At 58.5% G+C, this 115,343-nt stretch carries 105 protein-coding genes and 1 pseudogene (2 of these 106 running past the window's edge); 39 read left to right on the plus strand and 67 right to left on the minus strand.

Annotation, left to right across the window (positions count from 1 at the left end; genetic code table 11):
• Both ET524_RS09345 and ET524_RS09350 read left to right on the plus strand, forming a co-directional pair.
• Nucleotides 1–384 carry the 3' portion of a transglutaminase-like domain-containing protein gene (locus ET524_RS09345; protein WP_129425261.1) on the plus strand. The gene continues 1,968 nt to the left of window position 1, outside the view, so 384 of the gene's 2,352 nt are visible here — the last part of the coding sequence; its start codon lies beyond the left edge, outside the window; the stop codon is at nucleotides 382–384.
• Nucleotides 385–959: 575 nt separating this feature from the next.
• Complete coding sequence (locus tag ET524_RS09350; RefSeq protein WP_129425263.1) at nucleotides 960–5,348, plus strand: leucine-rich repeat protein; 4,389 nt, start codon at nucleotides 960–962, stop codon at nucleotides 5,346–5,348.
• Nucleotides 5,349–5,585: 237 nt separating this feature from the next.
• Here the strand turns inward: ET524_RS09350 and gatB are convergent, their stop codons facing one another.
• From gatB to ET524_RS09380, 6 genes are all read right to left on the minus strand, one after another.
• Complete coding sequence (gene gatB / locus ET524_RS09355) at nucleotides 5,586–7,163, minus strand: Asp-tRNA(Asn)/Glu-tRNA(Gln) amidotransferase subunit GatB (protein ID WP_129425265.1); 1,578 nt, start codon at nucleotides 7,161–7,163, stop codon at nucleotides 5,586–5,588.
• Nucleotides 7,163–8,650 carry an Asp-tRNA(Asn)/Glu-tRNA(Gln) amidotransferase subunit GatA gene (gene gatA / locus ET524_RS09360; RefSeq protein WP_129425267.1) on the minus strand — a complete coding sequence of 496 codons (1,488 nt, stop codon included), beginning with the start codon at nucleotides 8,648–8,650 and terminating at the stop codon, nucleotides 7,163–7,165. Before gatA ends, gatB begins: the two co-directional genes overlap by 1 nt.
• Nucleotides 8,650–8,961, minus strand: a complete 312-nt coding sequence (gene gatC / locus ET524_RS09365; RefSeq protein WP_129425269.1) for an Asp-tRNA(Asn)/Glu-tRNA(Gln) amidotransferase subunit GatC — start codon at nucleotides 8,959–8,961, stop codon at nucleotides 8,650–8,652. Before gatC ends, gatA begins: the two co-directional genes overlap by 1 nt.
• A gap of 421 nt (nucleotides 8,962–9,382) precedes the next feature.
• Nucleotides 9,383–9,691 (minus strand): CopG family transcriptional regulator, encoded by a 309-nt coding sequence (locus tag ET524_RS09370; protein ID WP_129425271.1) that lies wholly within the window; start codon nucleotides 9,689–9,691, stop codon nucleotides 9,383–9,385.
• Nucleotides 9,688–9,954 (minus strand): hypothetical protein, encoded by a 267-nt coding sequence (locus ET524_RS09375; RefSeq protein ID WP_129425273.1) that lies wholly within the window; start codon nucleotides 9,952–9,954, stop codon nucleotides 9,688–9,690. The genes ET524_RS09370 and ET524_RS09375 overlap by 4 nt, the downstream gene beginning before the upstream one ends.
• Nucleotides 9,955–10,428: 474 nt before the next feature.
• Entirely contained in the window at nucleotides 10,429–11,826 is a 1,398-nt protein-coding gene (locus ET524_RS09380) for a molybdopterin-binding protein (protein WP_129425275.1), read from the minus strand.
• A 225-nt stretch (nucleotides 11,827–12,051) separates the two neighbouring features.
• Here ET524_RS09380 and ET524_RS09385 point away from each other — a divergent pair, with 225 nt between their 5' ends.
• The 5 genes from ET524_RS09385 (at nucleotide 12,052) to ET524_RS09405 (ending at nucleotide 15,875) form a co-directional block, all read left to right on the plus strand.
• Nucleotides 12,052–13,038 carry a Rossmann-like and DUF2520 domain-containing protein gene (locus ET524_RS09385; protein ID WP_161566673.1) on the plus strand — a complete coding sequence of 329 codons (987 nt, stop codon included), beginning with the start codon at nucleotides 12,052–12,054 and terminating at the stop codon, nucleotides 13,036–13,038.
• Nucleotides 13,039–13,062: 24 nt separating this feature from the next.
• Nucleotides 13,063–13,890 carry a 3-methyl-2-oxobutanoate hydroxymethyltransferase gene (panB, locus tag ET524_RS09390; RefSeq protein WP_129425279.1) on the plus strand — a complete coding sequence of 276 codons (828 nt, stop codon included), beginning with the start codon at nucleotides 13,063–13,065 and terminating at the stop codon, nucleotides 13,888–13,890.
• A gap of 260 nt (nucleotides 13,891–14,150) precedes the next feature.
• A complete protein-coding gene (panC, locus tag ET524_RS09395; protein ID WP_129425281.1) occupies nucleotides 14,151–14,999 on the plus strand; it encodes a pantoate--beta-alanine ligase in 849 nt (282 codons plus the stop codon).
• Between the two features lie 96 nt (nucleotides 15,000–15,095).
• Nucleotides 15,096–15,491 carry an aspartate 1-decarboxylase gene (gene panD / locus ET524_RS09400; protein ID WP_129425283.1) on the plus strand — a complete coding sequence of 132 codons (396 nt, stop codon included), beginning with the start codon at nucleotides 15,096–15,098 and terminating at the stop codon, nucleotides 15,489–15,491.
• 75 nt (nucleotides 15,492–15,566) lie between these two features.
• The gene (locus tag ET524_RS09405) at nucleotides 15,567–15,875 is read left to right on the plus strand and encodes a hypothetical protein (RefSeq protein WP_129425285.1); all 309 of its coding nucleotides are present in this window, start codon (nucleotides 15,567–15,569) and stop codon (nucleotides 15,873–15,875) included.
• A gap of 144 nt (nucleotides 15,876–16,019) precedes the next feature.
• Here ET524_RS09405 and ET524_RS09410 read toward each other — a convergent pair whose 3' ends face one another.
• Nucleotides 16,020–16,553, minus strand: coding sequence for an adenine phosphoribosyltransferase (locus tag ET524_RS09410; RefSeq protein ID WP_129425287.1), 534 nt, complete (start codon nucleotides 16,551–16,553; stop codon nucleotides 16,020–16,022).
• A 113-nt stretch (nucleotides 16,554–16,666) separates the two neighbouring features.
• Here ET524_RS09410 and ET524_RS11590 point away from each other — a divergent pair, with 113 nt between their 5' ends.
• A complete protein-coding gene (locus ET524_RS11590) occupies nucleotides 16,667–16,828 on the plus strand; it encodes a hypothetical protein (protein WP_161566674.1) in 162 nt (53 codons plus the stop codon).
• A 146-nt stretch (nucleotides 16,829–16,974) separates the two neighbouring features.
• Here ET524_RS11590 and ET524_RS09415 read toward each other — a convergent pair whose 3' ends face one another.
• The 9 genes from ET524_RS09415 to ET524_RS09455 all read right to left on the minus strand — a co-directional run bounded on the left by ET524_RS09415 (nucleotide 16,975) and on the right by ET524_RS09455 (nucleotide 26,909).
• Nucleotides 16,975–18,165, minus strand: coding sequence for a tetratricopeptide repeat protein (locus ET524_RS09415; RefSeq protein ID WP_129425289.1), 1,191 nt, complete (start codon nucleotides 18,163–18,165; stop codon nucleotides 16,975–16,977).
• A gap of 362 nt (nucleotides 18,166–18,527) precedes the next feature.
• On the minus strand, nucleotides 18,528–19,511 hold the full coding sequence (locus tag ET524_RS09420; protein WP_129425291.1) for a helix-turn-helix transcriptional regulator: 984 nt from the start codon (nucleotides 19,509–19,511) through the stop codon (nucleotides 18,528–18,530).
• A gap of 207 nt (nucleotides 19,512–19,718) precedes the next feature.
• Nucleotides 19,719–20,108: a hypothetical protein gene (locus ET524_RS09425; protein WP_129425293.1), complete on the minus strand. Its 390-nt coding sequence runs from the start codon at nucleotides 20,106–20,108 to the stop codon at nucleotides 19,719–19,721.
• Nucleotides 20,109–20,271: 163 nt separating this feature from the next.
• Nucleotides 20,272–21,210, minus strand: a complete 939-nt coding sequence (locus tag ET524_RS09430) for a 3-hydroxyacyl-CoA dehydrogenase (protein WP_129425295.1) — start codon at nucleotides 21,208–21,210, stop codon at nucleotides 20,272–20,274.
• Nucleotides 21,211–21,401: 191 nt separating this feature from the next.
• A complete protein-coding gene (locus tag ET524_RS09435) occupies nucleotides 21,402–24,020 on the minus strand; it encodes a DEAD/DEAH box helicase (RefSeq protein ID WP_129425297.1) in 2,619 nt (872 codons plus the stop codon).
• A gap of 120 nt (nucleotides 24,021–24,140) precedes the next feature.
• On the minus strand, nucleotides 24,141–24,422 hold the full coding sequence (locus ET524_RS09440; RefSeq protein ID WP_161566675.1) for a DUF2442 domain-containing protein: 282 nt from the start codon (nucleotides 24,420–24,422) through the stop codon (nucleotides 24,141–24,143).
• A 9-nt stretch (nucleotides 24,423–24,431) separates the two neighbouring features.
• A complete protein-coding gene (locus tag ET524_RS09445) occupies nucleotides 24,432–24,698 on the minus strand; it encodes a DUF4160 domain-containing protein (RefSeq protein ID WP_129425301.1) in 267 nt (88 codons plus the stop codon).
• 257 nt (nucleotides 24,699–24,955) lie between these two features.
• A complete protein-coding gene (locus ET524_RS09450; protein ID WP_129425303.1) occupies nucleotides 24,956–26,338 on the minus strand; it encodes a BspA family leucine-rich repeat surface protein in 1,383 nt (460 codons plus the stop codon).
• A 133-nt stretch (nucleotides 26,339–26,471) separates the two neighbouring features.
• Complete coding sequence (locus tag ET524_RS09455) at nucleotides 26,472–26,909, minus strand: YbjN domain-containing protein (RefSeq protein ID WP_129425305.1); 438 nt, start codon at nucleotides 26,907–26,909, stop codon at nucleotides 26,472–26,474.
• Nucleotides 26,910–27,119: 210 nt separating this feature from the next.
• Between ET524_RS09455 and ET524_RS09460 the strand changes: the two genes are divergently transcribed.
• Entirely contained in the window at nucleotides 27,120–27,581 is a 462-nt protein-coding gene (locus tag ET524_RS09460; protein WP_129425307.1) for a TIR domain-containing protein, read from the plus strand.
• Between the two features lie 112 nt (nucleotides 27,582–27,693).
• Here the strand turns inward: ET524_RS09460 and ET524_RS09465 are convergent, their stop codons facing one another.
• A complete protein-coding gene (locus tag ET524_RS09465) occupies nucleotides 27,694–30,504 on the minus strand; it encodes an AAA family ATPase (protein WP_129425309.1) in 2,811 nt (936 codons plus the stop codon).
• 331 nt (nucleotides 30,505–30,835) lie between these two features.
• On the opposite strand from ET524_RS09465, the gene ET524_RS09470 reads away from it, so the two are divergent.
• A complete protein-coding gene (locus ET524_RS09470) occupies nucleotides 30,836–32,062 on the plus strand; it encodes an OmpA/MotB family protein (RefSeq protein ID WP_129425311.1) in 1,227 nt (408 codons plus the stop codon).
• A 36-nt stretch (nucleotides 32,063–32,098) separates the two neighbouring features.
• Here the strand turns inward: ET524_RS09470 and ET524_RS09475 are convergent, their stop codons facing one another.
• Nucleotides 32,099–32,722 (minus strand): hypothetical protein, encoded by a 624-nt coding sequence (locus ET524_RS09475; RefSeq protein ID WP_161566676.1) that lies wholly within the window; start codon nucleotides 32,720–32,722, stop codon nucleotides 32,099–32,101.
• A gap of 264 nt (nucleotides 32,723–32,986) precedes the next feature.
• On the opposite strand from ET524_RS09475, the gene ET524_RS09480 reads away from it, so the two are divergent.
• The 3 genes from ET524_RS09480 to ET524_RS09490 are packed head-to-tail and all read left to right on the plus strand — an operon-like array spanning nucleotide 32,987 to nucleotide 36,900.
• Nucleotides 32,987–34,030, plus strand: coding sequence for a DUF4062 domain-containing protein (locus ET524_RS09480; protein WP_161566677.1), 1,044 nt, complete (start codon nucleotides 32,987–32,989; stop codon nucleotides 34,028–34,030).
• Nucleotides 34,031–34,798 carry an inositol monophosphatase family protein gene (locus ET524_RS09485; RefSeq protein WP_129425317.1) on the plus strand — a complete coding sequence of 256 codons (768 nt, stop codon included), beginning with the start codon at nucleotides 34,031–34,033 and terminating at the stop codon, nucleotides 34,796–34,798. It abuts the gene before it with no gap.
• Nucleotides 34,795–36,900, plus strand: a complete 2,106-nt coding sequence (locus tag ET524_RS09490) for a BUD32 family EKC/KEOPS complex subunit (RefSeq protein ID WP_129425319.1) — start codon at nucleotides 34,795–34,797, stop codon at nucleotides 36,898–36,900. Before ET524_RS09485 ends, ET524_RS09490 begins: the two co-directional genes overlap by 4 nt.
• Nucleotides 36,901–37,047: 147 nt before the next feature.
• Here ET524_RS09490 and ET524_RS09495 read toward each other — a convergent pair whose 3' ends face one another.
• Nucleotides 37,048–37,326 carry a hypothetical protein gene (locus ET524_RS09495; RefSeq protein WP_161566678.1) on the minus strand — a complete coding sequence of 93 codons (279 nt, stop codon included), beginning with the start codon at nucleotides 37,324–37,326 and terminating at the stop codon, nucleotides 37,048–37,050.
• A gap of 28 nt (nucleotides 37,327–37,354) precedes the next feature.
• A complete protein-coding gene (locus tag ET524_RS09500) occupies nucleotides 37,355–38,167 on the minus strand; it encodes a toxin glutamine deamidase domain-containing protein (protein ID WP_129425323.1) in 813 nt (270 codons plus the stop codon).
• 209 nt (nucleotides 38,168–38,376) lie between these two features.
• Between ET524_RS09500 and ET524_RS09505 the strand changes: the two genes are divergently transcribed.
• Together ET524_RS09505 and ET524_RS09510 are read left to right on the plus strand one after the other, a co-directional pair.
• The gene (locus ET524_RS09505) at nucleotides 38,377–38,991 is read left to right on the plus strand and encodes a hypothetical protein (protein ID WP_129425325.1); all 615 of its coding nucleotides are present in this window, start codon (nucleotides 38,377–38,379) and stop codon (nucleotides 38,989–38,991) included.
• Nucleotides 38,992–39,026: 35 nt separating this feature from the next.
• On the plus strand, nucleotides 39,027–40,295 hold the full coding sequence (locus tag ET524_RS09510) for an ATP-binding protein (protein ID WP_129425327.1): 1,269 nt from the start codon (nucleotides 39,027–39,029) through the stop codon (nucleotides 40,293–40,295).
• Here ET524_RS09510 and ET524_RS09515 read toward each other — a convergent pair.
• The 3 genes from ET524_RS09515 to ET524_RS09525 are packed head-to-tail and all read right to left on the minus strand — an operon-like array spanning nucleotide 40,292 to nucleotide 41,794.
• The gene (locus ET524_RS09515) at nucleotides 40,292–40,666 is read right to left on the minus strand and encodes an NAD(P)-binding protein (protein ID WP_201738768.1); all 375 of its coding nucleotides are present in this window, start codon (nucleotides 40,664–40,666) and stop codon (nucleotides 40,292–40,294) included. The genes ET524_RS09510 and ET524_RS09515 overlap by 4 nt on opposite strands.
• A 33-nt stretch (nucleotides 40,667–40,699) precedes the next feature.
• Nucleotides 40,700–41,431, minus strand: coding sequence for a hypothetical protein (locus ET524_RS09520; protein WP_201738769.1), 732 nt, complete (start codon nucleotides 41,429–41,431; stop codon nucleotides 40,700–40,702).
• Between the two features lie 6 nt (nucleotides 41,432–41,437).
• On the minus strand, nucleotides 41,438–41,794 hold the full coding sequence (locus ET524_RS09525) for an ArsR/SmtB family transcription factor (protein WP_129425329.1): 357 nt from the start codon (nucleotides 41,792–41,794) through the stop codon (nucleotides 41,438–41,440).
• A gap of 235 nt (nucleotides 41,795–42,029) precedes the next feature.
• On the opposite strand from ET524_RS09525, the gene ET524_RS09530 reads away from it, so the two are divergent.
• The 8 genes from ET524_RS09530 to ET524_RS09560 all read left to right on the plus strand — a co-directional run bounded on the left by ET524_RS09530 (nucleotide 42,030) and on the right by ET524_RS09560 (nucleotide 48,977).
• Complete coding sequence (locus ET524_RS09530) at nucleotides 42,030–42,728, plus strand: hypothetical protein (RefSeq protein WP_129425331.1); 699 nt, start codon at nucleotides 42,030–42,032, stop codon at nucleotides 42,726–42,728.
• Nucleotides 42,700–42,858 (plus strand): hypothetical protein, encoded by a 159-nt coding sequence (locus tag ET524_RS11595; protein WP_161566679.1) that lies wholly within the window; start codon nucleotides 42,700–42,702, stop codon nucleotides 42,856–42,858. The genes ET524_RS09530 and ET524_RS11595 overlap by 29 nt, the downstream gene beginning before the upstream one ends.
• A gap of 160 nt (nucleotides 42,859–43,018) precedes the next feature.
• Nucleotides 43,019–43,852, plus strand: coding sequence for a class I SAM-dependent methyltransferase (locus tag ET524_RS09535; RefSeq protein ID WP_129425333.1), 834 nt, complete (start codon nucleotides 43,019–43,021; stop codon nucleotides 43,850–43,852).
• Nucleotides 43,849–44,832, plus strand: coding sequence for an ABC transporter permease (locus ET524_RS09540; protein ID WP_161566680.1), 984 nt, complete (start codon nucleotides 43,849–43,851; stop codon nucleotides 44,830–44,832). The genes ET524_RS09535 and ET524_RS09540 overlap by 4 nt, the downstream gene beginning before the upstream one ends.
• Complete coding sequence (locus tag ET524_RS09545) at nucleotides 44,825–45,745, plus strand: ABC transporter permease (RefSeq protein ID WP_161566681.1); 921 nt, start codon at nucleotides 44,825–44,827, stop codon at nucleotides 45,743–45,745. Before ET524_RS09540 ends, ET524_RS09545 begins: the two co-directional genes overlap by 8 nt.
• A 59-nt stretch (nucleotides 45,746–45,804) precedes the next feature.
• Nucleotides 45,805–47,406, plus strand: coding sequence for an ABC transporter substrate-binding protein (locus ET524_RS09550; RefSeq protein ID WP_161566682.1), 1,602 nt, complete (start codon nucleotides 45,805–45,807; stop codon nucleotides 47,404–47,406).
• A 12-nt stretch (nucleotides 47,407–47,418) separates the two neighbouring features.
• Complete coding sequence (locus ET524_RS09555) at nucleotides 47,419–48,225, plus strand: ABC transporter ATP-binding protein (RefSeq protein ID WP_129425341.1); 807 nt, start codon at nucleotides 47,419–47,421, stop codon at nucleotides 48,223–48,225.
• Nucleotides 48,222–48,977 carry an ABC transporter ATP-binding protein gene (locus tag ET524_RS09560; RefSeq protein WP_129425343.1) on the plus strand — a complete coding sequence of 252 codons (756 nt, stop codon included), beginning with the start codon at nucleotides 48,222–48,224 and terminating at the stop codon, nucleotides 48,975–48,977. The genes ET524_RS09555 and ET524_RS09560 overlap by 4 nt, the downstream gene beginning before the upstream one ends.
• Before the next feature lie 70 nt (nucleotides 48,978–49,047).
• Here ET524_RS09560 and ET524_RS11600 read toward each other — a convergent pair whose 3' ends face one another.
• Together ET524_RS11600 and ET524_RS11995 are read right to left on the minus strand one after the other, a co-directional pair.
• Nucleotides 49,048–49,323, minus strand: a complete 276-nt coding sequence (locus ET524_RS11600) for a hypothetical protein (RefSeq protein ID WP_161566684.1) — start codon at nucleotides 49,321–49,323, stop codon at nucleotides 49,048–49,050.
• Entirely contained in the window at nucleotides 49,307–51,664 is a 2,358-nt protein-coding gene (locus ET524_RS11995) for a hypothetical protein (RefSeq protein WP_236648301.1), read from the minus strand. The genes ET524_RS11600 and ET524_RS11995 overlap by 17 nt, the downstream gene beginning before the upstream one ends.
• A 399-nt stretch (nucleotides 51,665–52,063) precedes the next feature.
• Here ET524_RS11995 and ET524_RS11820 point away from each other — a divergent pair, with 399 nt between their 5' ends.
• Together ET524_RS11820 and ET524_RS12190 are read left to right on the plus strand one after the other, a co-directional pair.
• Nucleotides 52,064–52,456 carry a hypothetical protein gene (locus ET524_RS11820; RefSeq protein WP_201738770.1) on the plus strand — a complete coding sequence of 131 codons (393 nt, stop codon included), beginning with the start codon at nucleotides 52,064–52,066 and terminating at the stop codon, nucleotides 52,454–52,456.
• A gap of 18 nt (nucleotides 52,457–52,474) precedes the next feature.
• A pseudogene (locus tag ET524_RS12190) lies at nucleotides 52,475–52,681 on the plus strand (carboxymuconolactone decarboxylase family protein); the annotation flags it as partial.
• 383 nt (nucleotides 52,682–53,064) lie between these two features.
• Here ET524_RS12190 and ET524_RS09580 read toward each other — a convergent pair.
• From ET524_RS09580 to ET524_RS09600, 6 genes are all read right to left on the minus strand, one after another.
• On the minus strand, nucleotides 53,065–53,754 hold the full coding sequence (locus ET524_RS09580) for a SpoIIE family protein phosphatase (RefSeq protein ID WP_161566685.1): 690 nt from the start codon (nucleotides 53,752–53,754) through the stop codon (nucleotides 53,065–53,067).
• 285 nt (nucleotides 53,755–54,039) lie between these two features.
• Nucleotides 54,040–54,948, minus strand: a complete 909-nt coding sequence (locus ET524_RS09585) for a hypothetical protein (protein WP_129425349.1) — start codon at nucleotides 54,946–54,948, stop codon at nucleotides 54,040–54,042.
• On the minus strand, nucleotides 54,945–55,073 hold the full coding sequence (locus ET524_RS12055) for a hypothetical protein (RefSeq protein ID WP_269089552.1): 129 nt from the start codon (nucleotides 55,071–55,073) through the stop codon (nucleotides 54,945–54,947). Before ET524_RS12055 ends, ET524_RS09585 begins: the two co-directional genes overlap by 4 nt.
• Nucleotides 55,074–55,094: 21 nt before the next feature.
• Nucleotides 55,095–55,610: a hypothetical protein gene (locus ET524_RS09590; RefSeq protein ID WP_129425351.1), complete on the minus strand. Its 516-nt coding sequence runs from the start codon at nucleotides 55,608–55,610 to the stop codon at nucleotides 55,095–55,097.
• Nucleotides 55,610–56,521 carry a hypothetical protein gene (locus tag ET524_RS09595; protein ID WP_129425353.1) on the minus strand — a complete coding sequence of 304 codons (912 nt, stop codon included), beginning with the start codon at nucleotides 56,519–56,521 and terminating at the stop codon, nucleotides 55,610–55,612. The genes ET524_RS09590 and ET524_RS09595 overlap by 1 nt, the downstream gene beginning before the upstream one ends.
• A 1,351-nt stretch (nucleotides 56,522–57,872) precedes the next feature.
• Complete coding sequence (locus tag ET524_RS09600) at nucleotides 57,873–58,718, minus strand: DUF364 domain-containing protein (RefSeq protein WP_201738771.1); 846 nt, start codon at nucleotides 58,716–58,718, stop codon at nucleotides 57,873–57,875.
• 134 nt (nucleotides 58,719–58,852) lie between these two features.
• On the opposite strand from ET524_RS09600, the gene ET524_RS12000 reads away from it, so the two are divergent.
• Together ET524_RS12000 and ET524_RS09610 are read left to right on the plus strand one after the other, a co-directional pair.
• Nucleotides 58,853–59,386 carry a hypothetical protein gene (locus ET524_RS12000; RefSeq protein WP_129425355.1) on the plus strand — a complete coding sequence of 178 codons (534 nt, stop codon included), beginning with the start codon at nucleotides 58,853–58,855 and terminating at the stop codon, nucleotides 59,384–59,386.
• Nucleotides 59,387–59,456: 70 nt separating this feature from the next.
• A complete protein-coding gene (locus ET524_RS09610; RefSeq protein WP_129426212.1) occupies nucleotides 59,457–60,896 on the plus strand; it encodes an APC family permease in 1,440 nt (479 codons plus the stop codon).
• 83 nt (nucleotides 60,897–60,979) lie between these two features.
• Here the strand turns inward: ET524_RS09610 and ET524_RS09615 are convergent, their stop codons facing one another.
• The 7 genes from ET524_RS09615 to ET524_RS09645 all read right to left on the minus strand — a co-directional run bounded on the left by ET524_RS09615 (nucleotide 60,980) and on the right by ET524_RS09645 (nucleotide 74,680).
• Entirely contained in the window at nucleotides 60,980–61,648 is a 669-nt protein-coding gene (locus ET524_RS09615; RefSeq protein ID WP_129425357.1) for a hypothetical protein, read from the minus strand.
• Nucleotides 61,635–63,245: a VirD4-like conjugal transfer protein, CD1115 family gene (locus tag ET524_RS09620; RefSeq protein WP_129425359.1), complete on the minus strand. Its 1,611-nt coding sequence runs from the start codon at nucleotides 63,243–63,245 to the stop codon at nucleotides 61,635–61,637. Before ET524_RS09620 ends, ET524_RS09615 begins: the two co-directional genes overlap by 14 nt.
• Entirely contained in the window at nucleotides 63,245–63,841 is a 597-nt protein-coding gene (locus ET524_RS09625; protein WP_129425361.1) for a ClpP family protease, read from the minus strand. The genes ET524_RS09620 and ET524_RS09625 overlap by 1 nt, the downstream gene beginning before the upstream one ends.
• An 85-nt stretch (nucleotides 63,842–63,926) precedes the next feature.
• Nucleotides 63,927–67,400 (minus strand): CAP domain-containing protein, encoded by a 3,474-nt coding sequence (locus tag ET524_RS09630; protein WP_129425363.1) that lies wholly within the window; start codon nucleotides 67,398–67,400, stop codon nucleotides 63,927–63,929.
• Between the two features lie 144 nt (nucleotides 67,401–67,544).
• Nucleotides 67,545–68,156 (minus strand): hypothetical protein, encoded by a 612-nt coding sequence (locus tag ET524_RS09635; protein WP_129425365.1) that lies wholly within the window; start codon nucleotides 68,154–68,156, stop codon nucleotides 67,545–67,547.
• Nucleotides 68,157–68,288: 132 nt separating this feature from the next.
• Nucleotides 68,289–73,460, minus strand: a complete 5,172-nt coding sequence (locus ET524_RS09640) for a DEAD/DEAH box helicase (protein ID WP_129425367.1) — start codon at nucleotides 73,458–73,460, stop codon at nucleotides 68,289–68,291.
• Nucleotides 73,461–73,462: 2 nt separating this feature from the next.
• The gene (locus ET524_RS09645; protein ID WP_161566686.1) at nucleotides 73,463–74,680 is read right to left on the minus strand and encodes a WYL domain-containing protein; all 1,218 of its coding nucleotides are present in this window, start codon (nucleotides 74,678–74,680) and stop codon (nucleotides 73,463–73,465) included.
• A 167-nt stretch (nucleotides 74,681–74,847) separates the two neighbouring features.
• On the opposite strand from ET524_RS09645, the gene ET524_RS09650 reads away from it, so the two are divergent.
• From ET524_RS09650 to ET524_RS09690, 10 genes are all read left to right on the plus strand, one after another.
• A complete protein-coding gene (locus tag ET524_RS09650) occupies nucleotides 74,848–75,522 on the plus strand; it encodes an IS110 family transposase (RefSeq protein ID WP_236648302.1) in 675 nt (224 codons plus the stop codon).
• A 115-nt stretch (nucleotides 75,523–75,637) separates the two neighbouring features.
• Entirely contained in the window at nucleotides 75,638–76,876 is a 1,239-nt protein-coding gene (istA, locus tag ET524_RS09655; RefSeq protein WP_118449093.1) for an IS21 family transposase, read from the plus strand.
• A complete protein-coding gene (istB, locus tag ET524_RS09660) occupies nucleotides 76,873–77,661 on the plus strand; it encodes an IS21-like element helper ATPase IstB (RefSeq protein ID WP_129423107.1) in 789 nt (262 codons plus the stop codon). The genes istA and istB overlap by 4 nt, the downstream gene beginning before the upstream one ends.
• A 93-nt stretch (nucleotides 77,662–77,754) precedes the next feature.
• A complete protein-coding gene (locus tag ET524_RS09665; RefSeq protein ID WP_408005795.1) occupies nucleotides 77,755–78,255 on the plus strand; it encodes a transposase in 501 nt (166 codons plus the stop codon).
• A gap of 515 nt (nucleotides 78,256–78,770) precedes the next feature.
• On the plus strand, nucleotides 78,771–79,397 hold the full coding sequence (locus ET524_RS09670; protein WP_129425371.1) for a hypothetical protein: 627 nt from the start codon (nucleotides 78,771–78,773) through the stop codon (nucleotides 79,395–79,397).
• A 43-nt stretch (nucleotides 79,398–79,440) separates the two neighbouring features.
• The gene (locus ET524_RS11605; RefSeq protein WP_161566687.1) at nucleotides 79,441–79,602 is read left to right on the plus strand and encodes a hypothetical protein; all 162 of its coding nucleotides are present in this window, start codon (nucleotides 79,441–79,443) and stop codon (nucleotides 79,600–79,602) included.
• Nucleotides 79,603–79,710: 108 nt separating this feature from the next.
• Complete coding sequence (locus ET524_RS09675; protein WP_129425373.1) at nucleotides 79,711–79,953, plus strand: hypothetical protein; 243 nt, start codon at nucleotides 79,711–79,713, stop codon at nucleotides 79,951–79,953.
• A gap of 133 nt (nucleotides 79,954–80,086) precedes the next feature.
• Nucleotides 80,087–82,141: an ATP-dependent helicase gene (locus ET524_RS09680; protein WP_129425375.1), complete on the plus strand. Its 2,055-nt coding sequence runs from the start codon at nucleotides 80,087–80,089 to the stop codon at nucleotides 82,139–82,141.
• 67 nt (nucleotides 82,142–82,208) lie between these two features.
• Nucleotides 82,209–82,610, plus strand: coding sequence for a type II toxin-antitoxin system HicB family antitoxin (locus ET524_RS09685; protein WP_129425377.1), 402 nt, complete (start codon nucleotides 82,209–82,211; stop codon nucleotides 82,608–82,610).
• Nucleotides 82,611–82,690: 80 nt separating this feature from the next.
• Nucleotides 82,691–83,107, plus strand: coding sequence for a type II toxin-antitoxin system HicB family antitoxin (locus ET524_RS09690; RefSeq protein ID WP_161566688.1), 417 nt, complete (start codon nucleotides 82,691–82,693; stop codon nucleotides 83,105–83,107).
• A 150-nt stretch (nucleotides 83,108–83,257) separates the two neighbouring features.
• Here the strand turns inward: ET524_RS09690 and ET524_RS09695 are convergent, their stop codons facing one another.
• From ET524_RS09695 to ET524_RS09720, 6 genes are all read right to left on the minus strand, one after another.
• The gene (locus tag ET524_RS09695; protein WP_129425381.1) at nucleotides 83,258–83,563 is read right to left on the minus strand and encodes a type II toxin-antitoxin system RelE/ParE family toxin; all 306 of its coding nucleotides are present in this window, start codon (nucleotides 83,561–83,563) and stop codon (nucleotides 83,258–83,260) included.
• Nucleotides 83,553–83,822 carry a type II toxin-antitoxin system prevent-host-death family antitoxin gene (locus tag ET524_RS09700; protein ID WP_129425383.1) on the minus strand — a complete coding sequence of 90 codons (270 nt, stop codon included), beginning with the start codon at nucleotides 83,820–83,822 and terminating at the stop codon, nucleotides 83,553–83,555. The genes ET524_RS09695 and ET524_RS09700 overlap by 11 nt, the downstream gene beginning before the upstream one ends.
• Nucleotides 83,823–83,861: 39 nt before the next feature.
• Nucleotides 83,862–84,047 (minus strand): HipA N-terminal domain-containing protein, encoded by a 186-nt coding sequence (locus ET524_RS09705; RefSeq protein ID WP_129425385.1) that lies wholly within the window; start codon nucleotides 84,045–84,047, stop codon nucleotides 83,862–83,864.
• Nucleotides 84,044–84,370 carry a hypothetical protein gene (locus tag ET524_RS09710; protein WP_129425387.1) on the minus strand — a complete coding sequence of 109 codons (327 nt, stop codon included), beginning with the start codon at nucleotides 84,368–84,370 and terminating at the stop codon, nucleotides 84,044–84,046. Before ET524_RS09710 ends, ET524_RS09705 begins: the two co-directional genes overlap by 4 nt.
• A gap of 228 nt (nucleotides 84,371–84,598) precedes the next feature.
• Nucleotides 84,599–85,411: a metallophosphoesterase family protein gene (locus tag ET524_RS09715; RefSeq protein WP_129425389.1), complete on the minus strand. Its 813-nt coding sequence runs from the start codon at nucleotides 85,409–85,411 to the stop codon at nucleotides 84,599–84,601.
• 313 nt (nucleotides 85,412–85,724) lie between these two features.
• Complete coding sequence (locus tag ET524_RS09720; protein WP_129425391.1) at nucleotides 85,725–86,315, minus strand: metallophosphoesterase; 591 nt, start codon at nucleotides 86,313–86,315, stop codon at nucleotides 85,725–85,727.
• Between the two features lie 301 nt (nucleotides 86,316–86,616).
• Here ET524_RS09720 and ET524_RS09725 point away from each other — a divergent pair, with 301 nt between their 5' ends.
• Together ET524_RS09725 and ET524_RS09730 are read left to right on the plus strand one after the other, a co-directional pair.
• Nucleotides 86,617–87,117 carry a hypothetical protein gene (locus tag ET524_RS09725; RefSeq protein ID WP_129425393.1) on the plus strand — a complete coding sequence of 167 codons (501 nt, stop codon included), beginning with the start codon at nucleotides 86,617–86,619 and terminating at the stop codon, nucleotides 87,115–87,117.
• Between the two features lie 190 nt (nucleotides 87,118–87,307).
• Complete coding sequence (locus ET524_RS09730; protein WP_129425395.1) at nucleotides 87,308–90,484, plus strand: sigma-70 family RNA polymerase sigma factor; 3,177 nt, start codon at nucleotides 87,308–87,310, stop codon at nucleotides 90,482–90,484.
• A gap of 41 nt (nucleotides 90,485–90,525) precedes the next feature.
• On the opposite strand, the gene ET524_RS09735 is transcribed toward ET524_RS09730, so the two are convergent.
• The 23 genes from ET524_RS09735 to ET524_RS09835 form a co-directional block, all read right to left on the minus strand.
• The gene (locus ET524_RS09735; RefSeq protein WP_129425397.1) at nucleotides 90,526–90,993 is read right to left on the minus strand and encodes a hypothetical protein; all 468 of its coding nucleotides are present in this window, start codon (nucleotides 90,991–90,993) and stop codon (nucleotides 90,526–90,528) included.
• A complete protein-coding gene (locus tag ET524_RS12060; RefSeq protein WP_269089555.1) occupies nucleotides 90,993–91,115 on the minus strand; it encodes a hypothetical protein in 123 nt (40 codons plus the stop codon). Before ET524_RS12060 ends, ET524_RS09735 begins: the two co-directional genes overlap by 1 nt.
• Complete coding sequence (locus ET524_RS09740) at nucleotides 91,099–93,003, minus strand: AAA family ATPase (protein ID WP_129425399.1); 1,905 nt, start codon at nucleotides 93,001–93,003, stop codon at nucleotides 91,099–91,101. Before ET524_RS09740 ends, ET524_RS12060 begins: the two co-directional genes overlap by 17 nt.
• Complete coding sequence (locus tag ET524_RS11610) at nucleotides 92,987–93,160, minus strand: hypothetical protein (RefSeq protein WP_161566689.1); 174 nt, start codon at nucleotides 93,158–93,160, stop codon at nucleotides 92,987–92,989. Before ET524_RS11610 ends, ET524_RS09740 begins: the two co-directional genes overlap by 17 nt.
• Entirely contained in the window at nucleotides 93,160–95,355 is a 2,196-nt protein-coding gene (locus ET524_RS09745; protein WP_129425401.1) for a DEAD/DEAH box helicase family protein, read from the minus strand. Before ET524_RS09745 ends, ET524_RS11610 begins: the two co-directional genes overlap by 1 nt.
• Nucleotides 95,356–95,363: 8 nt before the next feature.
• Entirely contained in the window at nucleotides 95,364–96,521 is a 1,158-nt protein-coding gene (locus tag ET524_RS09750) for an aminotransferase class V-fold PLP-dependent enzyme (RefSeq protein WP_129425403.1), read from the minus strand.
• A 2-nt stretch (nucleotides 96,522–96,523) separates the two neighbouring features.
• On the minus strand, nucleotides 96,524–100,108 hold the full coding sequence (locus ET524_RS09755) for a hypothetical protein (protein ID WP_129425405.1): 3,585 nt from the start codon (nucleotides 100,106–100,108) through the stop codon (nucleotides 96,524–96,526).
• 8 nt (nucleotides 100,109–100,116) lie between these two features.
• A complete protein-coding gene (locus tag ET524_RS09760; RefSeq protein ID WP_129425407.1) occupies nucleotides 100,117–101,031 on the minus strand; it encodes a DUF4007 family protein in 915 nt (304 codons plus the stop codon).
• Nucleotides 101,032–101,034: 3 nt separating this feature from the next.
• Nucleotides 101,035–102,408 (minus strand): phosphoadenosine phosphosulfate reductase domain-containing protein, encoded by a 1,374-nt coding sequence (locus ET524_RS09765; RefSeq protein ID WP_201738773.1) that lies wholly within the window; start codon nucleotides 102,406–102,408, stop codon nucleotides 101,035–101,037.
• 508 nt (nucleotides 102,409–102,916) lie between these two features.
• Complete coding sequence (locus ET524_RS09770) at nucleotides 102,917–103,711, minus strand: dCTP deaminase domain-containing protein (protein WP_129425409.1); 795 nt, start codon at nucleotides 103,709–103,711, stop codon at nucleotides 102,917–102,919.
• A 166-nt stretch (nucleotides 103,712–103,877) separates the two neighbouring features.
• The gene (locus ET524_RS09775; protein WP_201738774.1) at nucleotides 103,878–104,138 is read right to left on the minus strand and encodes a hypothetical protein; all 261 of its coding nucleotides are present in this window, start codon (nucleotides 104,136–104,138) and stop codon (nucleotides 103,878–103,880) included.
• Between the two features lie 44 nt (nucleotides 104,139–104,182).
• Entirely contained in the window at nucleotides 104,183–104,656 is a 474-nt protein-coding gene (locus tag ET524_RS09780) for a hypothetical protein (protein ID WP_129425411.1), read from the minus strand.
• Nucleotides 104,653–105,126: a helix-turn-helix domain-containing protein gene (locus ET524_RS09785; protein ID WP_161566690.1), complete on the minus strand. Its 474-nt coding sequence runs from the start codon at nucleotides 105,124–105,126 to the stop codon at nucleotides 104,653–104,655. The genes ET524_RS09780 and ET524_RS09785 overlap by 4 nt, the downstream gene beginning before the upstream one ends.
• A gap of 1 nt (nucleotide 105,127) precedes the next feature.
• A complete protein-coding gene (locus ET524_RS09790; RefSeq protein ID WP_129425415.1) occupies nucleotides 105,128–105,544 on the minus strand; it encodes a hypothetical protein in 417 nt (138 codons plus the stop codon).
• 310 nt (nucleotides 105,545–105,854) lie between these two features.
• A complete protein-coding gene (locus tag ET524_RS09795; protein WP_456242896.1) occupies nucleotides 105,855–106,295 on the minus strand; it encodes a GDP-mannose 4,6-dehydratase in 441 nt (146 codons plus the stop codon).
• A gap of 242 nt (nucleotides 106,296–106,537) precedes the next feature.
• Nucleotides 106,538–107,446 (minus strand): DUF3644 domain-containing protein, encoded by a 909-nt coding sequence (locus tag ET524_RS09800; protein WP_201738775.1) that lies wholly within the window; start codon nucleotides 107,444–107,446, stop codon nucleotides 106,538–106,540.
• A 129-nt stretch (nucleotides 107,447–107,575) separates the two neighbouring features.
• The gene (locus ET524_RS09805) at nucleotides 107,576–108,835 is read right to left on the minus strand and encodes a nucleotide sugar dehydrogenase (protein ID WP_129425417.1); all 1,260 of its coding nucleotides are present in this window, start codon (nucleotides 108,833–108,835) and stop codon (nucleotides 107,576–107,578) included.
• Nucleotides 108,836–109,177: 342 nt separating this feature from the next.
• Nucleotides 109,178–109,954: an SGNH/GDSL hydrolase family protein gene (locus ET524_RS09810; RefSeq protein WP_129425419.1), complete on the minus strand. Its 777-nt coding sequence runs from the start codon at nucleotides 109,952–109,954 to the stop codon at nucleotides 109,178–109,180.
• On the minus strand, nucleotides 109,941–111,209 hold the full coding sequence (locus ET524_RS09815) for a glycosyltransferase family 4 protein (protein ID WP_129425421.1): 1,269 nt from the start codon (nucleotides 111,207–111,209) through the stop codon (nucleotides 109,941–109,943). The genes ET524_RS09810 and ET524_RS09815 overlap by 14 nt, the downstream gene beginning before the upstream one ends.
• 13 nt (nucleotides 111,210–111,222) lie before the next feature.
• Nucleotides 111,223–112,641: a lipopolysaccharide biosynthesis protein gene (locus tag ET524_RS09820; protein ID WP_269089569.1), complete on the minus strand. Its 1,419-nt coding sequence runs from the start codon at nucleotides 112,639–112,641 to the stop codon at nucleotides 111,223–111,225.
• A gap of 63 nt (nucleotides 112,642–112,704) precedes the next feature.
• A complete protein-coding gene (locus ET524_RS09825) occupies nucleotides 112,705–113,742 on the minus strand; it encodes an NAD-dependent epimerase/dehydratase family protein (RefSeq protein WP_129425425.1) in 1,038 nt (345 codons plus the stop codon).
• 51 nt (nucleotides 113,743–113,793) lie between these two features.
• Nucleotides 113,794–115,134, minus strand: a complete 1,341-nt coding sequence (locus tag ET524_RS09830) for an ATP-grasp fold amidoligase family protein (RefSeq protein ID WP_129425427.1) — start codon at nucleotides 115,132–115,134, stop codon at nucleotides 113,794–113,796.
• Nucleotides 115,131–115,343 carry the final stretch of an O-antigen polymerase gene (locus ET524_RS09835; protein ID WP_129425429.1) on the minus strand. Its footprint extends 1,332 nt past the window's final position, so only the last 213 of its 1,545 coding nucleotides appear in the window; its start codon lies beyond the right edge, outside the window; the stop codon is at nucleotides 115,131–115,133. Before ET524_RS09835 ends, ET524_RS09830 begins: the two co-directional genes overlap by 4 nt.

Here is a 115,343-nt window from a genome sequence, read left to right on the forward strand (position 1 = left end):
GCCGCGCTGGTGGCCGCCGCGTTCATCCAGCGTGCCGTGCGCATCAACAAGCGCAAGCAGCGCATTGCCGCCGATGACCAGGCCATTTCGGTACCCGCGCTTTACAACTACCTGGCGGCCGTCATGACCTCGGCCAGCGTCGGGTTCAACGCAACCAAGCCGCTTGACAACCTTGACGGCCTGTGCCGGGCGTTCCCAGACGTCGACGTTATGGAGTTCAAGCGCGTCATCGAAATCCACCAGGCCTACGCGTTCGGCGGGCATGTGCTGAAGCCGAACGAAATGCGCACGCTGCGGCGCCTCACCGAACGCCTGCACGAAATGCTCCCCGCATGCGCAAACGCGCGAGAGCGCTTGAAACGCTACTTCATCGAAGCCCTGTAGCAGGGGCGAAAGCCTTGTCGCAATAAACCCGCCGGCAAGGCTTTCGGCATTATCGGGTCTTGGGGGGAAGAAGGGCTGCGCGCGGGTAAGAAGGGAAACGGCGAGCCACGCGAACAAGGGTACCTCGAAACATATCGCAATCGCAACCGCAGCTGTCGTCAGCGTTGGCGCTTTCGGCGTCGGGGCCATCTCGTTTGCTCAAGCGAACCCCGACTTCAATCCGGATAACTTCACGTCGGCCTACAGCAAAGGGCTTGATGATGCGGACAGGGGCTGATGCAGCCGCGAACATCGTTTCCAACGCAGGCACCGCAGCGGAAACCGACGCCGCAAACGTCGCAACGCTTTCCGCAATTGAGAACCAGTCCGAACAAGCGGCCGACAATTCCGCACCAATCGCCGAAATGCCAGCTTAACCTGTGATTTCGTAGCGAAATACCGCAGCGAAGACCTTTGAATGCCCCGCGTTGCCAAGTAGAATAAGGACACGTGCATCTTCACCTGGATGGCGTGCCTTTTTCGTTTCCCCCTAGTCGCGTTTTTGCGACTTGCACATATCGTTACCGGAGGATTGAGTGCGCTTTTCCTCGAAACATATTGCCGCCGTCGTTGCGTCTGCGGCCGTTGCTGCCGCTTTCGGCATCGGCGCGTTTGCGCTGGCCCAGTCGGGCCCGTCGTTCGACCCGCAGCAATTCACGTCCGCTTACAGCAAAGGGCAAACCGACGCCGACCGCGGCTACCAGGCCAACCCCATCGACACCGACGCCCAGGCCAATCGCGAAAAAGACGACGCGAACAGCGACCAGAAAACCACCGAGACCGAGCGCCCCGCAAAAGACGTGTTCACGAACTATCCGCTGCAGGGCCCAACCGGAACCTCGGCGTACAACGTCACGGGCAACGCCGAGCTTGGCGGCATAGGCATAGCCAATGAGGATGGCAGCAGCAACGGCAATGCCAGCGCAGGCGGCGGCAACGCCGGCGGCGCCGTGGTGGTCAAGCCCGACAGCAACGGCAATGACAACGCAGGCGGCGGCGACAAGGCCGACGACGACAACAATGGCGGCAGCCAGAAGCCCAGCGGCGGCGACAAGCCTGGCCCCTCTCCTTCTGCGCCCGACAGCTACGACGTGCTGCCGACCGACCCCGGCTACGAAGAGAAGGACACCGAGAAAAATGGCAACGGCATCTTCTACAAGCCTGTGAACGGCAACAACTCGTCGCTTTCGAAAGTTGACCCCGCGCAGGCGCATGCCGTCATCATGCCGGCGAATACCGCCGACACCGCGCTGTACACCGGGCAGAAGCTCGACGCCTGGATGGTGTTCTGCGCGCTCAGCACGTTCTACTACTACAGCGGCGAATCGTATGCGTGGACGTGCTCGAAAGACGAGTTCGCCAGCTACCCGTACTTCCGCGTAGACGACTTTCCCAAGGAGGTGCCGAACGGGACGTTCCCCATCACGGTCAGCTATCGCTTCAACGACGCGGACACGTGGCATACCGAAACCATCGAATACGAGCCGGCGCAATCGTGCACGTTCATCGTCACCGGCCAGGTTGACGAAAGCGGTAACCCCGTTGTGCTCACGAAGGTCTACGACAGCACCATTAACCTGCTGCGTTATACCGAGCAGGAGCTTGAAGCTGTGGGCTATTTGGAATACGGCATGGTCTCAAACATGCTTCTGGGCTGGAAGGAAGGCAGCCACGAAGTCGGCCCCTTCTACACGCCCGAACCCGGGCGCCACGTCATCGAGCCCGCCGGTTTCGCCGAAGTGCCCGAAGGCTACAGCGTGGACACGTACTTCTATTTCCTGAACGACAAGCTGCAAAACGACTTCGTGCAGGGTATGCACTTAAGCTACCTGCAGCGCCTGTACCTGTATCAGGACAACCAGGATCTTGGCGGCATGCTTGTTGGCAACGAGTTCATCCTTAACGTGCCGCTTGGCGTGCAGGCGGTGGAAATCAACGAGTGGTTCGGCCCCGTGAATGTGGGTCGCCTGGTGCTGCCGTCCACCACGCTTGACGTGCAACTTGCGCCCACGGGGCTTGTGGTGTGGGACTCGTTTGCGGTTGATGCGGGCAACCCCACGTATGCGACAACGCCCGACGGCATTCTGACCTCGAAGGACGGCACGCAATACCTTGGCGTGCCCATGAACCGAGCCGAGCTCGACGTGCCGGATAGCGTGAGCGAAGTGAAGCTACAATCTGGCAACGACCTGCAGAAATTGGTGCTGCGCACCGATGATGCAAGCGAGCTTCCTTATGTGAATCTGGAAACGCTGAACTGGTGCAATATCGTCATTGCAGACGATATGCTTGATAAGTTCGTCACCAACAACACGGCTGCATTGAACGAGGGCTACGGCAACACGCTTTCACTTGCCTCCGAGCCAAGCACGCAATACCGGCTTGATAACGGCAAGGTGTATTCCGACGATTTGCTGAAGTTCGTGGTCAACACGGGAAGCAACACCATCTTCACGGACGGCTTGCACACCATTGCCAGCGGATGCTTCGAGGGCAACGGAAGCGCCACCACCATCGTGCTGTCCGATGGCGGCGATTACACGTTCGAGGCGGGCAGCCTTGCCGGCAGCGCCGTTGCTACCATCGTGTGTCAAAACGAGGCGCAGCGCAAGGCTGTGCAGGCGCAGCTTGATGCGGCCGGCGCGCCCGATGCCATGGCCGCGCTGTCCGATGTCAGCACCGAAGGGTACCGCTACTTCACCACCGATATTGATGGCACTGCGTACACCACGCTGCTAACGGTGCCCGAGGACGTCGCATCGTTCACCGGCTCGTTCACGGCCGCCGATGGAACGTCTATCTGCCCCGATGCCATCTCCGCCGGCGCGTTCGCCAACAACACCGACCTGGAATGGGCCATCTTGGCCGATAAAACGTCGCTTATTGGCGCTCGGGCCTTCGCAGGCTGCACGAACCTGCAGGGCGTCTTTATCAGCAACCCCGATACGGCAACGCTGGGAGCCGATGCGTTCGACGAGTGCTACAGCCTGCGGTTCATCGCTTCGCGGGCCATGTACGGCGACTTCACGTTTGCGGGCGTGTCCAGCTATAACTGCCAGCTACTCCGCCCCACCGGCTCGGATGGCACGGACGACTACATCAACAACTTCCAGTACTTCACACCCGAGTCCGGCGTGACCGAATACGAGCTGGTGCAGCTTGACGATGGCGGCTACGTACTGTATGGCTGCGACGACGACGGCCCCTGGCTGGCAATTTCCAGTGGCTCGACCATTACCGGCCAGGTCACGTTGCCGCTAACCACCACGGAGTTTTTCCTGAACTCGTTCAAGGACGTGCAGGGCGATTTCACGGTGAATTGGCGCGATTTGAAGAACCTTATGTATGTTGACGGTAGCGCGTTTGCGAACTCCACCGTGTCGGGCGAGGTGTATGTCGGCACGAGCGACATCGATCACGCGTCCATTGCATCCGACGCGTTCAGCAACTGCCAAAACATTACGTCCGTGGTAAGCGATGCGCCCCTGTTCGACTGCGCATCTTGGGCGTTCTCGGAGTGCGAGAACCTCACGAGCGTGCGGCTGGCGGTCAGCTACTCCTACGATTGGGGGTTTGTGCTGGGATCGGGCGTCTTCTATGGGTGCAAGTCGCTTGAGACCATTCAGATTGATAGCTGGAACCCTTCGAGCCTGCTGCGCTTTGGCAAAGGTTCGGGCTTCCGCTTCGATGGCGACTGGGACAATGTGGACGAATGGGAACGCATTCGCCTGATCGTGCCCGATGGTAGCCAGGAGTACTACCTGCACGACTGGCTGTTCGCATGGCTGGGCTACGACGATTACGACCAGTACTACAGCAAAACGTACGAGAACCTGTACACCGAAACCGGCGCGGAACCGTCGCGCGTTGAGGTGAAGCAGGCTATGTCTGAAGGCATGCTTGCTGCCGAGAACCAGCTACGCCAAATGATGGGCATGGAGCTGGTCGACCATTCGTCGTTCATCACCATCGACGATCAGGACGGCTACGTGTTCCAAACCAGTCAGGGCATCACCACGCTCATCGGCGTGCCGGCAGACGCGAAGGTGATTGACCTGGACAGCGCCATTGGCACGAAGTACGACAGCGTGCTGCTGGGCAGCGATGCGTTCACCGAGTGCAGCCAGCTTAAGCAGGTCATCGTCGGCAACAAAGTTTCCGCTATCGAGCCGGATGCGTTCGAGGGCTGCGATGGCGTGACGGTGACGTTCCCCGACGAGTGCAACACCATGCTGCTTGGCGCAAGCACCACGAACCCGTTTAGGTTCGGCGCCGATATTGTGTTGGATATCCCCGAGGAGTCGCAGGTTGACTACTTAGCAACGTGGCCGATGCAGTGCGTAGGCATTTTAGACGACTTTGCCCTGGGCGATTACTTCTTCGATATCTGGATTGCCCTGCGGGATGAATATCCCGATGGCAGCCCCACCGCCGAGCAACTGAACCTTGCCGTGAGCACCCCGTTTTTGGAGCAGGAGAATTACCTGCGTGGCCTTATGGGGCTTGAGCCCATCGACGACATCAGCCAGCTTGAAGGTTACATCGACGTCTCCGGCATGGCGGGCTTGAGCGAAGACACGCAGCGCGAACCCGTGGTTGCGGCACTGTCCACGCTCAGCGCGCACCATGGCTCGGCGACTGAAGCGCTTGAAGCGGTGGGGCTCATCAGCAGCCGAGGTAACGAAACCGGCAAGGCCATTGTCGGCCACCAAGCACCTGAAGGCGATGCAATTGTCAGCAAGCCCGTTGCGGAAGACAAGCAGCCTGACGCGAAAAACAATGGGGACAGCGATGGTGCGGTAGCCGATGATAGCAACGACGACGCCGCAATCGATAGTGATAACAGCAGCAATAGCATCGGAAGCGAAATGATTGCCAGCAGCGATAACAATTCCCCAACACCGATGCCAGCAAACGAAGCATAATCGTCGAAGCAACTCAACCAAGCAAAAGAAGGCGCCCTGTCGGAAAACCGACAGGGCGCCTTCGCACTCGCGCCTTCGCACTCGCGCCTTCGCACTCGCGCCTTCGCACTCGCGCCTTCGCACTCGCGCCTTCGCACTCGCGCCTTCGCACTCGCGCCTTCGCACTCGCGCCTTCGCACTCGCGCCTTCGCACTCGCGCCTTCGCACTCGCGCCTTCGCGCGGAAACCGCCTAACAGCTATTCCGCCAGCTTTTTGGCGAGCAGCTGGTTGATGATCTTCGGGTTGCCCTGGCCGCGCATCTGCTTCATGCACTGGCCAACGAAGAAGCCGATGACCTTCGTGTTGCCGTCCTTGTAGCGAGCAACCTCGTCAGGATTGGCAGCAATTACCGCGTCGACCACAGCCTCGATAGCGCCGGTGTCGGACACTTGCTTCATGCCGCGTTCCTCAACGATAACGGACGGGTCCTTGTCCTCGTCCATGATGGCGGCAAACACCTGCTTGGCCTGTTTGGACGAGATAGCATCCTCGGCCAGCAGCTTCATAAGCTCAACCGCACGAGCCGGCGTCAACGGGCTTTCAGCCAAGTCCGCATCTTCGCTGGCATTCAGCCACGCCGTGATATCGTTGATAACCAGGTTGGCAACGGGCTTCGCCAGCTTCGCGGCATCCTTGCCCGCTTCAGCCATGCACGCTTCGAAGAAGTCGGCCGTGACGCGATGGTCGACCAGGTGGCGAGCGTCGTATGCTGACAGACCGAACTGCTCAGCGAAGCGAGCAGCCTTCTGATCGGGCAACTCGGGCAGCTTCGCACGAACGCCCTCGATGAACTCATCGGACAAGTCATACGGCGCCAAGTCGGGCTCGGGGAACAAGCGGTAGTCGTCAGCGGTTTCCTTCACGCGCATGACGATGGTGTGCTTCATGGTGGGATCCCAATGACGCGTTTCCTGGTAAATCTGACCACCCTCTTCAAGCACCTCGGCCTGACGGCAAATCTCATACGCCAAGCCGTCGTGCAGGTTCTTGAAGCTGTTCATGTTCTTCAGCTCGGTCTTCACGCCCAGCTTCGTGGAGCCGCGGCGACGCAGCGACACGTTGCCGTCGCAGCGCATGGAGCCTTCCTCCATGGAGCAGTCGGAAATGCCGATGGCCAGGTAGATCTGACGCAGCTTCTGCATGAACAGGCGCGCTTCCTCGGGCGTGCGCAGGTCAGGCTCGGTGACCAGCTCGATAAGCGGCGTACCGGCGCGGTTGTAGTCAACCAGCGAATGCGTAGCGCCCGCGATACGACCCTCGTCGCCGCCAACGTGAATCATCTTGCCTGCATCCTCTTCCATGTGGATGCGCGTGATGCCCACATGCGCCGTGTAGCCCGATTCCGTAACGGTAACGTTCTCACACGTCTCCCCCGGCTTCAAGCCGGCGATGTCACCGCGCTCTTTCGCTGCAGGACCATCGACGTCCAAGTCAAGATGACCGCGCATGCAAAACGCCACAGGGCCCTGCGTGGTCTGGAAGTTCTTGGCCATGTCGGGGTACATGTAGTTCTTGCGATAGAACATACTGTGCTTCTCGATGTCGCAGTTCGTGGCCAGGCCAGCAAGCACGATAGACTCGATAGCGGCCTTGTTCGGCACGGGCAACGCGCCGGGCAAGCCCAGGCACACCGGGCACGTATGCGTATTGGGATCGGCGCCGAACTCCAACTTGCAGCCACAGAACATCTTCGTGTTCAGCGTGGTCAGCTCAGCATGGATTTCCAGGCCGATAACCGCTTCCCAATCCTGCAGCACCTCTTCTAGCTTACGCATTATTCGCCCACCTTCCCGTCAGCGAAGTTCGGGGCCACCGGCGCCTTGCCGTATGCAGCCTCAAGCGCCATGGCGGCGCGGAACATGTTCTCATCCTTGAACTGCGGGGCAATCAACTGCACGCCGATGGGCATGCCGCTTTGCGCGCCCAGGCCGCAAGGCACGCTCATGCCGCCGTTGCCCGCGATGTTGATGGAGATGGTGAACACGTCAGACAGGTACATGGTTGCCGGATCGGCGATTTCGCCGAACTTGAACGCCGTTGCCGGGGCCGTAGGCGCCAAAATGACGTCGCATTGCCCGTAAGCATTGCGGTAATCCTGCGTGATAAGCGTGCGCACTTGCTGCGCCGGATAGTAATACTGTTCGTACACGCCAGCGGACAGCAAGTAACTGCCCAGCATGATGCGACGTTTCGCTTCTTCACCGAAGCCATGAGCACGGCTGGCCTCGTACTGGCCGCCCAGGTCTTTGTGGCCCTCTTCGCAATAGCCATAGCGCACGCTGTCGAAGCGCGCCAGGTTCGAGAACGCCTCGCACGGGCCCAGCACATAGTAGGCGCTGATGGCAGCGTCGATGTGCGGCAAGTCGACTTCCACGATGGTGGCGCCGGCAGCCTCAAGTTTCGCCGCGGCCTCGTTCACGCGCTCGCGTACCTCGGGAGAGAGCCCCTTCGCGTCCATGAAGCTGCGCACGATGCCCACGCGCATGCCCTCGATGCCCTGCTGGCATGCGGCGCGGAAATCGGCCTTCACGTCCTGCGACGTGCAATCCAGCGGGTCGTGGCCGCACAGGGCGTCCATAGCGGCTGCAGCGTCTTCGACGCTGCGCGCGAACGGTCCCACCTGGTCAAGCGAGCTGCCGAACGCAACCACGCCGTAACGACTGACCATGCCGTACGTAGGCTTCACGCCCACAATGCCGCAGAAGCTGGCGGGCTGACGAATAGAGCCGCCCGTGTCCGAGCCCAGCGTGACGCACGCCATGCCGGCGGCAACGGCAGCCGCCGAGCCGCCCGAGCTGCCACCCGGCACGCGGCCAAGGTCCCATGGGTTGTGCGTAGGGCCGAACGCGGAAGATTCCGTGGTGGAGCCGAACGCGAACTCGTCCATGTTCAGCTTGCCAAGCGGCAGACCGCCGGCATCGATGATGCGCTGAACGCACGTGGCCGTGTACGGGGACACGTAGTTTTCCAGCATATGAGACGAGCAGGTGGTGTGCGTGCCCACCAGGTTCATGTTGTCTTTGAAGGCAACCGGCACGCCGGCCAGCGGACCAAGCTGATCGAACGTTCCAGCAGCAATAGCGTTATCAACGCGCTGCGCTGCCTGCATAGCAGCATCGGCCGTCAGCTCCAAAAACGCATGCACCTGCACGTCTGCCTTGGCGATATGATCCAAGCTTGCCTGTGCAACCTCGTGCGCGCTGAACTGCTTAGACGCCAGCCCCTCGCGAATTTGGGCGATACCCATATCGGTGATAGCCATTACGCGTCGCCCCCTTCGCCCAGAATCGACGGAATCAAGAAGCTGCCGTCTTGCTGCTTCGGCGCGTTTTCAAGCGCAACCTGCTGCGTGAACGACCCCGTTTCAACGTCCTCGCGCATGACGTTAGACAGGCTTCCGATGGGGTGGAACGTAGGCTCCACGCCTTCGAGGTCAAGCTGCTTGATAGGCTGCAGCGTCTCGATGATGTTGTTCAGGTCGACCGTCATCTCCGAAAGCTCTTCGTCGGTGAGGCCGATGCGCGCGTATTCCGCAATGCCGCGGACCTCGCGCTCGGTTAGATATTGGGTCATAGGTTTCTTTCCTTTCGATTCCGATGCGCGCCGCGCCCAGCAACTGCTGCAGGCGGCCGAAACGGCCGATTTGCAGCAAGCCAAAGCCTGCGGTTCGCATCGAAAGCGGCTAGACCAGTAACTGTGTCATGATAGCAAACACGCCCGCCTATCAGGCCGCAAACGCCTGAGCAACAGCGATTCGATAGACGGAAAGCCGCACCAGAATCTCGCAAGCCTCAGAAACGCCGCAAACGTCGCCACGTCGATAGAACCACCGCCTAAGTAGCACAACGCGATGCTTGTTGAGCGTTGCGAGGTGCCCGTCAAAAACGCGTCCCGGAGACAGACGCCGCCACGGCATTCCCGATGCGCTTGAAAACGCTTGTCGGGAAAGCACCCGCACTGGCTCTTTTGCTATACGATTCTTTTGAAAACCGGCTTATGCAATACCGGCGATTTTGAGGTCTTCTTCGACCAGATGGCGCAGGTATTCCGAGCGCTTCATGCCAAGCTGAGCCGCACGGGCATCGATGAGGCCGATCCTGCTGACGGGTTCTTTGAAACCTACCTGCTTCATCTCCTCGTCGAACATAAGCGGTCGACCGGGGCCGTACCCGGGGGCATAATAAACGGGTCCGACAGGCTCGCCATGGAAAATGCCCGCAGTTGCGTCGGCTTCCCATTGGTCAAGTTGCTCCTGCGTAATACCGAACCGCTTCTCAATTTCCTCCGCAGACATCACCTTCATCGTTTCCTCCTTGTCAGCCCAAGCTCGAGCAACGCCTTCTTTGTTGGAGGTTTCATAGCATGGAAAATAATCGCGACAAAGCCTTTCCTTGCGGCGACAAGCTCCACAAGCCCGCCACTGAGCGTCTGACCGACGGCAACAATCTCTCCTTCATTCGGCGAAATCCTATGCCGAACCACCAAAGGATGATTCCACGCCTGTTCAATCTCCTCCTTCAAAAGACCGTGTTTCAATGCATGCTCTGCGATAATGGATTCATCCATGCGAGCCTCATTTTCGTACAACGATATTCTAGCACGCCCGAATGCGCGCTCGAAATACCGTTGTTCCGTGGTTTCGAGGATCTTGTGGATGAGGAAAGGCGTCCCGGAGACAGACGCCGCCACGACATTCCCGATGCATTCGAAAACGCTTGCAGGGAAAGCACCCACACTGGCTCATGTGATGTTGAAATAGTACCGTAAATCGTACACGCGTTCGATATTCGTTACCTTCCTGTTACCAAACAGGCGTTCGACTTATATCGCCCGCAAACGCCTGAGCGACAGTGCACTATGCGGGCGTCTTGAAGCGGCAGGTGCCTCCGACTCGTCAAATGGCCTGCATGCCCAAACTACAAACCACCTGATCAGAGCCTATATAGCCAGCAAGCAGCGAAGATTCGCCAGCCGCAAGCACCAAAAAGGCGGGGGCGCAATGCGCGCCCCCGCCTTTTGCATTTGCTTTCCCCTTAGCCGCTATCGCCACTCTGCCATGATCACGTCGCCGGGTTTCGGCGCCTCGATGCCCGGGCCGTTTGGCAGCATGTAGTACGCGTTCGCCGTGTAGCTTTCCGGGCTGCCCGGGCGTCCCGGCACCGGCCAGGCGCGCAGCGTGCCGTCCTCGGCATGCTCGGCGCGCAGCATCTTGATGCCAAAGAACTCGGGCTTGCCGGGCTCGTGCGCCGGATGCTCCGCGGGGCGGTCTTCGCCGCGCACCGGGCCGCCGTGCTTGCGCGGGCCGCCCGGGCCACCCGCCGGGAACGCCTCGGCCAGTACCATCGGCGTGCGCGCAACCTCAGGCTCAAGGCCCGCAAACGCGCGCATCAACGGGCGCAGGTAGAAGTTCAGCGTGAACGACGCGCCGGCGCTGGGGCCGGAAATGCCCACGATGGGCGTGCCGTCAACAACGGCGAAGCTGGAATGGTGCCCGGGGCCGTGGTTCGTTTGATGGCAAATCATCTGCCCCATCTGCTCCATGACCTCGCACGACCAGTCATCGCTGCCCTTCGACGAGCCGGCGTTGAGCACCACGATGTCGGCCAGCTCCACCGCGCGGGCGATGGCCGCTTCGATGGCGTCGCGGCGATCGGCCACAATGTCGAATGGCACGAACTGGCCGCCCCACTTCTCGCATTTCGCGCGCACCAGCACGCTGTTCGTCTCGAAGTTCTTGCCGCGAGCCGCAAACGCCTCGGGGCGTTCGGGGTCGAACGGCATTCCCGGGGCAATAAGCTCGTTGCCCGTGGGGATAAACGCCACGCGCGGGCGGCGCACCACGGCCACGGTGCCGTTGTTGCCGCTGCCCATGCGCGCGGCGATGTCGGGCGTCACCAGCGTACCCGCCGCGCCCAGCACGTCGCCGCAACGCATGGTAGAGCCCACCGGGCGCGTGCCCGCGCCTTGCGCCGACGGCGCCGCATCGATAACGATATGCTGCTCATCTGCGGAAACCTGCACGTGCTCAATCACAATGGCCGTGTCGAAGCCCTCGGGCATGGCCACGCCCGTGTTCGCGAACTGCCAGTCGCGCCCGCGCACCCACGCGCTGGTATCGGGCACTTCGCCTTCGGCCAGGCCTTCGAAATCCGACCAATGCAGCGCCACGGAATCCATGGCGCACGTCAGCGTGTTCGGCATGTCGGTTTGCGCCACCACGTCGTAGGCCAGCACGCGTCCGACCGACTCGGCCAGCGAAACCTGCTCTACCAGCTTGCGCGCAACCTCGCGCGCGTGCACCTTATCGGCCGGCGCACCCGCAGCAGCCGCCAGCGCGCCGCGCCAGCCAAACCCGTCGGGTTGCGCATCCAGCGCGGCCAGCGTTTCGGCCACCGCCTCTTCGCGCGACAACTGCATATGTTGAGAATGATCTCGCATGTTACATCCTTCCGCTTTGCAAGTTCTTCTATCTATTCTCAATGGAACACAATAACTATAGCCCTTTCCTATCGATTTGCGTGCTTCTATTTTGAACGCCAATCGCTTGATTTCCCCCTTGCACGCGCCTTCGCGGCGGACGTATACTGCACCGCGTAAGGAGCGCGGATGACCCGGAAACGGTCCAGGCATCCAGCCTCGCAGCACGAAACGAAAGGCACGAACGTGACCACGACGACTGGTCCGTGCCCCGCAGAACGCACCGCGCAGATGCGCGTAGGGTTCGTGGGAGCCGGCAAAATCGGGTTCGCCTTGGGATTGCACCTGTTCAGAAGCGGTGCGAACATCTCAGGATACGTTAGTCGCTCAAGCGCGGGCGCGCAGTGGGCGGCGCAGTGCACGAATTCCGTTTCGTTCTCTTCGCTGCAAGCGCTTCTTGATTCCACAGACCTCATCTTCATAACGGTTCCCGACGGCGCCATCGCGCAGGTTGCGGACGAAGTTGCCGCTGCCGCCGCAAATGGCTTGGCCGGCAAAATCGTCTGCCACGCCAGCGGATCGGCAACGTCTGACGAGCTTGCCGCCTGTCGCGCGGCGAGCGCGGCGTGCGCCAGCGTGCATCCTTTGTGCGCCGTGCCCGATGTGCCGCACGTCACAGGGGACCTAACCGAAGATAAGGTGCACTCCGGAGCAGCCAACGGCCACGCGACTCAAACGGCGCCCGAAGCCCTTCCCGACCGCATGACCAGCACGTTCTTCACGCTTGAAGGCGACCGGCACGCTGTTGACGCGGCGGCTTTCCTGCTTGACGCCGCCGGCAACGACCACTGCGCCATCCAAGCCGCCGACAAGGTGCGCTACCACGCCGCCGCGGTGTTCGTGAGCAACCTGGTATGCGGGCTTACCGCCGAGGGGCTTGGGCTGCTTGAAGGCTGCGGGTTCACGGCGTCTCAGGCGCTGCAAGCGGTAAAACCCCTGTTCGCGGGCAATGCCGCCGCCATCGCCGAACGCGGTCCGCAAAACGCGCTGTCCGGCCCGATCGAACGCAATGACATGCAGACCGTCCGTCGCCACCTTGCCGCACTTGACGGCCAGGCGCTGCAAACGTACGCAACGCTGTCGCTTTCCGTGTGCGATTTGGCCGAAGCCCGCCATCCCGACCGCGACTACCAGCCGATGCGCACCCTGTTGGAATCAGCACGTATCCAGTAACTGCTTGCGAAAGAGAGGAATCCCATGAAGAACACCGTAGCAACGTTTGCGCAGGCCAAGGCCGAGGGCCGCAAGCTGGCCATGCTGACCGCGTACGATTACTCCACCGCAAAGCTTGAGGACGAGGCCGGCATCGACGGCATCCTCATCGGCGACTCGCTGGGCAACGTCGTGCTCGGCTACGAGGACACGCTGTCCGTGACCATGGAGGACATGATCCATCACAGCGCCGCTGTTGCCCGCGGCGCGAAAAACGCGCTGATCGTGTGCGACATGCCGTTTCTGTCTTACGAAGTCAGCATTGAGGAAGCCGTGCGCAACGCCGGCCGCCTGCTGAAGGAGGGCCGCGCGAACTGCGTGAAGCTTGAAGGCGGACGCGAGGTGTGCCCGCAGGTTTCCGCCATCGTAGCCGCCGGCATCCCCGTCATGGGGCATCTGGGCCTCACGCCGCAGTCCATCAACGCGTTCGGCGGCTTCAAGGTGCAGGGCAAAAGCGAGGCCGCTGCCCGCAAACTCATCGACGACGCCAAGGCGCTCGAAGAGGCCGGCGCGTTCGCCATCGTGCTTGAGTGCGTCCCCGCAAAACTTGCCGCCCTGGTCACCAAGGCAGTGAACGTGCCCACCATCGGCATCGGCGCCGGCGCCGGCTGCGACGGACAGATCCTGGTGTACCAGGACATGCTGGGCATGTTCAGCGATTTCTGCCCGAAGTTCGCCAAGCGCTTCGCCAACGTGGGCGAGGCCATGCGTGGCGGATTCGCCAGCTACATCAGCGAGGTGCGCGAAGGCACGTTCCCCGCGCCCGAGCACACGTTCAAGATCGACGAGGAAGTGCTCGAGAAGCTGTACTAGTTGTTCCGGCCACTTGCGGCGGGTGCGCTGCAAGCGGCTTTTGCAAGCAGGCGCGGGCGGCGCGCAGGACGAAGTTTCCGCACGCCGCAAGCGGTCTTGCCGCGGTTGCCGGGCGCGAAGCGATGGCTTGCACCCGCTTCGCGCCCGGCAACCGCACCCCCCGAAAGCACCATCGAAAGCCATTTTTGCGGGCTCGCAGAGTAAACGCCCGCACCCCGCGGCGGCCCCACCCGCCGCGCCCTACCAGAGAGGAATTCACCATGCTGACCGTTGCCACCACCCCCGACCAGGCGAAAGAGATTATCCGCGAGTGGAAGGCCCAGGGCCTTTCCGTAGGCTTGGTGCCCACCATGGGCTACCTGCACGAAGGCCACCGCAGCCTCATCGAGCGCGCCGTGGCGGAAAACGACCGCGTTATGGTCAGCGTGTTCGTCAACCCCATCCAGTTCGCTCCCGGCGAGGACCTGGAAAGCTACCCGCGCGACTTCGAGGCCGACAAGAAGCTCATCGAGGCCGCCGGCGCCACGCTGGTGTTCCACCCCGAGCCGTCCGACCTGTACTACCCCGACGCCTGCACGTTTGTCAACGTTGAGGGCATCACCGGCGAGCTGTGCGGCAAAACGCGCCCGACGCACTTCCGCGGCGTGTGCACCGTGGTCAGCAAGCTTATGAACATCTCGCAGGCCGACCGCGCTTACTTCGGGCAGAAGGACGCGCAGCAGCTTGCCGTCATCCGCCGCATGGTGCGCGACCTGAACATGAACGTGCAGGTTGTCGGCTGCCCCATTGTGCGCGAGGCCGACGGGCTGGCGAAAAGCTCGCGCAACACGTACCTGTCCGCCGAGGAGCGTGCCGCCGCGCTGGTGCTGTCGCGCGCCGTTGCCGAAGGTCAGCGCCTTATGGAGGCCGGCGAGCGCAACGCCGAAGCCGTGACCGGCACCATGAAGCAGCTCATAGAGGCCGAGCCGCTCGCACGCATCGACTACGTTGAGATGGTGTCATGGGACGGCATCAAGCCGGTTGAGGTTGCCGAAGGCCCCGTGCTGGTGGCCATGGCCGTCTACATTGGCAAGACGCGCCTGATCGACAACTTCATCTTCGGCGAATAGCGCGAGCAAATCCCCAGGTCGCATTTCCTCTGTATTCATCGGTTCCCGGCAAAACCGCCCAGAACCGGCATCAACCATAAGAAAGGCTTTCGAACCGTGCTTTTGAACATGCTGAAAGGTAAAATCCACCGCGCCACCGTTGTGCAGGCAGAGCTTGACTACGTGGGCAGCATCACCGTCGACGAGGACCTGATGGACGCCGCCGGCATCCGCGAATACGAGCAGGTGCAGATCGTCGATGTGAACAACGGCCAGCGCTTCGAAACGTACGTGATTTCCGGCGAGCGCGGCAGCGGCATGATCTGCCTGAACGGCGCCGCCGCGCGCTGCGTTTCGGTGGGCGACAAGGTTATCATCATGTGTTACGCGCTTATGACCGAGGAAGACGTTGCCGCCAACCCGCCGCGCGTGGTGTTCGTTGACGACAACAACCGCCCCAGCCGCATCACGCGCTACGAGCGCCACGGCCGCCTGGAGGACATGGACCGCTAGGCAAACGAGCCTCCCACACGCAAACGCCGCTGCCGTACAATAGGCAGCGGCGTTTTCATTTTTGAAAGGATGCACGTGCATATCTCGTTCGACCAGAAGCTGCAAGACTACATGCGCAAGAAGGGCTTCGCCGGCATTGCCGTAAGCACTGTCAGCGCCATCGGTTGCTGCGCCGACACCACCGAGCTTGCCACGCGCTTCGTGCGCGACGACGAGGCGGCGCGCCTGAAAGCCCGCGGCTGCGGCGTGCACACGGCCGATGTGGGCGAAGTGTTCATCGAGACGAAGGGGCTGCACTACGACGACAAGGTCACGTTCAGCTTGCGCAATTTCTTCGGCGCGAAGGATGTGCGCGTAAAGGGCATTAGCGCTTGGAAGTTGTAGAGTACAGAAAGCAGCGAGCTCGCAGAGCAGCAATCCTGCAGTAGCCATCTCGCGCAAGCCCAAGCCTCAAACGAAAGGCGACCGGAAACATCGCATCCGGCCGCCTTTCGTTTCGCTCTATAAACAACGCCGATTGACGCTCCGCTAGCTCACCTTCACCAGCGAGAACACTTCTGCGTCTGTAACCTTGGCGATGGTTTCGCGTGGGTTCAGGAACGCAAGTTCCATAAGGAAGCCCAGACCCGCTACCTTCGCGCCGAACTGCTCGATCAGCTTCACCTGGGCCTCGGCGGTGCCGCCCGTGGCAACCAGGTCGTCCACGATAAGCACCACGTCGTCGGGGCCGATGGCATCAACGTGAATCTGCAGCTCATCGGTGCCGTACTCCAGCTCGTAGCTGGCGCTGCGCACCTCGCGCGGCAGTTTACCCGGCTTGCGCGCAGGTACGAAACCCGCATGCAGGCGATAGGCAACCGGCGCGCCGATCATGAAGCCACGGGCTTCGGCGCCCACAACCTTCGTCACGCCCGCTTCGGCGAAATGGTCGGCAATGGCATCGATGGTTGCCGCGAACCCGTCCGGATCTTTTAGCAGCGTGGTGATGTCCTTGAACACGACGCCCGGCTTCGGGTAATCCACAATGTCGGTAATATGGCCTTCGAAATCAAACGACGCCATCGGCGCTTCCTTTCCTCAAGTTTGCAACCCGCCAATTGTACCGCCACCAGGCGCACGTTTAGCGCCGAAGCATGGTAAATTACCGTAGGCAAAACGAGAAAGCAGGTAACGGCATGACATCGAAAAATCGCGCGGCCTGGAACGAGTTCGCGGCACGCAAGCAGGCGCGTTGCGGGCAGCAGTTCATTGGCAACGTGCGCACGGCGAAGGGCATGGGGCCGAACAAAGCATGCGGCCACAAAGGCGGCATCAGCCGACAAGGCAGCAAGCGTTAACAAAAGCACGGTAGCACCGGTGCGACAAATTGCCCGTTCTAGCGGCGAAACGCAAGGGCCACCGTCACCGGCCGAGCAGCGGGCAAGTCAAACCCTCAAAAGCGTCGATTACGCAAACGGACACGCAGCTGCGCCCGATGCAAGCGCTAGTTTCCGCGCGTCCACATGTTCGCGATGCCGTAACGGCTCAGTTCTTCGAACAAGAACGGCAGGTAATACGGCCACGCGCCGGCGCCTTTCGTGGAAAAGCCCGTCGTATCGTTGAGCACGTCCACGCTCCACTCCAGGCCGTCGCCCGATTGCGCGCGATACGGCTCGTATCGCTCTTCCCAGGCGGCCAGCTCGTAACCAAGCAACTGGCCGCGCAGCATAGCCGCGTCTTCGGGGTCAAGCTGCAAAAACTCCCGCTGGCCCATAACGCCAAGCTCCTGCTCAATAGCTGCGCCGAATTCGTCGAACGTAATGCGCACCAGGCTGCGGTTCTCCAACACATCGCGCATGGCCAGGTTGAACTCCACCATGCGCGCTGTGCGTAAAATCTCGAAGCGCCGGTCAACACGACGGCCTTCCTCGAAATCTTGCTTATTGACGATGACGTGTTCGCCCGACCTGGTGCGATAACAGCCAGCGGGCACAAGGGCATCAGCGTTGACGCGCAGCAAACCATCAGCGTCGAACTTCGCCCCCACCGGCAGCGGCTTCCACTGGGCATATTCGTCCGTCAGTTCGCTGATGCGCAAAATGCCGTGCCGGCAGTCGTCGCGCTTGTCGCGGTAGTAGTCCAACCCATCGCCAAGCGCCATCTCGAATTTCGCCTGCGCCTGCAGGTAATACGCTTGCGACAACGTCAAGTCGCGCTCGCACCCTCGACCTCGTTCGAAGCACCCCGCCAGTCGCAGCGCCGAGCTGCCCAACCAATCGGGCTCGTTTAAACCCTGCGCAAGACGATGTGCCTTCGTATACAGCGCAAACGCCCGCTCATCAGCGGCCCGTTCGTCGTCAACAGGCACGTTGCGCCAATACAGTATGTCCGCAAGCTTATACAACGCTTCGGGGTGCTCGCAAAACGCCGCTCGCTCGAATAGGTCAAGCGCGCGCTCGCCATCTTCTTTGCCTAAGCGCCCATATTCGTAGATGTAGCCGAGATTGACCGCTGCTTGAGGGTTGCCCATACTCAGACTTTTTTCATAGAATTCGCGCGCTTTGTCGAAGCACTCGCGGTCGTCGAACGTCAAGCCATCGTTGTAATACAAGGACCCGATTTGCAGCGACAACGCGCCGTGCTGCTGCCGGTCGACAGCCTCATCATACGGCGGTTCGAAATTGCTCAGGTCCATGCGCGTCCTTTCATGCGGTACACCCCCACCTTAGCAGAGCGGAAAACCGGAGAGCGCCCGCAACTGCACATTCCGCCGATTCACACGCAGAATATCGCGCCGGAACAATCTTCCGCCCAAGCAAGCTGCACGGCTTTCATCGACCTCGCCTGCCGCCGGCATCATGCTAGGCAGAGCAAATCACCCTCGTTGTCACATACGTCTCAGCTCTTTAACCGCCAAGCGTCAAACAGCAGCCCCTTAGCCGCTCACGCCAAATAGAAACCGAGGTCATGCGCTACCCGCAAACCTTAAGCGCCCCACGCAAAGGCATTCACCCGAACTCGACGCAAAACCGGCACGCGCTGCTTGCGACCGCCGAGCTATTCGTAGCTTTCCAGAAGGCCGCGTAAGTAATTCGCGTACGTTTTACGCAACGATGTTGGCTGCTCGATGACAACCTGACCCTCGAACTGGGAAACCCAGCCGAAAAACACCGGCGTTCCCATTACAACGACGCTGACGCGCGCCGTACCATCGCCTGCATCGTCCACCTGCACGTCTTTGCCGAACCGGTCGACAATGGCGTTCATGGCAGACTCTTTCACCCGCAACGTCACCTGCAGCGATTCGCCAGCGTACATGTTGAACATGCGCTGCTCGTATTCGTTGACGTCGAACGTGGCGATAGCGGCGTTGCGGGAAGCCCGCTCGTCCGATACGCCGATGTTGCGCATGCGGTCGATGCGATAGTTCGCGAAATCGTTGTATTTATCGCTGAAGCACACCAGGTAGTAGAAGCCGTCCGAGTACATCAGCTGCACCGGTGTTTGCGTGTACGTTTGACCTTTGTTGCGCAGCCGCAGATGCGCCGAGCAATCATAGCTGGCATACGTAAACGTAACCTTACGCTTTGCCGTGATGGCCTCTTGAATGGCATCGACGTTGCGGAACACACTGTCGTTTTGGCTTTTCACGCGCCCGCCAACAAACACACGCTTCTCAAGCCCCTGCGCTTGGCTTTTCGACCCAAGGCTTTTGATGGCCCGAACCAACGATGCCGACTGTCGAGCTGTGATGAACTTGCTGCCCTGCACCGCATCGACAAGCAGCAGCAATTCCGAACGCGTGAAAGGCCGCTTGGCCAGATAATAGCGAACGGGCTTGCACCGCTGGCGAGACACCTCAATACCTGCCTTGCACAGCGCATCGAAATCACGATACAACGCCTTGCGCTCGGCGGAGATGCCGGCGTCCTCAAGAGCGGAAAGGATTTCCTCCATGGTAAGACCCTGCTGATCGTCCGTTTGCTCGAACAGGATCTTCAGAAGCGCCAACAAGCGCTCCTTGCTGATTTCCTTCGCCATGCCGCTCTCCCTCGCCGTAACCCGCGTACGTCCCCCGCACGGTGTACAGGGACATCATAGGCGATTTGCGTGACAAATGTGCTACCTCTTAACGAAGATTCGTTCCGGACAACGCGCTTTGCCCGCTGCCTTCAAGCTGGCATGATGCAAAATGTGAGTGAATGGTGCGCGCATGCGCGCGGATTAAGCGAATGAGGCAGCCCCCGTTTAAGCCGCCGGCGGAAAGCTTGCCGGCATAGCGTACATGCGCTCGAAGTCTTCCAGATACGGACCCGAGATGCCCAGTGCGCGGATATCATCAAGCCCTGCAACGCCGAAGCTGTCCAGGTAGTCGCGCACGTCCTCAGCAACGGCTTCCTTGTTGCCAAGCATGCCCTCGTCGTACAACTCGCCGATGGCCACCACAGCGCCCATGCGGAAGAACTCCTGAAACTTGCTCTCAAGCTCTGCAGCGGAAACCATATCGGAGCAGCTTGACGCGCTATCAACGCTAGCGGGCGCGGGCGCGACACGATCTAGGCGGGCATGGCGGCCGGACATTGCCTTCATCTCGCTTGCGACTGCTTCATACGTTGGCGTGTGCTTCTTCGTGAACATGGGAGGGCTCCTTACCTGCGCTTGCCGTTTTGTTGTTGTGCATATTACGCGGTAAGGACAATTTGAGAGTCCCACGCGTGGGACTCTCAAAAAATAATTTCGCGATTTTTAACGCCCAATAGCTTATTGCCAAGCCTCCCCAAAAGCGTTCGCTCGGTCGCTGCTATCGATAGCGATAAAAGCCCTCGCCGGCATCAACACCCGTTTTACCTGCGTCGATGCGCTCTTTAAGAGCAGCCGCGATTTTCGCCGGCACCGAGTCGGGGTCTTTCGTACGCGGATCAAGCACCACAATGTTGTACGCCGTGGTCAGTCCAACAATGTCAAGGATACGGAACGGGCCAAGCGGAGCGCCCGTACCAAGCATCCACGTTTTGTCGATGGTTTCCGGGTCGGCCACGCCCGTTGCATACAACGCTTCTGCCGCGTTGAGAAACGGAACAAGCATGCTGTTCAAGATATAGCCCGGCTGCTCTTTGTGCAGCTGCAGCGGCACCATGCCCAAATCAGCGGCAAACTGTACCACCGCGTTATAAGCAGCCGCGTCGGTTCCCGGATGGCCCATGACCTCTGCCGTGTTGTTGCGCCATATGCGGTTTGCAAAGTGCAGCGCCAGGAATTTCTCCGGGCGACCCGTTGCCTGCGCCATCTGGCTTGGAAGCAACGTTGAAGAATTCGTTACCAAAATGGTTTGCTCGGGCAGATACTTCGCCAACTCAGCGTAAAACGCATCTTTTTGAGCGGGGTCTTCGGCTATAGCCTCGATGACTAAATCGGCGTTGCATGCGGCCTGCTCGTAGCTAGTGGTGAAGCGAATGGCCTCGAACGCCTGCTGTGCTTTCTGCTTGAGTTGGTCGATCTGATCAGCCGCCAGCTCAGGAGAATCAGCCAATCCTCGACAATAAGCAGCAGGGTCGGTTTTCATGGCCTCAAGCGTTTCCAAATACGTTTGGCGAAGCTGCTCGAACTTCGGCTTCGCGCGATCGATGGAGCCTTCGCTGCGCAACCATACGGTTACGTTGAAGCCCTTGTAAGCCGCCTGATACGCTATCTGGCTTCCCAGCACGCCACCACCAGCAACGACAACGTTTTCGATACCCATTATTCGGCCTCCGTTCTGCGCGTAGACTTACGGTTTTCACCTGGCGCGAAACCGAATACGGCTCCGCGCCATAAGCCTAGCATGCAGCTTGCAAATGCCGATTCATTTGTCATGCAAGCGGTATCAATTCGTTGCCACTGACACCGAAGCGTTATCGCGGCGTTGCCAGCAAACCTGCCACCCCGCCAAACCTACCATTCGCCCAGCAAGTCTTCAGCAAAGCCCACGCGGTAGTCCTTGAACACAACCCCGTCGCCGGCCTGCGTGGCGTCCAGATCGACATCGGCCGCAATGGCGAAATCGTTGTCACCATCCTCGTCGTGGAAGATTTGACGCACATGCCACACATGCGCTTCTTCCTCGTCGGCCTCGTTCAGGATGAGGTACGCCTTCGACCGCGCATCGGCATCCAGCAGAATCTCTTCATGCGCCTCATAGTACTCATCCAACGCTTGAGCCCATGCGCGCTCGCCAAAGCCCCACTCGCCATCCGCTTCGCCCAAGCCGACGATATCGCGATGAGCCGCCATGCGCACGCGGCTGAACAGGGCGTTACGCACCAGCACGGTCAAACCGCGACGATCATGCACCACCGCTTCAGCACCCGCTGCATCAGGCGGCGCCGCATCAAGCACCGACCCGGCGTTTTCCCACTCGTCCACCAAGCTGCTGTCGACGCTGCGCACAACCAAGCCCAGCCAAGCGATGATATCCTTCAGCTGCTCGGTGCGCTTGTCCTCGGGGATGGTGCGGTCAAGGCCGCGGAATGCCTCGGACAGGTAGCGCAGCAAAATGCCCTCGTAGCGCATGATGCCTAGTTTTTGGATATAGCCCTTGAAGTCGGCCGCGCTTTCCAGCATATCGCGCAGCACCGACTTCGGACGCAGGCAGTAATCACGCGCCCACGGCACTGCATCGCAGTACTTGCCGAATGCCGCATCAAGCAGGTCTTCCAGCGGCTTAGGATACGTGACCTCGGCGATGCGCTCTAGGCGCTCGTCATAGTCCACGCCATCCATCTTCATCTCCGCCATAGCCGCGTCGCGCGCCTTGCGTTCCTGCGCACGCAGCACCTGACGCGGGTCTTCCAGCGTTGCCTCGACCATGGAAACCAGGTCGAACGCGTACTCGGGGCTTTCAGGGTCAAGCAGCTCCAGCGCCGCCAGCAAAAACGGCGACAGCGGCTGGTCGAGCGCGAAATCTTCCGGCAAATCCATGGTGACGGAATATGCGTCCTGGCCGTTTTCATCCACATCGTGCACAACCACACCGGCATCGATGAGCGTTTGCAGAACCTCGGCGGCGCGCACGTGCAGCTTCACCTTTTCCTCGTCGGGCTGCAGCGAGTCATCGATAAGCTGGTCAACGCGAGCACGGGCGTTGCCACCTTGCTCAACCTCGGCAAGCACCATGGAATGCGTGATGCGCATACGCGGCGTCAGCCGCTCGGGCACGGAATCGACCAGCTTCTTGAACGTGTCCTCGTTCCAGTTGACGAAGTTCTCGGGCGGACGCTTCTTCTTGATCTTCTTCAGCTTCTTCGGATCGCCCGCCGCCTTCACCTCGGCCTTATGGTTCTCGATTTCATGCTCGGGGGCCTCGGCTATGACCACGCCTTCCGTGTCGAAGCCGGAGCGACCCGCACGACCGGCAATCTGGTGAAACTCGCGGCTGCGCAGGCGGCGCATCTTGCGACCGTCGAACTTCGTAAGCTGCGTCAGCACCACGGTGTGGATGGGCACGTTGATGCCCACGCCCAGCGTGTCCGTGCCGCAGATAACGGGCAGCAGGCCCTGTTGCGCCAGCTTTTCCACCAGCAAGCGATAACGCGGCAGCATGCCCGCATGGTGCACGCCCACGCCGCAGCCCAGCAAGCGCTTGAGCGTTTTGCCGAACGCCGTGGAGAACTGCGCGCCCTTCATGGCTTCCTTCACCGCTTCGCGCTGCTCCTTGGTGGCCACGCCATAGCTGGCAAGGTTCTGAGCGCTGGTAAGCGCCGCGTCCTGCGAGAAGTGCACGATGTACAGCGGGCCCTCGTTCTTGCGCAGCGCCAGCTCCACCGTGCCCTCAAGCGGGGTGAGCGCATACTCGTACGACAGCGGCACGGGACGCGGGGCATCGATGACGTTCGACACGTCGCGCGTGGTTTGACGACGCAGCAAATCGGCGATTTGCGTGACGTCCCCTAGCGTGGCGCTCATAAGCAAAAACTGCGTTTTCGGCAGCGTAAGCAGCGGCACCTGCCACGCCCAACCGCGATCGGTATCGCTGAAGAAATGGAACTCGTCCATGGCGACACTGTGGATAAGCGCGTCAGGGCCTTCGCGCAGCGCTTGGTTCGCCAGGATTTCCTCGGTGCAGCAGATGATGGGGGCATCCGTGTTGATGTGCACATCGCCTGTGATCATGCCCACGTTGTCGCGGCCCAGAAGTTCCACCAAACTGAAAAACTTTTCGCTGACCAGCGCTTTGATGGGCGCCGTGTAGTACGACGTCTCCCCAAAGCACATGGCCATGAAATGCATGCCCAGTGCAACCAAGCTTTTGCCGCTGCCTGTAGGCGTGCCCAAAATCACGTGGTCGCCCACCATAAGCGATATGAGCGCCTCTTCCTGGTGCGGCCACAGCTCAATGCCGCGATCGGCAACCCAGCCCGTGAACGCCTCGAACGCCTCTTCTTCCGTAAGGTCGGGGTTTGTGTCGTACAAGTGGTACGCCAGCGCGCCAAGCTCCCCCGGTTCATGCCCTTCGGCTTGCGCTGCGAGCGTTTCGACGATGTCCTCGCCCTCGAATGTATGAATATCAGCCATAAAGGATTCCCTTGTATCGTGAGCCTAAAGAGCCGTGCGTTTCATTCGCCGCTAGCTCTTCCCGGCGCGGTCTTTCAGATTGCGGCAACCGAGCATCCGTGCAGCGCCTTCGGCAGCAAACTACCGTGCAGCATCGATCGGTATTGCCTGTTCGTATAAGGTTTCAGGCGCAACATCTTGGCCCTCGGGCCATTCGATGGTATCACCCGTTTCCGCAATGCGAACTTGTTGGAAATAGCCAGCATCAAGCACGTGCTGCCACGAAGCAGGACAGTGCTCAAGATATGACGCCACGTCGAATCGTCCGACAAAGCCGTCGGTCCAGGTTACAACCACTGTATGATTGGCATCGGCACAAACGGCCACTACGTCTAAGCCAATATCCCATTCCCTAGAGCACACCGCCACTCCTTAGCGCAAAGGTTCGATTCGATAGCAATCGCTTCGATGCGACGCGAGATACCAATTGTCTTGCAATTCCTGCTCATGCAGCGCAATCCATGCCTGCATAAGCTTGTGCTGCTTTATTGGCAAACCGCCGCGCAGCACCTGCCCTTCGAGCGAGTATACCGCCTTCTTGTCGGCATACTTCGCATGAATGTGCGGAAGCGAATGAGGGCTCCCAACCTCTACATACATGGTAACGATAATCCCGTAGAAACGGCTGAGTTCGGGCACAACTACCCCCTTCCCTGCGGCGCGGCGCCGCATTCCCGTGATGAAGAGGATCTTGCGAACGTGGTATGGGCCGAAGGCGGGACCCTTCGCCTGCTTGGACACGGCATGAAGCCGAGCGTTCGCACTGGCTCGTTGCACCTACTATAAAAGCGAACGCCTGTACTGTCAATACAAACGTTCGCTTTTCTTGAAATGATTTTGCAACTCGATACTGTAAACAACGGCCGAGCGCCGCAGGCACTATGCCTTATGCCTGCTCAGACAAGCTTTCCCTCAAGGTCCGAAACTCCCGGCAAAACGATCGGCCGATCGTCCGAAGACGCGTTAACAAGCCGCAGCTTGTCGCAGCCATCGAACATGCCGGAAGTATCTTTCAAGCTGCACCACAAAAACGAGCGGCCAGCGTCAATCAGCGCGCAAACGCCCGGCAAATCCAACTTCTCAAGTTCAGCGCAGCCAGCGAACATGCAGGTCGTCAGCTCAACCTTGTACATATCAAAGCCGGAAAGGTCCACGTCCTTAAGCGAGCAACACCCTTCGAACAGGCGGGCCATGCCCCAAACGCTCGATGTATCGAAACTGGAAAGATCAAGCGAGACAAGGCTTTCGCAGCCGGCGAACATGCATGTCATGTTCGTGACGCTAGCCGTGTTAAGGCCCGACAAGTTAACCTGTTCGAGCTGCGCACAACCTTTGAACAAGCTGCCCATATCAAGGCATCCGGATGTATCGAAACGCGACAAATCCGCGCGCTTGAGCTTCTTGAAATCCGAAAACCAGCCGTTCAGAAACAGCGGCTTGATGCCCTCATCCACCACCTCGATAGCGGTTACATCACCTGCAACGTCGGCAAAGTCGACGCGAGTCCAAGGCACGCCAAGCGCAAACAGCTTCGACACCGTCTTCCCTTCGAAAACATCCCTTTCTTTCGGCGCGGCGTTTCGATTGTAGAAGCGCAAGCTGCCATCGTCGGCCGAATAGACCGCGAACGGATTGGAAGGAGAAAACTCCTCGCCGAATACGCCCAGGTGAGCGATGCGATACTGCTCGAAAAGCTCCTGAGCCGTGCAAGGTCCCAGGCGCTTTTCCGCCTTCTCGCGAAGCTCCTTGTCCATGCGGGAGACGGCAGCCTGATAGCTAATCTCAACGCCATAGCAATTCAGCACCGTTGCGGGGCCGTCATCCGAAACATACCCCATAACAACCGTGCGCCCCGCCGCACGAAGGCGGTGCGCCGCTTCGCGCGTAGCGGCGTTGCGAAAACCGAACGGGGCTACGCCGTCGACACCGAAATCACAGCCCTCGAAAGGCTCGAAGCCACGAGCGTCGCAATACGCCTGGTATTCCTCCTGCGAGCGAAAATACGGCAAGGGAATCGGACGGTTTTCGCCGCCAGGACGCCAATCAGCAACCTCTACGTCCGCAAGGTCGTCCACCAGGTTATCGAACACGTCCACCGCTTCGTCCACCAGTCGCCAAACCTTGCCGGGAATGTGCTCCGAAAGCCCTTCCCAAGCTACAACCTTGCTCACCGAAGCACAGGTCACACGAGCAAAATCCTCCACCGACAGCCCCATGTACTCGCGCAAAGCGCGAAACTCGGCCCCGCCACGAACCTGCGAATTCCCGCCAAAACCCATAGTGCGCCTCCTTTTGACTAGCTTGCATATGTCACGCGAAGCGGATAAATGCTTCGCGACGAACAAGCGCACAGCGTCCGACTTCGCCAAGCCTCAACCCGCAAAGCCGCAGGGCCGCGCGCAAACCCGTCGCCTACGACGTCTTCACCAAATCGCCCAGTTCCTCGATATAGCGGCTGGCGCAAGAGACGACGATGCGCAACGCGCGCACGCAAACGGGGCCGGCGTTACGCTCGTCAACAATCAAGTTGTAGTCGCATGCAACTCGATCTCGAGCGTCGTTGAGGTAGCACTTTGCGAAACGATAATCGCTGTTGACCTGGTTAAGCTTGACGATGATTTCAGGAATTTTCGCCGCGTCAACCACGCGCGCAATTGACGGCTCGACGAAATTGACCGTGTCGGCCTCATCGCCATCTTCATCGAAGTCGACGAAGACGATAAACTTCACGCCACGCGTTTTCACGGGAATCACCACGATGTTCTCTTCTTCGCTCAACAGTTCGAACTTCATGCCTTCGCGACGAAGTTCCTTGACGAACGCCTCGCGCAGCTGTGTTGCCGTTGCCATTGTTTCTCTCCCTTCCTGTGGGAACGTTGCTGCGACAAATCCGATTCGGCTTGCTTGTTTGCCGCTGGCATCAGTATGCAAGAGGCCCAACGCCGCCGTTGCGCAACGGCGGCAAGGCGCGGGCGCGGCCAACCTGCTACACTTTATTAAGAGAAGCCTGCAAGGCAGTTTTGCCGATGAGCAGGCAGTTGAGAGACGGGAGCGCCAAGCATGGAACAACTTGCAAGCGACACGGCCAAGGCGCACCAGCCGCTGGTTTTTCTTGGCGGCACGTGCAACGGATCAACATGGCGCAGCCGAATTATCCCGCTTTTGACCTGCGATTACTTCGACCCCGTTGTGAGCGAATGGAACGAAGCCGCGCGTGCACGCGAACTTGACGCACGCGCGCACGCCGATATCGTGCTGTACGCCTTGACCCCGCTGATGGAAGGCTGTTATTCAGTTGCCGAAGCGGTGGACGACTCGAACAAGCGGCCTGCCTCCACGGTGATGGTGCTGCTAGCCGCGCCCGATGGCGGCAAGGAATTCACGCCGCACCAGCTACGCGCGCTACGCCAAACCGGTGAGCTGGCAAAACGCAACGGAGCAGCATACTTCGAAAGCCTTGAGGAAGCCGCCGATTTCATCGCGCAACGTACGACAGCGTGTCAGAAAGAGCAAAAGAGCTAGAGAAGGAAGGGGCATCGGAGAAGCTCGGCGCCCCTTCCCCACAGCAGCGCCGCCTTCGAGCACCGCAGCCGGCAACGGCCTAATCCATGAGAATCGGCTAACACAGCTCCCTCTACAGCGTCATGACCAGCTCGTGCAGCTGCACGGCGTCCTTGGCGAACTCGATGGCCTGCTCCAAGCGCGCAACGCCGATGAGGTCCACGCGCGCATGCTCAGCAGCCCGCTTGGCCTCGGGCGCGGTGGCGAACGACACCGGGCACACCAGCGCATCGCAGCCATACGCCGCCGCGCGCGCAACGATGAACGGAGCTTTCTCCAACACATCGGACGAGTCGAGCGCAACCTCGCCCGAAGGGCGCGTGGCGCCGAAAAACGCCGTGCGCTCGAGTTCCGCAGACAAGCCCGCATCCGCCAGCACCAAGGCAACGCCGAAGCCGAGCATGGCATCCGGGCAACGGCATCCCTGCAGGTCATCCGCTTCCGCAAGGAACAGCTGGACGGCCTTCGGAAACACGCGCAGCTGCGCCAACGCAACCTGCACCAACGTAATCCCGCGCTCCACGGCAGGCGCATCGGACAAGCACGAAACGCCCGAAGCGCCTTCGCTGGACACCGCTCCCACGCACTGAAGCGCCGCGCCGCCCGCAGCCCCACCGCGGCTCATGACCACGCGAATGCCGCTGGTTGCAGCAGGACGGGCCGGGAACAGTTCGCGTGTCTGCTGCACGTCGATGCGGCCGCCTTCGCCCGCGTAAGCAAGCAGCTGCTCAAGGCGCTTTTCAAATCCACGCAGGCCAGCGGCATCGTCAAGTTGCGTCAGGTGGCGCAGGGCGTCGTCGCTGACTTCCGCGCCCGCCAGCCCCAGCTTCTCGCCCAGGCGCTTCACCAGCACCGCCTTCGCAACGCCCACCTTCGCCTCGGGCGTGTAGCCGGGAACGCTCACGATGGTGCAGCGGTCAACAAGATAAGGCGACACTTTGTCCAGGTCATTGGCCGTAAGCACCACCAGCCAACGCGACAGGTCCACAAGCACGTTAAGAAACGAATCGGCAACGCGCCCTTCGTCAAGCAGCGACAACAGCGCCGTTGCGTCGCAGCAGCCAGGCTTGTCAACCTCGTCGATAAGCAGTACGCCGGGCGCGCCAGCGTGCGCAGCCGCCGCCTCGGTCAGCTGGCCAGGCGCGGTGCGAGAGCCGAACACTTCGGACGCGGATAGGCCGGGGAAGTCGCGCTTGACGAACGGCACACCGCCAAGCGCAGCCGACAACGACTCGCACAGCGTGGTTTTACCGGTGCCCGCCGGGCCCACCAGCAAAAGCGGGCGCGGATGCGCGGCGCGCAAGCTTGCGGTAACCGCCTTCGCCATGCCATCGATGCCGCCAAGCAGCGGATGCGTGTGCTCAATTGCATCTACGACCTGGGCATTTGAGGGCGTCGGCAAGCGCGTACCATCGGGGACCGCATCCAGAAGCACCTTCAAGCGGCGACGCGCGTGCTCGCTCGCGGGATCGGCGTCGTCAAGCGCCGAGGCCAGCAACGCGCACGCCACATCGTCGACATCCGAGGAAAGCGCGGCGCGCTTCAGCCCGTACCACACGCGCGGGTCATTTGCGTTCGGCGCCGGAAGGATTTTCGCAACGCCTTTCGCATCCAGCGCAACGCCTTGTTCGCGCTGCGCGGCAGACGCAGCGAGCAGGCAGCAGCAGTTTGTCACCGACTCGGTACCATCATCGAAGCAATAGCCGTCAACCACGCATTCGGGCAGGTCAAAGGCGTATTCGACCTTGGCAGCGTCAAGTTGGCGGCGCACCTCGGCAACCTTCTCGTCACGCGTCAACGCATGGACCGTAGCGCTGACGGCACAGCACGAAGCAAAGCCTTTGTCACGCGAAGCGGCATCGCAAACGATAATCAACGGCTGCGAAAACCTCGCTTGAATGCCCAAGTAGGCATCGCGAAAAGTGCCGCAGCGCGCCAGCGTTTTCAGGAACTGGACCGGATCGCCGTCAGACTTTTTCAAATTCGCAAGAGTGTGGGCGTTACGCACGATTACGCCGCATTCCCCACTCTCGAACAAACCACGAGCAACCATGCCCAGCGCTGCCTGCGAGAACGACGCCGCGCACCCCATCAGGTCAAGCGGGGAAGAACACGAACCGGCATCGATGGTCAACGCCGGCAACGCATCGCGCGAAACGCAGCTTGCAAGCGCGCGAGCAAGATCGTCAACCGGCGCTCCCGAAGGCGCATTCAGCAACACCGTCACGCGCTGTCCCGACTCCACGCAACGACGAAGCGCCTGGGCGGCGGTGACGAAATCCTCGCGATAGCACGGCGGCAAACCGACAAGTGCCGCTTCGTAGCGGTGTTCGTCAAACGCAACAGGCAAGCGCCCCGGGTCGGGCACGCGGCACAGCGCCAACGCACAGCGCAAGCGCGTGCGGCCATCGCCGGACGGGTTCTTCGTCAAGTTGCGAACTTCTGCGGCAGCTTGCGGCTCGATAACGCCGGCCGACAGGCACAGCTTCGCAACCTGCGACAACTGCATGTCGGTGAGCATACAAAGCTGGTCTTCGGCAACGGGTGCCTTCTCCAGCAGCAAGGCAAGCGCGCGCAAAGGCTCCTCGGCGACCTCGATGTCGTCCTGATTGGTGCACAAAGCGGAAAGAGCAACGGAAAGCTTGACGCCAAGCACCCCGAAGCGCGCAGACCAAGCGTTCACAGCGGCGTCATGCGGCGTCAAGGGGGAAGCGTCGCGTTCGCCTTCGACGTCAGCCGCGTCCTCAGTTGCCGCAACCAGCTCGATTTCATCGTCGGCAGCCGCTGCCGGCGCTCCAACGGCAGCAGTCGGCTCATCCGCACCCGAAAGCAGCTTCGCGATGTGCTCGACGATAATCGCATCGTCAACAGGGGTTTTCGCCATGATCGGTTCCTTTCCTCGGCGTTGTTGCTGGGAAAACGGTACCGGCAAGCGTTTGACGCCGTTGCGCAACGGGACCGAACGCCGCGCCGCATTATGACAGCAGCGCAAAGGCCCCGAGGCTTCAAGCCAGCGGCCGGTGCGAGGCCGAGCCGCGCATCCGGTTGCGCAACGGGCGGAGGACACAGCTCTCGGCAGCAACGAAACCGGATTTGTTCAAGACGACCCGCCCCGCAGCCGAAACGCGGCCCAGCCGGAAAACCGGTTGCGCAATGGGGCGAAAACCCAGTCGCTACCGTACAGACATCGGAAAACCCGCAACGAAAGGACCATCATGAAACGCACGTCTCGCACCCCCTCCCCCGTTCGCCGCCGCGCACTGGCCGTGGCGCTGTGCGCGCTGCTGGCAACGGCGCCACTGGCCGGCTGCGGGCAGCAGACCGAAGAACCGCAAGCCCTGGGCACCTACACCGTGAAAACATCCGCCGTACCCACTGACCAGGTGGAATGCTCCGATGCAGCGCTGGTGGTAACGGCCGCGCAAGGCCAGGCGTTCCGCGTCCCCAACAACGCGCTAGCTTTCGCGAAGGCGGCCGTGGAAGGCTGCGGCTACGTGTCAACCGTCGACTCCGCCGGCAGCGTGGACGGCGCCGTGTACACGGCCACCTCGAACTCGAAGGCCAACAAGCGCGAAGAGACCGATACAAGCACGAAAGCCGTATTCAAGGACGCTTGCAACCTGCGCGCCAGCAAGCCCGAAGTAGACCTGCTGGCGGCGCTGAACGCTGCAGCGTCCGACCTGCAGGCAAACGCCGTCGGCGACCGCAAGGCCATCTGCGTTGTGGCTTCCGGCATTTCGACCACCGGCCTTTTGGCCACCACGCCCGAGCTGTTGGCCGCCGATGCGCACGACGTTGCCGCGCAGTTGCGCGAGCTGAACGCCATCGGCAACTTCAGCGGCATCGACGTGCACTTTTACGGCCTGGGACAAACCACGGGTGCCCAAACGATGCCCGCTTCCGCCGCCGGCAAAAACGCCGCGCTGCTTGCGGCCGTAGTGGAAGAAGGCGGCGGCACGGCCGTGGTTGAGCCCGGCCAGCTTGCCCCGCTTGACTGCGATAACGAGCTTCCCACATGCGCCGTGATGGCGTTCGAAAGCGATGCGCTAACGCTTCCCACCGTTGCGCCTGGTGAAAGCGTCGAAGTGACCCTTGATGACGCGCAGCTGCAGTTCGTCGGCGGCGAGGCAACCTTCGCCGACCCCGAAATCGCAGACGAGCTGCTCGCCAGCATCGCCGAGCAGGTTCGCGAGCAGGGTTACACCGTTGAAGTCGAAGGTCACACCGCCGCCTCTCAGCTGTACCCCGACCATGGCATGGAGCTTTCCACGCGCCGCGCGCAAGCCGTAGCCGATGCCCTAACCGCCCGAGGCATCGATCCGGCCCAGGTCACGGCCGCAGGCGTCGGCGACCGCGATTCAACCTCGCTGGCCTCGGGCACCTTCGACGAAGCCCAAGCCACCCAAGACCGCAAAGTGGTCCTGCGCTTCCGCGCAGCGTAGCCCCTTCACCGTGAAAGGGTTGATTGTTGGGGTTGATTACCATTGCATAGAAAGCGCCCGAGGATGTGGTCTTGGGCGCTTTGGTGTTTGCGCTCTTTCGGCTGTGCGGGCTTTCCTGTTTCCCGTTGCCGAAGAGTAGTTTGCCGATGATGTTGTGGTCGCCGGTGTCGACGAGTCGATGCGCGGAGCCGTCGCCCTTGCCGTCAGTGTCGCCCTTGCCGCTGGTGTCACCGCCGCGGCCGCCAACGGGCTTGCGGCGTATTCATCGGGCAGCGCAGCCATATCGTAGGTCGAGATGGGCACGTATTGATACGACAAGTCCTCGTTGAACTTGAGCAGGTACGCCTGACGAACAAGGCTTGTGCCGACAAGGCAGCAAATGCCCTTGCTAGAAGACCGCCGGGAAACCCTCATAGCAGGGTTCGAGAACGAAAGGTAGTCAAGCTGCTTTCCCTCGCTGTCAACCGGTTCGTCAACCTCTGCCAGGTGGTCGCTGCACAGGCCGTCGATGTTCAAGACCATCTTGCCGGTTTCGTCGGTGGTGCCGGAAACCTCTTGGTTGTTGTAGAACGAATGAAGCGTCACCTTGGCGCCGGAAATCGCATTGATGGTCTTCGTTTGCGGGTCGAACGTGCCCGTGTCGCCCACAGCGATGCCCAACTGCTTACTTCGAAGTGCAGGAATCGTCGAGTGCCCAGCGCCCCTCTCGCCCATCACGCCGAACATCGCGAAGAAACCCGAGCACAAGGGTTCTCATCACGAATAGCGTCGCGCCCGCCAGGCAATCGGCGGGTGCGACGGGCAATTCGCGCAAGGTCGCACCTCTTGCGGGCGCAAGCGGCTATCATGGACTCACCTGTCAAACAACCGCGATTGACGGCGCGCTCCGCCCGCCCGTCGCGCCCTCGCCCCAAGGAGCCGCCGATGCCCAGTAAGAAGCTGCACACCGCGTTCGTGTCGTGCCCCACTGAGCTGCGCGAAGAGCGCCGCGCGGTGCTTGACGTGCTGCTGTCGTTCGACGCCTTCCCCATTTCCACCGAGTTCTTCACCATCCAGTCGAAAGACGGCTTTCGCGACATCGAGCAGCTGATCGACGACTCGGACTACTTCATCTTGCTGCTGTCCGACCGCAGCGGCTCGGTGCTTGACCTGCCCGACGGCACGTGTGCCAGCTGGACCGAGCTTGAGGCGCGCTACGCGTTCGCGCACGCCGAGGAAAACGGGCAGAAGATCATCGTGTTCCAGTTGCCCCAGCTCACGGCCGCGCTTTCGGCGGACCCCGCAACGCTTGACGCGCAGACGCGCCGCCAAGTGGCGTTCGCGAACAGCCTGGCCGGCAACACGGTGAACGCCGTGGGAAGCGTCACCGAGCTGCGCACGCGCCTGGCCACGTTCATCGAGGGCGCGAAATCCACGGGCGCCACGCCCGGCTGGATCCGCGGCTTCTCGCGCGAGGGCGTGCCGGGGCTTGCGTTCGGCAAAACGTACCATCACGTGCACCTTTCGCAAAGCCTGCCCGACTACCTGCGCATCGGCACCATCCGCTTCAGCTGCTCGACCACCGCGCCACGCATGATCCACGCCGACGCCGTGAACTACAAGGCCGCGCTTGGCGAAGACGGCCGCGTGGTGCCGCGCCTGGGCCGCAACAAAACGGAATGGACCGCCGAATACGCCTACGACGCCGGCCGGCTCACCGGCATTTACGAAGCGCACAAGCGCATAGCCGAAACGTTTGGCGACTTCTCGATTTCCGCAGGTCACCGGCGCGGCATCCACGATTTTCGCGTATCATCGCACCAGGACCGCTACGTGCTGGACGGTTCGTTCGCCGACGCCATCAGTCGCGACAACCTAAAGCAAAGCTGCAAGTCAGGCGAGGTGTACGTTTTCGAAACCGAAGACGCGCTCAACCGGTTCCTTGCGTCCGAATGCCCCGATTTGCTCGAAACCCTCAAGGAGGCCTAAATGAGCATGGATTTCGCACCCGTCATCGACGCCGTCAGGTCAACCCGCCCCATCATCTTCGACAAGGCGCTGTCGTCGTCGGTGAAAATGAAGGGCGAGGCCGACTTCGTCACCGAGGTTGACCTGCGCATCAGCGAGCACCTGAAGCAGCAGCTGGGGGCGCTGCACCCCGAAATCGGGTTCATGTCGGAAGAGGAGGAGCCCGGCGAGCTGGCGCGGCGGCGCTGGATTTTGGACCCCATCGACGGCACCACGAACCTGGTGTTCGGCTACAACATGTCGTCGGTGTCGCTGGCGCTGGTGGAAGACGAGCGCCCCGTGTTCGGCGTGGTGTACAACCCCTTCGCTGACGAGGTGTTTTGCGCCGAAGCGGGCCGCGGCGCCACGCTGAACGGCGCGCCCATCGCCGTGGTGGACCGCCCGGTGGACGGCTGCCTTATCGAGTTCGGCGCCGGTTCCACGCGCAAGCACGAGGCCGACGAGGCGTTCGACGTGGCGAAAAACGTGTTCAAGCACTGCCTGGATTTGCGGCGCATCTGCTCGTCGGCGCTGGCCATCTGCTTCGTGGCGTGCGGGCGCATCAACGGGTATTTCGAGAAGCGCCTGAAACCATGGGACTACGCCGCCGCGTGCCTGATCTTGGCGGAAGCCGGCGGGCAATCCAGCAACTGGGACGGCGCACCCATGCAGTACGCCGCGCCGCAAAGCATCGTGTGCGGATCGCCGAAAGCCTACGCGTTTCTGCAGGAAGCCGTGGCCGCGAAGTGAGGGCGCGTTCTGCTGAAAACGCTGCGGTGCCTTCCGCGGAAGAGGGCGCTGGGGCGCGCCAGCTGGCAGGCGATTTCGCGCTGGCCGCAGGAGCGGATGTCGGTGGCGTTGACTCTACCGAGAGTGCTACGGGATTGCTGACAGCGGGAGCGGAAGCCGAGGCCGACTGCGGCGGTGCCGCGGGCTCGCAATCTGCGGAAACCGAAACGGAAACAGGCTGGTCGCGGGCCGATTATGCGGCTGGCGAACGCTTGCGGCTTGTCTTTGGCGAGCACGCTCGCCCGCTCGTGTCGTCGCGACGCAAGGAGACGTATCGCGCTTGCTATGTTGACGCCGACGGCGCGAACGCCATTCCCGTCGTAGCCACGTTCTTCAGCGACCGCAGGGCGTTCGAGAAAGAATTCGAGAAGCTTGAGCTGGCGAACAGCCTGGGGGTCGGCCCGCGCGTGTTCGACGTGTGCCACCGCGAGAAACCGCAGGTCAGCGGCGCGAATGACAGCGTGAATGGAACGACGGGCGGAAGCTATGCGAGCAAAGCAGCGGCCGCCGCGGACGCGCGCGATACTTGCAGCGGCAGCGCGCTCTCAGGCATTGCGGGCAACGCGACGCACGATGCGGCAGGCTTCAACAACGTAGGCAACGCTCCGGACAATCGCCCGGCTTTCCCCTGTTTGGTCGAAGAGGACCTGGGCGTTTCGCTGGCGGATATGATCGGCGAAGGGGCCGCGGCACCGCATATCGAAGCTGGCCGACGCGGGGTTCGCCTTGCGCCCGTCGGAAGCACCGAGCGCACACGGCAGGTTGCGAAAATCGCATTCGACATCGGCGCCGAGCTGGCGCCGATGCACGAGCACGGCGCTTTTTATCTGGATTTGAAGCCCTCGAACGTGTGTGTGCGCGCGTACGGAAACGCGCCCGCCGACATCCGCGCGGGGCTGATTGATTTCGAGTCGCTGGTTACATCGAGCCGACCGTCGGACTATTCGACGCTTGCGTGCTACAACACGCTGTGCACCTGGGCGCGCGCGAAAGGCGTTGCTGCGCCCATGCTGACGAACCAGATTGTTGACCTGGGTTTTCTTCTGCTTGTAACCGCCAGTGCGCTTTGCGGAAAGGCCGTTGGCTCGCTGTGCGCAGCCGATATCGACGCCGCTTGCGCCCTGCCGGGCATGGGATTTTTCGCCATCCGCTACGGCTGCTTCGACGTTCGACCGCTTAGCGAAAGCGACCTTGCCGCGCTGGCCGAAACCGCCAGCGTCGCACACGTGCAGCCAGAAACGCAAGCGCTGCCCCATCATATCGAGGCTGGCTTGAGCACAGATGCGATGCCGGAGCCGAAACCACTCGGAAGCGCAACCCCGGATTCGCCGGGCAAAGCGGCGGCGACTCAGCTCGAGAACGCGACAGCTGCGCCTTCCGCGCAGGGCGCAGCAAGCCCGTTCGAAGACGGCGGCGGCAAGCCGGCTCTTGGGCGCTTCGGCTTCTGCGACGCCGTCGACAAGCTGCGCGCGGCGCAAAACCCGCTGTATGTCCTGGCCAAGCGCAAATTCGACATCGCCCTGGCATGTCATGGCGAATGGCGCAACGCGGCCGGCGCAGGCCGCAACGACCTCATTGAGGACTTCTTCGCGCAAGACCCCGTCAAAATCAAGCAGGGGCTGCGTCAGGCAGACGGCATCCTCAGCTACGTGGAACGGCTGGGCTGCGCGCTGGTTCCCGAACAGCTTGCTAGCCTGCCCCGTTACCGCGCGCGGCGCGTACGCCAGCTCACCTGCGGGCAAATGCTGCTGGTTGCCCAATGGGAGCACGAAAGCTGGCGCGCGCTGCACGAGCAGCTGGGCTTTCGCTACGCCGAGCGCAACGCCGACGGCACGCGACCCGCCGGGGCCAACGAGTACCTGTTGACCTGGGCAAACCTGTGCGAAACGCCCGAGACGGACGCGGCGCCCCTGCCTGCCGGCGCCCCACGCGACGCCGCGCTCGCAAAGCTGTGGGACACGCGCGCCCGCAACGACATCGCGTTCGCCTGCGGCATCGTCGCCAAGCTGCAATCCATCGGCCTAGCCGTCATCAGCGAGACCTACCACCCGCCAATCCGATGAACTGGGACAAAGGGACAGTCCCCTTGTCCCAGTTTGGACAAGCGAGCTTGCAACAACCGCACCCGACGAAGAAGACAATGGGGGGGCGGGGCAAACATCAACATAGCGGGGCAAAGGGACTACCCCTTTGCCCCACCTCGTCCCTTCCTAGTTGCGTTCGCCGGCAAGCCATTCGCGCGTGTGACGCGCTGGCGAATAGGCGCTGGGGCGCCACAGCTGCTCGCCCGCCGCATCGATCAGCACGCGCGGCGCGCCAAGGCGCGGGCCGACCGAGAAGAAAAATGCTCCCGGCACCTGCGGCCCCACTTCGCTAAAGCGCAGGTCAGCAACGCCGCAGCCCAAGCGCTGCGCCGCCGCCTGCCGCATGGCGTTGCTCGGCTCGCCCGCCGCATTGTTGCTGCCCGCAAACATTCCGTCATTCATCATCGTATCCTTCCTTGCTTGTTTTCCCAGGTTATCGCACATTCACGTGATAGCGAATGGCCGGGTTTTCCTGCACGTAGTCGCGCAGCAGGCTAACCTCGCCGCACTGGCTGTCAAGCACGTACACGTGGCCCGTCTCGCTGGTGGCCAGGTTCACCCAGTGGCCGGTTTCGCCGTCGGGCGGCCACTCCATGGCGCACATGCCGTGCCAGCCCGGACCTTGCGAACGCGCGAACTGTTCCAGCTGGTCAGGCGCGCAATCCGCGAAACGCATGTCGCACGCCTCCTCCATCCCGCCGAGGGTGCCGATGTTGCGCCAATCGGCCTGCGCCTGCGGGTCGATGCCCGACAGCCGCTCCCACGTGGCGAACGCGCAACCGCCGCAATTACGCGCGTACACGTTGTCCACGTTGGGGTCGAAGTTCGGGTTCACGCCATCGATGAGGCTTTCGTATTCGGAAACTTCTTTGCCGACGACCAGCTGCTCGCGCGCCTCGACAAGCTCGTCGTACGTCATGGCGTCGAGCGCTTCGTCGATCGAGCCGGGCGGCGGCGCAGCGGACGGCGTTTCGTCGAACTCGCTCAGCGACTGCGCCGCTTGGCTTGCCACCTCATCGGGAACGCTGAGCACCTGGTTTGCCGGCACCACCTCTTGCCCGCCGGGGTCGAATGCACCGGGGTCCAGCCCGCTTTCGCCGCTCGAAAGCTCATCGGGAAAGTCAAGGCCGGCGGCCGCATCGAACGCAACCAGGCCGGCAACGCACCACGCGCCTACTTCGATATCGGCCGCGCCCGTCTCGTCAGCCTCTCCGTCCGTCTCGTCCACGTCGTCGAATTCGGACATCGCACGCTCCTTCCTTGTCCGCAAATAGCTCTAAGGAAGGCAAATTCGCAGGTCAGACGATTGCTTTCGCCATATCGCATCTCTTCTGTCTTCAGCGAATCACCTTCCGGCGCCCATTGTGTCGACCGGCAACGCGCCCCATTGCGCAACGGCGCGCGAACGAGAAGGCAACAATGCAGACACGGAAGTAAGAGAGCGAAAGGCGAACCATGAGCAGCGAAAACAGCATGTCGAACCCCGTTGCCGAGTGCGAGGCGCTTGGCAACAGCGTGCAAACGCCCCTGGTGCAGGGCGACATTGTCAGCGGGCGCGTGGTGGAGGTGGTGGCGCAGCAGTCGATTCAAAACGCGTCTGGGAAGTGGGTGGCGCTGGTGGCCGACGGCAAGCCCTACGAGTTCGGCACGCAGACGCACAAAACCACCCTGTTCGTCGAGCCCATCAACGCGTTCGGCAACGACTTGGCCGCGCAACAGCGCGCGCTGGTGGTGTTCGGCGACATCAGCGGCAGCGTGGCGAAGGGGCACATCGTGCAGGCGAAGGTCAAGGAGCGCAACGGGACGCTGGTGGTGCAGGAGCTGAACAACCTCACGACGCATTCGTCGATTCAGCCGGCGGCGCAAGCAAGCAGCGCCACCATCCTCATCGTCGGAGCCGTACTGCTGCTGGCGCTGGCGTTCATCGCCTGGCAAGCATTCGGGTTCGTGGTAAGCGGCGGACTTGCTTCGGCACTTGCTGGCCTTATCAGAAGCCTGTTCGACGCCTTCGGGCCAGCGCTCCTTTCGATAGGCCTGTTGTTTTTGCTGGTCAGAAGCTTCGTTAAGTAGCCACCTGATCAACCCTGAAAGTAAAGGAGTTCCCCATGTTTGGAAGCAAGCTTGGAAAGTTGAACCCGCTTGAGAGCGGCCAGGTCGTGCGCGCGTCATCGCCCGTGTTCGCCGCGCGAGCCCACACCCTGTCAACAGGCGCCCAGCCGCCCACGCTCCGCGAAACCGCGCCCGCCCTTGCGCGCGGCGCTTCGCCGCAATCGGGCGAGCGCATCGCCCTTGGGCACAGCGACAGCGGCCCGTGCGCCATCGACGTGCGCGTGCTGGCAAGCCATTTGTGCGTGACGGGCCAGCCCGGCATGGGCAAGACCACGGCCATGGTGCGGTTGATTGCCCAGCTGGTGGGCTGCGGCATCAGCGTGGTCGTGCTCGAACCCGCCAAAGTCGAGTACGTCGCCGCCCTGCGCAACGCGGGCGTGCCCGCAACCACGCTCGGTTTCGACGGCGAAAACGGAACCGCCACGCTGCAGACGAACCCGTTTCTAGTAGATGCGCGCGTGCTGCCGCGCGTATGGATCCAAGACCTGTGCACATGCATCGAAGACGTCTACGGGTTGAAGGAGCAGCCGCTTCCCCTGCACTTGCGCGCGCTTACCGAGCGCCTGTACCACCTGCGCCGCATCGACGCCAACCGCTTCGCCAGCTCCAGCACCGACTGGCCAACCGTGCGCGACTTCCTTATGCAAATCCAACCCTATTTGAAAGAGGAAACGTGCCTAAGCGCGAAGCTGACGCAAGACCTAGCCGGCGCCTTGACCAGCCGCGCGCGGGCGCTGTGCCAAAACCCCGCGTTCGCCGTCAAGCGCGGACTGACCGCAAACGACCTGCTCAGCTTCGGGGGACGCGCAAAAGTCCTGCAGCTTTCCGACCTTGGACCCAACGACGGCGCGTTCATCGGCATGCTGCTGTTGCTGCGCATCATGCGCGCAAGCCGAAGCCTGGGCTCGCGCCCGCTGCACACGGTGTTCGTGGTGGAAGAGGCGCATTCGCTGCTCATCGACCAAGCAAGCGGGCAGCCCACCACGTTCGCGCATCTGTACGAAAGCGCGCTGGCAGAGCTGCGCGCGGCGGGAATCGGCTTCGCCACCGTCGACCAGCGACCTGCGCTTTTGCCGGCCGGCGTGCTGTCGAACAGCGTGACGAAAATAGCCCTCGCAAGCACGCACGGCGACGACCGCAACGCCATCGCGAAAGCCTTCGCGCTCAGCGATTCCCAAGAACAGCGCTTCGGCGGCCTGGGCACAGGCAAAGCGCTTCTGCAAACCGCCGGCACCCCCGCCCAGTTCGTGCAGCTAGGGGCCTAGAACGCGGCGTATCGCGGGATGAACGTGTCGCGCATCCACTTCATGTACGCGAACAGCGACGGCACGTCGGCCACGGTGGTCATGGACACCGGCTCGAAGGCCTTGCCGTTGTCGTGGTGGCACTGGCCCATGGAAAGCTTCGGCAGCACGTCGACGGTGCCCTGCAGCAGCCCCGACGCCAGCATATATTTGTACGTGCCAAAGTAGAACACGGCGCCGTAGTTCATGTGGCGCTGCTCGTCGTTGCAGATGCGCCCGCCGATGTTCGGGCTGATAAGCAGGTACTCGCGGTTCTCTTTCTGCAGCTCAAGGCAGCAGTTCATGCCGGCAGCCCCCGCACCCAGCACGATGGTTTCGAAATGCTTCTTCATGACAATCCCCTTTCAGGTGGCAACCCTTCGCAGCTACTTCTTGGAGTCCGGGTACGTGAAACGGCCTTCGGCCAGCGGCTTCATGACATCCATGTAGCGGCGGCCCATCACAATGGATGCGGTGCCCAGGATGAACACGACGAAGTACTTGTTCAGGCGGTGGTAGCGCGCGAACGTGCAGTCGCAGCGCCAGATCAGGCGGCAGCGGTTGCTGTCAATGGGCACCACCAGCCAGTTCCACGTCCAGCAGAAGTACTTGAACCACAGCTTCAGCGCCTTCTCCTGGTTCGGGCCGGGGTTCTTGTAGCCCGGATCGGTGCGCGTGTCGGAATGCGACGCCCAGCCGTACGGCGGCTCGTCGGACACCCACGTCACCCATTCGCCGATGGACAGCGGCGCCTGGTGGAACCACTGGTAGTCGCCGGGTTTGAGATCCTGCCACTCGGGATGGATGTCGTAGTGGTTGTGGATATCGAACGTGAAAAAGCGCTCAAGCCAATCGAAGCTGTACCAGCCGGCCTTCGACTGACCCGACTGCTTCACCAGCGCCCACACACGCTCGGCCGGCGCGTCGATGGTGACGCCCGCATCGTAGCGCAGGTGCTTTTCGCCGGGCTTAATCCAGTCGTCGCCCGGGAACACCATGGCCTTCTCGGCGCGCGTCTGCTTGTACGCCATGCCGTAAATCCACATGCTGGACAGGATGATGAAGCAGATGGCCACCACCAGCCAGAAGATCGACCAGCCGGTGATCTGCGTGGCCACGTCCTTTCAGGAACACGTATCAGCGCACGAACACGTGGCGCAATCGTAACCGTTGATGCACGGCGAATACGCGTGCTCGAACGCATGGTCAAGCAGCGCGCGATACTCGTCAAGCGCCGGCTGGCACAGCGCGTAGTACACGCTTGCCCCCTCGCGCTGGCGCGTGAACAGGCCCACCGCTTCCATGATCTTCAGGTGCTTCGTGGCCGCAGGCTGCGAGATGCCCAGAAGCTCCGCAATGTCGCTGACGTTGAGCGAATTCGCCGGATGCGAGCCCAAGATCTTGATCATCTTCATACGGTTCGGGTCGCTGATGGCCTTGTTGTATGCGCACATGCGCTCGACCAAGCCCTTTTCAATCATGCGGCCCTTCCTTTCCTTACGGCGCCCGGCCCGGCACCTTCACTTAACTTTTCACCTTATAACTATAGGTTTATAACGCGCAGTCGACCGCATCGTTTCACCGATTGCAAGAGGGAAATCGTTTTTATTTGCCAATCATGAAACAGCTGCAGCGAAATTGTCTCACGCCCGTTTTCACGCGCGTTTTCGCTTGTTACTTTGAACGCACCGTCACTTCATGTTAAAGGGGGTCTCAATGAGTGATTTCGCCACGTGCGGCATGACCGAAGACGAGGTGTACCGCGCATTCCAGGAGTATCTTGACAAGTTCGGCTTCGGCTATTGCGCCGTCGAAGGCGGCCACGAAATGGCCATGCTCAAGGGGTTCTACACGCCGCAGGAGGCGCTGTGGTGCATGGACATGCCGCGCAACGAGTTCTTCAGCGCGCAATGGTTCGCCGACGCGGAGGGCATGACGCTTGAGCAAGCGAAAGAAACGCTGCGTGACCTGGCCGTTCGCGGCAACATCTACCGCGAGAAAACCGCCGACGGCACCATGACCTACCACATGGAGCCCGCCGCCCACGGCATCTACGAGTTCCACGCCGGCAAAGTCATAAACGCCAACTGGATCCCGGGCCTGTACGGCACCATGGCCGGCGGCATGCTGGCCCAGGTATACGACGCGGGCATCCCGTTCTACCGCTGCGTGCCCGCCAAGTCCGAGCTGGTGCGCGACGGCGATCTTGAGCCCGACGACGACCTGTTCGCCATGCTTTCCACGCACCGCCGCTTCTGCGTGTCGCCGTGCGCATGTCTGCATGACGCCGTTCGAGTACGACGTCATGGCCGAGTACCTGACCACGGCGAAGCTGTCGCTACTGCGCATGTGGGCACTTTCGCCCATCGACCTGGACTTGGCGTACATGACGAAAGTCACGGACGCCACGCTTGAAGCCGGCCTGTGGGATCGCATCGACGAAGCCGCACACGCCCGCAAAGCCGGCGAAACGTTCCACCGCAGCACCATCGACGGACTAGCCGCCTCCCGCCCCTGGATAGCCTACCGCTACAACAAGCGCTAGCGAAGGCAGCGAAGCCTGACAAGGGGACAGGTTTCGTTCCCCGTCACGCCCTGCAACCTATCACGCAAGCCGATATACTTTAATGTTACCTTTTCTCAATTCGTAACACCATTCGGGCACAATTGTGTTACCTTTTCGATTCAAAAGGGAAAGGTTAGCAATGTCATATAGAGTTCGCGATGATTCAGCTGCCGACGCGGCATCTCGAATCGACCGCATTGTTCGTTATTGGAATCGCAGGTCGCAGACCTATTCGAACGGCGTGGTTACCGAGTTCGGGTCTGCCAACTATGCCGAATGGCGCACCATCCTCAACAGTCACATCGCCCAAATCAGCATGCAAAACAGCAAACGCGAACATGGCGCCGCAGAGCTGGCTGCGCTTGATCTTGGATGCGGCCCCGGCTTCTTCTGCACGCTTTTGTCCTCGCTTGGCTGCAAGGTTATCGGAATGGACTTCAGCGAGAAAATGATCGAGCAAGCCCGCACCAACGTCGCCACCTACGGCGTCCCCGAGCGCGTCTCCTTTAGAATCGGCGACGCGTCCCATACCGATTTCCCGAACGAGTCCTTCGACCTTATCGTGATGCGCAACGTCACCTGGCTTATGCAAGACCCTCTAGCCGCGTTCAAAGAATGGCACCGAATCCTTCGCCCGGGCGGAAGGCTCGTGTTCTTCGACGCGAACTGGTATCGCTACCTCGTTGACGAGGAAACCGACAGCGAGCGCCGATGCGACCAGGCCGACCCGGCAAAGCTCGGATGGGCGGACAACACGAAGGCCACCCAGGACGAAGAGGCCGAATGCGAAGCCATCGCACGCGAGCTGCCAATGACGGCCAAGTTGCGCCCCAAATGGGACGTTCACGCCCTAAAAAACGCAGGGTTCAAGGAAGCGCAGTCCGACGTCAACGTTTGGCGCAAGGTTTGGACGCCCGGCGAGCAGGCCTTCTACGCCTCATCTCCCCTGTTCATGGTGGCAGCCCAAAAATGAAGAAGCTCGTAGCAAGGCTCTTGGGGGCCTTCATCGTGGTCATGCTGGTCACGCTGATGGCGTTTTTGCTGTCTTACCTGTCCCCCTCCGATGCCGCCGTCCATTCATTCACTTCCATGGGAATAGCCCCGACCGAAGAGCAGCTTGCCGCGAAGCGCGCCGAGCTCGGCCTTGACCAGCCCTTCATGGTGCAATACCTGCAATGGATCGCAAACGTCCTTCACGGGGATCTTGGCGAATCATACCGAAACGGAGCTCCTGTAGCCGAAACGCTATTCGGGGCCATCCCTTATACGCTGGCGCTTTCGTTCGCGGCCATGGCACTCACGCTGTTGCTTGGCGTTCCGATTGGCTTGATGTGCGCGCAGCGTCAAGGGGGGCTGTTCGATCACGCAATGCGCGCGGTGACCTACCTTTTCAACTCCATGCCGTCGTTTTTCATAGCGCTTTTGCTGCTCTACGTCTTCTCGGTCAAGCTCAAGATGGTGGGGGTTCTGTCGACGCGTAACCTATCGGGAATCGCACTTCCCACGCTTGCGCTTGCGCTGCCGCTGACTGCGTGGTTCTCGCGCCAGATACGCGCCTACGCCATCGAGCAAATGTCGAAGCCCTATGTGAACGGCCTGCGATCGCGCGGCGTCGGCGAAGCGCGCATCCTTTGGGTGCACGTGCTCAGAAACATCTCCGTTCCCCTTCTCACCCTTGTGGGGGTTTCCCTGGGCATGCTTCTTGGCGGGTCGGCCATCGTCGAAAGCATCTTTCACTGGCCAGGGCTTGGCTTCGAGTCCATCGAGGCCATCGGCCACAGGGATTACCCGTTTATCGGCGCGTATGCCCTGACCATGGCCGTCATATACCTTGTCATGAACGGGATCATCGATGCCTCGTACCGCTTTATCGACCCAAGAATCAAAGGCGAGGGAATCAAAAAGCACCGCACGCGCAAGACGCTCAAGGCGCAAGGGGGCTCGCATGCGTAGCGGACGACAGAAAACAACCTTCATCATTGCGCTTGTCGCGTGCGTCACCTTCGTGCTGATGCTTCTGATCGCGCCCCTTGTCATCCCCGGCGACCCGAATGCAACCGAGCTTGCGAAAGCCCTGAAAGCACCCGGCACCGACGGATTCTTGCTGGGAAGCGATCAAGGTGGCAGAGACGTTCTGCTCAGAACGCTTGCGGGCGGCCGGGAATCGGTGCTCCTTGGATTCGGCGTCCTGCTTGTCGTGGTGGTAATCGGCACGTTCGCTGGGCTTCTCGGCGGATACGCCGGAGGCGCGGCGGACTACCTGGTGAACAAGGTGGTCACCGCTTTCCAAGCCTTCCCGAGCTTCGTTTTAGCCGTTGCCATCGCGGGAATACTCGGCCAAGGGACGATCAACATGATCATCGCCATCGCGGCGGTGTACTGGACTCAGTTCGCCCGCCTAACGCGCAGCATCGCCATCTCGTTCAAGCGCTCAGATTGCCTCAAAGCCGCGCGCATGTGCGGGGCGAGAACCCCTTCGATCATCCTCAAGTACCTTGTTCCCGAAATCGCAGGCCCCATCGCCATCATGGGCGCGCTTTCCATGAGCGACATCATCCTTACGATGGCAGGGCTTTCGTTCATCGGACTTGGGCCCGAGCGGCCCACGAACGAATGGGGCACCATGATCGCCGAGGCTCAACCGACATTCCAATACGCGCTGTGGTGCATGCTCGTGCCCATGGTTGCGCTGTTCATCGCCGTGGTGCTTTTCAATTTCCTCGGCGACTCGCTTCGCGATGCGCTTGACGCAAGGAACGCGCCGCAAGCATCCAAAACCAATCCAAGCTTCATATCGAAGCTTCTGGGAAGAAAGGGAAGGGAAAGGAAGGTGAGGCCTCTTACGAAGGGCAAGGCGAAACTATGAGGGTGAAAACCTTATCGAAACAGTTTGACGGTAAGAAAATGAGTACTACAGGAGTAACAATGGAAATGACGAAAAAGGGCATCGGGCGCATCTTCGCCACCATGCTTTTCGCCGGACTGCTTGCGGCGGCGCTGACGATGGTCGGCTGCGCCGGCAACGATGCCTCCACCGAGAGCAAGGCATCTTCGGCAAGCACCGAAAAGACCTTGCACGCGGGCTCGACGACGTACTTCTACGCCGAGAGCATGGATCCGGCATCCGATTGGGATAGCTGGTATCTGTCCTACTACGGAATCGTCGAGAATCTCTGCAAGGTGAGCGACGATCTGGGCCCCGAGCCTTGGCTGGCCAAGCAGGTTGAGCGCCAGGACGACCGCACGTGGATTGTCACGCTCAACGACGGCATCAAGTTCTCGAACGGCAAGTCCGTGGACGCAAACGCGGTCAAGACCGCCTGGGAGCGCACGTATGCCGAAAATTCCCGCGCCACGGAAGTTTTGGACTACGAGTCTCTTGAAGCTGACGGCAACACGCTGACCATCACCACCAAAGAGGCGCTCCCTTCCCTGGAGAACACCCTGTGCGATCCGCTGCTGTGCGTGTACTACGTTGGCGATGATGTGAACTACGCCAAGTCCACCCCGGGCACCGGCCCCTACGTCATGAAGGAGTTCAAGGCCGAGGATCATATCGTCATGGTTCCCAACGAGAACTACTGGAACGGCACGCCTAAGCTTTCCGAAGTGACGCTCACCTGCTTCGCCGACGACAACGCCATCACGATGGCGATGCAGAACGGCGAAATCCAGGCCGTAGCCATGCCTTCCGCATCCACGCTTACCACGCTGGAGGCTTCCGGCGACTATCAGGTGTCCCAACGCACGAACTCTCGCGCCGACTTCATTCGCATGAACATGACGCATCCCCTAATCCAGAACGACGCGATCCGCGAGGCAGTTGCTTACTGCATCGACCGCAACGGCTACGCTGACACCATCTGCAAGGGCTCGTCCACCGCTTCTTGGGGCGTGTACAGCCCGACTCTGCCGTTCGGCGGCACGGACGGCCTTGACGTCACGGTTTCTTCTTGCGATGTGGACGCAGCTAGCAAGGCCCTTGAGGCCGCCGGCATCGTCGACACCGACAACGACGGCGTGCGCGAGCTTGGCGGCACCCCCGTGGAGCTCGACCTGTACACCTGCACCAAGTACGAGCGCTTCGTCCAGCTTGCAGACGACCTCCAGTCGAAGCTTGCCCAGGCTGGCATCAAGCTCAACATCGTCCCGACGGATTACTTCATGGAAGACGCCGAGACGTTCGCCAAGGACGACCCCGACATGGCGCTTGACAGCTACGCGATGGCCCCGACCGGCAACCCGGCCTACTTCGCCAACATCGCCTTCGCAAGCACCTCTTCGAACAACTTCGGCAAGTACTCGAACCCCGATGTTGACGCGCTCGTCGCAAAGCTCAACACCACGTTCGACGAGAGCGAGCGCAACACCATCGCGAAGCAAATCAGCCAGAAAGTCCTCAACGACCTGCCGTTCGTGTTCTTCGCCAACTCCGAGTCCACGGTTGTTTACGACAAGAACGTCAGCGGCCTTGACGCTGCTCCGTCTGAGTACTATTTCGTCACCGTTGACACCGACGTCAAATAGAAAGTCTTCTTGATGCAAGATTGTGCTCAACAGCCGCTCTTGGAAGTTTCGAACCTGAGCGCCTCTTTCGGGGGCACTCAGGTTCTTCGTTCCATTAGCTTCAACATGCGCTCCGGCGAAAGCGTTGCCCTTGTGGGCGAAAGCGGCTCGGGCAAATCCACGCTGCTCAAAACCATCGCCGGCCTGGCGCCGAAAGCGCTGCGTGTTGACGCAGGGGGCATTCGCTATGCGGGACAAGACGTTCTGGGGCTTCGCGGCAAAACGCTGCGCGCGTACCGATGCGAGGGCGCGAAATACGTCTTCCAAAACGGCCAGGAATCGTTCGACCCGCTTTTCAGCGTTGGACGACAATTCGACGAGAGCTTGCGAGCGCACGGCATGCGCGCGGATGCGGGCACGAAGCTTGAGCTGCTTGAGCGCATGGGCGTGACGGACGGGGAGCGCGTTTTGTCCTCGCTTCCGTCCGAGCTGTCGGGCGGCCTGTGCCAGCGCGTGGCCTTGGCCATCGCGCTTGCGGGAGCCCCGCAGCTGCTTCTTGCCGACGAGCCTACAAGCGCGCTGGACAGCGACAACCGTAAAAAGGTCGCCAATCTGCTTCGCAAGGTGAACGAGGTTGACGGGGTCGCTCTGCTGCTAGTGACCCACGACATCGAGCTTGCAGCCGAGCTGGCACCGCGCATCATGGTCATGCACGACGGGGAAATCGTGGAATCGGGCTCGCGCGAAGAGGTGCTCGAGCGCCCCCGGGATCCGTATACGCGAACGCTTGTCGATTCCGTGCCCAAGATGGAACGAAGCTACAGGAGGGTCGCGCTATGACGAACCAGGCGCTTGATTCCGCGGAAGCGCTTTTGAGCGTGCAGGGCGTGTCGAAAACGTATCCCGACCCGCACTCGAAAGGCGAGTTCCAGGCACTCTCGAATGCGTCGATCGACGTCATGCCGGGCGAATGCGTGGGACTGATCGGCCCAAGCGGGTGCGGCAAATCGACCCTTGCGCGCATTATCGCCCGACTTGAAAAGGCCGATCAGGGCTCCGTAACGTTTTGCGGCCAAACAGTGGCAGCCGACAAGAAGCTGAGCCTTGAGGCAAAACGGAACCTGCGCAAAACGTGGCTTGGCATGCAGATGATTTTCCAGAACCCCGAGGCTTCGTTCTCGCCATCCATGAGTATCGGCGACGGCATACGAGAAGGACTAGTGTACCAGGAAGGCTACGACCGCAAAAGCGCGAAGAAACGAGTTTCAGAACTGCTTGAAGCGGTCGGTCTGCCCGCGTCGTACGCGTCGAAGCGCTGCTTCGAGCTATCCGGCGGCGAATGCCAAAGGGCGGCCATCGCCCGCGCCATCATCGCAAGCCCACGGTTGCTCATATGCGACGAGCCGACAAGCGCGCTTGATGTGACGGTGCAGGCGCGTATCATGGAACTGCTGAAAGAGCTGCGCAAGGAAACGAACACAGCGTTTCTTTTCATCACGCACAACATGCCGCTCATGAGCGAGTTCTGCACACGTGCCTACACCATGCGCGCCGGCACCATCGAAGCTGAACTGATTTCCGACAGCAAGTAAAACGCGCGACGGGGCGCCTCCCGCCCGAAAACCTGACAAAGGGACAGGTCATTTGTCAGGTTTTCTGCGTTTAGTCGCTGATGCGGATGGTTACGCCTTCGTAGACGGGGATTTCGAGCACGTCGTAGGGGCTTAGGGTGAACACGGTGCCTTCGGGCGCTAGCGGCAGGTCGGGCTGGCGGGCGAAGCGGCGTGCGCGGTCGAGGCGACGGGCGGCTGCGTCGTCATGGCGCGACAGGCTGAACTGGGTCGGCGCGGCGTCCGTGTCGGCAATGATGCCGTTCTTGCCGTCCAGGCACGCCGCGCTGAAGCGGTGCCCGTTGCGCTCGTCAAGGAACAGCGCCACGTGCCTGCTGCTGATGACGCGCAGGTGCCGCGCCGCTTCCTCGTCGAGCTCGACGCCGGCGGGACGGCACTCGAGCGTGATGCTCTTCTCGAACGCAACGAAGCGGTCGAACGCGGCGGATAGGCACGACTCCAGCAGCGGGAGCGTTTTTTTCGCCTTCTGATTCGGCCCACGCAAGCACGCCGCATGTCAGGAAATCCATGATGGTGGGCGCGAACAGGCGCTTCCCCACCGGGCCAAACGCGGGCGGTATCGCGGCCGCCACGCACGCACGCAGTTGGGCAAGCAGCTGGTTGCGCGAGATGTCGAGCATGCGGTCGCGCGCCGGCACCTTAACGCCGCTGGCGCCGGCCGCAACCGCCTGAGCCACCTTGACGGCGCCGTGGTCGACGAACCCGAAGTCGTCTTCCACCCGTAGCTGCGTAAGGCGCGCCGCGGCGGCGTTCCACCCCACGCGCCTCGCAAGCGCATACAGGCTATCGAGCTCCTGGGCTTCCAGGGCGGCCACGATGCTGCCGCTGCCCTGGAACAGGCACTTGCGCAGCGTTGTTTTCGACGGCGCCTCTTCGGGCGCGGCCGCCACTTCCGGGCTGGCGCAGAACCGCTGCACAGCGCGCTCGAAGCCATCGCGTAAACGCGCGAAACCAAGGCTCGCCGCGGCGTTCGCCGGGAAGCATTCCTCACGCACTAGGCGCTTCACCAACGGAACCCAACGCTGCTCGTCTGCGCCGAACACGGCATCTATCTCCTGGTCAACGAAGCGTTCCGCATACGACATGCCGCGCGCACCCTCGGCAGCGGGCGCGCCCGCAACAATGCCCGAATCCGCTTCGAAGCCGGCATTCGATTCAGCTTCCGAATCCATGCCCGTGCGCAGCGCACCACGCGAACCGTCGCCCGCAAACGCGTCTTCGCCCTCGCTCACACCCGCAGCAACACCGACGCCGAAATACGCCCGCGCCACGCCCGACAGCGCGCGGCGCAGCCCATCCCACTTCGAGCTATCGTAACGCCGCCCCACGATGCACAGCAACGCGCCACCCGGCACGTCCGCTTCGGTTGCGGGAAACTCGATGGCCCTGCTGGCGGTGAACGCGGCGCCCGACAACGCATGATTCACGCTGATGGTAACGGGCGGCGCGCCGATGCCCAGCGCAACGTTGTCGCCAAGCCCGCGCGGCACGCAGTCCGAAGCTTCCACGGTGCCTTCGCCAAGCGAGCCCTCGCCCGCAAAGGCAAACGGCAGCTCCTGGCAGTTGACGATGCCCACCACCGGCGCCAAGTACACGCCGAACACCAGGTTCGCCTTGCACTTGAGCGCCTCGGGGAACAACGCAGCGTCGAACGACCGGAATAAATCGGCAACCGACAGCTCCACGAGCAGCTCGCGCGCCTCAGCCGTGCCGCCGCGCGGGTCGTCCACCATGCTATCGGGCACGAATGGCCCGCCCGGCCGTACGGCGGCCTCGACCAGCGCGACGTAACGCGCCCGATTCTCAACCATCAGCGCCCGGAAGCGTTCGCCGCGCATGGCCTCGATGCCCTCGTCGTTACGCACGATCTCGTCGATAAGCGCATTGATGGGCTCAGCCACCAGCGCCTCTTCGCCCTCGCCTTCGCCCCACGCCTCGCCCGGGCAGCAGCCCCACCAGCGTTCCGTGTCGAAAAAGCGGCTGCCGAACAGGTTCGGCGCGAACGCGGCGTCAAGCGCCACCGGCTTCGCGCCGGGGCCGCGATTGCCCGAAAACGGCTGCCAAACCTTGCAGCAATCCTGCTTCGCAACCCAAATGGGAACAAGCCGGCGAAACGCCCGCAGCATAAACGTGTTGTCGCCGATTTCCGCCTGGCGCTTCGCCTGCGCGCGCAGCCCGTCGTAGAACAGCAGCTCGTCTTCCATGGCCGCGGCGATGGCGACGGCCTCTTCGCGCTGCTGCGGCGTGAACGACGCGTCGGAAAGTAGCGCATCAAGCTGCTCCTCGATAACCTCGACCAGCGGCTTCGCGTAGTGCGCGTCCACATTGCGCTTCGAGCGCGGCAGGAACGTTTCGCCTGATGAGAAGTGCTTCAGCGGGTCCTTCCCCGTCAGGAAGTTGCCGCTCATGCCCACGGCGTCAAGATGCACGCACAGCTGCTCGACGATGGGATTGTGCGTCGGGTTGGGGTAATGGCGGAAGTACGTGGTGTTGGCCAGCACGCGCTGCAGGCGCATCTCGCGCAGCGCGTCGCCGGCAGGAAAGCCCGCGCCCTTCGCAAGCGCGCAGCCGTCGGCGCGCTCGGTGGGGCAAGCGTCCACCCAACCCGCCAGCGCCTTCGCAACCGCCTTCAACGAACGCTCACCCATGCGCGCACCTTTCCCTTTCCCTGCCGCTTGCCATCATTTTCCACCATTTCACCTGTGAGCGAACGTCAGAATAGCAATTCCCGAACAAACGGGGCATCTGGCCTTATGCGGCTGCGCGGCTGTCGCGCTATTAGCCAATACTTATAACCGCTCCAAACAACAGGCCAGCCCACATGAAAGCACAGACACAAACGGCAAGAATCGGCGAAAGCAGAGCCAATCAGCATTCCATCCATTAGCCTTATCTTTCTAGTCATTTCTAACCATTTGCTAATCATAATGAACAGAAGAAGCCATTTGCACTTCTCGGCAAATCATCAGGAGATAACGCGAAAAGAAGTGCAGGCGCTCCTTGATGTCGGGCAGTCGACGGCTAGGCGAGTCGTAAAGGAAATCGATGTGCGGATAGCGCGCGGCTACCTGGGATGGCTGGCCACGCTTTTAGGTTGCCAGGGCATCGACGAGTACCGCGCCATGCTGCCCGCCGCGCTGCGCTGCGGCATCACGCCTGTTCAGGCGAAGGAAATCGTCTATCAGGCCGTGGCCTACCTTGGCATCGGGCGCGTGTTCCCGTTCCTGAAGGCAACGAACGAGATTCTGGAGACGCAAGGCGTGGAGCTGCCCCTTGCCGAACAAGCCACAACCGACCCTACGCGCGAAAGCCGCATGACCGGCGGCGAACAGGCGCAAATCGCCATCTTCGGCGAAGGCATGCGCGACTACCAGTCGAAGGGCAACCCCGATTTCCCCTGGATCATCGAGCGGCTTGTGGACAACTGCTTTGGAGACTGATACACGCGAAGCGGCCTTGACCTGCGGCAACGCGAGCTGGCCACGTTCTGCTACATCGCGGCGCAAGGTGGTTGCGACGCGCAGGCAAAGGCGCACGTCGCCGCCAACCTCTCGGTAGGCAACACCAAAGAGCTGCTTGTTGTCGTTGTGTCCGGCAACCTGCCCTTCATCGGCTACCCCCGCACACTCAACGCCCTCGCAGCCATCGAAGACGCAAGCAAGTAGAGAAGTCGGGAAGGAATTCTCTTGGGGGTGGCAAGAGACGACCCTAGCGCCACGCAACATCGAGCCTGCCCCCGCCACCCCCCTCGCGCACCGTGCGGCTAAACCCGCTGTCCCTTGCCAGGTTTAGCAAAAATCGCTCATGTATGTGATTTAATTGCTCTTCGCCACCTACAACGACAAGAACAACTTGCATATCACCAGGTCACAGACTTGCCGTTATTCTCGTTAACCCGTCAAATTGGGTTAAATCACATACATGAGCGATTTTTGTTGCCCAAGGAGCCCAATCTGACAAGGAAGCACGAAAAGGGACGGGTCGTTTGTCGCGTTTGCCAGACCCGACAAGGGGACAGGTCGTTGTCAGCTCAGTGGTTTCCCGTCGGTTATGCGGAGCGACGAAGGGCGAGGGCGGAGGCGTCGTCGGGGGTGAGGCCTTCCACGGCGCGGGCGAGGGCGCGTTCGGCTAGGTCAGCGGCTTGTTCACCTTCCGCCGCGCGGGCGATTGCGCCCACATTCGCGTAGCGCCAGCAGCCGTCCGTGGCCACCAGCAGAGCGGCGTTCGGCGGCAGGTCAGCCGAACCCGACGCAGAGCGCTTCGGGCATCCCAGGTAGTTCGTCAGCTTGCCATCCGCGCTGTCTAGCTGCGACAACAGCTTCGCCTTGCCATCGTGCAGGCCGAACACGGCCACGTCGCCTTTGCTGGCCCACTCCACGTGGTTGCCGCGCACGCGCAAGCTCACACCCGCCGCGCCGCCGTGGCGATGCACCACGTGTCGCTCCAAGTTGCCCGCCGCCTGCGACGCCAGGTCAAGCGCGGCGCGAGCGGACAAACCCTCCTCAAGCGCGTCGAGCCCCACGCGCGCCGACGCCGCCGCATACAGCGCGGCGTGCGCCCGACCGCCCATCCCGTCCACCACCATCGCGCATTCGCCGGAATCCGACACCAGCACCACGTCCTGATTCTCCCGATGCGCCCGACGCAACGACGCCGCCGTAATCTCCATCCCATCAGGCGTTTTCGCTGCCGTGCTTTCAATCCACATGCCTCTCGGACACTCAATTGCCGCCTTCATTGGGCCCGCCTCCCTTCCTTTCAACGCTGATGAACGCTGCCGCTTGAGCACGCGAATGAACGCATAAGCAAAGCGAATCTGCCCGTCATGCGCGCCTTTGCCGCCGCGCCTGCTCATGCGGCAGCGCACCGCTTCTCATCAAAATGGCGAACAGGGGCAGCAAGCAAAGCGATTTCCCTTGCGGCCCCGTTCGCCCGTCTTCGTTCCCGTGAGCCATCGCCATTTGACCTCGCGAAACATGCGGCACCCCGACCCGATGAAGCGGGCAGGGGCGCCGCGAGGCTCTTACGCAGCTACCTGGTCGCGAGCGGGGCTGGCGTGCATGCCGCCGACAGCAGCGGCATCAACGGCCGAGGCAAGCGCAGGCGCATCGACCACCGACGCATCGGCGGCAGCAGCGCCGGCATCGGCAACCCCAGCAGCCCCGACCCCGGCGCCCGCGAACGCGACCTGCGACGTGCGCGCCAGCGCGGAAAGCTGCCGCGAGAAGCGGACACGGCTGTCGGTGATGGCCGTGGTGAAGCGGATAAAGTCGTTCTGGAATTCGCCCGAAAGCGTCAGCAGGCCTTGATACAGGCTCTCACCTGCGCCTTCGCACGCGCAGAACGCCTCGCTCTTCGCCAGGTCCGCAAGCTGGCCCGCCGCCTGAACGCGGGCGTCCACGTCGTCTAAGTCGGCCCGCAGGCGCAGCTTGAGCGCCTGCAACTCCGCACGCTCGGCACGCAGCGCGCTGTACTGCTTCCAGTACGACGCGATGGCCTCGCCCGCCGACAGCGCCAGCATCACCAGCACCAGGAACACGCCCTTGAGCACCGCCGTGGCCTCGCCCGATTCGAACACGGTGCTGGCCACGTCGGACGCGAAGCGCAGCCCGGCGATGATGAGCGCGATCGACGCCGCCGCGCCCAACGCCGCGGCGCACGCTTTGCGCGAGCCCATGGCGAAGTTGTTCGCGCCCACGCGCGGAAGCACCCACAGCGTGGCGGCGCAGCCAAGCGAGATGACGATGGCGATGATGTTCGACACCAGCATCGCCTGACCCTCTTCGCTGCCCGACACGATCTCGGTCACAGCTCCGTCGAACAGGCTGTCGACGTCGAGCGCCTTGCACACCGCCGTGTAGTCCAAGCAGGCATTCGCCAGCACCAACAGCGCGATGACCAGCACCAATCCAATTCCCTTGCGCGTTTTCATCGGGTTACCTCCTTGCCTTCCTCTGCATTCTCCGCACGTGTCTCCGCGCGCGTCTCCACCTTGTCCGACTCCGCCGCCTCTTTTGTCTCGACCGGCTTTGCCGCCTCTGCTTTCTCGGCCATCATCTCCGTCGCACCCTTCCTTGCCTACGCGTCCGCCCCGGTCGCATTCGCCGAGGTTGCCGTTTCCATCTGCCACTTCTCGGCCGAGCCAGCTTGTCCGACAGCACGTCCGCGACCACCCTGCCCCGCCGCCGCGCGCTCGCGCTTGCCGAATGTCAGCTCCGCCAGGCGGTTGTCGCAGCGCTCAAGCTGAGCCGCCAGCGACGCGCGGTGCGTGGCCTCAAGCTCGGTGCGGTAGCGGATGAACCCCGCGTCCACCTGCGCCACGTAGGCGCCCAGCTGGCCAAGCAGCGTGCGCGGATACTGGTCGATGCCGCTTTCGTGAAACGCCGGATGCGCGGCCGCGGCTCCGACCAGGCGTTTCGCCGTGGCCTCGAAGTCGGGAGCCGGCGGCGTGTCGAACGCCACGCCCAAGCGCTCATCGGCACACAGGTCGCTGGCGCTGGGGACGCGCGCCTCGCCCGCCGCGCTCGACACGCGCGGGAACTGTGGGGCGCCATCGTTCTTGCGGCCGAACAGGCCCTTCATGCTGAAAGCCATCAGCGTACTCCTTCCTCACGTGCGTCAACGGAAACGCCCGCACCGGCAGCAGCATCTGCCACGGCAACGGCAACATCGGCAGCGTCGCCAGCAGAGCCGAGCTTGCCAGCATCGGCGCCGGCTTTTTCGCCAGCTCCAACGTCCACTTCACCCGCGCTGCCTTCGCCAGCCAACTCCGCCAGCTCGGACAACTCGATGTCCGGGAGCTTCTCGAGTACGCCGGGAAGCACGTACGGGCGGTTCAAGCCGGCGCGCTTGTGCGACCAACGCAGGTGGGAAAGCGCCTGTTCACGAAAGTGGTTCTGGCAGTACGCCATGTTGCGCTCCATGCTTTCGGCCAGCAGCGCCTGGATGCGGCGGGCGCGGTTGAGCAGCGCCGTCAGCTCATCGCGGCGCGCCTCGGCCGCCGCAAGCGCCGCCTTCTTGCGAGCGCGAACGACGTCGCTGTCGTGGCTGGCCACCGCGCTGCGATCGGCCTCGGACAGCCCATCGGTGGCGCTCAAGTCCACCTCTGGCTCCTGCTTCGCCGCCTCCTCGGAGCGCGCCACCTCGCCGCCCACCGACGCGCACAGCTGCTCGGCCGCGTCGACGGCGATGGTGGCCACGTGCAGCGTGGACGAGTAGTCCTCCACCTGGGATTTCACGTGCGAACGACAGCGGCTCTCAAGCACCTGCAGGTACGGCGAGTCGCACACGCCGTTTTCGTCCTGCTTCACCTGGCTTGCCCACAGAAGCGCCATCATGCGCTGCGCGCGGATGCGCGGATTGAACGTTTCGGGGAAGATTTTCACGCGCTGGCCAAGCTCGACCTGGCGCTGCTCGCACCATTCGCACGCGTTGACCAAGTCGGCTTCCGTCTTGAACTCGACGGGCTTTTCGACCACGCGACGCGCCTCGGCTTTTCCTTTCATGCTGGTCTCCTTTGCCATCGGTAACCTGACGGCTTACACCCTAGCGACCGCATTTCACCCCCATTGCGCAACGAAAGCGAAGCCGCCCCGCGCCGGCGTGCTCGGAACCGCCCTGCGCCGGCAGGCCTTTGCCATCCACCACCGCTTTCGCCCGCGCGCACCCGATGGCAGCCGGGAACATCAGGCGATATCCGCGAACGATGGGCGGCAGCCCATCACGCCCTAAAGCCCGACAAACGGCCTGGACGGTTGTCGGGCTTTAGGGGCGGTGAAAATTGCAACCATCAACGGCCACGCGCTATGCAGCTCGCCTGCAACCAGCACGCAAAACGCGTCGCGCGCCTGGATCCGCACCCCCCCCTCACACGTCCGTCACGCCTTTCCGCCTACAAACCCACTGGCAGCATTCAGGAACACGGAATTATGGCCACTGTTGGCCAGTTTTTCGCGTTCCTGAATATTTGGCGGCAGGTCGCGACCACTAGGATTCGGCGCATCTTGGTGGCAGCTGGATTACACGTCTATGACCTGGGGTTTCGTCAATAGCCACAAGCTGTTACCTCGCAGCAAAAACAAGCACGCCTCAAGGCCATTCAGCTTCTCCAATTTCTGACCCCGATTCGTTCAGGTTCTCCAAAAAGTGGCAAACAGTGGCCATTTTCGCGAGAAGCTGAACGCGCGTGGTAAAGCCGGGCGCAGTCCGCCCGGTAAGTGAAGCAACAAGGAGAACCTCGCGCCGAAAATCTGGCAACAACCCGTCGTTTTGCGGGCCCGCCTCGCCCCCCCCACCTAGCGAACAACCTGCCCCTTTGCCGGCTCGCCCCCTTTCCGGCAACCGCCCTGTCGCTTTCCGACTCGCCCTTCTCGACAACCGCCCTGTCGCTTTCCGGCTTGCCCCTTGCCCGGCGAACATCCTGCCCCTTTGCCGGGTTAGACTCCCCATGCATAGCAAAAATCGCTCATGTATGTGATTTAGCTCGATTTGGCAAGGTAAAGAAAACCGCAGCACATCTGTGACCTGGGGAAACGCAAGATGTTCTTATCGTTCTAGACAGCAGAGCGCAATTAAATCACATACATGAGCGATTTTTGCGCGCAAGCAGCCTATACAGCACGAAAAGGGGGCGTCCCCTTGTCGAGACGCCCTGCCCCGTCCGTCAAGGCGCGCTTCCAAGCAGGCGAAAGCGTGCCACGGCCGCTGCCATGCCTTCGCTTTCTGTACCCCCAAGAAAGCCAGCGAAGTGGGCGAACGCTGACTGAATGCGTTCTGGCAATATTTGTCGAGCGGGAGCAATGCCGCCCGTGGCACCGCCAGGGCCGATGGTCGACTCCTGGCGTTGCCGCGAAAGTGCTACTTCGCTTTCAGGCTGGCCATGGTCAGCGCTTCGCCGAACAGCGGGCCGGCGCCGTTCATCACGGCGAAGCGGACACGCTCGGGGTCGGCCACCACGCTTCCGGCCAGCTCATGCACGCCGCAGTCGAACAGCTGCGGGCTCATGACCACGCTGGGGCCCACCATCGCCGTCAGCGCGTCGCGCGACAGCGCAAGCAGGCGCGGCGCCGTTTTGTTGATGAACGTCACGCCCGTGATGAACGCGAAATCGGCCTGCGGCAGCACGAACTCGCACGCCGAATCGGGCGTGTCCAGGCCGTCGCGGCAGTTGCGCTCGAGCACCGTGAGGTTCGCGTACTCGGCAATGTCGGTCACGTGCGGGAAATGTCCCACCACCACGACGTTCGCGCCGTCGCACGCCGCGATCTCGCCGCGATACGCCTGGAACGCGTCCTTCGGCCCGCCGCCGCGCTCGCCATCGGCGGGCCGGTCGGCGTTCGAATCATATTCGCAGCCCAACGGGTCAAGCAGCTCGCGGCGCGCGTACCAGGCGTTCAGCGCCGCCACGCCCAGCGACGCCTCCTCGAAGCACCACGATTTCGCCAGCTCAGCCACGTGGCGCAGCTTCATGCCGCGCAGGTCGGCCTTAAACGCGCGCTTTCCGCCGCCGCGCGTGGTGAACGCCACGCCCATGCCGCAGTCAGCTTCCACATACGACCAGTTCAGGCCCAGGCAATAGTCGCGCACTTCCACGTCTTCCGGAATTCCCGCGATAAGCTGGTTGTACAGGTCCCACGCCGTGCCGGGCGCGTACGTCCCGGGGTACGCGATGGGCGAAGCGGCGTCAAAGCTCATGGTCGACATGGCACGTCCTTTCATAGCGAAACGGTGCGGCGCGTCCCTTCAAGCCGCAATTCCGTATTATTCTCATTAAGCACTAATGATACAACGAACGACGAAACGATGGGGCCTCCACGCTGTTCCTGCTGACCGGCGACGTGCAAATCGGGAAAACCAGATGGCTTGAGAAGCTGTGCGGCGACCTGGCAGCCGCGGGCGTTTGCGTTGCCGACGTCATCGCGCCTGGTCAGTGGGTGCCGCGCGCCGAGGGGCAACCCGATGGCAGGCACGGGTTCGACGGCGAAGGACGCTTCGAGAAGCTCGGCATCGACAACGTGCTGCTGCCGCAAGGCGAGCGCATCGTGTTCGCGCGCCGCCGCGACCTAGCGGAAGGCGACCAACCATTCGCGCAGGGCGAGCAAGCGAAGGCCGCACAACTTGCCTGGGCCATCTCCAACGAGGCAATCGCCCAGGTCAACAACCATTTCGCCATGCTAGCGAAAATGGGACAAGGGGACAGTCCCTTTGTCCCATTCGCAACCAAGGAATCGAACAGGAAAACGTGCGGCGGCGGAAGCCCAGCTGCCACAACGAAGCCAGAAAACCACACAGGCACGCGAACGCGCCACTCGCCTGGCCACACGCGCTCGCAGCACCCGCGCACCGCCCGCACAACGAAAGGATCGCCATGAGCAACCAACCTGCGGCACCGCCGCCGGCGCGCCCGCCGCAAGCGGATCGGGCCTTAAGCGCACGCTGGGGCTGCGCGAAGCCATCACCATCACGGCCGGCACCGTCATCGGCGTGGGCCTGTTCACCACCGGCGGCAACGTGGTGGGCGAGATGGGCCCGTTCGTGGTGCTGGCTACGGCGCTTGCGGCGCTCATCAGCATCTATCCCGCCCTCATGTACGGCGAGATGGGCGCGGCGCTGCCGTTCGCGGGCGGCACGTACCAGTACGCGTCGCTGGGCCTGGGGCGTCCCGCCGGGTTCTTGGCCGGCTGGAACTTCATCATGTCGCTCATCGCCGTCACCGGCGGCGAAGCGCTGGCGTTCAGCTACTACTTCAAGACTATCTTCCTGGCCGTGGGCATCGAACTGCCCGTTGACGACGTGGTCATCGCCATCATCGCGCTGGTTGCGTTCATCATCGCGAACGTGCGCGGCGTGGAGCTGACGGGCAAGCTGCAAAATGGCTTCATGTTCTTCTTCTGGGGCGTGGCGGCCATCTGGTTCATCAGCATGATCCCGAACGTCCAGCTGCCGAATTTCGTGACGACACCCGACTTCATGGGCGACATGGGCGCGGGCGGATTCATTGCCGCCGTGGCCATGATCTGGTGGTGCTTCGCCGGGTTCGAGACGTGCTGCGCCATGGGCGAGGAAATTCGCCATCCGCAGATCAACATTCCGCGCGCCATGATGCTGTCGCCGTTCATCATCTTTGTGGTGAATGCCCTGTTCCAGTGGTTCCTCGTGGGCATCGTGCCCGCCGACGGGCTGGCCGCCGTGGCCGAGTCGTCCGCGCCGTACGCCGAGGCCATGATGAGCGCCGGCATCCTGGGGCTGCCCCTGCTGCTGCTGGCGCTGGGCGTGTCGTTCGGCGGCGACTTCTCCACGCTGAACGCGTCGATCGCCGTGCCTCCGCGCTACCTGTTCACCATGGCGCGCGACGGCAGCCTGCCCGCCGTGTTCGCCAAGCTGCACCCGAAGTACCGCACGCCGTACGTGGCCATCATCGCGCTGGGCGTGCTGACCGTGGCGCTGGTTGCGACGAGCACGCTGGACTACATCGCGTCGCTGTCGCTGTTCGCCGACCTGTTCTACTACGTCATCGGCATGATCGCGTGCCTGGGTCTGCGCCGCAAGCTGCCCGACCTCGCGCGTCCGTTCAAGGTGCGCGGCATGCTGCCCGGCGCGGTGATAAGCATTGCCATCTACGTGGTGATGATGACGCAACTTGACACGGAAGCCCTGGTCACCGGCGTGATTTATTGCGTGGTTGGCCTGGTGATCTACGCGGTGTGCGCCAAAGTGTACGGCCCGCACACCATCGACGTGAACGCCGTGCAAGACGCCACCGAGCCCACCCCCGCCGAGCGAGCCAAGATGGACCGCGAATTCCACATCTGGATCGCCGCCGCCGTGGCAGGCTGCGTGCTGGTGGCCGCGCTGTACTTGCTGCCGGTGGTGCTGGGATAACAAGCGGGACACCCCACCAAACCCGAAGGCCGTCTCCCAATCCAGGAGACGGCCTTCTGCAGCTTCCAACCATACGTCGCACCCTACGGTCCGAACACCGTCAGCACGCTGCCCGGCTGCTCCACCATCATGTCAAGGCGAAAGGCCACCTCGCGGCACCACGCCTCCACCGCCCACGGCGGCGCGGTGTACTGATCCACTTTATCGGCCGCAAGCTTCTCCATCCAGCCCCACGCGGCAGCGCACCAGTTCGAGCCAACGCGATACTCCTCCACGCCGGAACCGAACGCGCCGATCATGTGCGACACCGCGTTCGCGGCCGCCGTCAAATCGACCGACATCTCGCGCACGCTTTCCGGCGAAAAGAAGTTGTACTCGAGATTCCACTGAAACTCGGGCCGCATCTCCGCCGGACCGCCGTACAGCATTCGCTGACGCCATGCGGTCACGTTCTCGGGCAACTCCGAATCGAAGTAGCGATGCGGGAACGTGGCGAACACATTCGAGAAGTCGACGTCATCAATCGCGAACTCCCACTTGTTAAACGAATTCAACGAGCACGTACCTGCGGTGTCGCAAGTCGCTTCAAGGTTTGCGACGGTGACATCGGAAGCCTTCGCGCTATTGAACGTGGTGTATCCCCCGTTCACGCCATGATTCGGCAGCAACGCCGGCTTCCGGTCGCCCTCGCACGCACGCAGAAACGCCTCACGCTTAATCGTCAAGAAGCGATCTTTCTCATGCTGCTTCATGGCATTTCCCTTTCTCTTCCGAGTCATCATGCTCGACCAGGTAATCCGGCCTCTGGCCCTCTTCGCCGTCCGAGGCAGGCGAAAACAACCCCAACACCTCGTCAAGTCCATCCAACGCCAGCTGTCGATTCTCGGCCGAATACTCTTTGACGGCCTCTCCGTTAGCCCGTGTGGGCGCTGTCGCAGCATCGAGCAACTTGCGTATCGTCTCATCAGCCCGCTCATTGCTAATGCGCGCAAACTGCACGAGCCGCCGATGACGATCAGCCCACTTCAGCCCCTCTTCGCTTTTCAACCACTTAGCGTTGACGTGGTTCTTTGATTTGAATCGCTGCGCAATTTGGCACGCCGAGCCGCGACGGAAAATCATCACCTGGCCGATGGGCAGCGACTGCACCTCGCTCACCGGCATGTCGGCACGCTCGGACAGCTCGCGTGCCGTGGCTATGTCGTTCACGCCCAGGTACATCACCGTGTCACAACAACCGATGATGGTCTGCGCAGCCACACCATAACGCGCCTCGAGCTGCGCCGTCGCCTGACGGATGACGGTAATCCATATGTCGCGGCTACGAACTGCGGCAATGATGGTGTCGAAGTTCGGGATAGGCGCCTGGTTGGCGAAGTCGTCAAGGATCACGCGTACGGGCACCGGCAACCGATAGCCCGTTTCAGGCATCCCGTCGGCAACGCGACACAGCTCCTTGAACAGCTGCGTGTAGAAGATGGACGTCAGGAAGTCCAGGCTTCTGTCCATGTCGGAAACCACCACGAACAGGGCGGTCTTGCGCGCGCCGATGCTCTCGAACTGGATGGGGTTCGAACCTCCATCAAGAATGCTCAGCACACCGGAGTTGGCAAGGCGCGTCAGCTTACCGGCAGCTTCCATGTACACACATGCCGTAGTAACATCGGCGGGCGCAAGCTGTTTGAAACGCAGCCAAGTCTTGTACTCGTCTCCACAGCGTCCCTCGCTTGTTTGGCAAAGTTCATCATCCTCCCAGTCGAAACCATTGCGCAGCAACTCAAATGCATCGTCAAGGGCATTTCTACAGTTCGCGTAGTGTCCAGAAGCAGGAGAAAACGCCCGATCCAGAAGCTCGATCAGCTCGCGCATGGTGATAGGCTGATCCTCCTCTGTTTCTTCATGCCATGCAAGCAGCCAACTGATAAGCGCCTTGAACAACACTGCCGTTGAATCGTCCCAAAACGGATCGCGTTCCCAACGTCCCGTGCTCGCAATGAGCGCCTCGACGAAAAAGTCGATGTCTTCGTCGCTTCGCAAACACTCGAACGGGTTGTAGCCATTCGAGCGCTCCGGATTCACCAGGTCAAGCAGCTTCACCTCGTAGCCCGCAGCGCAGAGCATAGGAGCAAGCTCATCGTACAGGTTACCCTTGGGGTCGGTGACGACGTAGCTCGAGTTCATTTGCATGATGTTGGACTTGACGGGCCCATCCGTCTTGCCAGCGCCCGATACGCCAAAAACCGCTACGTTGTTGTTCAGCTGCGTCTTGTACATGTCGGTGCCCACCGTGATGCCTTCCGCAAGGATGGTTCCCGGCAAGTCCCGCTTCAGCCTCACTTGCTTTTTCATTAGCGCACGCTCCCTTCGTAGTTCCAATCCGCGCAAACGCGGTCGATGATGCCGAACGACTTCGCCTCGTCCGGCGTCAACCAGGTATCGCGGTCGGTTGCGGCCTCGATGACCTCCAGGCTGCGGCCCGTGACTTCCGCCAGAAGGCCCGCCAGCATCTCCTTCTTCCTGATGATGGAACGGGCGGCGATTTCGATATCGCTGGCCTGGCCACTTATGCCCGACATGGGCTGGTGCACAAGGATGTCGGCGTGCGGGGCGGCGGAGCGAAAACCGGGCTCGCCGCACGCCAGAATCACCGCCGCCATGCTTGCGGCAATGCCGAGCGCATGCGTGTGAATGGGCGAACGCATGCCGCGCATGAAATCGATGATGGCCATACCGTCGGAAACCGAACCGCCCGGCGAGTTAAGTAACAGCGTGACGGGGTCGCTCGAGTTTCGGTCCAGGTAGCGCAGCTGCGCGACGGCCGCCACCGCCGTGTCCGCGTTGATCGGCCCGTTGATTGCGACGGTACGCTCGGCGAACAGCTCGCTTTCGGGAGTGCTCCAGTCGGCGCCGCGCGAGGTTTTCTTCATGATGGCTGGTTGTTGCATGGTGAAGTCCTTTCGGAAGGCCCGGCCGCGGACTGCGGCCGGGCATGGTTGGATGACGAACGTGACGAAGCGAGCTACGGAAGCGCTATTCGGCGCTGGAACGACGGCGGTTTACAGCGGACGCACCGATGGCAACGCCTGCGGCCACGAAGGCCACACCGCCGATCCAGAACATCTCGCCAACCTGGTCGCCGGTTTGCGCAAGGGTGGAGCCGTCGCCTTCAGCCTTGGCAACGTGCTTGGCGTTGGCAACCTTTTCATCGATGGCCTGGTCACCAGGGGTTTCCAGCGTGGCGGCCTGAGACTCGGGCGCCGGATGCATGCGGTCGTACCACGCCTGGGCATCGGCAAGCTCCGCGTCGGCCTGCGCAAGGGCGGCGGCCGCCTTGTCGTAAGCCGCCTGCTTCACGGCAAGGTTTTCCTTGGCGCCCACCAGCTGCTGTTCAGCGGCCTGCTTCGCAGCAAGCGCCTGGTCGTAAGCCGCACGCTTCTGCGAGAGCGTGGCTTCCATGTCGGCGGCGTTGGCGGAAACCCACGCATCCCCGAACGTTCCCGCTTCCCAAGCTTCGGCGAAAGTGGAGGCCGAACGCGCAGCGGGGTTGGTTGCGAAACGTCCCAGGTGATCGGCACGTTCCTGCGCTGCCGCAAGCTCATCGGCAGCTTGCTTCGCCCCGGCCTGGGCGGCATCAAATGCAGTTTGCGCATCCGCTACCGCGGTCTGGGTGTCAATGAACTCCTGAGCGGCCTTGCTGGAAGTCACCTGCGCGGCGGCTGCGGCATCGGCAAACGGCTTGATAGTGTTCACGCGAGCCTGAGCCGAATCAACGGCAGCAGATGCAGCGCCAGCCGCAGTTTGCGCATCGGACAAAGTAGCTTTCGCCGCACCAAGCGCAGTCTGGGTATCCATCTCTGCAGCAAAAGACTTGGCTGCTGCCGCCTTCGCAGCTTCGAGAGCGGTGTCCTTTTCGTCAGCGTTCGTCTGAGCAGCCTCCACCGCCGCCGTTGCGGCATCAACGCGCTTTTGCGCGGCCTTTAGTTCATCGGACGACACATCGCTAAGCGCCTGTCGTGCAGCAGCCAGCTCGGCTTTTGCGGCGTCAAGCTGCGCGTTTGCCGCGCCGGCATCCTGCTTGGCGCTTGCCGAGGCCGCCGCATCGGTTGCAGCCTGCTTCGCCGCCGCATCCGCAACCGTCTGTTTGGCTGCCACCTCGGCATTTGCCACATCAAGCTGGGCCTGGGCAGCGCTCGCCTGAGATTCCGCATCGGACAGTGCTGTTTCCGCAGCGGCTTTCTGCTGCGCGTCGGCATTAACGGCAGCCTGAGCATTGGCCACCGCTTGCTTCGTCGCAGCCTCCGCAGCAGCCTTGTCGGCCGCGGTCGCATTCGCCGCGTCGGCTTTCGCCCAAGCAGCATCAAGCGCAGCCTTCGCATTGTCGACTGCCTGCTGATAGCTAGGGTCAAGCGTGCCGTACACCTTGTTGTAGTACTTCATGAACAGGGCATAGTACTCGTCAGCAGAGTAGGACCGCTCGCCGTAGCGCTCCTGCAGGTAGATATCGGGAGTAACCACTTCCCAGTGGCAAGTCCACGGCGTGCCGTCGTCGCGGAAAGCGTCATCGTTGGGGCCAAGCGCCAGATGTTCATGGCCCTCAACGTACTCGTCATCGGTGACAAGGCGCTTGTACTCGGTGATGCAGTCGAAATCCTGCAAGTGCCACGATCTCGAAGCGATGGACGCGCACCCATAGTGGGTGTAGTCGGTCAGGATATTAAGGTAGTGACCGTAGTTCCCCACCTTGTTGCCGTCGGCATCGTAGCCGTCCAGCTTCCCGTCGGCCAGGTCCTTGTCGTACTCGATCTTCTCCTTGTCGTACCAACCGACGAAGGGGTCCTTGTAGCCGCGCGCGAGGTTCTCGCCGTACGGGTAGTAGCTTGGAGCATGGCCAAAGGGCTGGTGCGTTGCCGACCAGTTGAGGTTAATCTGCGAGGCAGCCATGATTGCCGAGTAGACGTGCAGCTCGGGGCAGTTGTTCTCGCTGCGGATGTCGTTGATCTTCACCATGGTCTCCAGGGCAAGCTTCATGTTGTCCAACGAGGTTGCGGACTTGGCGTCGCCCAGCTTGTCCATGGTGGTGCCGCAGTCTTCACCGAGGCCCGACGTGCCCGCGGGGTCGGAGAGCCACTTCACGGCCGTGGTGGCGCCGATTTCCTCGAAGAAGCCCAGGCTGCCCTTCTTGGCGAGCTCGGTGTACTTGCCAAGCTCCGCGTTTGCGTTCGCAAGGGCTTGCACGGCCGCATCGTAAGCGGCCTGGGCAGAAGCAACCTCAGCCGCAGCCGCATCGGCAGCGGCCTTGGCCTCGGCAGCGGCCTTGCTGGCTGCCTGCAAGTCAGCCTTGGCCTTGGCGAGCGTTTGCGCATCGGCGTTGCTGGCGCTCACAATCTTGTCGAGCGCCGCCTGTGCCGCCACGACCTGCGTATTCGCATCGGTCACCGCCTGCAACCGGTCAGCTTGAGTGTCTTTTGCGGCAGAAAGCGCCGCTTCCGCGTCTGTCTGAACACGTGCAGATGCATCAGCGGTGGCCTGCACCTCGGCAGCGGCAGATGCCGCAGCGTCCGCAACGACCTGCGCAGCCGCAACGGCCTGCTCGCACTCGGCGACCTTCGCCTTTGCGACCTCAACCTGGGCCGACTCCTCGCCAGCTTCAACGCGCGCCAGGTCCTCGTTCGCCGCAACCAACTCTGTCTGGGCGGCAGCCAACTGCGCCTGCACATCCTGCGCCTGCTGCCGAGCGGCCGTTACGACATCGGCGTCCGACTTCGCCTGTTGACGTGCGGTTTCCAGCGCAGCCTCGGCATTCTGCTGAGCCTGCGTGGCGGCCGCAAGATCAGTATCCGCAGCGGTCTTGGCATCCTTCGCCGTTGCCAGCGCGGCCTGAGCGGCCTCAAACTCATCGCTGCCACCAGCAACCTCGTACGCTTCCTGAGCCTTGGCTTGCTGGCTTTGCGCCTGGTCAGCAGCCAGTTGCTTATCAACGGCGGTCTTTTGCGCAGCGGTCAAGGCATCGGACGCGTCCTGCTCGGCCGTTGCAGCGGCATCGCTCTTGTCCTTCGCCGCAGTGGCAGCGTCAAGCGCCGCCCGAGCGGTAGCAAGCGCGTTCTCCAAGGCCGCCATCTTGGCAGCGTCGGCCTCGGACTGCGCGTTGTCGATGGTCACCTGGATCTCGTTCACGGAAGCCTGAGCGGCATCGAGCTCGCCGTGAGCAACCGTCTCATCCTGCACAGCCTGCTCGTGAGCCTCCTGCTTGACCTGCAGATTCTCCTCAGAAGCCTGTTTGTCGTCGGCCTTCTGCTGCTGCTCAGGGGCCTGACCAGTCTGCGCCAACGAGGCATCAACCTCACCAACCCAAGACGTCTCATTCGCAAACGCCGTAGCAGCAGCCACCGCCGGCGAAGCAGCACTAGCAGCAATCAAAGCCGCCATCCCCACACGGGACCCCGCACCAAGCATCCGCTTAGCAGAACGATCGTTACCAAGAGAAGCGTTCGAATCCTTGCACATGTTGACCTCCATAAGTCGATTTTGACAACAGCTATCCAAGCCAGGTGTTCACCAAGCTTTGAAAGCATTCTTTGTAAGGGGGAGATGGGCAGTTGGAAGGTCTGAGCTGACTGCCGCCCTGCAATTCAGCCCAGGAAACGGCTGCTAGATGGCTGCTTTATCAGCAAGCTTGTTAAAACGGCTCTTCACGCTTTTGACCGCATAGCCATTTGCGCCTGAGTCGCAAGCGGACTCGATGGATTCTTCGGCTCGCTGCAGATAATCAGCCGCGGTTTCGGCGCCAGCATGAGCCAATGCGCCTTTCATCGCACGCTCGGCCACGTCCATGCACAGCCCCGCAAGCGACAAATCAACCGATCCGGCCGTCTTGCACTGCGGATGAGCAAGCAAGTAGTTCTCGACGTTGTCGATGACATCCTGAGCTTCAGCAACAAAATCAACCACGGGATGTTTTTTCTCGAACTTACGCTTGGCAGAAATGGCCATTGCCAAAACATTGCCATTGTCTTTGCCGCCCTCGACAGACTTCAGATACAACGTGCAACACGCGATGGACAGGCCGGGGTTGGTGGATTTGGTTTCCTTCGCAATAGCCACGATGTTCTGTCCGTCAGACAGCAGCTTCTTAGCGCGAAGATCGTTAAGATCGCTTAGAAGAGTGGCGTCCTGAACCTCATCAAGGGTTTCGAGGTTGATCCAATAAGCCTTAAAAGCCAGGTAATCAGTACCGTTAAGTTGGAACCTTTCGTTAGTCATGATCGCGCCTTTCATTCGCCGTTTACTTAGCTGACGATTGAAAGATTATCAAAATGAAATGCCCAATGTTCCGCTGTCCAGCGGAACATTGGGCACGCAATTTAGCAGATATACTGCTTGGTTGTGGTAAACTTATAGCTTTTCTAACCAATTCTTTAAGTTAGCATCGATGTATTCGATTGCCTTTTTCGAGAATACCGGGTTGTATTCTTTAGGCTCCCTTTCTAGAAGGCGTGGGTTGTCATTTATGCCAACGCTTAGTCCTTTTTGGGTTGCTTTCCAACCCTTTTTAGGCGATGAGTGGTCCTTTCCGGAACTCTCTACCCTTTCCAAGAACCCTTCCTCTACTAACACAACAAATACCTTTGATTGCCACTGTTTACTACCTTTTAGTTTTTCATGTTGCGTTTCCTTCACTAATTGTCTTATCGACTCAGTCGCCTGTTCGTCCCATTTACCAAGCGACTTGGGAGCAGCAGCACCTTCTGCCAGCACCATCTTGTCATCATGCCGAATCCCCCTTCCGACGTCACAGGCCCCGTTGCCACGATTCCGTTCACAAGCATCTCCCTTAGCTCCGGTTAAACTACCAACCTGCGCTTTTTTAGCCGCGTCTTCCGATTCCTCATATTCAGAGCAGCCGCTTGCGAAAGAATCCTTAATTCCAAGAATGCCCTCGCTCGGAACAAACACATCACCAGACAAGGCCTCTTCTATTCCGCGGCCAACAGCGCCAAAGACGCAAGATTGTTCCATGATCGCAACGAACGTCTTATCTTGGCAAGAATATGACTCAGGGAAGAAGCTAGAGAACAAACGCGAGAGAAATCCCCTTGAGAACTCTGCGTTAATCTTCGATGATCCCCCATGAGCTACTTTGTTTCTCTTCTTTCTAAGTTTATCGAGGCCATCCTCGAAAGCACTCCACCAATCTTCTTGGCACGGAAAAGTTTCGGAAGAACATGACGGCTTAGGATTGAAGCCAAAATCTTGCCCGCTCCCCATGCAATAGCATCTTGCCAAATTCAGTCGAACTTCCTTCTCTTTAAGAATTGGCCCATATTCCCCAAGCGTGAAAGTCTTCTCCTGCCCTTCAGTCAGGTCGCAAAGCAAAACATTTTCTTTGCCCTTTTTATGGCCCGATTTCGCATTTGGCGCAATCTTCCGTAATGAAGGCAAAAGGAGCTTCCGCATGTACAGCTCAGCGGCATTGCAAAACATAATCAGACTTGGCGACCAATCGCTATCAGGCATTTTGCTCAAAAGTCCATAAAGAAACATGCCATGCTTGAGGTTATCAAGCACGAGATTTGTCTTGTTGTCCTGGGCGCAGTCAGCAAACGCCAGCTCCAAATCCGCGCATGTCTCAAATCCGAAAAGTTTACAGTCATCATCACTTAACAAGTCCGCAAACGAAAACGGCCCCCTTTTCAGCGCTTCTTTAACGTTTTCAAAATACGGCACCGTATCCAGAGCAGCAGCATTCTCTTCCTGGTCGAATTGAGGAAGCGCACCGTCTTCGTCCTCGCTCAATGCAGGTATTGAAGTAACCTTTGGCAGCAAGGCCACGGTTTGCTTCAGCTCTCGCTGCGCTTCAGCACCTTTTCCCTGCTCCTTATATTCTTGATACTTTTCCCAATGAGGCACCCAGGCAACATCAAGTTCACGCTTGGCAATCTTTACGCTATTGTTTACTTTCCAAACGTTATAGTCGCCAATGATGTAAAGCCGATATTTTGCGCGACTCGCCGCGACGTTCACAATATTCGGGCTTACAAACCCCACAACACCGGAAGCTCGTTTATCACAGCCAAGAACAAAAATGACTTCGTCGGCTTCTTTTCCTTGAAAAGTATGGACTGTGCCTATATTGCTATTAATGAATCTATTCTTTTCTTCCCTGCTGCATCCAAATTTTTTGTTTCCCAGTTCCTGCTTAATACCGGCAATTACGGTTTTAAACGGCGAAATGACAAACAAGCTTGGAACCTTTCCGCCGCAATTCTTAAAAGCCTTTTTAACTATCTCAACAACTTCTTCTCCTTGTTTCGGGACGTAATAGTCCTTGTCTCCTACCTGAGATTCCGAAATATTAATCCACTGAGACGACTCTTTGCAGAAACGCTTCGCTTTTTCTTCAGACGGCGGCAATGTCTCATTAATCATACTGCCCCCGTAAGAAACCTTATTCGAAATATCAAACATCGGAGAAACACAGCGACGGTGGATAACGAGCGGGCACCCAACCCACTGGCTGTTGCTCGAATCGTCATCATCAGTCCGGTTGTGTCCATACGGATTTACAACATCAGCAAGTTTCTGAACAGAAGCTGAATCTTCCTTATACCCGTTCGCGATGTCCTTCCCTAACGCCCTTCGGAGCATTTTCACTTCAGATGTTACGACTGGTTCGATTTGGCTCGGATCGCCCACAACAAGCGCCCTTCGGCAACGAGACAGCGCGCCAACAGCGGCAAAAGGAACTGCCTGACCAGCCTCATCAATGATTAGCAGGCCAAACGGAGCCTTCTCGCTTTGACCAATCGGCACATCCTCGAACAGCCGCTCCACTGACGCAAACGTTGAAGAGATGATTGGAGTTAATACGTTTAGCGACTGGAATAACGCCGGCATCGCCGCTTGCTTGGTTGCAGCATCATATTTTTTGCCATCACCCATAACATATGCGAGAGCATATAAATTGTCCCGCATGCATTTTGAGGCAAGGACAAACTCCCTTGTCAAATCGAGCGCACGCACGAACAGCTTGTCGCGTTCACGCATCAAATCATGTTCTTCGCCATCAATTGATTTCGTTGGATTACGAAGATGGGCCTCTTTTGCAACGCCAAAAAAATCGTTATCCGGTTCGTCCTGGTCCTTGCTGCAATATTCAGAAACAAAGTTCGTCCCTATCCGATCCACACAATCAGCTTCTGCTCGATGAAGACAATTTATATCAGCCTTTTGTTTGTCACGTATCCGAAGCTCTTCGTTATCAAGACCGTTCTGTCTTCGTTTGATTAACGAAATGCGCTCGCTTGTCCGCCCATAAGCACCTTCAACCTGCTCAAGCAGCTTTAATCTACGATCGTCAGCGCGGTGTTCACGAACGAACTTCTCGAGCATCGCTTCTGCATCGCCAACCTTCTTCGCTCGGACTTTAGCGAATCGAGAAAGCCCCTTTCTCTCGCCAACGAGCTTGACAACCGAAACCAATCTATTTTTTTCAGCAACAAACGATGCCGTATCCCTAGTCAACTGGTCTAGAAAGGGAAGAACGTCTTCGAATCGAGCCACATCGCACGGAACATGCGCCTCAATAGACCACTGCTGAACATCGTCAATTAAATCGCGCTTTAGGCTAGATAGCTCCTCTTTCAAATCGTTCTTCTGCTGCGAAATATCGCTTATCCTCTTATCATTACGCGCAATGGCGCACAATTGCTCTTCGACCTTTTTGGCAGCCTGCGACCTTTGTTCCATAAGGCTCTTGACCCAATCCCTCTGGTCAAGAAACAACTTTCTAGCCTTTATGAATCGATCCAAATTCGGTTCGCCCTCTGGCCAGTTAAGCCTATTGTTAATTCCGAGAGAATTCAATATCGGCCATAAGCCCTTATTGATGAAATTCTTTCTGTTGTCCGAATTCCCGAGCCGAGCCGCGATAAACATGCCCGGATTTAACTCTGACTGAGCATAATCGTATAGATTCTGCGCTTTTGACTTCGAAAGCTGCTTATCAGCTGCATAGGAAAAATATATTTCTTTTGTCTCGCGTATTTCCCTCCCTTTATTGTCTGTCTTGGTTTTCTTGTCGATACATCCGTCTTTCGGATAATCCTTCCATGTATATAGCGAGCCACAAGTAGTCTCTTCGCGAAGCGAGCCATATTCTTCCTCGCACAGCCCTCCAGCAAATTCCTCTCCATCTGGAAGAGACGTCGAAATATTATCTACGGCTGGATTGTTCGACGAGCACACGATGATGCCCAAATCGTTGATGCGCTCATCCTTGAAGCGAGATACGCCATATTTATTCTTACCGCCCGATATCTCCGTTACCTTATCATCATCAAACGCGGCATCTGGCTTCTTATAGGTAGCGAGCAGCTCTGCTTTTTCGACAACATTCGCTGCGATGATGTCCTTGAGGAGCGTGGTTTTGCCCGTTCCCGGAGGGCCGTTCACGGACATAACGTCCTTGACTAGATATTTGTCCTTTATTCTTCCTGCCACTAAATTGACCGCAACCTGTTGCATAAGTGCAAGTGGGTATTGCGACGGCCAACGGCCAAGAGGCGTTCTATCCAAATCCAATACGTCACCATAAAATGACTGCAACTCGGCACTCGTATTCTTCAAGATGTCGTGACGAGACGACGGCTCATTTTCGCTCTCGCCTAAGCCACCCTCAAGATAGCGAAACACCAAATTGAGCGAACTATTATCCAACTCTGATTCGCCATTAATCTGCCGCACTGCTTCGCGCAGCATTTCCAAGTCTTTAGAAAAAAACGACCCAGACAATCTCGCTTCGCGCTGACACTGCTCCGCCTTCTTTTCGTCCGTATATGCAGCATAGTCGACAAGCACCGTATCAGCGTCAAAATCAATTGCCTCATCTTCATCCATACAGAAATATGGCTTGAGCTGCTCCTCTACAGCTTCGCGAATATCACCGCAGTTCAAAACTCCCTTTCCTGAAAACTTCTGGCCTAAGCTGCTAGCTATCTTCTTGCTTTCAGAACGACATCTATCGACAGTCCCTTGATAAACCCCTTCTTCTTTTTCTTGGCGACTCTTAAGTTTCGCCCTATTCTTGACAATCCAAATCACAGGCGACAGCTCAAAACCACTGTAACGCCACTCAGAATCGAGCTTAAGGACTCCAAGGCTTAATCGGTCAGTTTCTCGCTCAGGCCTATCCACCTTTGGCGCAATATCCGCAAGCTTGCATAGGACATTTTCGCGACCAACCGAACAAAGATAGAGATGGGTTTCCGTAAAATGAAGCTCATTGCGTTCGTAGCATTCCGACCCCAATGCTTTTTTTAAGCGACTTTCCACGGCTTCTTTTATCGTTATCAATTCGTTATCGGATGTACTCAGCTTGAACGTGTCGAAGATTGAGGAAATCTGGCCTCTCGAATCTACCAGCCCATCATTCTCAGACTTGTGCCTCGATCTGTATTCTTTGGGATAAGCGCGTTCTTCGGGCTCGCTTTCTTGGCTCGCGAAATCGAGCATGTACCAATAGTCGAGCGTTTTAAGAATCTTTTGCTTCTTGCTCTCGAAATCCACGGCTACTCCTCGGATGAATGTTGCTCTTTCTCGCCATTTTTCGTATAAACGTTATTGCTTAGCTCCGCTTTAATCTCTTCTGCAAGGTCAATAGGTTCCACAACCTCAAAGCAATCAATCCAACCAAGCGCCCAAACCTTCATGCCCTCAATCGATACGTTTCGAATCTCGTATATTGAGTACGCATCAGTCTCGTCAACCTTATTGCAGCCATGGTTAACAAACTTCGATATTAGGTAATCTTCTTTTGCAGCTTTATGACACTTGACCTTAACATCTCGAATATCAACCGAAGGTAGCCCATTTACCGAAGTATCCAAGTACAGCTTTGCCAGGTCGCGTAACGCATCATAGTTCTCTTGCGCCCACCCCGCCGCAGGGAGCAGGGGCCCAATTTCTTTGATTTTGTCAACTCGAAGGATGCGAAACAGCCCCAACCCGTCAAGGTGCCTGAATTCGCGAATCCCATTACCAAGCGGAAGGCAATTCGGCCTTTTCGCATTACGGGCAAGGGCAATCAAGTAATAGCGACCATCATCGCAACCTAGATATAACGGCAAATACGGCTTCTCTCTTCTTCCATCGTAAATAAACGACACCTTACTACACCGACTAATCGCCTTTTCTATCTCCGATATCGTCCTCAGCAGCTCCGTCAAAGACACTTGAGCAGAACTCGGCGAAACGTCCGAAATAACGGCTCTATCACTTACATTTACTAGAGCTTTTAACGCTTTAACCGTTTCCTCTGCATCAATCGAATCATTTCGGTTTCGACATTGCTGAACGAGGTATTCGACCTCTGCTTTTGAAAGCGAATGGGAAATTGAATAATACTGTTTTACCCCTTGGCCCTTGGCTTTCTTTTCGCTTTTTGACACTTTATTGAGCACAACTTCGGCAGGAATAGTGTATGACGACCCATCCGGAGCGAATGCGTCACATTTCCCATAAAACGCAATCAATGCGTCGATGGATTTGCTCACAAATTCAGGCGAACATTTAAGAGAGTACAGTTCATATAATTTCGTCTGAATTTCTGTTACGGACAAATCATTTATAGCAACATCAAGTTTTCTATCATAGTTTGTATACTCAAGAAGGATTTTCTCGATGCACAAAAAGGCAATTTTGTTTTTGGCGTTCTCTATGTCATTGCAGTTAATTAAACCTTGAGGAACAGCTTCAGTCGATTTTCCTTCATGCTTCGATTTGTCCATAAGAAACCTCCTTGAAGCCAGATTGCGTTCCAAAAACAGACGATATGAGCAGGACATAAACACATTGAGAGCCCCTGCCGCATGCAAATCCGTGGATTAGGCCGACAATGGTGAGTGTCTAATTCAAACGTGGCGGCCACGCCACAAGCATGGAAAGGGACTCTCTCATGTTGAATACTACCACCTTCGTCGGCCTCGACGTGCACGCCCGCTCGATAAAGGCCGTCGCCCTGGACGCGATGACCGGCGAGATAAAGTCCGCCACGTTCGGATACGACGCCGAGGCCGTGGCGAGCTGGGTATCGGCCGTCGACCCGTCCGCCAAATGCGTCTACGAGTCGGGTGTGACGGGCTTCGACCTGCAGAAGAAGCTCACCGCCCTCGGCGTCGACTGCGTCGTCGGCGCGGTGTCGAAGATGATCAAGCCCAGCGCCGACAGGCGCAGGAAGAACGACCGCAACGACGCGGAGTTCCTGGCCCGCATGCTGTCGGTCGGCAACATCGTTGAGGTATGGGTGCCCGACGACGGATGCGAGGCCGCCCGCGACCTGTCCCGCGCCCTCGACGACGCCCGGGACGACCTGAAGCGCTGCAAGCAGCGGCTGTCGAAGCTCCTGCTCAGGCACGGCTACGCATTCAGCGAGACGACCCCGTCGGGACGCCGCAGGGGCAACTGGACCGCCGCGCACTGGGCGTGGATAAAATCGATAGAGTTCGCCGAGAAGGCCGACGACGACGTGCTGGCCTACTACATCGACGCCACCAGGCAGGCCATGGAGGACAAAGCGCGCCTCGATGTTAGCGCTACTGTAAAAACAACCATTTTGACCAACGCTCAATAACCAATCATGCCAACGCAATCCCGCCATTTGCGCCAACGCATTTTCACCATTTCCACCAACGCCGGGACTTACGCTTCGATCGACGAGCGAACGATGCTTTCGGGAGGAGCGGGCCGTGGCGGAGAAGAACCTGATCGGAGAGTTGGACATGTACAGGGAAGCGGGCATAAAGCCCAACTTCAGCGACATAGCGAAGCGCTACGGCAAGGACAGGCACACCGTGGCGTCGTACTGGAGGGCCGAGGGCGGGCGGCCCCACGACGGGCGCGGCGACAGGGCGGGCTCGTTCGACGCGCACATCGAGGAGGTGGCAGCCAAGGCGCAACTGCCGGGAGTCACCAAGAAGGGCATCCACGAGTGGCTGCTGCACAGGTATCCCGGCGAGGACCTGGCCGGCTACAACGCCTTCACCCAGTTCATGCGCAAGAACGGCATCGCCGTCGGGGCCTCCGGGGGCCCGGAGCCGCACCCGCGCTTCGAGACGCCGCCCGGACTGCAGCTGCAGTTCGACTGGAAGGAGTCCGTCAAGATGGCAAACCGCGACGGCGAGCTGTTCGAGTTCAACGTGTTCGCGGCGACGCTGGGCCATTCCCGCAGGCACATATTCATCCGGTCGAGGACCAGGACGACCGACGACCTGGTCAGGTGCATGTACGCCACGATCGCGAGGCTCGGCGGCGTGCCGCGCGAGTGGGTCACGGACAACATGTCCGCCCTGGTGACGATCAAGGGCGGCAGGCGCCTCAAGGTCCAGCGCGCATACGAGTTCGCCAAGGCCGCCGGCTTCGAGCTGAAGCTGTGCCGCCCGCGCAGCCCCCAGACGAAGGGCAAGGTCGAGTCGTCGAACCGCTTCCTGTCGCGGCTCATGGCCTACCAGGGCGACTTCGACGGCTGGGACGATATCGACGAGATCGTCGCGCGGATCGAGGACGCCAGCAACTCCGAGCCCAACGAGACCACGGGGCTGCCGCCCTCCGCGCTGTTCATGGAGGAGAAGGACGCGCTGCTGCCCGTCGGCAACCTGCGCGCCCTCGAGGAGGCGATGGGCGACGTGGTGCGCGTGGCCAGGGTGCCGGCCACGATGCTGGTGAGCGCGCACGGCGAGCCCATGTCGGTGCCCAGGCGCTGCATCGGCAGGCCCGCCCGCATCGTCTGCATGCCCGGCGGCGCGATGGACTGCTACGTCGGCGGCGAGCTGGTGGCGACGCACGTGGCGGGCGGGCCGGCCTACGACCCGGCGCACTACGCCGAGGCCATGGCCGGCAAGCGGTGGTTCGGCGACGCCGCCGGCGACATCGAGGCGGCCGCCGCGGCCAACCTCGGCCTGCTCGACTCGATAGGGGGCTCGCTGTGAGCGCCGCCGTGCAGGCCAGCCCCCTCAACCGCCTGGCGGCCAACCTCGAGGAGCTGGGGCTCGAGGGCATGGCGTCGTCGGTGCCCGAGTACGTCAGGCTCGTCGCCGACGGGAGGAAGAGCCTGGTCGACGCCATGCTCGAGCTCACCGACGCCCAGATAGCCCTCAAGCGGCGCGCCGACGACGAGCGCCGCACGAGGATGGCCAACTTCCCCTACATAAAGACGCTGGCCGACTTCGACTGGGGCTTCCAGCCGAGCGTGCCGCGCGGGCTGGTCGAGCAGCTGGCCACGCTCGAGTTCATCGACCGCGGCGACAACGTCGTGCTCGTCGGCAGCCCGGGCGTCGGCAAGACCCACCTGTCGATAGCCATAGGCCACGAGGCGGTGATGGCCCGCAAGCAGGTGTACTTCGCCGACTGCTCGAGGCTGGTCGAGGACCTCAAGCACGCCTCGGCGAAGGAGGCGCTGGCGCGCAGGATGCGCTTCTACGAGCACTGCAGCCTGCTGATAATAGACGAGCTCGGCTACCTCGACATCGGCAAGGAGGGCGCCGACCTGCTGTTCCAGCTGGTCAACAGGCGCTACGCGCTCAAGCGGTCGACCATCGTCACGACCAACGTGCCGGTGGGCAGGTGGGGCGACGTGTTCGGCAGCAACGTCACGGCCTCGGCGGTGGCCGACAGGCTTTGCCACCATTGCGCGATGATCAAGATAACGGGACGGTCATATCGCCTGAAGGACGTATCCATCGGCGGTGAGGACGGGAAGGAGGAGGGCGCCTAGACGCCGGAAGCGGCGCATCAGCGTTGGCGAATCCGGCGCATCCGCGTTGGCGCGATTGGCGAAAATACGTTGGTGAAAATGGTGAAAAATATATTGACGCTAACACTCGAGAGGCTGGTCGAGGCCGAGGCCTCCAAGCCCAGGTGGAAGCGCAGGGTCGACTCCGTCAGGTGCCTGAAGGGCATCGACGTGGCGAGCGCGGCCGACGTGGTCTTCGAGGCGGGCGAGTTCTCGAGGTTCAAGAACGCCAGGTCGTTCGCGGCGTGGCTGGGACTGACGCCGTCGGAGCACTCCAGCGGCGAGAGCGTGCGGCAGGGCGGCATCACCAAGGCGGGCAACAAGCATCTGAGGCGAGTGCTCGTCGAGTCGGCGTGGCACTACCTGGGATGCTCTCCGCATTCGAAGGACCTGGCCAAAGGCCAGACGCCGGACCCTGCCGCGAGGCGCCACGCCGCCAAGGGCGTGCGCAGGCTCGTCGACAGGCGCGCCGCGATGTTGGACCGCGGCGTCCAGAAGAACAAGGCCAACGTGGCGACGGCGCGCGAGCTGGCGTGCTGGTGCTGGGCCGTCGGAATCATGGCCGAGGGGGCGTAGCCGGGAAAAGCGCGCCGACATAGAAGCCGTCATCCCGCCGCGGCCCGATCCGAGGCCGTTGGGGCGAACCCCAGTCTTTTTTGTGCGAGCGCCGCAGGCGCCACCCGCGTAGACAGACTGTCCAATCGACGAGGCAGCCCCAGCCGTAGCAACGGATTGCCCAGCGAGGAATCGCCACGGGCGGATATTAAACTGCAAAGACGAGCGTCGGAGAGACACGCCGAGGTCGCCGCAGACGGGTTGATATAGGAAAGGGCCTGGCCCCGATTACTGGGGTCGGGCCCAATTTTGCCTCTTGACAATGTCCTGCTCATATTAAAAAAGCGAGGGGGCTCCGTATACCCCTCTCGCTCTTAAGCAAGTCTACCACACGGAAACGTTCTTTTGTCGATTAATTTATCCCCTGTTTATCACGAGTGGAAAGCAGGAGCTCCGCTGCACAGCGGAGCTCCTGCGCCGATTTATCTCTAAAGTACGACCCGTACCAAGCAACAGTCACCACGAAAGGAACCCGCATGAACGTACCCTCTGCAGCACTGACTCTCCCTCAACTTCGCGTTCCGTCCGCAAAAACCGTCGCCGTCTGCTTGTTGCAGGCGTTGGGGCTTGCGGTGGCGCTTTATGTTGTTGCGATTGTCTGCGCCGCCATCGCTGACGCCACCGCCGCCAATGGCGGATCCGTCCCCGACTACCTTAACTGGCTGTGGATTGTGCCCATCCCCTTCTATGCGCTGGCAATCGGGGGAAAGATAGCCGCCGATGCGCTCGGAAACCCCTCGCTGCTGAACAGCCTATGGCTGCGACTGCCGGGTCGAATCGCGTTCTCCATCCCCACTCTGAAGATGGTGGCCTGGACGGTTTTCGCCCTGGCAATCAGCCTCAAAAGCGCCCAGGACGACGGAACCGCCATAAACATGCTGCTCACTATCGTCATGGTGGTTGGCGCAACCACCGCCGCCTACTGGTACTACATCAAGAAGCTCGGCTGCTTCAAAGACAAGCCCGTAGCCGATGCCCTGTTCGTCTCGTTCTTCCCCGTATGGCCGGCTGTCATGGCGGGCGTGGGGATGGTCATGCTCGCCATCATCGTCACTCCTTTCCTGCTCGCTATCGTTGGCGGCACCATGAAGCAATCGAAGTAGCCAAGCGTTGCAAACCACAAACCAACCACGAAAGGAACCCGCCATGATTAAGCGCCTCGCATCCACCGCCCTCGTTGTCCTCATCTTTGCCGTTGGCGTTATGACCATCATGTCCGCCGTGATATGGGGAATCGACAACTCCGGCATCGTCAACAGCTTCCTGCAGGAAAGCCTTCCGGGGCTTGCCGTGCCGAAGTTGTTCTAAGCACGACCCCCACCAACTTCAAGAACGCGCCGCACACCAGTTATCAGGTCGCCTGCGCAAGCTTTGCCGCAGACGACGCAGCACATCAGCCAGCGAAAAGGAGTCAACATGAACCGCGAGAACTACAGCCGCAACCCGAAGTCCGAGAACAAGCGCATCCTCCACGACCACAAAGGTCGCGTTTATCCCTCGCTCGTTGCCATGTGCCGCGCATGGGGCGTGCCGAAAAACACGTACCTTTGGCGCATGCACCAGGGCATGGGCATCGAAGGCGCACTCACGGCGGGCGTCACCGCCCCGCGCGGCGGCTGCCCATCCCGTTTCCGCAACGCCGCCCGTCGCGCCGCCTAAGGCGGCCGGCGCCGCTTTTCTTGCCGCCCGCCCACCATGTAACAGGCGGCAAGGAAAGCGGCACAGCACGAATCTTCAACCGTCACCAGCTTCGCCATTCCCGCACCCAACAGCCCTTCGGAAAGGAACACGCATGAGCACTCTCGCTGCAGCAAGAACCCCGCAAACGCAACCGGCTGAAGCGAATAGCGACTTCCAGCAGTTTCTCTCTGCCTACGGCATCGAGCTTTCGCCGCAGCAACAGCGCGCTGCGGCAACCGCCTACGGCCCCACGCTTCTTACGGCAGTGCCTGGCAGTGGAAAAACAACGACCCTTACCGCCCGACTCGGCTACATGATTCGCCGCTGCGGCATAGACCCGTCGCGGATATGCGCCTTGACCTTCACCAACGCGGCGGCCAACGACATGAAGAAGCGCTTCATCGAGCTGTTCGAAAGCAATGGGACAAACGATGGCGAGGGCATCACATTCGCAACCATCAACTCCTTGGCATCGACGATTTATCATTACGAATGCGAAAAGGTGAAGGGCGCATCGCCTCGCAAAGTTGCCGAAACAAAGACAATCTACGGCATCGCGCGCGAAATCCTTAAGCCCAGTGCCGGAGACAAAAAGGACTCCCCATCTCCAAGCGAATCGGAGATAAAGGAAGCTCTCACCCTGATCAGCAAGATGAAAAACGAGCTTGTTGTGAACAACAGGCGCCGGCGGAGTAACTGGTCCGGCAGCGACCTTGCCCTTCTCGACGCGTACGAACACGAAATGCGCGAAAGGAGCGTCATCGACTTCGACGATCAGCTTGTTTTCGCGTTCGACATCATACGCAAAGGCGGCGAAACCGCCCGCCACTTCAGGGAACAATTCCAATACTGGTCAATCGACGAAGCTCAGGACTGCTCACGTCTTCAGCATGCACTGCTGTATCTGCTCGCCGGAAAAGCCGGCAACCTTTTCATGGTCGGCGACGAAGACCAGAGCATCTACGGCTTCCGAGGCGCATCGCCAAGTCTCATGCCGGGGGTCGACACACGCTACGCAAACCCGCTTACTCTCAAAATGGAGATCAACTATCGCAGCGGGAAAAGCATCGTGCGCGCAGCTGACGCCTTCGCGAAGCGCATGGACAACCGCATCGATAAGAACATGGTCGCCGCACGAAGCGATGAAGGCGCCATCAAGATTGTCGATGTAACGTCAGAGGGAAATCGCAGCAAAACGATCACCGACATATTAAAGGACTCACCGAGCGCCGCCGTGCTCTTCCACGATAACGACTCCGCAATCCCCCTCATCGACACGATGCTGCGAAGCAATGTGCCGTTCTCGGTGAAGAAGAAAGACGAGGTGACGTTCTTCACCGAGAGGACCGTTGAGGATGTGACCGCCTTCCTAAAGCTCTCGCTTGACCCACGCGATGCCGAATCGTTCGAGCGGATCTATGGCAAAGCCAACTACTACGTAGGGAAAGATGAGGTTGATCGGGCGATTCGCTCCTCGAAGAAATCAGGCCGGCCCATTACGGACGAGCTCATCGCGATTTACGGCAAGAACGACAAGGGCGACAACCGCGCTTCCGCCGGGCAGAACTTCGCCAACCTGATTAAAGCGGTTGCGAAGGCCAGAATGCCGAAAGACGCAATTGCCACGCTGCGCAGCAAGGGATACGGCGACTACCTGCGGGAAAAGTCGATTTCAGACTCGAAGGTGAAGATACTGGAATGCCTGGCCGCCAAAGAGAGGACGGTAGCAGGGTTTTTGAAGCGTCTCGAAAAACTCGAACAGGAAATTGCGAACCACGCCGGCACGCCGGCGCCAGGAGCTGCGACAATCACGACCTGTCACGCTTCCAAGGGACTTGAGTTCGACACGGTCATCATCGCCGATGCGTACGATGGCCATTTCCCAAGCACAAAGAAAACCGATGTAAGCCCCGAGGAGCAGCTTCAAGAAGAGCGCCGTCTTTTCTACGTTGCGATAACGCGTGCCAAAAGCCAGCTGTACCTCTTGCGCACGGCAGGCGAAAAGACCACGTTCATCGACGAAGTGTCACTCACCGAGACGGGGCATGACAGTCCCGCCTCCCCGGCCAAGGCGCGCCCAAGCCTCGAATCGCTGACGACAGGCTATCGAGGCTCAAAGCCCACCGAGATCGATTGCGGCAAGCCCATCGGAAAGAAGATGTGGTAATGCCAATCGTACAAAACAACAAAGGCCAGCTAAGTCTCGACCTTCCCCGCACGAAAGGAACGCCAAATTGAAGCTCGCAGCGGAATGCGTGTTGACCAAGGACGCTGATGGATGGACTGCGGCCTTTCTCCAGTTCGGCGGCGTTGCCACCAGCGGAAAGACGCGAGACGAAGCGGTGCGCGCCGCACGCGACGTCCTGGCCCTTGAGGCCGCAGACCTCGTGCGCGAGGGACGTCCGGCACCTAGGGTGCAGCACGTTGCGGAGGTTGCCTTGCTCGAAATCGAGGTCAGCGCGCAAGATGCCGAGCGGATGGAGTACGCAACCGCCTCCGAAGCCGCCGCGCGGCTGAGCGCTACGGAAGCGGAAGTCGCAGCGCTTGTTGAGTCCGGGCAGCTTGCAACCAAAAAAATCGACGGGCAGGAACTCGTGGCGCTCGAGTCCATCGCAGCAATCGATCGACTTGATTAGCCGCTTTGGGCCAGTCCTTCCGCCGCGCCAGAGCCGTCAACAAGCCGCCCATCATGCCAGCTCAAAAGAAAGGAACCGCTATGGACTACATATACGAAGGCCGATTGGAGTGGGTCGAAGATTGCTGGATCGCCTCCGTGCCGGCTTTCCCCGGCTGCTTCGGAAGCGGGGAAAGCATCGAACGCGCGGTCTCAGCAGGAGCTGTGGCGTTGCGCCTGTTCATCGCCGATTTCCTTGACAACGGCGAAGCCCTGCCCGACCCCAAGATTCCAGAAACGCCGCAGATCGTGTTCTGCGTCGAAGTCGACAGCAAATTCATCCAAACGTCCAAATGCCTCACCACGGAACTAGCGGCAGAAGAGCTCGAAGCCACGCCAGCCCACGTCAGCCAGCTCGTGAAAGCCGGCGAACTCGACGCCGCCACGATCGACGGGAAGGAACTGATAACCATCGCGTCAGTGAACGACTGGCCCAACCAGCACTCAACCGAGCAGTAAGCCCTTTCACGCGCACCAAAGCCACGGCAACCATAGGCACGACCCTTGCCGCAAACTATCCAAAAGGCAATGCTAGCAGCAGGCGGGTTCGAACTTCGCCCTTCATAGTGGGACAAAGGGACTGTCCCTTTGTCCCACATCGCGCCAGCTCTATACCAGCTTCGCGTAGTCTTGTGTTTGATGGAAGAATCCGATAACGAAAACGGTGCCATGTTTTCGCAGGTAAAGGGCTACATAGCCTTCCACAAGGGTCTTTCGTATGCCCTGCGCGGCTAGTCTTTCCTCAGCGCAAAGAGGACACAAATCAGGCAGCTCAGACACGGTATCGACGAACTCGTCGAACGCATCAAGCAACTTCGTGCCCGCCGAAGGCTCATGAAGAACCGCAACGATGTAGGCAACTGCGTTCTCAAGGCCTACACGCGCTTCGTCAGCAATCTCCACGCTACAGGCCATAACGCTCCCTCAGCGTTCGCGACACATCGCGAGCATCGCAAACACGGCCCTGTTCAACGTCGCCGATGCCCCTGTCGACAATTCGATACAGCTCGGCCAGCGCCGCTTGGCGTCGCATGCCCTCGTACGTTTCCATGGACATGCTGACGAACGCCTCACGTCCGTGCTTCGTCACCACAACAGGTTCGTTCGACGACTCGACTTTTTCCGCAAATGCAGCGGTGTCTTTCAAGTCCTTGATTGGGACGCAAACGGCCATACGCCATCACCTCTTCCGAAATCCCATGATTATGGGATTTTACCACGAGCGCAAACCGTCCAGGAACGAATCCGGCGCATCGGCATGCCAGGACCCGTCAAGCGGCAGCGAAAGGCTGATGGGCGCCGTGGCGTGCGGGCCGTATTCGAACCGGATTACGCCGTCGGAATCTTCGAAGAAGCGCCCGACCAGCCGATTCCGCAGCCATACATAGGCCCTTTTCACTCCAGGCCCCTTTCAAGCGCCTCTCTGCCGGGGAGCGCGTACAGCTCGACGCGCAACACCCTGCACAATGCGAGCAAGTCATCGTCTTCCCCTTTGCCCCTCATGACCAGGTCCTCAACCGCTTCTTCCGAAATGCTGGACAACGCGGCGGCTTCTGCAATCGTCAGCTCTCGATACCACATGAAGTCCAGCAGCTCATCGCTCAACTCACGGCACGTACCCGGCGCGCTCACGAACAAATCGGGCACCCCGCCAGAGTCAGGGCCTTCGTATTCACTCACCAGCGGCGGATGCGGTACCCCATCGGTATACCTACGATACATGTTAGGTTCCTCCCTTAATCAGAACTGGGACAAAGGGACAGTCCCTTTGTCCCACTTTCTCATAGACGACAGCAAGCGCAACGAAAGGTGCGGCAAAAACGCGAAGCTGGTCGAACGCTTGCGCCTGCAGGGAGCAAACCCACCCCAGGTCGCCATCGCTACTGGGACAAAGAGACAGTCCCTTTGTCCCGATTAGGCCAGCTTTTCGGTACACCACGCTACGTTCGGCTACGACTGCGCCGGTTGCATCCTGGCACGCATCAGGTTCGACCATTCATCGTCTCCAAACAAAATAGCAATGGTCGGCTCAAGCTTGCCATCTGCTGCCTCTTCCAACATCAGCGCGCTTGCCTCGCCTTGCGGCCATCCATAAGGCGTTACGGAAAACGTATCGCAGAACCACACCTGCGCTTCACCCGCAACGCTTTCGCGCGAAAGCCAGCGCACCGGTGTATGCCCCACAATTTGGTTGACGCCCGGCATCGGAAACCTGAGCAGCTCATGCTTGTCTGCCCACAAAGGACCCGGAACGTCCCCGCCGCCGCGACCTGGACCAATGGTCAGCAGACGCTCCCATTTGTCCGGGTCGGCGAAATACCCATTCAGCGTTGCGCACAGTTCATCGGCCGTCTGGGCATTCTGCGCATACGCCGCCTGCCACACGCGGGTGATGCCTGCATGGGTGCAAAGGTGGCCGCTAACCACCGTGGCGCATTTCAGATCCAAATCGCAAAGAATCTGCTTGACCAAACCCCTGATGGGCACATGTGTCCCTGGGTCAATCATGTCCATGAGGTACGGCATCTCGTGATTGCCCGCCAGCACGTCAACCTGCAAACCCTGCTTGCGACGCGCCTGCACCCAGGCCTTGAAATACAGCAGTTCGTCAAGGGCAGCGTCATCGCTCAGCTGCCAGTCGTCGCAGGCATCCCCCAGAAACACCACGCGCTCAACCTCATGCAGCTGCACTTCGCTATCGAGCCGCGGAAGCACGTGCGTATGCTTCAGGTGCAGATCGCCCACGCAAATCGTTGTTGTCATATCGCCTTCGCCACCCTTCTTTGCGGCAAGAATCCCGCATTCCTGTAGCTATTGGCCGCTTTAGCTCCTGTGTTGGCAAGAATTCAGGATTCCTGTATCTCAATCAGCGCCTCTCGTAGCCCAAAAGAGGCGCAGATGGCAAGAATTCCGCATTCCTGTTCCGTCCGACAGGAATGCGGGATACAGAAACCCCAGATTCTTGCCAAGCAGACGACCTTGGGAGTTCATCAGATACAGAAAGCCCGAATTCTTGCCACGCCCGAGCCGGAACGGGGCAGACAGAACGAACAGCACGATATCTAGCCCACCCCGCTCAGCCGGCTTGCTCTTCCCCACCTACCAGGTCTTCCCACTCGGGACGACCGCAAGGGTCAACACCTTCGAACCACTGCAAAGCTTGCGCCATCGACACGGGCATCATGCCGTTCGCGTCCACGCCCACGTCGTAGCGCAGCAACCCGCGCGCGCGGTTGGCCTGGTTGTACGCGCCGCCCACGGTGTGGATGTGCCCGTGCAGATGGATGCTGCCGTGGCGCATAGACTGCCAATCCATGATGGGATAATGGCTCAGCACGAATTTGCGCCCTTCGGCCTTCAACACCTTGATTGGCGGCTCCACCACGAACGTACCCGCAACATCAGGCTGCGACCAGTCCTTATCGTGGTTGCCCGGCACCAGATGCACGTTGCGGCAGCGGATTTTCCCGCGCAGTCGCGCCGCGTCCTCTGCCGGGATGCGGAAGCTGAAATCGCCCAAAATGTACAGCTCATCGCGCGCCTGCACGCACGCGTTGATGTTCGCGATAAGCGTCCTGTTCATGGCCTCGATGTTGTCGAACGGCCGGTTAGTAAACCCAATGGCGTTCGCATGGCCCAAATGGGTGTCCGATGTAAACCAAATCATGCGTTTCTCCGTTCGACTCCTCGCACCTCCGCAGCCCGCATGCTGCGACAGAAAAGCCACAAGCCGCCCATCCCCACAGCAGTCTGCAGCAAGGAGCGCAGCACACGGCCAACCCACCGCAAGACCGCAAAGCCATCAACACGCCACTCGACTCAATACGCAATAACTGCACTATAGCGACTTTGCCTCTGGATGCTATAGTAACGCTATTTGGCGTTACTTTTCAAGTGGTCTTTTGGGAACGTTCGCTTTAAGATGAGAATTTGATTCGCCGCAAAAACAAACACCGCAAGGAGCACGAATGTCGCAGAGGAAGTTCGACTCGTCTGTTGTCTTGAAAATCGAGAGCATCCTTTTCGCGCTCACCGACGGCACCTACGACGAAGCAACGCGCACCGCGCAGCCCACCCATGCCGTCACCGTTACCGACATCAGGGCAGAGCTCTACCGGCGCTACGACATCACCCAATCCACCGACAAGATTCGCAGCATCCTTCACGCGCAAGACCCCAGCGGTAACGTTTACGCAGGCGAAGAAAGCAAGGCTGCAAAAATCGGCAGGCTTACCGGAGCAAGTCTGTGGTGTATAAACCCATCGAACAGGCCAAACGGCAAACGACGTTATTTCGTGGTGCGCGACCTGGGAAAAAGCCAGGTCATGAGCCTTCTGCAGCTGATACGCTCCACCCCAAACGGCGAAAACACCGACGACATCGCCCTAGCGCTCACCAACATGCTCTGCGAATTCGACCAGGAAGAACTTAGCACGGAACCTAGCAAGACGAATCCGTTCGAAATTTGATTCGCCGACACGCTAAAACACGGTACCGCTTCAGCAAGGCGCCGACCGCATAGCAAACGAAACGCATTCGTAAAAACACGTCAAACGTTGCCGAAAATCCCATCCCCCAAAGGGTATCTGAAAGGCACGGCGCCTCCCATCAGGTACAATGGTTGCACAAATCCTCAAGCACAGCTTAGGAGCGCCGACCATGAGCGATCTCTTCCATGCCGAAAACAGCGAGGCAGTATATCTCCATAAGAATCTGTTTAGCCGACCTTGCTCGCGTCTTGAAGCGAAATGTCTCATAAAGAACTACCTGAAAGTCCCCTATGATCTTGTAAACGCACTCAACAACGCGGGCCTTACGCGAATAGGACACCTGCGCGGCAAAACAGAGCAATACCTTCGAGAGACCATTCCCGTTTCCCATAAAAGAATCGCTCTGCTCATCGAACAGCTTGACAAAAAAAGCATCGCTTTTCCTGTCTCGTTCGAATACATGGAAAGCGATTGCCCCGAAAGCTTTTTCTCCACGTTCGTTGACAGCGCGTTCTTCCCTCAAAGCCTTACAGCGGCCCCGCTGAACAACCGAGAAATCGCCATTTCAGCAAGCGCATTGGCAAAGCTCAAGGCGATCGGCATTACGTCCATAAACGACCTCGTGGGCATTCCCGATGAATTCTTGCTCACCCAAGGACATATAGGGCAATCGACCCTTGAGAAAGTCAAGGTCAGAATCACTCGATATGCCGTCAACCGAGGAATAGCCGACCCAGTAAAACTCGAACGGGGATACAAAGAAGCCGCACAAATACAAGCGCTTGTCGAAAAGTCCCAAAGCGGCAACGAGCGCAATTGCCATGGCGTAAGCTTCGATACTCAGCACGGATTCAAATCAGCCCAACCCTTAGAAGCTCCGACTACGCTAGCAAACTGGCTTGCCGAAAAAACTTCAGCGCAAGATTTCGCAACAAGCATCGGCATCACGGAAGTAAGCGCCTCCCGCACAATGGGCGAAATCGCCTTAGAGGACATCAGAGACGACAATGCGGCGTCGCTAAGCATCATCCCCTCCGAGCAAGCCGAGGCCTTAAAAATTCTCCTCGCCGAGAATGCGGCTCGCACCTCACAAGCGATTCCCCCATGCCTGGCAAGCATCCCCTTCGACCTGCTCTCAAGAATTGCCCTACCCGAAGCAACCTCCATCGGCAACGCCACATTCGCTGAGGTTATCGACAGGTCAAAACACTCGCTCGGTCTATCGTATGCATGCGAGCTGCTCGGCAAATTCCTCTCCGAACAATATGCACTCACCGCCGAAGCCCAAACCACCGATCAGCTCGTCAATCAGGTGCTGCTCGACTCCTCGCCGCATCTTTGCGACACGCACGTTTACATATACAAGCAGCGCCATGGCCTTGCAGGCAAAAAGCAAACGCTTCAGCAAATTGCCGATACCGAAGGCGTAACTCGAGAAAGAGTCAGGCAAATCGCAAAGAAAATCGAAGATTCCCTGGATATGGAATCTGAGTCTCGCCTGATCATTCCTCGAGTGCTCCTTGTCGCAGCGGCTCTTGATGCGCAACGAAACCCCATCGATTTCCAGCACATCTACAGCGCCGAGGGCTTCCTTGACGACCCTTTTACCCTGGCCACCTTCGTGCCCGATGTCGAAATTCACGGCAAGGATATTACCATCGCGGAAAAGCGCGACCGCTGCTTCCACTGCGAAAAGCTCAGGGATGTACTCGAAGGCGTTTGCAATAGCGAAGAGCTTATCACGCAAGACGAGCTTATAGAATCCGTCGGATGCGACCAGTGCGCCGCCCTTTCGCTGCCTTCCCCTTCCTGCATACGAAAATCCGCAAACCTCGAAGCAATTGATGGGTACGTTGGCCCTGCCAGCAATCCCGTCATAAGAAGCCTTAAACATCCCCAAAGCGATCGCGCCGCCATAGCGTCGATTCTTTACCAGTCAAAGACTCCCTTGAACTACGACAGTATCCTAGCCTTGTTCAAAGAAAAAACTGGACGAACTTTAACAAAACCACGAGCCATGAGTCATTTTGGCAGCATTAAGGGAAGCTTGCTATGGGGGAGAGGGACCTATCTCCATGAAAGATTCGCGCCAAACCCCGCTTCGCTTATCGACGAAGTGGAGAATCGCGTCATGGAATTGTTTCGCGAAAACGGCGTGCCTATCCTGGGAGTGGGCGGGGTGTTCGAGCTTTTCAAAACCCGTCTTATAGACAGCGGCGTTCCAAACGAGCAAGCCCTCTATAGCCTCATCAGGCTTCACGACTATAACGAACTCCGCTTACAAGAGTACCCTTGGATTTGCCTTGATGAAGAAATTGGGGACAGAACAAGCTTCGCGAAATTCTTCTATTCCGTGCTTGCCAAGAATAACGGGTTCATCACGAACGCTCATGCGGAAGCAATCGCAACAAGAGCCATGGCGCAATCGTTCGCGCTAAGTGGACTTGCCGAATATTCGCCGTTCCTCATCAACGCCAACGGCGGATGGTACGACATCGAAGCCGCCCACTTCGACCTTAAAGGCGTAGCGCAACTTGCAACCGAGGTTGCAGCGAACATGAAAGACAGCGACATCGTATCGGCCGAAAAGGTGTTCGAAGACCACAAGGAGCGCTGCCATACGCTTGGCGTAAAGTCCTTCGACATCCTGTACTACCTTGTCGATATGCTCGAAGACGACCTTCCCATCGAAGCGACAAGAAAGCCCCATTTCGTGAAGTCACAACATAAAGGGGTCTCTGTACGCTCTTTCGTGCGGCGCTACATCCAAGACGCCAACAAACCAGTCACGCATCTCGAAATAGTCGAGGAATTCTGTGTTCATCGCGGTATCAAAGAACGCAGCCTGTCTCCCGCGCTGTTCCTTAGCGACGACATCGTGGCAGTTGGCGATGATGTCTACTGGTCAAAAGCGGCAATGGGGCTTGACGAAGCTTATCTGCAGCGCTTCGACAACGTAATTGCCGAAAGCATCGCATCCTGCAAAAAAGTCGCCGGCCTCTTCTTCCCCATCGACTCAAGCGCCTCCCATCTTGCCACCCTCGATTCACCAATCGGCACCACATGGAATAGCCGATTGATTGCAACCGTCTTTTCGGAAAGCCCCACCTATCGCTTGTTCGGGGAAGCCGATTCCTGCGTTATCGATTTAAGTGCAAATCCGGAAATCACCACCACCGAAAGGTTTTATGTCGCGCTTCTCAACAATGAATTCATGGGGTGGTCCTCTTTCGATGCGTTCGCTGAATACTGCAAAACATACGGAATCAGGAAGCAACTCACTCCGGAATTTTTCGATGCCTTCGATGCAATCGAGGCGGACGCCGCATGCATCCAGGTCGTATAATTCGCAGGCAAGAGCTAGGCACCCCTGCCTGCGAATCACAGCTAGTTCGAATACCTAGAGGCAAACCCCTCGAGATAATCCTGTAATTCAATCAGCCGATCCATCTGGGTATTGCCGCTACCAACAAGCTTCTCGAACAGGAAATCAACGCCGCCTCTCACGTAAGATTCAAAACGTTCCAAATCTTCGTCTGCGCGCTGATCGGGAGTCGTCTGAAACGCTTTCCGAAAACGAGACTCCTCATCGGGTTCATGCTCGCAATCAAGCAGCATGATGGTCTTATAGCAAAGTTCCAGCTTGTCGTTAACATCGTTTAGCTGCGCTAGAAAAACCTTCGCCTCCACATCGTCTTCTCTATTACGCTCGGACGTTCTAGCGTTTTCGAATCCAACAATCGGCGCAACCGCAAGAATATCGACAAGTCGAGAGAAAAAGCCCAGTTCCTTTAACTGATTCGCCCGTTTTGCATGCGAGCCGCAGAACCTATACTCCGTTATTTTTTCGTACATTACGCGCTCCTCGACTCGATAACAGACTTCCTGTTCGGAATAACGGGGACAACCTCGTAAAAGTAGCCAACTTTATCTCGCAAGTACTGATGCGCCAACTCGCCGTCAGTGTCTTTGATCATGATAACCACTTGTTTTGCAATCTTCGGCATCACCGAGCAAACCGAAGCGATGCGCTCCCTTGTCAAGCTTTGACAAGGGAGCATCCATAACCAAGGGGTACGACTCGGAAAGAAGCATCTCGTTTTCGTTTCTTTCCGGATCGGTCGCAAGCCTGATCACACCAGCGATAAAGGCAAAAATAACGGCAACAGTCTGACCCTCGGACGTCTCAACATCGTAGCCAGCGTTTTCGTTGTCTTGATTGCGAACCCTCACGTTGTATTTTTCGTCAAGCGAAAGCTCGAGAGACCCGTTGAAGAATTCCTTGAAAATAGAGTTGATAGCCGATTCAAGGTCGCGCCTCGTCTGACCTTCGATCTTGGAATGCTCGGCGCTAAAAGCGCTGTAGATGCGCTCGGCATAATCCCGGTCACGCCGCACGCGACGATTCGTCTCGTCATTAACCACCAAGCTGTCGCGCTTGGTCCTACTTTGACGCAACGATGTTTCAGCACTGCCGATTTGCGAATTAACACAGCCGATCTTATTCTCAACGTCCTTTAAATTTCGGCAGGCCGTTTGGAACGATTCCTCAACTCGCGATAGGTCCTTCGCTCCTGCAAGCTTCTCTTCTATTTCGGCAATACGGGCATTCGCCGCCTCTATTGACTCATCAGCATCGCAAATCGACCCCATGTTCAGCCGCACATCATCGACAAGGGTCGATTCGCTTCCGATGAACGCTTTGCAAGCGTTACGATAATTTCTCAGCTCGGCACCCATTTGCGCTGGAGGAACAATTGCGGCCAACGCATCGAGGGCCTGACGTTCGGCACTACCCTCCTCGATAGGCGTCCCGCAAATGCAACGACCGCTATCCAAGATATCGCGAATCGTGTAGATATCGACCCCGCGCGGCGCTTCCTTCATTTCGATAGGAGAAGAATCAACGGCTTTCAAAGCAGATTTCAACAAAGGAGCGGCGAAAAAGCCCCACGCATCTTTACCGAAGTGTTTCGCTATAGCTTCAGCGTATCGGCGACGAGCGGCCTCAGATTTATCGATATCGGCCAGTTTCTCCTGCCTCTCTTTTGCCAAGTCCTGGGTTGCTTTCCCCTTGATAAGCTCTTCGTTGTATTTGTCGCGCTGTTTCGACAAATCCCCCTTTAGCTCCTCAAGTTCTTTGAGTTCGCGCCTTAGTTTGTCGATTCGAGCCTCCGCTGCGGTGATTTCGCTCTCAGCTTTCCGGTAATCCTGATCGCTGTTCTCGTTGTAGTCTTTGTTGTAAGAGCCAATCACCATCGAAGAAGAGCCCTTCAGATGGCGAATAGCCTCGGAAATAGCGCTCAATCCGAGTAGATTATCAACCGCAGTTTTGAATTCGCTGCTTCGGCCCTCCTGAATCTCATCGCCCATCTTTTCGACGCGTTCGCCAGCGAAAAAGAAGTACGGAGAAACCGATTCGGGCATGATTTCGTTCACGATATCTTGCTTTTCCCGCTCGTTCTCAACGAACTCGGTTTGGCCATCTTCTTCTTTGTACGATACGTGAAGCACGGGGCTGGCCACAGTGAACTTGTTGCTGGCGTCTTTGCGATACTCCTGACTGCGCGTAATAACATAGTCGACACCCTTGTGCTGTATCGCCAGTTCAACAGCAACTGTTGCAGATTCGCCGACCGAAAGGGAATCGCGAACGGGAAACGGCAGCAAATCGTTCGCTGTCTTGAACACGGTCTTCCCATAGAGGCACCAGGAGAATGCTTGTGCGAACGTAGTTTTACCTGTTCCATTATCCGCAAGGATAATAGTTACGTTCTTATCGTCATCAGTCGAAAAATGAATATGCTGCGTGCCGCCAAACACTCGAAAATTCGTAATTTCGATAGACTTAATCAACATAAGCATCGGCCTCTTCCCGAATAATGCTTTTGATTTTCGCCACCATATCTCGATCGGAATAGTGCTTTGTTTGGATATTGCTTTTTTCAAGCTTGATGATACGGTCCATCATCCGCTTCACCCGCGCTTCATCAATTTGGAGCCGGGAGTCCTTTTCGCCCATCAGGCGCCCTCCTGTTCCTTTAACTCGGCAATCAACCTCAATTCGTCCAAACGGAACGATTCGCTGATTTCGTCAACAAAACTTTGAGCTTCTGAAAAATTTTGAGCATGGCGCGCGAACTCAGAAGCCCGGGTGACTTCGTTGTCAATCAAAGCATACACGCTTTTTACCTCTTCGATGCCCTGACCTGAAGCAACGTCGGCAGAATACGGCAGCGTGATGAAATCGAAAATCTCGGCATAATTCTTGCCCTTTGCTTTTCGCAAAAGACGACCGCGGCGCTGAATGTACTCCTTTGGGTTCGTAGTGCTCGCAAGCATAAATGCGGTTCTGATGTTCGGAATGTTAACGCCCTCATCAAGGCATTTTATGGCAACAAGCGCCTGCAAATTTCCATCGCTAAATTCCTGCTTAAGCGTCTCTCGTTCGCCGATATCCTCTTCTGACGTGAACTTCGAAACAGACATGCCCAGCTTGTTGCCCAGCAAGTCGACGACTACCGAAATCTGCCGAGCATCATCTTCTCCTGCGGTCGTTTCATCCTCACCTTCACCAAGCATCTGAGCAGCACCGCAGTAAACCAAGATATGCCGAGTATCAAGATACGGAATTATCGCCTTTTCAAGTGCTGAGATTTTATTTCTTGCAGCAGCAACAAGCCGAGCACGTTTCTGCGCGACAATCTCGCCCCGCGACGTAAGCTCGCGCTTACCGCCTTTTCCTTTTGCAAAACACTTCCCAAGTTCTCGAGTAAGCTTCCGATATTCGCCAAGTTCATCGTCCGTCAACGTAACAGGAATTGGATAATAGCGATATTCGCATAACTTTCCATCACGAATTGCCTGTTCAAGAGGATAGTAAATGCACGTTTTGCCAAAATACGAGCGCAGAACAGCCGTTCCATCCTCGTCGTGATGTCTATCGAACGTCGCCGATAGCGCAAGACGGAACTCCCAGTCGGGGTTAAGCACTTTCTGATATCCGGAGGCACCCAAATTGTGCGCTTCATCGGCCAAAAACAGCACGTTGCCGTGTAGTTTAGACAGCATTTCCTGCACCGCATCCGTCACAAGCGTCGCGTTCGTGGTAATCAAGCAAAAGAACTGCCGATTAGGCCGTTTCATTCTGCGATAGTAAATCGCACGCTTTAAGCGAGTCTTCCAATCTTTCTGCGATGATTTGCTATACGCAACAATGGGATCAATGCCGAAATGCGCCAAATCCTCCAGCCACTGCTCAACAAGATGCTGATAGGGGCACGTAATTATCACTGCAAGATTGCCTTGCGTCTCTTCATACAACTGCAAAACGGCAAGAAGGCTCGTGATTGTTTTGCCCGTTCCAGTTGCCATGTCAAACAACCCGCGATAGCCGCATCGAGACCATTCGTCAATTGCCGCTTGCTGATAGCCCCGAACCTCAAACCCTTCAAAATCAGGAATATGAGGTTGCCCCGATTTTGCCTCACCGCAAGAAGAGGGGGCCGAATCCCCAATCAAATCATCTTCGTAGTCGGGTTCTTTCACAAGATAACGGCGAACAATCTCTTCCTTTACCTCGGGAAACTCAAATGTAACGAGACCCGGCTCATAGCCATTCCAAATTGCGTCAAAAGCAGATTCTTCAGCCCGGACTCTTCCTTCCGAATCGTTCCATGCCTTGAAAACGTGAATAACCTCATAGTTCTCCACCAAAGCATTGCGCGTTTCGTTCATCGATCCGAAAAACGCAATCTTGTCACCCAGCCCGTCTTCAAGAATTGCCGTTTTATCATGATATATGCCCATTCCGCTGCTGCTTTCAGCAAACGCAATACGAATATCAAGCACACCTGAGGCAATTAAATTCGCCAGCATGTTGAATCTGTTGCGGTCTAAAACGCTTAGCTCTTCAACCTTAGGAAGCTCCCTCAATAAGCGTTCTTTCAACAGATGCTCGCGAAGCGCATAGCCTTTCGATATAGCTTCAACATCTCCTTCTGAAAGATTTGGGGACGCAATCAACTTTATGCGCCCTCCTTTAAGCGCAATTCGGCCAATCCCCGGCGCGATCTCAAGTAACGCACTTGACGAGAAAAATCCAACAGCACGTTTATAAGACACCGCTTCCGATAACACAGGGACCATAAAATCTCGAGCAATGTCTGTGAGCTTGGAACGATACTCAATTTTGATATTCAAATCCCTAAAACCCATAGCCCCTCTTAACCTTCATCACGAATCAATTGCAAGGCGTTCTCAAGACGAGCAAAATCGTCTTCATCAGTCAAGGCGGAGACACTAAATCTGACCGTTCCTGCAGGTAGCGTGTCCAAAAACCTGTGGGCATACGGCGCGCAATGAAGACCCGACCTAACCGCAACGCCTGTATTTCCAAGAATAAGTTCAACCTCATCGGGGCTATAGCCATCGAACAGGGCGGACACCACCCCGATTCGGCCACACGACATGCCATCACCAACAATTGAAACATTCGAAAACGAACGCAACAGGCCAAGTAATCTTTCCGACATCGCAGACTCTTCTTGATTGGTTGCCTCCCAACCTCTTTCGATAATCCAATCAGTCGAAGCCTTCAAACCTGCAATGGCGTAGGTATTTTGACTGGCAATTTCTTCCATCTGCACAATGTTGCTGGGAAGATCCTGCTCTATGGAGTTGATTCCATTGCCGCCAAAGAAAACGGGGTTGAGCCTTCTCCCCCGCTTGCAAAAGAACCCTCCGATGCCAAACGGCCCCAACAACGTCTTGTGACCCGCAAATACGGCAAAGTCGTACAAATCGCTAGCAAGATCGAGTGGGAGCAATCCGGCAGTCTGGCTCATATCGATAACGGTATTCGCCTCGAAGCGCTTGGCAATACGACAAATTTCCTCAACGGGAATCACGGCACCGCACACGTTGCTTGCATGCGTTAAGATCACAAGGCGAGGAGGGTTCTTGCAAAATGCCTGTTCAATTGCAGAATAATCCGGTAGCAACGTAGTTTTATCGAAGTTGAGCACATGCAAATTGATGTCGCTCTCTTTAGCAAGATGGTTCAACGGCCTTGTCACGGCATTATGTTCGAAGGGGGAAATGAACACATTATCACCAGCGCCCAAACCAAGTCCAAGGAGAATGCGATTCAGCGCGTCTGTGGCGGAAGAGGTAAATACCACCTCGTTCGCAGGGCAACAGTACAACGTTCGCAGATTATCCTTAGCTTGCTGAGCAATATCGCCCGCCGCCGCAGCCAGAGCGTTGCCCCCGCGACCGATGCTACCACCTGCGTGCCGATAGAACGCGTCAGCAAAGTCATACGTGCATTGAGGTTTCGGAAACGTAGTTGCCGCATTGTCGAAATAAGCGATTTTGCTCATAGCTAGCAAAGACCTTTCAGAACTTCAAACACTACCTGGCGTTTTTCCTCGGGCGAAAGCGCGGCGCCCATATCACTTAAGCACGAAACAATTTCGTTTTTCAACAGGCGGGAACGCTTGCTCGCTTCCACGGGCGCAAACTCCTTTTGGGTAACGGTGCCATCGGAAGCGGTGAAGCTAATGACAACCTTGTCCTTCGGGGAATCGTCGGCCTCCTCTTTAGCACTTTCGACCTCCGCCTTCATGCCTTCAACGATTCTCAGAAAGTCAGCGAAGCGATTATCGTTCCAGTCGTCCATGCGCAGCGCCGTTGCCGCTTTCGCAATGCGGTTTACCGTCACGAAATCGTCGCCACTTGCCAACATCACCGCACCAAGCACCTGGTTGTTAATCCCCGAAAATACACGCGTACGCGCTATGGGGTGCGCATCAACCCAGTCCTGCAAAACCGAGCTCAACGACACGTCATCGTTCGCATTTGGATCGAACAGCGCAATGAGCGCCTTCGCCAGCCCATCGGCGCAGTAAGCGAGATAGCAATCGCACGCGCTTTTCTCCTGGGCAATAGCCGCAATAAGTTCAACCGACCCAACGGGATACCCAAATACCTCAGGCAGTCGTTCGAACAAAAACACATCCGTATCAACATCAATGCGCTTTATGGCGCCAAAGAACGCCCTCCGCTCCTTCGAAGTGCACACGCCTTCCCCTGCATGCGTGTGGTCGATTCTGCAATTGCGCGTTGCTTGAGGAAGGCTCACGTACCAAAGCCTCATTTCCTCCGCAACAACACTACGGCTGATCCTGTCCTGTCCGCAGCCAAAAATCTCTGCAAGGGCACGCAAATATGCGTCCATCTCGGGGGACCAATTCAGATGCGTAATTCGATAAGCGCCTGGGTTTCTAGCAATGTCATCAAGCAAAACCTCGTTGATAGGCCGCTCTTCGCCGTCGTGCGTAACTTTAACCTCATCCTTATATCGTCTCAGCACTAATGCAAGATAAATCGGGATAGGGCCTTTGCGCATGCCGATCCCAAGCTCGCGACCCATGAGCTTATCGTAAAGATCCTGGAATGTCGCATCACTTGCCGATCGAACGAATTCTTCGATTACGCCAATCACGTCAGCCATATTCGCGCAAAGCACGCCTGCGTCGTTAATCCCATCGTCTATATTGCGAACAAGACCCGTTTTCTCTAATGCGCTCCTTGCCATTGACGTTTCCTGGCCATTGCCCACAAAGCCAAGATTAGGCGCAAGAGCAGGTGCGCAAAGTGCCTTGAGTATCTTGGTGCGGCTACTGAAGGCAGTACCGGTCAACTCGTTTTTGTTCAGCGCCTCGCTCGTGATACGCGGAGTGCTACCAAACGTTTTGTCGCACAAAAACGAGAGCTCCTCCGACAGCTTTCGCTTTCTCGTGATTTCCCTACGCTCTTCGCCGTTAATGAAATAGAACGATTGCAACAACTCCGGCTGAAAAAAGCCAGCAATATAGCCATCGACAATCTCTGCGTAATCCTCAATCACAATTTCGTATTCATCTGCCAGATTGACGTCGTCTTTCGCTTCCGCCCTAAGCTGGCGTGCGGCCTCAAGACGGAACAAGGCGTCATCGATGCGTTTAAAGTGCCTGGGGAATGCCACGACGGTCATAGGCTCACACGACAGCACATCTTCTGCCTCTTGCTTAAGCTCTTGCTCTTCATCAGGTATTTCGCAATAAATTGCTACAATTTCGCCATCGCCACCGCCATGAAGAATCGGTTCGCCAAGCTTTCGGGAGCGAATCGCCGCAGCATCAACGAACCCGCAATCGAAATAACGAACGATGGCACGCTCTTCGTTGTATCGCGAAGGATAGACGGCCTTGCCGCGAATCGAGGCATTCAAAATCTGCACGGGCGTCATCGAGCTGCGCAGCGCTTCTGCACGATCGGCAACCTCGGCGTCAATCCGAACGTCCGTCGCCTCTTTAAGCTTGAACAACGCATTGCTTCGACGCAGGTAAACTACAGATTCACCTTCAACTAATCGGCTAAGAGCGCGATCAACCTCGGCCGCCTTCACGCCGCAATCGCCGAACAGCTCGACGATCGTCTCTCGTGTAGGCGCAAGACGATCGTACTGTGCAACAGCATCAATAGCAGCAATGATCTTCACGATTTTTATGGCAAGCGCGTCATCTTCAACGCGCGCAATAGCGGCACGCGCAAGCATATACGTCTTATGCAGCGGACTCGTGTAAATCTCGCGACGCAGCAACGGTTCAAAATAGTCGTACACGCAATCAGGAGTGACGAAAACATTGGCGCTTTCGAGGCACTCGCCAAGCGTACATTTCCCCGTGGCGCACAAAAACGTGAACAGCGTCCTTTCGTTTTGCGCCACCTTCTCCGAAAGCCGCGGCAAAATATAAGCGGTAAGCGGATGCAACGGATAGCATCCGCAAGCAACAAGAGAAGCCGCCTCCGCATCAAAAAGGCCGCGTTTACGATAGCGATCTGCAGCCCGCTCTAGAAAGTTCCTGAAAGCCCCCTTGCGGGCGGATAGCATCTTTTCCCAAAGTGCTTCCTTCTTGATTATCGCTGCGCTCATCAGTTCGTAAGCCTGATTTGCATCATCGAACATCTCGATTTCGTCAAATCGGCCGGACACCCCGCGCCACCCGTCAACCTTCTCCTTCGGAAGGTCGGCATCAATATAATTCGTCAAGCTTTTGTGGCTGATGAGCAGCAGATGCAGCTGCTCGCTCATGCCGCTTCGGCTGCACGCTTCCGCGAAGTCTTGCAAAAGCCTGGTATCCTCGACCGTAGCTTTGCCGATGCTCGTCTCAAGATATTTGCTGAACTCGTCGTACACGACGTAAATGCCGGCGATGCCCCGTGCCTTCAGGCATTTCAAAACGTTCTCGTAAACGTCAAGAACCTCGGCGCTGTCAAGCACATCGAACGTGCCGCCAGACGTCAGCTTCGGATACACCGCGACAAACTCGTCGTATGCCTCCGTGTCAAGGTTGCGCAAACGTGCCGAAAAAGCCGAGTAGCCGAAGCCTGTCAGCTGCTCAAATCGCCTCATCGTTTCAGGGTAGCTAGCCTTCCACCGGTCAAGCACCCGTTGAGCTCCGTCATAATTCGTTTTTGGCATAAGACTTTCCAGCCCGTTTGCGCGCAGCGCGTTCCTAAGCGCGTTCAGCAACGAGTGGCGCAGGTCTGCGGTACTTCCGGAAACGACTACGGGCAGCAAGCGTTGACCCTCGGCAACGAACCTTTCCAGCGTTTCGCCAAAGCCAAGCCCACGTTCGTTGTATGCATTCACGATATGATTGAAAAGAGCCGGATCTTTAATCCACATTGCAGTTAGAGCAGCAAGCACTACATGCGATTTGCCCTTGCCGTAAGCACCCACAAACAGCTTCGCCCGATGGTTGGAGGGAGAAACCACGTCGCGGATGATCTCCTCAAGATAGCGACAAACAGCATCGGTGGGAATCAGTCCCTTAACTTTCTCCTCAGAGCCAAAATCGAAATCGATGTTTACCGAAGTTTGGAAATCCTTGTTCGGCACAATCATGTCTTTAAGATTCACGGCGGCTCCTAACCAATGAGCTCGTAATATCGGCTCAGACACTCTTCCTTGCTCATATCCGGCTGAGTAAGACGAATTACGTCAAGCCCCGCAGTACGAACGATTCTTAGCAACCCTTCATTCTCAAGTTCGTAAAGTTTTGAAAGAAGGCTTACGGAGTCAAAATTGAACAGGCAACCTGGCGAACACGGGCCACCAACAAGAGTTTCTAAGCGAATTTCAGCACCTGAGGCCCCATCAAAACGCTCTTGCATTAAGCAAATGCAATACAGGACAAGCAGCGCCGGCAGCATTGTCAAGTTTGCAGGCGTCTTGCGATAGCTTTTTCGGCCGCGATCTTCAATGTCGACAAGCCCAAGATCGCCAAACGGACAGTCAATGACGTTCTCCGGAGAAACGGGCTTTCGGCTTGTGCGATCGTGTGGAATATACGTGCTGAGAATGCAATTGAAGTCGGCTTCGAGCGAAGTGAGCGCAATTTCCTTTTTATCGTTATGATCGAAGACGAATTTGGTTAAACCACGCGTAAAGTCATCGCGAATGAAAGCGCTCATTTTGAACTCATTGAAGAAATAGTACCACGCAGCAGCGTCCTCTTGCGCAGAAGCAAGATTGCAGTGCAGCGCAAACAGCGTCCCCACTTCTTCGGTGTAAGGGTCATTTTCGAGAATAATGTTCCCAAGTTCAGTGAGTTCATGCGCACGTTTGCGCCCGTCAACATATTGCACCAGACCAAGCGTTTGCATCCAATAACGCAAAGCAACTACCTGATTCGAGCCGAGACCAAGCTCATCCATTGCCTCTTTGCTATTGCTTGGCATCAAAAGCGAAGCGCCTTTTTGAGCAGTGACCGCCCGCAGCCCTTTGCTCAACCACCCCTTGCGAATAAAAAACGACTGGTGGGCTTTAAATTTCATCTGCATTCGTTACTCTTCCTTCGTTCGGAGGTACTTGCGCATAAGGCAACCCCCTTCAAGGTATTTATCAGTCACGCACTGCCTGCAATGAGTACATTTGCGCGGGTCAATTCTGTACTCGTCGCCCGTCAAGCTGATTGCGCCAAAGCGGCAAAGCCCTTCGCATTTAAGGCACTGTCGACAAGCGTTGAATTTCACAACTTGGTATTTCGCCATACGCAGCAGGGATTCTTGATCGGCGGTTTGCAGAACCCTTACTTTGGCAGCGTACTCGTATCCAGGCTGCCTAAATGGCATGATGGATATCAAAGGCTCTCTGGTTCGGTGGTCTACGATAACTTTTTCATCAAGAAGCGGCCTCCCAAGCCCCGGTGCGTAATCGCCAATAGGCGTCATCAGGCCAACCAGCTCGTCGGAATAGGGACGCGCAAGCGAAAAAATCATTGCACTATCGTCGGTTGTGCAATGGCTCGCCTCAACACGCACGGTACTTGCGGCGGCAACGCCATTCCCCCCCTGCCGCGCCTTCCATTTGCCAGTATCCACATACACTTCCGGGTCTGGTTTCCCGATTCTTTTTGCGAACGCCACCAGGAAATCATGCCATTTCGTGGCCGCCTCGGGCATGTACACCTGCGAAAGGAATTGAGCCCTCGCATTGTTGTTCGGACAGCACCAACACCCAACGCGATCGTAGCCAAGACGATAGGCATCGTTGAAGTCAATGCCCTCGGAAAGGATATACAGCCATACATCGATATCGTTCCAATAGAAAATAGGGGCGGCAACTTTTTGCCTCTGGATTTTGACCGCATCGGCACTGTCTTCGATACGGTTGTATTTGCTTCGCGAAACCGACTCGCCTTTGCGAATGCCATAGTACGTCAAAATCGGCTCATCGCCATACAGCCCCTTAAAGGCGCGAGAAATTGGGCCTGTTTTGAACATCGAGCAACACCAGCGCATCATGCGCGCAGGCGGGCCAATCACATCGGCAACCTCATAAAAGTCCTGCTCATAGTTCTTCGCGGTTTTAAATATGGCAAGCGGATGACTCTCGCGAAAGCGCTTGGCATATTCGATGGTACTCGGGAATTCAAGCGTAGTATCCCCAAAGATATGGACAAGATACGGGTTGCTCAATGCACGCACCACGATATCGGCAGTAACCGTTGAGTCCTTTCCGCCCGAGAAGGAGACCACAAGATTCTCTTCCGGATATCTCTCGGACGCCTTAACCACGAAATCGCAAGCTTCGAGAATTAGCGCATCAAGATGAGACTTGTTCGCCTTGACGAACAAGCTGATGTTCCGGTTGAAGTATTCATACCCATTGTTGTTGCTATGCTCTGCAATCTTAGATCTAATATGGTCAGCATCCATATTCCGTATCTCAGAAACCGTTAAACTGCAGGGCTTCCCATTCACATAGTATTTTCCGCCCGAAGCCCATACGGAAGAATCGGCGTATGCGAAGGGCTCTGCCGTCATAGCTTCGAAAAGGAGACGCTCTTCGGGGAAAACCGGACGCAAGTCAGCACAAAGATACGCGGCCTCATGACCGCAGATAGGACACTGAATGCGCCGTTGAACTGGTGTTTCTATTATAGGTATATTGCACGACTCGCACCAATAAACAACGTGCGGTGCTACCTCGACGGTTTCTTGACCGCACTCGGGGCATGTGTCGCCGTCAGTATATCGGTTGCATTTCGTGCAGTACATTGCCTCTCCGCTCATACAAACTAGCCCTTGGATATCGATATCCAAGGGCTAGTTTAGCAGAAGGCGCTCCCGAGAAAGTGACAAAGGATATGAGCAAAAAACCCTATAGCAAATCACATATATCTGTCAAGAACTTACCGCAACCATCGATTCCCTAAGTTTGAATTCACGCGAAGCAAGCCGAAGGCAGCAGAGACAGCAACCCACCAAACAGAACAAGAGCCAAACCAATCCCAAGAACAATCCCAGAGCGAACTTTCGAAGAACTTTCGCCGACAATAAGCCCAATAACACCGGCAAAGGAGAAGAACCCGCCAAGAACCATCAGATTAATTACCACCATCCCCGCAGATCCCACGCTCAGCGCGTTAGCGTTAATGTTGACGAGCGTAAAAATAGCTGCGAAAACGGCCATCAACGTTAACGTGTTAGCATAAACGCGACGCTCCATCGACTTCAGCTCATCTTTCTTTTGCTCGAGCTCCTTGATTTCGTCCTTATAAATGTTGGAGTAGTCACCTAGGCCCTGAAAATCAAACTCGTCTGAAAACGCACCCTGATATGGCTTTTGAACCTTGTCCACTTGCTCAAAAGCTATTTGAGCAATCCCTTTACCGGTGTCGAGATCGATCGAATCAGAGCTAACGTTTGTTATACGGAAGAAGACCTTTGTCTTATGACCCGGAAAATACAGCGGGGCATCGAGCGTCAAACCCTGTCTGAGTCTCGAGTTCTTAATCAACACCCTCGCAGCGATATCGTTCGGCAGATAAATATCCTCAATGCTCGAAACGAAAGCAGAATCCCCGGGATTTAGCGTAATCTCGCCTAGTCTTTTGTTGTCCTTATAAAAAGAATGAGTCCTCAAATCATAGGACACCGGGCCAACGTTTCCTTGTTCGGCTCCCCGTAAAACACCGTCGCTTATGAGCTTTTTGATATCACTATCACCGAGCAACATAGCAGAGCCTTCTTTCGTTTCAGCGCTATAACGCTATTGCCCCTATAAACAATACACGGCATCAAGAATGCACATCCCCGATACCTCTGCTCGTATTCTATACTTATTTCGACACGGCTCAAAACAAAGCCAGGAATCAACGCATTAGGTGTTTTTCTTGTCCGGTTTAATGCCAATAACACCCACAATGAAAATGCGTGTTGCCCCCCGAGTCGGGCAGCAACACCTTCAAAGTCTCACGAAGCACCATGGAGCTAGCGCGGAAGTTGTCGGAGTTGGACTTCATGGTCGGGCGGTACACGCCCACCATCAGCCTCTGCTTGCCCTCGTAGACCAGCGACATCACGCGGTCGACCACCTGGTCGGCCACGAAGCCCTTGCGGGTGCGGTTGGACTCCACGATCGCCTCGATGAGGTTCTGCGGCACGTCCTTGTAGTTGGCCAGCAGCTGCTTGGCGTCCTTGGGAAGGCCTACCCCAAATTCTCCAAATCATCCGACGCATGAAGCGAGGCGACGAATCCATAGGGGTCGATGGCGGGAAGGGTTTGCTTCCCGACAACACTTTCGGCAGTGATGTTTTCAACAACCGCTCGTATCTTGCCGTAGGCGATAGACACCGTGTTGGCCATCACGAACGCCTCTTTTTCGCTTTCCTGCATGGCCGGCAATGATGCCTCAGGGATAGCCACCACCATGCCAAGCTTGCACGAGGCCGAAAAAGCCGGTTCGCAGCCCTCTTCGTCAACGGACCAATTGCCCACGGCCTCCAATACGCACTTGCATAAGCGGTTGCCATCGGAAAACTTTGGCGAAGCAAACGAAGAGTTCATCGTCAAAGAAAGATATGTCTCCCCTCCCGAAAAACCGTCCGCCACGGACAAGCCGAGACCGAGGACCTTCGAGTCAACAATCTCGACAGGGGAAAGCCAGTTTCCTGCGCTCATGCCGCAACCCTCCTAAGGGGCAGCGCCGTTACCGCCTTAGCATCGAAGGAAACGCTCGCGCTTCCGGAAGCAGACGCATCCATCGTAAATATCCCGCTATCCGAAGCGGCCAACGTCGTCTCTTTAGGAACGAGCACGGTGGCAGTCGCGTTCTCGTCGTCCAGATCAACGTAGCTCACGCCACCAGTTTCTTCCAAACGGATAGGCGCGACTTCGCAACCCAGCGCCACCGCAACCTTGGCCATGGTCTTGAGGGTCATGTTGGAATCATCGGAAAGCAGCTTCGACACCGCCGCAGGGCTCACGCCAAGCAGCTGAGCCAAATCCTTGCGCTTGAGCCCGAGTTTCTTGAGGCGCATGAACACTTCCGCCTCGAAGTCCAAGGCCATCTTGGCCGCAACGTTTTCAAAAGAAGGCTTCAAAGGCTCATCAACGCCGAGGAATTCCTCTCGCGACACCCTCATAGCCATGTCATTCACCATCCTCTACTAGCCGAGCAGCATGCGTGACCAGCGGTTCTACCTGCTTCAGCATATCGTTCATGGACTTGTGCTTGTGCGCCTCGAAAGCGTCTAGCATCACGAAGGCCTTTCGTTTCTTGCTCCAATAGGTAAGCACTCGCCACGTTTTGCCAAACCTGCGTATTTCGATGAGGCTCAGTTTCGTGCCCTTAATCGTGTCAAATCGATTCGTATTGAATGCAAACTCGGTTCCAAGCTCGTAGCCGAGTTCGTCGATTCTCTCAATCAGGTCATAAAGGGCGCTCAATGCGCCCATGTCTTTCTTGAATCTTTTCTGGAGTACGTCTTTCCCCGAAGCCTCATCCCCATCGACGAGCAGATAGAAGAAATCAGCTATCTGCTTAAGCTGCCAACTATCTTCCTCCATCCACTCTCCTTGTTGAATAACCGATAGCATTATTAACTTACAGGTTAATTCTGTTGAAAGCAAGTAATTACTCAAGATTGTCGGAAGCCAGAAAAGACAGAGCGCCGAGGGGGAGCATCCCCCTCGGCGTAACGGAACATGTGCGAGAGGACATCCCCCGCGTCTTGGACGAGACCATTGCGGGCCTCCGATTCTTTTGCAGCATGGCCACATCGCCCCGCCCAGCCGCATTTCGAACGCGAATTTGCCGTGGGCAACCTCGCAGTCAACTCGGCTGCAGGTCCAAGCGGGAATAGCCGCCGGGCACCCCCTACTGCCCCTGCGCTCGGCACTTTGCCTCCGTGGCGGCCTTCGCGGGGCGCCACCAGGCCTCGTTGGCGCGATACCACTCGACGGTGGCGGCAAGGCCGGCGGCGAAGTCGGTGCGGGCCGGGCGCCAGCCCAGCTCGCGACGCAGCTTGGCGCTGTCGATGGCGTAGCGGTAGTCGTGTCCGGGGCGGTCGCGCACCCAGTCGAAGTCGTCCTCCGGGCGGCCAAACCCCTTCAGGATCTCGCGCAGCACGGTGAGGTTGTCGCACTCGCCGTCGGCGCCGATCAGGTACGCCTCGCCCATACGGCCCTTGGTCAGGACGGCCCACACGGCAGACGAGTGGTCCTCGGTGTGAATCCAGTCGCGCACGTTGCGCCCGTCGCCGTAGAGCTTGGGGCGCACGCCATCGATGAGGTTCGTGATCTGGCGCGGAATGAGCAACCGGTGTGATTTTGATTCCCAAATCGTAGAATACGGGTTCCTTCAATGGTAGAATCATTGCTGCATAAGCCGACTTGAGTGGAACAAAGCTGGGTCCCCGAATGGGGGTAGGCGCTTTAGCAGCTGCTTAGAATTCCCTTGCTCCTGGGGTCGGCTTTACTTTTTCTTGCCTTTGCGTTTCTCGATCTCCTTGCGCATGCCGTCAATTACGCCACTAGGGTTCTTGATAAGCTCTTGGACCATTATGTCGACAGCCTGCTGCGAATAGCCCCAACTAGGCTGTTCCCCCAAAGAGCAAAATTGTAGGAGTAGCTCTCGTTGCCCTTCATCTCGTAAAAGTCCGCAAATACCTGAAAATGGTAATTGTTGAATTCCTTGGGCTCGCCATTCACCATAACGCAGACGCCCGCCTTGGCTAGCTTCGCCCGAATAAACCGAACTGCCGTCTTGGTGCGATACTTATATTTGTTGATAGGGTCGGTCAAAGTACGTAGGATTGTGGCGGCGGCATCCGCATCGGAAGCGATTCGAACCGAAAAATCGGCGTCCTTCTTCTTAGTAAGCCACAATTCAGTCGAATAGGGCACGGCTCCGACGGTTCCTTCCGCCGCGATATTAGCACCCAAAGTCAGCATCTTTTCGACAATTTCTTTCGAGTATCGCGCGCGAATCGAATCGATATCGACACTCCCCCTACGCACAGAAAGCGCAAGGTAGTTTTCGGGAATTCTATCGCTAATCTCAATCCCGTGAAATTCCCTCAGCTTCTCGTCATAACGCTCAACGCAATATTGCAGCACCGGACCATAAAATAGCTCATACTCATCCGTAACATAGTGCGTACTTGTATTGCGAAGCTCAATAACAATCTCGAGATTACGCCGAAGGGGATCATTTGCATTGGTAAACACCTTCTTTACGCGATCCGTCAAGGAGAGAGACCTGTCGCTATCCGGGTAAAACACAGCAGATTCGCCAAGGGTTTTCGAAATGTGGGCCTTGAGCATTAGCTCCCAGGCATTGCACAAAAAGAAGCAGCAGCCTTCTGCGTGATACCTTATTGTCGGCCGGTTATACAGCTCAATAGCCAAGAGAAACGCCTCTTGGGATTTATCAATCAGTCTATTGACCACGTCCATCGCATCGATCATCGCAATCCTCTTTACCACGGGAAATGTTGAGCTTCTATTATAGCGTTCAGAACGTTTGCCCCATCAACTTGCGAGACCTGCCGGAATCGACAGGTCTCGCAAGTTGCCAGCAGGTTGTGTCGCAGTTCGCTAATCGCGCTTGAACAAATCCCTCGTATACACCTTGTCTGCCACGTCGGACAGGTCGTCGCTCCAGCGGTTGGCCACGATCACGTCGCAGCGGCCCTTGAAGGCTGCCAGGTCGCGCGTCACCTCGCTGCCGAAGAACTCAGGCGCATCCAGGGTCGGCTCGAAGACCACCACAGGCACACCCTTTGCCTTCACGCGCTTCATGATGCCCTGGATGGAGCTGGCGCGGAAGTTGTCGGAGTTGGACTTCATGGTCAGGCGGTACACGCCCACCACCGGCGCCGGAGTGCCGGAGTAGACCAGCTGCGACACGCGCGAGAGCACCTGCTCGGCGACGAAGTCCTTGCGGGTGCGGTTGGACTCCACGATGGCCTCGATGAGGTTCTGCGGCACGTCCTTGTAGTTGGCAAGCAGCTGCTTGGTGTCCTTGGGCAGGCAGTAGCCGCCGTAGCCGAAGCTGGGGTTGTTGTAGTGGCTGCCGATGCGCGGCTCCAGGCACACGCCCTCGATGACGTCGGCGGTGGAAAGCCCGCGCGCCTCGCAGTAGGTGTCAAGCTCGTTGAAGTAGGCCACGCGCAGGGCCAAATACGTGTTGGCGAACAGCTTCACGGCCTCGGCCTCGGTGGTGCCGAGCACCAACCGCGGGATGCCAACGGTGCCGTCGGCGTTGGTCCGCTCCAGCTCCGCGGGGTCGGCGCCGTGCGCCAGCAGGTCGGCGAACCGCTTGGCGGCGGCCACGGCCTCGGCGTCGCCCTTCGGCGCGCCCACCACGATGCGGCTGGGATGCAGGTTGTCGTAGAGCGCCTTGCTCTCGCGCAGGAACTCCGGGCTGAACACGATGCGGGAATCTCCCAGGCGCTCGCGCAGCGACGCGGTATAGCCCACCGGGATGGTGGACTTGATCACGATCCAGGCCGTGGGGTTCACGCCGCGGATGGCCTCGATGGCGGCCTCCACGCTCGAGGTGTCGAAGAAGTTGCGGTCGGAGTCGTAGTTCGTGGGCGTGGCCACGATGGCGAACTCGGCGCCCGCGTAGGCCTCCTGCGGGTCGACCGTGGCGTGCAGGTCGAGCGCGCGCTGCCCCGCCTGCGCCTCGGCCAAGAACCGCTCGATCTCGTCGTCCTGGATGGGCGACTCGAAGCGGTTGATCTTCTCCACCTTCTCCGGCACGATGTCCAATGCCCGCACCTCGTTGTGCTGCGCAAGCAAAACGGCCAGCGAAAGGCCTACATAACCGGTACCGGCAACTGCGATTTTCATGGGAATCTTCTTTCTTTCTTGGGTTTTCAAGGTTCGTTAAATTCAATCGGCTTGATATTCCGTTAGTCTTTTAGACTCGTCATCAACATGCTCTCGACGTTCGAGCAGCAAGTAAGCCGCTGCGTGCATATCACGAGAATCACCATTAAGACCCTCGAGCTTATCTGGCTCCATCTCGGTAATTCACTCGTTCAATTCGTCTACATCCGAAGAATCAACATTGTTGCGTCTGGCATTCAAGTTATTAGCCATGAATAGCAGGTCGTTTTTTATAATCTTTGGAAAGATTTTCGTTGTTTCTTTTTACATTGATAGATTCGAGCATCAAACGCAGGCTCACGCTCATCGAGCGTCGCTTCTACACAACTCCCTCTTCCGCACCTCGACCGCGATGCGCTCCGCCATCAATCGATAGCCCTCTCCGTTAGGATGGAAGTGATCCTTGTTGTAGCAAGAATCCCAACCGGCCTTTTTAACCTTCTTCTTGAAGAAGCTATAGAAGTCAACGCAAGTAAGGGACCGCTCAGCTGCCAAGGTATCAATTCTCCTGTTATATAGCTCATACTGTTCGGGAGTGCCGGGGAACAGGTCTCCGTCGATGAAAACGCACGAGCACGGAATCACCTTAAAGCCCATGGCGAGCAGCCTGTCCAGAAGTTCCGCGTACTGGGCAGTAAACGGTTCGAGAGGCATCCACTGCTCGGTGCCATCCATGAGCTTAATAATCTCGGAAAAGAATTTGCGTTGCAGGTTGTCAAACCGCTGCCCGGCCCGTTTTGCAATCGAGCGAGAATAAAATGGCCGAGGCATGAGCATACCGCCTCCCTGATAGCGCCTGGGGATGTGCGAAAACACACGCCCCGTGCGACTCGGGCGTATTTGCGCATCAACGTTACCGTAAAGAACAACGCAATAATCCCCTGAACCTTTCGCAGCAACTTTTCCCTCATTAAGGAGTTTCAGAGCGTAATCAATCATCGTGCCCGTATAGGCGAGGTTCACAACCTCGAACGAACCGCCCAGCAGATATGAGAGCTCCCCAGAGAAATTTATCTTCTTACTGCCAAGCCCCTGCGTGATGCTATCGCCCAGCAAATAGACCTTGCTACTTTCGCTCATCGCGAACCTTTCGAACCAAATCTTCTACCGCCTCGGCGGCATTCGTGTAGTACTCATCCCAGGTGAGGCCGAGCACAACCTTTCTTGCACACGCCGCCATGTGCGGTATCCGACCGCGATTACTACAGAACCACTCAATCCTCTCGCGCAGCGCTGCAGCATCCCTAGTGGGTACGACGAAGCCGTTCTCACCTTCGATGACGCAATCGGCAGCGCCCGTGTTATCGGAGCACACAACCGGCAGACCGGAGGCGAAGCCCTCCATGATAGAAAGGGAAAACCCATCCCCTAGCGACGGGAACAGCATTACGTCCGCATTCAGCAACAAGGCAGAGACTTCATCGTGCTGAACCATTCCCTTGAGCTCGATGTTCGCGGGCAAGCCCGCAGCTATCGAATCGGAAATACGGACGGCACCGACGCAAACAAGCCGCGCCTTTGAGGCGGGGATGCCTTCGAATGCCTCAAACAGGTATGCAGCACCTTTGTGCTCGCCAACGATGCCGAGATACACAAACGTCAGCGGCTCCGATTCCGGCTTCTCCACCCTTTCCCTGTAAGGAAACTTCTCAGTATCAACGCCGTAGTGGCACACTGCGCACTTGTCGGGGCCGATGTTCGAATACCCAAGACTGCGCTCGACGAATGTGGAGCCGCAGAGGAACGCATCAGCGGCGGCAAGCTCGCGCTCGGTGCGTGCAACATCAACCGGATCCCAAACTCGTTTCCAGCTATGAAGGCTCTTTGCAAATTCTGGCCTTTCCGCCTCGTCGAGTTCGTAGACCGATTTTAAATACAGGGCATTGGCTGCTGACATGTCGGCGATAGTAACCGTTCCAGGCGAGAGACGCTTTACCTCCTCGAAAAGCACGGCGGAGCAGCCATCGTAGCAGACGACCGCGTCAGCGCCAGTCTTCGCCGCAAGCTTCGCCACCTTTCTGCCGAAACGATCATCGACGATGCGCTTAATCTGCCAGTACCAACGCCTCATGAAGGGGATATTGTGACAGAAAAGGACGGCGAGACCTCCGAACTCGGTACGCTGAATCACCTTTGCATCAGGCAGCTCGTTGCAATGCCTGCCAGTGGCCTTCTTGCGCCAAAACGGCGGCAAGACCTTCGCCGCGAGGGACGTGAGGTTGCGTGGTCGGTAGTACACCGTCGTGCAGTAAGCCTCGAGTAACCTTGCCCTCTCGAGTGCGACGGCGAGGCGATAAGAATGCTGCTGTTGAGAGTGGGCTACGATGATTTTCATCGGGCGACGGGACCTAGCCTTTCGTGCGTATTGTCTTAATGGACCTGTAGAGCCGCTTTCTGAAGACGAGCAGACCGATCAGAAATGCAGCGATGAACGCGTAGCGCCAGGCGCCAACGGTATAGAGACCGAGGGATATGGCAGCAAAAGCACATGTCAGCACTACAGCGAAGGCTATAAAGCGCGCGTCGTAGATTCGGCAGATAATACCTGCATCTTTCAAAGCTCTCTTCATAAAGTGATAGTGCAAAACCGCCGTACCGAGGTAGCATGCTGCCGTCACGTAGGCCGAGGAGATGTAGCCAAAAACAGGGATGACGATGAGGTTAAGGGCAATGTTTGCAACAGCCGACAAGATGGACGCGGTCGCCACATAGCCCGCTTTGCCATAGTAAATCTCAACATTAACGAAAAGCGTATACATGAATGAGAATACGACCCCAGTCGCAATCGGGGGTATACACCAGATGGCGTCCACATATTCTGCCGTAGCCAGGACAGCGACACATTCGGGCGCAAGAAGCATAAGGAGGAAGACGAGCAACGCCACAAGTAAAATGAGGGCATTCGACACGCCGGAAACAGAACGGCAATCACCAGAACGCAGTTTCCCGTACAGCCACGGAACATAAGAGGAGTTAATTCCGTTATTAACCATAGCAAGCAAAAGGCCCGCCGAATGCGCCACGCCATAGATAGCAACTTTTACGTTGTCGAGAAACCAGCTGATGAGAATCTTGTCTGCCTGGTTAAGCAACACCTGCGATGCGTAGTGGGGGACGAGAGGCACGCCCATCCTCACCGAATTTCTCCACCACTCACGATTAAACAAACAGCAAGACCGCTTAACAAAACTTGCGAGGACGAAAACGACAGCAACGAAAAACGGCAAGAGGTTCGATACAACTCTGGCTACGACCTTCCACTCGTCCGGCGCGACCCACACCGCAAAAATGCCGAGGACCACGCTGACGAAAGAAATGCCGAGCGTGACAGCAATGAGCGGCTTGTACGCATAGTCAAACCTTCTGCGTGCGAGCCAAAGGCTCACAATGGAGGACGACCATACATCAACGAACATGAGCGAAGTGAGCAGTGTGCTCATCCCCGTCATGGCGTTAATAGCACCACTTAAAAGCAGATATACCGCGTAGAACGCGAGCACGAGCAGCGTGATTAAAATCGCCTGCGATGTTGAATACTCGGGGCGTTCCTCCACGTGATCCGAAAGGCCTTTGTTGAACACCTCTTGCTGGAGGTTCAGCGTGATAACAAGCCCGAAAAGCATGAACCATGAAGTGTAGAGGTTGTACGCTCCGTATTCTTCTGTCGAGAACAAGCGAGTGAATATGGGCATCGATATGACCGATATGCCCCGCTGAACTATCGCGCATATCGTAAACCACACCCCAGCCTTTGCTGGCAGGGGCATGGCACGGTATTTGGAGAGAAGTTTATCGAGCAAAATATCCCAATCCGAAAAACGCCGTGGCGCCTAAATCCCGTAATACCCCTTGTACCACTTCGCGAACTCGCGCAGGCCGTCCTCCAGCTTGGTGGCGGGCTTGAAGCCCGTGTCGCGCTCGAGGGCGCTCGTGTCCGCATAGGTCACGGGCACGTCGCCGGGCTGCATGGGGACGAGCTCGCGGTGCGCCTCAAAGTCGTAGTCGGCAGGAAGCACGCCCTCCTCCACCAGCACCCGCTGCAGCGTGGCCACGAATTCCAGCAGGTTCTCGGGATCGGAGTTGCCTATGTTGTAGACGCGGTGCGCCGCCTTGGGCAGCCCGTCGGCGCCGGTGCGCACCTCGGGCGGGTTGGCCATGACGCGCGAGACGCCCTCGACGATGTCGTCGACGTAGGTGAAGTCGCGCTTGCAGTCGCCCATGTTGAAGATCTTGATGGTCTCACCGCGCACGAGCTTGTCGGTGAAGCCGAAGTACGCCATGTCTGGACGGCCCATCGGGCCGTAGACGGTAAAGAAGCGCAGCCCCGTGGCGGGGATGGAGTAGAGCTTGGAGTAAGCGGCCGCCATGAGCTCGTTGGACTTCTTGGTGGCGGCGTACAGCGACACGGGGCTGTCCACCTTGTCGTCCTCGGAGAAGGGGACCTTCTCGTTGCCGCCGTAGACGGAAGAGGAGCTGGCGTAGACCAGGTGCTTCACCGGGTGGTGCCGGCAGGCCTCCAGCACGTTGAAGAACCCGACGAGGTTGGACTCCAGGTACGCGCGCGGGTTCTCGATGGAGTAGCGCACGCCGGCCTGGGCGGCAAGGTTGACCACCACGTCGAACCCGCCGCCCGCGAACAGGCGCTCGACCGCCATGCCGTCTGCCAAATCGTCGCGCACGAAGGTGAAGCGCCCGTCGGCGTCGGCCTCGCGCAGCATGCGCAGGCGATCCTCCTTGATGCCCGCGTCGTAATAAGCGTTCACGTTGTCGAACCCGACGACGACGTCGTCGGTCTCCTCGAGCAGCTTCTTCGCCAGGAACGCCCCAATAAATCCGGCCGCGCCGGTAACCAGTACCTTTCTAGCCATTTTCTTCTCTTCCTTTTTCAAACAGTACCAAAATTTGATGTACGCAGCCCCTTAGCGCGGGAGCGTCAACATGTCGCCAACCTTCTCATCCCACTCAGGCGGATCAAAGGGCATAAAACCGCCGCAAGGATGGAACGTCATCTCGGAGAACCTGGGGCGGCCCTTGTACTCGAAGAAGTCAACACGCACAAACGGCATGTTCTTCGAGAGTTCTTTCACGAGCCCAGTCATCTCGTCGAAAGTGTCTGGTTTTGATGGAATCGCCTCGAATGATGCATAGTCCGGCCGCCCGAACGAGGCACGCTCCCAGTCCATGTTCAAAAAGTCGATGCGAGCGGTCTCGTGGCGCTCTAGCCCCTGAGACACATAGATAAACCTTGGTTCTCCGTCAAAGCAGTAAAACTTGTAATCAATCTGCTCCTCGGCAACATCTGGACAATAATTCTCGTGAACCCACAACAGCGAGAACTCATTCACAAGGAGCCATTCCCTTGACGGCAGCTCCATCCATGTCCCATACGATTCAGCCCCAAATGCAGGATTAAAGCGCTCGAAACCGCTATTTGAGCAGACGGCTATTTCGCCGAACAGTAGCCGATTGCGCGATCCATAAAAACCAACCCGAGAGAGAGAATAGCTGGACGCAAACTCGTCAGAAAGCTTCTTCATCAGCCCAAAATCCCTAGGCATCGGAATATTTAATTTCCACGCACAACTATCCTTGGAAACTTCGAGCGGATACCACTCTTCGTCAAAAAAAGTCTTCGTGAGCCCGGCCTCCATAATCCGATCCGTTATGGCAGGAGCTATAAGATGGCTGTTACTGAAATGAAATAACTTATGATTAGGCGAATCCTTGCTCACCGTATTGGAATCAAGATACTCCTCCGCAAAGACAAGAGGCTTCACGTTCCTGTAAGGCCATTCGCGGCATCCCCAGTAATAGTTTTCGTTCAAATGCTTGGAGAGTTTACGCTTTGCTGCATTGAGGTCGAACACCGTACGATCTCGACAGATTACCACGCCGCCGCTATCGTGATTCGTCTTTAGTACGAAGCGCTCGGGCAAAGCGGATATGTCAATATCTTCGACACTTTCCCACGCGACGTAGGTCTCGGTGACATACTCGGAGCCAATCCTATCCGCCACCCATTCCTTCACACGATACTTGTCGACGAGCATCGTATACAGCGGGTTACGATCATGGAGCTTGAGCCATTGGAGTTTCTCGTTAAAGCTTCTGGGGTTATTGAAATCAATATCACGACCCATATAGCCCTTAAAAGAAAGCCTGATATATTTTTCATCGGGCATAGAATGGAAAAACCCCCTATGCCCGAGAATCGGAATCACTACGCTCGGGTTTTTGAAGATGTTTTTTAATGTGGTCATATGCGCCTCCCATGCACCACCGTCTTCGCATTGCCCGCTTGCACTGAGCTGTTTCGCTTCTTGCTCTCGGCCCCCTGCATCAAGCGACAAAGGGCGATAGGCAGCAACAAGAAAAGAATCATGCTGAAGTTCTGCGGCATGTAACCTCGAATGACAAACGAGAAAAGTGCAGGATAGACGATCGAATAGGCGAGCACAGCCATCGACTT

Origin of the sequence: Senegalimassilia faecalis (assembly GCF_004135645.1) — a bacterium.
GTDB lineage: Bacteria > Actinomycetota > Coriobacteriia > Coriobacteriales > Eggerthellaceae > Senegalimassilia > Senegalimassilia faecalis.

Coding starts and splice junctions, on each gene's coding strand:
- ET524_RS09615 (WP_129425357.1), bottom strand. CDS start 61,648: ATGAAGCAGCATGAGAAAGATCGCTTCTTGACGATTAAGCGTGAGGCG.
- ET524_RS09670 (WP_129425371.1), top strand. CDS start 78,771: ATGAACGTACCCTCTGCAGCACTGACTCTCCCTCAACTTCGCGTTCCG.
- ET524_RS09525 (WP_129425329.1), bottom strand. CDS start 41,794: ATGATTGAAAAGGGCTTGGTCGAGCGCATGTGCGCATACAACAAGGCC.
- ET524_RS09590 (WP_129425351.1), bottom strand. CDS start 55,610: ATGGCTTTCAGCATGAAGGGCCTGTTCGGCCGCAAGAACGATGGCGCC.
- ET524_RS09415 (WP_129425289.1), bottom strand. CDS start 18,165: ATGGACCTGAGCAATTTCGAACCGCCGTATGATGAGGCTGTCGACCGG.
- ET524_RS09815 (WP_129425421.1), bottom strand. CDS start 111,209: ATGAAAATCATCGTAGCCCACTCTCAACAGCAGCATTCTTATCGCCTC.
- ET524_RS09745 (WP_129425401.1), bottom strand. CDS start 95,355: ATGGGTTTTAGGGATTTGAATATCAAAATTGAGTATCGTTCCAAGCTC.
- ET524_RS09380 (WP_129425275.1), bottom strand. CDS start 11,826: ATGCGAGATCATTCTCAACATATGCAGTTGTCGCGCGAAGAGGCGGTG.
- ET524_RS09480 (WP_161566677.1), top strand. CDS start 32,987: ATGCCCAGTAAGAAGCTGCACACCGCGTTCGTGTCGTGCCCCACTGAG.
- ET524_RS09700 (WP_129425383.1), bottom strand. CDS start 83,822: ATGGCCGTTTGCGTCCCAATCAAGGACTTGAAAGACACCGCTGCATTT.
- ET524_RS09535 (WP_129425333.1), top strand. CDS start 43,019: ATGTCATATAGAGTTCGCGATGATTCAGCTGCCGACGCGGCATCTCGA.
- ET524_RS11595 (WP_161566679.1), top strand. CDS start 42,700: ATGACGAAAGTCACGGACGCCACGCTTGAAGCCGGCCTGTGGGATCGC.
- ET524_RS09550 (WP_161566682.1), top strand. CDS start 45,805: ATGGAAATGACGAAAAAGGGCATCGGGCGCATCTTCGCCACCATGCTT.
- ET524_RS09375 (WP_129425273.1), bottom strand. CDS start 9,954: ATGGATGAATCCATTATCGCAGAGCATGCATTGAAACACGGTCTTTTG.
- ET524_RS09495 (WP_161566678.1), bottom strand. CDS start 37,326: ATGATGAATGACGGAATGTTTGCGGGCAGCAACAATGCGGCGGGCGAG.
- ET524_RS09410 (WP_129425287.1), bottom strand. CDS start 16,553: ATGGCGTCGTTTGATTTCGAAGGCCATATTACCGACATTGTGGATTAC.
- ET524_RS09820 (WP_269089569.1), bottom strand. CDS start 112,641: ATGCCCCTGCCAGCAAAGGCTGGGGTGTGGTTTACGATATGCGCGATA.
- ET524_RS09470 (WP_129425311.1), top strand. CDS start 30,836: ATGAAACGCACGTCTCGCACCCCCTCCCCCGTTCGCCGCCGCGCACTG.
- ET524_RS09780 (WP_129425411.1), bottom strand. CDS start 104,656: ATGAGCGCAGGAAACTGGCTTTCCCCTGTCGAGATTGTTGACTCGAAG.
- ET524_RS09830 (WP_129425427.1), bottom strand. CDS start 115,134: ATGACCACATTAAAAAACATCTTCAAAAACCCGAGCGTAGTGATTCCG.
- ET524_RS09430 (WP_129425295.1), bottom strand. CDS start 21,210: ATGGGTATCGAAAACGTTGTCGTTGCTGGTGGTGGCGTGCTGGGAAGC.
- ET524_RS09720 (WP_129425391.1), bottom strand. CDS start 86,315: ATGATTTGGTTTACATCGGACACCCATTTGGGCCATGCGAACGCCATT.
- ET524_RS09510 (WP_129425327.1), top strand. CDS start 39,027: ATGTTTGGAAGCAAGCTTGGAAAGTTGAACCCGCTTGAGAGCGGCCAG.
- ET524_RS09540 (WP_161566680.1), top strand. CDS start 43,849: ATGAAGAAGCTCGTAGCAAGGCTCTTGGGGGCCTTCATCGTGGTCATG.
- ET524_RS09500 (WP_129425323.1), bottom strand. CDS start 38,167: ATGTCCGAATTCGACGACGTGGACGAGACGGACGGAGAGGCTGACGAG.
- ET524_RS09555 (WP_129425341.1), top strand. CDS start 47,419: ATGCAAGATTGTGCTCAACAGCCGCTCTTGGAAGTTTCGAACCTGAGC.
- ET524_RS09750 (WP_129425403.1), bottom strand. CDS start 96,521: ATGAGCAAAATCGCTTATTTCGACAATGCGGCAACTACGTTTCCGAAA.
- ET524_RS09725 (WP_129425393.1), top strand. CDS start 86,617: ATGTCGCAGAGGAAGTTCGACTCGTCTGTTGTCTTGAAAATCGAGAGC.
- ET524_RS09435 (WP_129425297.1), bottom strand. CDS start 24,020: ATGGCTGATATTCATACATTCGAGGGCGAGGACATCGTCGAAACGCTC.
- panC (WP_129425281.1), top strand. CDS start 14,151: ATGCTGACCGTTGCCACCACCCCCGACCAGGCGAAAGAGATTATCCGC.
- ET524_RS09505 (WP_129425325.1), top strand. CDS start 38,377: ATGAGCAGCGAAAACAGCATGTCGAACCCCGTTGCCGAGTGCGAGGCG.
- ET524_RS09765 (WP_201738773.1), bottom strand. CDS start 102,408: ATGGATGCTGACCATATTAGATCTAAGATTGCAGAGCATAGCAACAAC.
- ET524_RS09695 (WP_129425381.1), bottom strand. CDS start 83,563: ATGGCCTGTAGCGTGGAGATTGCTGACGAAGCGCGTGTAGGCCTTGAG.
- ET524_RS09530 (WP_129425331.1), top strand. CDS start 42,030: ATGAGTGATTTCGCCACGTGCGGCATGACCGAAGACGAGGTGTACCGC.
- ET524_RS09425 (WP_129425293.1), bottom strand. CDS start 20,108: ATGTTCACGAAGAAGCACACGCCAACGTATGAAGCAGTCGCAAGCGAG.
- ET524_RS09560 (WP_129425343.1), top strand. CDS start 48,222: ATGACGAACCAGGCGCTTGATTCCGCGGAAGCGCTTTTGAGCGTGCAG.
- panB (WP_129425279.1), top strand. CDS start 13,063: ATGAAGAACACCGTAGCAACGTTTGCGCAGGCCAAGGCCGAGGGCCGC.
- ET524_RS09710 (WP_129425387.1), bottom strand. CDS start 84,370: ATGTATCGTAGGTATACCGATGGGGTACCGCATCCGCCGCTGGTGAGT.
- ET524_RS11995 (WP_236648301.1), bottom strand. CDS start 51,664: ATGGGTGAGCGTTCGTTGAAGGCGGTTGCGAAGGCGCTGGCGGGTTGG.
- gatA (WP_129425267.1), bottom strand. CDS start 8,650: ATGGCTATCACCGATATGGGTATCGCCCAAATTCGCGAGGGGCTGGCG.
- gatB (WP_129425265.1), bottom strand. CDS start 7,163: ATGCGTAAGCTAGAAGAGGTGCTGCAGGATTGGGAAGCGGTTATCGGC.
- ET524_RS09645 (WP_161566686.1), bottom strand. CDS start 74,680: ATGGACAAATCGAAGCATGAAGGAAAATCGACTGAAGCTGTTCCTCAA.
- ET524_RS09650 (WP_236648302.1), top strand. CDS start 74,848: ATGTTGAATACTACCACCTTCGTCGGCCTCGACGTGCACGCCCGCTCG.
- ET524_RS09600 (WP_201738771.1), bottom strand. CDS start 58,718: ATGTCGACCATGAGCTTTGACGCCGCTTCGCCCATCGCGTACCCCGGG.
- ET524_RS09585 (WP_129425349.1), bottom strand. CDS start 54,948: ATGAAAACGCGCAAGGGAATTGGATTGGTGCTGGTCATCGCGCTGTTG.
- ET524_RS09805 (WP_129425417.1), bottom strand. CDS start 108,835: ATGAAAATCGCAGTTGCCGGTACCGGTTATGTAGGCCTTTCGCTGGCC.
- ET524_RS09420 (WP_129425291.1), bottom strand. CDS start 19,511: ATGGCGAAGGAAATCAGCAAGGAGCGCTTGTTGGCGCTTCTGAAGATC.
- ET524_RS09630 (WP_129425363.1), bottom strand. CDS start 67,400: ATGTGCAAGGATTCGAACGCTTCTCTTGGTAACGATCGTTCTGCTAAG.
- ET524_RS09545 (WP_161566681.1), top strand. CDS start 44,825: ATGCGTAGCGGACGACAGAAAACAACCTTCATCATTGCGCTTGTCGCG.
- ET524_RS09580 (WP_161566685.1), bottom strand. CDS start 53,754: ATGAAGGCGGCAATTGAGTGTCCGAGAGGCATGTGGATTGAAAGCACG.
- ET524_RS09740 (WP_129425399.1), bottom strand. CDS start 93,003: ATGCTTATGTTGATTAAGTCTATCGAAATTACGAATTTTCGAGTGTTT.
- ET524_RS09635 (WP_129425365.1), bottom strand. CDS start 68,156: ATGACTAACGAAAGGTTCCAACTTAACGGTACTGATTACCTGGCTTTT.
- ET524_RS09810 (WP_129425419.1), bottom strand. CDS start 109,954: ATGAGCGAAAGTAGCAAGGTCTATTTGCTGGGCGATAGCATCACGCAG.
- ET524_RS09800 (WP_201738775.1), bottom strand. CDS start 107,446: ATGATCGATGCGATGGACGTGGTCAATAGACTGATTGATAAATCCCAA.
- ET524_RS09715 (WP_129425389.1), bottom strand. CDS start 85,411: ATGACAACAACGATTTGCGTGGGCGATCTGCACCTGAAGCATACGCAC.
- ET524_RS09620 (WP_129425359.1), bottom strand. CDS start 63,245: ATGAAAAAGCAAGTGAGGCTGAAGCGGGACTTGCCGGGAACCATCCTT.
- ET524_RS12055 (WP_269089552.1), bottom strand. CDS start 55,073: ATGATGGCCGAGAAAGCAGAGGCGGCAAAGCCGGTCGAGACAAAAGAG.
- ET524_RS09450 (WP_129425303.1), bottom strand. CDS start 26,338: ATGGGTTTTGGCGGGAATTCGCAGGTTCGTGGCGGGGCCGAGTTTCGC.
- ET524_RS09760 (WP_129425407.1), bottom strand. CDS start 101,031: ATGCAGATGAAATTTAAAGCCCACCAGTCGTTTTTTATTCGCAAGGGG.
- ET524_RS09690 (WP_161566688.1), top strand. CDS start 82,691: ATGGACTACATATACGAAGGCCGATTGGAGTGGGTCGAAGATTGCTGG.
- ET524_RS09515 (WP_201738768.1), bottom strand. CDS start 40,666: ATGAAGAAGCATTTCGAAACCATCGTGCTGGGTGCGGGGGCTGCCGGC.
- ET524_RS09675 (WP_129425373.1), top strand. CDS start 79,711: ATGAACCGCGAGAACTACAGCCGCAACCCGAAGTCCGAGAACAAGCGC.
- ET524_RS11605 (WP_161566687.1), top strand. CDS start 79,441: ATGATTAAGCGCCTCGCATCCACCGCCCTCGTTGTCCTCATCTTTGCC.
- gatC (WP_129425269.1), bottom strand. CDS start 8,961: ATGACCCAATATCTAACCGAGCGCGAGGTCCGCGGCATTGCGGAATAC.
- ET524_RS09625 (WP_129425361.1), bottom strand. CDS start 63,841: ATGCAACAACCAGCCATCATGAAGAAAACCTCGCGCGGCGCCGACTGG.
- ET524_RS12060 (WP_269089555.1), bottom strand. CDS start 91,115: ATGATCAAAGACACTGACGGCGAGTTGGCGCATCAGTACTTGCGAGAT.
- ET524_RS09730 (WP_129425395.1), top strand. CDS start 87,308: ATGAGCGATCTCTTCCATGCCGAAAACAGCGAGGCAGTATATCTCCAT.
- ET524_RS09465 (WP_129425309.1), bottom strand. CDS start 30,504: ATGGCGAAAACCCCTGTTGACGATGCGATTATCGTCGAGCACATCGCG.
- ET524_RS09680 (WP_129425375.1), top strand. CDS start 80,087: ATGAGCACTCTCGCTGCAGCAAGAACCCCGCAAACGCAACCGGCTGAA.
- ET524_RS09735 (WP_129425397.1), bottom strand. CDS start 90,993: ATGTACGAAAAAATAACGGAGTATAGGTTCTGCGGCTCGCATGCAAAA.
- ET524_RS09770 (WP_129425409.1), bottom strand. CDS start 103,711: ATGTTGCTCGGTGATAGTGATATCAAAAAGCTCATAAGCGACGGTGTT.
- ET524_RS09595 (WP_129425353.1), bottom strand. CDS start 56,521: ATGAAAGGAAAAGCCGAGGCGCGTCGCGTGGTCGAAAAGCCCGTCGAG.
- ET524_RS11590 (WP_161566674.1), top strand. CDS start 16,667: ATGACATCGAAAAATCGCGCGGCCTGGAACGAGTTCGCGGCACGCAAG.
- ET524_RS11610 (WP_161566689.1), bottom strand. CDS start 93,160: ATGGGCGAAAAGGACTCCCGGCTCCAAATTGATGAAGCGCGGGTGAAG.
- ET524_RS09785 (WP_161566690.1), bottom strand. CDS start 105,126: ATGGCTATGAGGGTGTCGCGAGAGGAATTCCTCGGCGTTGATGAGCCT.
- ET524_RS09790 (WP_129425415.1), bottom strand. CDS start 105,544: ATGGAGGAAGATAGTTGGCAGCTTAAGCAGATAGCTGATTTCTTCTAT.
- ET524_RS09825 (WP_129425425.1), bottom strand. CDS start 113,742: ATGGCTAGAAAGGTACTGGTTACCGGCGCGGCCGGATTTATTGGGGCG.
- ET524_RS09455 (WP_129425305.1), bottom strand. CDS start 26,909: ATGGCAACGGCAACACAGCTGCGCGAGGCGTTCGTCAAGGAACTTCGT.
- ET524_RS09485 (WP_129425317.1), top strand. CDS start 34,031: ATGAGCATGGATTTCGCACCCGTCATCGACGCCGTCAGGTCAACCCGC.
- ET524_RS09460 (WP_129425307.1), top strand. CDS start 27,120: ATGGAACAACTTGCAAGCGACACGGCCAAGGCGCACCAGCCGCTGGTT.
- ET524_RS09370 (WP_129425271.1), bottom strand. CDS start 9,691: ATGAAGGTGATGTCTGCGGAGGAAATTGAGAAGCGGTTCGGTATTACG.